The organism is Nocardia sp. NPDC004068 (assembly GCF_042874315.1).
Taxonomy (GTDB): domain Bacteria; phylum Actinomycetota; class Actinomycetes; order Mycobacteriales; family Mycobacteriaceae; genus Nocardia.
Window position 1 is genome coordinate 223,295 of sequence record NZ_JBIAMW010000008.1, and the last position, 113,722, is coordinate 337,016.

The window sequence follows — 113,722 nt, forward strand, 5'->3', positions numbered from 1 at the left end:
CGCACGGCCGCGGTGCGCAATCGCTTACTGCTGGAACAGAATCGGGTGATACGCGCCGAACGCGACCGCGCCGCCGCCCTGGCCGAACGCGCCCGCATCGCCCGCGACATCCACGACGTGCTCGCCCACACCCTCGGCGGGCTGGTGCTGCAACTCGACGCCGCCGACGCGCTGTTCGAGGCCGACGAGAACGACCGCGCCGCCGAACGGGTCCGCGCCGCCCGCGGCCTCGCCGCCGACGGACTCGACGACGCCCGCCGGGTCGTCGGCGCGCTGCGGTCCGACGGTTTCGACCTCACCGCGGAGCTCCAGGACCGCTGTCACCAACACCGTTGCGCCGGTGGGCAAGTGGTGGTCGACACCGAAGCCGAGCTGCGCGGTCTGGACGAACAGGTGGCGATCGCGCTGGCGCGGGCGGTGCAGGAGGCGCTCACCAACGCCCGCAAACACGCCCCCGGCCGCCCGGTGACGCTCACCCTCCGCGACCAGGGTGACCAGCTGGCCGTCACGATCGCCAACCGCGTTGCCCCCCAACGCATTCCGCTCACCGGTTCGGGCACGGGCGCGGGCCTGCTCGGTATGCGCGAGCGGATCGAGGCGGTCGGCGGCACCCTGACGGCCGGAAAGGAGAACGGGCAGTGGACGATTCGAATCCTGGTGCCGCGCCGCTGATCACGGTCGTGGTCGCCGACGACCAGACCGTGGTGCGCGACGGGCTCACCACCGTGCTGTCCCTGCTGCCCGATATCGAGGTGGTCGGCGAGGCCCGCGACGGCGCCGAGGCGATCGACCTCGTGCGCCGCCGCTCGCCCCGGGTGGCCCTGATGGACCTGCGGATGCCCGGCGTCGACGGGGTCACCGCCACCGGCGTGATCGCCACGGACCATCCCGGCACCGCCGTTCTCGTCCTGACGACCTACGCCGACGACGCCTCGGTCGCCGCGGCCCTGCGCGCGGGCGCCCGCGGCTACCTCACCAAGGACGCGGGCCGCGCCGAGATCGCCGCGGCCGTCCGCGCGGTCGCCAGCGGGCACACCACCCTCGCCGCGGAGGTCGGCGCCCGGCTGGTCTCCGGTCTGCGCACCGCGCCGCCGCCCGCTATCGATCTGACCGACCGCGAACTCGACGTGCTCCGCCTGATGGCCGCGGGCCACAACAACTCCGAGATCGCCGAGGCGTTGTTCATCGGCGTCAGCACCGTCAAGAGCCACATCAACTCGTTGTTCGCCAAACTCGGTGTGCGCGACCGGGGTCAGGCCATCGCCTACGCGCACCGCGCGGGCCTCGCGCGCTGAGTCGGGCGGGGCTATCCGCGCACCGGGCGGCGCAGGCGGCCCGTGCCCGGCGCGCTGGCCCACACCGCCCAGGCCAGCAGTCCGTCCAGGACGAGGGCCAGCGCGGCGACCAGCAGCGCGCCCACCAGCACCCGGTCGTACTTGTAGAGGCTGATGCCGTCGAAGATGTAGCGCCCGAGCCCGCCGAGATTGACGTACGCCGCGATGGTCGCGGTCGCCACGACTTGCAGTGTCGCCCCGCGCAATCCGGACAGCAGTACCGGCAGCGCGTTGGGCACCTCCACCCGCAACAGCACCCGCCGCTCGGTCATCCCCATCGCCCGCGAGGCGTCGACCACGTCCGGGTCGACATTGGCGATGCCCGCGTACGCGCCCGCCAGCAGCGGCGGCACCCCGACGGTCACCAGGGCGAGCAGCGGCGGCAGCAGGCCCAGGCCGAGGCCCAGCACCACGAAGGTGAGCACGCCCAGGGTGGGCAGCGCCCGCATGGCGTTGGCGAAGCCGACGATCACGCCGCCGCCGCGCCGGGTGTGCCCGACCAGCGCCCCGATCGGCAGCGCGATCACCGCCGACATCGCCACGGCCAGGAAGCTGTACCACAGGTGTTCGAGCAGCCGCCGGGTGATTCCGGCGGGCCCGCCCCAATTCGCCGCCGTGCTGAGATAGTGCCACGCATCGAGGAAAAGGTTCACGCCCCAACGCCTTTCGCGGGATCGATCGCCGTGCGCACGCGCCGTGCGAGGCCGGGCCGATCGGTGCGCAGCCACGGCGTGGCCCAGCGGCCGAGCACATACAGCACCCGGTCGACCACCAGCGCCAGCGCCAGCACCACGATGATGCCCGCCACGATCTCGTCCGGATAGTCGCGCTGATAGCCCTGGGTGAACAGCTTGCCGAGCCCGCCCACCCCGATCAGCGCGCCGACGGTGACCGCGGAGATGTTGGTGACCGCGACGACCCGCAGATTGGCCACGAAAACCGGTATCGCCAAAGGGAATTCGACGGTCAGGACGCGCCGCGGCCGGGGGTAGCCGATCGCGTCGGAGGCGTCCAGTACCGCCGCGGGCACCGAGTCCAGCGCGGTCGGCACCGCGATGACCAGCAGCGCCACCGAGTAGACGCTCAGCGCGATCACCACGTTCAGCGGATCGATGGTGGCGATCCCGAGCAGCGGCGGGATGATCACGAACAGCGCCAGCGACGGCACGGTATAGGCGATGCTCGCCACCGTCGTCGTGATCCTGCGCAGCCAGCGCACGCGCCGCGCCAGGGCGCCCACCGGAATCGCGATCACCAGCCCGACGACCAGGGGTGTCAGCGCGAGATACAGATGGGTGCGCGCGAATCCCGCGATCTCGGCGAAGTTGTCGAGGAGGTAGCGCACCGGTCACCCGCCCTCGTGGTCGAAGAAGTGCCGGTTGCGTTCGGCGTCCTCGTCCGCGCGCTGGCGGGCGAGCTGCTCGATCACCTCGGTGGCCAGCAGCCCGCCGATCGCCGCACCCGAATCGTCCACGGCCACACCGATTCCCGAGGGCGAGGAGATGGCCGCGTCCAGCGCCTGCCGCAGATCCCCGCCGGGGGTGAACAGCGAACCCCCGGCCGCCATGCAGTCGGCGAGCGCGTGCCCGGCGCGCACGCCCTCGACGCCGGTGACGTCGACCCAGCCCAGCGGGTGCCCGGCGGCGTCGACCACCAGCACCCATTCGCCGGGTTCGAGCCGCAGCTCGCGCACCTGCTCGGCGGTGGCGGTGCGAAGCTCGTGCGGCACAACGCCGTTCGCCGCCCGGAACGACAGCCCGCGGTAGCCGCGATCGCGGCCGGCGAAGCCGGCGACGAAATCGGTGGCGGGCTGGGCCAGCACGGTCTGCGGCGCGTCGTACTGTTGCAACACACCGCCGGGCGCGAAGACCGCGATCCGGTCGCCGAGCCGGATCGCCTCGTCGATGTCGTGGGTGACGAAGACGATCGTCTTGCGCAATTCGCTTTGCAGCCTGCGCATCTCGGCCTGGAGCTCCTCGCGCACCACCGGATCGACCGCGCTGAACGGCTCGTCCATCAACAGGATCGGCGGATCGGCGGCCAGTGCCCGCGCCACCCCGACGCGCTGCTGCTGCCCGCCCGACAGCTGGGCCGGATACCGGCGGGCCAGCGCGCGATCCAGGCCCACCCGGTCCAGCACCTCGAGCGCGTCGGCCCGCGCGGCGCGGCGGGACTTCCCGCGCAGGATCGGCACGGTCGCGACATTGTCGAGCACCGTGCGATGCGGGAGCAGGCCGCCGCTCTGGATGACGTAGCCCATGCCGAGCCGCAGCCGCACCGGATCGGCGGCCGAGATGTCCTCGCCCGCAACGGTGATCGTGCCCGAGGTGGGCGCGATCATCCGGTTGATCATCCGCATCGAGGTGGTCTTGCCGCAGCCGGACGGCCCCACGAACACGGTGAACGAACCGGACTCGATGCGCAGGTCCAGCCGCGTCACCGCGGTGGTGCCGTCCGGATAGGTCTTGGTGACGCCGCGGAACTCGATATCGGACACTAGGCGACCGGCTTGTTCAGCCCCTGCGCGGCCACCCAGTTCTTCGCCGCGGCCGCGGGCTCGGTCTTGGTGGCGCCGGAGACCGCCTCGTTGAGCGAGATGAGCTCGGCCGTGGTCAGTTTCGCCGACACCGCGTCGAGCACCTTCAGCGCCTTGTCGGACTTCTTCTTGGCGTTGAAGACCGGCACCACGTTCTGGGCGGGGAAGTTGTGCTTGGGGTCGGCCAGCACGACCAGGTTGTTCTGCTTGATCGCGGGGGAGGTGGTGAAGATATTGGCCGCGGTCACCTGACCGTCGGTCAGCGCGCGCACGGTGGCGGGGCCGCCGCCGTCGGCGATCTGGACGAACCGGTCCGCGGGGATGTCGAGGCCGTAGTTCTTCTTCAGGCCGGGCAGCCCGCCCGCGCGCTCGGCGAATTCGGTCGGCGCGCCGAGCTTCACCTCGGCCGAATGCGCCGCCAGATCGGCGATGCTGGTCAGATTCCACTTGTCGGCGGTGGCGCGGGTGACCACGACCGCGTCGGAGTCCTCGCCGGGCGCGGGCGTCCCGGCGGCGAGATCGGTGCCCAGCGCCTTGGTGAGGGCGGCGTTCACCTCGTCGGCCGCGGTCGCGGTGGCGGATTGGTCCAGGTATTGCAGCAGATTGCCGGTGTAGTCCGGGATCAGGCCGATCGAGCAGCTGCGCAGCGCGGGAACGTACGCCTCCCGGCTGCCGATATTGAGCTTGGTGTCGACGGTGAAACCGTTGGCGCGCAAGGCTTCCGCGTAGACGTCGGCCACGGTCTCGGACTCCGGGAAGTTCGCCGAACCCACGGTGATCTTGTTCGCGTCGCCGCCGCAGTCACCCGAACCGCTGGACAGCGGATCGGAGTTGCCGCAGGCCGACAGGGCCATCGCGGCGGCCAGGGCGACGGCGGTCGCGAGCACTCGGGCGGCGGTGGTGATGGTGGATTTCAAGACTGTCCTTCCGGTCCGATTACCATCCGAGTCCGGACGGCCATCTTCTGGCTGTCCATACTGTCAGCCGGGAGTCGTTCTTTCTATCCGATCGGGAGTGGGTGTCGCCGCATGAATTCGGTCGCGTCGGTGCGAATGCTGATCGCCGCGCTGGCCGCGACGCTGGCCGTCTCCTGTTCCGGCGCGGAGTCGGCGGCCCCGATCGTCGTCGGCGCGGGCGACTCCCCGCAGTCGCGGATGATCGCCGAGATCTACGCGGGCGCGCTGGCCCGCACGGGCGCGCGCACGGCCGTCCGCGACGGGCTCGGAACGCGCGGTGACACGCTGGCCGCGCTGGACGCCGCGACCGTCACGGTGATCGGCGACGACAGCGGCGATCTGCTGCGCGCGCTCGATTCCGGGTCGCCCGCTCGGCTGCCCGACAAGACCACTCCCGACCAGGCCCTGAAGGACGCGGCGGGACAACCACTCCCGAGCGTGGCCGAGGCGCTCGACGCCGCGCTACCCGAGGGCCTGGCCGTCTCCGATCTCGCCGACGGCACCGATCTGCGGCCGAGTTTCGCCCTGGCCCGGGCGGATTCGGCCGCCACCCTCGAGAACCTGGCGCCGCGCTGCGGGGAGTTGACCCTCGGCATCGCGACGGGTTCCGAACTCGATCCGCTGCGCCCCGCGCCCGACCCGCGGCGGGATGTGCTCGACCCGCTGCACGCGGTCTATCACTGCGATGTCGCCGCGCACGTCGTCTTCGGCTCGGATACACAGCTGCGAGACGCCCTGCGCGACGGGCACGTTCAGGCCGGGGTCTTCACCGCCCCCGCGACCCTGCTGCCCGGGGGCGCCGAGGAGCTGACCCTGCTCGCCGATCCGGACCACGCCTTCCGCGCGCAGACCATCGTGCCGGTGTTCCGCAAGGGCGCGCTGAGCGACCGGCAGATCAAGAAGCTCAACTACGTCGCGGGCGAACTCACCACGGCCGACCTCGCCACGCTCGTCCGTCGCCTGCGCGATGAGCACGTCCCCGCGGTCGAACTGGCCCGGGGCTGGCTCGACGAGCACTCGCTGTAACCCGATCGGGCGCGAGCGGCCCGGGTCCGACCCGGCTCACTGCCGCAGGGCCTCTGTCAGGGCGGGGCTGAGGGCCAGTGCGGGCAGTGACTCGACCAGCATGTCGATCAGCTGGTCGCGCGAAATCGTCTCCTGGCGAAGCCAACTCAGCGTCGTCTCCTCTACGAACGCGATCCAGCCGCGCACGGCCAGCCGCAGCCGCGGGTGGTCGGGATCGTCGACGAGCAGGCGCGCGTTGACCAGGATCCGGTCCACGAACGTCGCGCGCGAGCTCTCGGCGAGCGCGGCCAGTTCCGGATCGGCGCTGCTGGGTCCGCGCAGGATCGCCAGATACGGGGTGCGGTTGGCGCTCACGTAGGCCACGTAGCGCTCGACCGCGTCGCGCAGCATGTCGAACAGTCCCAGGTTCGGATCGGGGGCGGTCCGGTCGAGCAGTTCCTCGTTGGCATTGCGCAGGATGGCGAGCTGGAACTCCTGCTTGGAGGCGAAGTAGTGGAACAGCAGGCCGCGCGAGATCCCGGCCTGCTCGGCGATCTCCCCGATGGAGATGTCCTCGATGGCCCGCTCGCGCAGCATCTCGGTGCCGAGCGCGATGAGCTGCCGACGACGTTCTTCCGGGCTCAGACGTACCCGCTTGGCTGGTTCTCCGGAGTTTCTGTCGGTCACCCGACAATCGTACTGAACGAGAGTCAATACTGTTGACTGCTGCTCAATAAGCGCTTAGGCTCGGTTACATGAGTCGCAAGGTTACAGACAAAGATGTCGACCGCGCCGCCCGGCACGTGCACATCCTGATCGTCGGCAGTGGGTTCTCCGGGCTGGGCATGGCGATCCGGCTCCGTCAGCAGGGTCAGGACGATTTCCTGGTGATCGAGCGCGGCGGCGACGTCGGCGGCACCTGGCGCGACAACACCTACCCGGGCGCGGCCTGCGATGTGCCCTCGCATCTGTACTCCTACTCCTTCGCGCTCAACCCCGACTGGACGCGCTCGTTCTCCCGGCAGCCGGAGATCCAGCGCTACATCAGCGACGTGGCGGATCGCTATCAGGTTCGTGACAAGCACCTGTTCGACACCGAGATGACGAGCGCGCGCTGGAACGAGGCCGACGCCCGCTGGGAGGTCCAGACCAGCCGGGGCGCGTTCACCACCGACATCCTGATCTCGGCCATCGGCGCGCTGTGCGAGCCGAATCTCCCGGATATCAAGGGCATCAACACCTTCGAGGGCCAGATCTTCCACTCCGCGCGCTGGGATCACGACGCCGAACTGCGCGGCAAGCGGGTCGCGGTGATCGGCACCGGCGCCTCGGCCATCCAGATCGTGCCCGCCATCGCGCCCGAGGTGGCGCATCTGGACGTGTACCAGCGCACCGCGCCGTGGCTGCTGCCCCGGCTGGACCGGCCCTACACGCTGCCGGAACGGTTGGCGTTCAAGCACATTCCCGGCGTGCAGCGGCTCTCGCGCGCGGCCATCTACGCCGCCCGGGAGACCCAGGTCGTCGGCCTGGCCAAGTTCCCGCCCGCCATGCGCGCCTTCGAGCTGCTGGCCAAGGCCAAGCTCGCCTACGAGGTGCGCGATCCGGAGCTGCGCCGCAAGGTCACCCCGAACTTCCGCATCGGCTGCAAGCGCATGCTGATCTCCAACGAGTACTACCCGGCGCTGGGCCGCGACAATGTCGACGTGGTCACCGACGGCATCCGCGAGATCCGCGCGAACTCGATCGTCACCACCGACGGCACCGAGCGCGAGATCGACGCCATCGTCGTGGCCACCGGCTTCCACGTCACCGACAACCCGGCCTACGAGACCGTGGTCGGGCGCGACGGCCGCTCGCTGGCCGAGCAGTTCGACGCCACCGGGCAGCAGGGCTACAAGGGCGCGGCGATCGCCAACTACCCCAATATGTTCTTCCTGCTCGGCCCGAACGTCGGCCTGGGCCACACCTCGATGGTGTACATGATCGAATCACAGATCAACTACATCGCCGACGCGGTGGCCACCTTCGACCGGCAGCACCTGCGCACGGTCGAGGTGCGGCAGGACGCGCAGGACCGGTTCAATCGCGAGTTGCAGGCCAAACTGGTCGGCAGCGTGTGGAACACCGGCGGCTGCGCCAGCTGGTACCTCGACAAGCACGGCAACAACACCACGTTGTGGCCCGACTTCACCTTCCGATTCCGTAGGCTGACCGAGAAATTCGACGTGGCGGCCTACGACACGACAACCGAGACGGCCCGCGTGGGTTCCGATGTGAAAGTGGTGGCAGCACAGTGAGCAACGACGCTTACTTCACGGGCAAGGTCTGTGTGATCACCGGCGCCGGTTCGGGCATCGGCCGGGCGCTGGCGGAGAATCTCGCGCGGCGCGGCGCGAAACTCGCCCTCTCCGATATCGATACCGAGGGCCTGGCCGAAACCGTCCGGCGCTGTGAGGCTTTGGGCGCGCAGGTCAAATCCGATCGGGTGAACGTGGCCGAGCGCGAGGCCGTGCTGCTCTACGCCGACGCGGTGCGCAAGCACTTCGGCGTGGTGCACCAGATCTACAACAACGCCGGGATCGCCTTCCACGGCGAGGTGCTCGACTCCCAGTTCAAGGACATCGAGCGCATCATGGACGTCGACTTCTGGGGAGTCGTCAACGGCACCAAGGCATTTCTGCCGCATCTCATCGAATCCGGCGACGGCCACGTGATCAATGTGTCCAGCCTGTTCGGGCTCATCGCCATTCCGGGCCAAAGCGCTTACAACGCCGCCAAATTCGCGGTGCGCGGCTTCACCGAATCGCTGCGCCAGGAGATGCTGGGCCGTAAGCATCCGGTCCGGGTGACCTGTGTGCATCCGGGCGGCATCAAGACCGCCGTCGCCCGCAACGCCACCTACGCCGAGGGCATCGACGCCAAGCAGTTCTCCTCGTTCTTCGACAAGCAGCTCGCGCTGCACACCCCGGAGATGGCCGCGCAGACCATCACCGAGGGCGTGCGCAAGGGGCACGGCCGGGTGCTGATCGGCTGGGAGGCCAAGCTGCTCGACATCTGGGTGCGCGCCACCGGCTCCTGGTACCAGCGCGCGTCCGCCATCGTCAACCGGCGCATGATGCCCTGATCGACGAAAGTCTCACGCATGTACGGCATTTCGCTACCGTCCCCGGTCGCCCGGGTGGTCCTGCACCCGATCTTCCGCTACTCGCTGCACCACCGCGCGCCGTGGCGGTTGCAGCGGGCCATGCTCGACACCGCCGCGCGCCTGCAGTTCCTGCCGCGCGGCACCCGGGTGGAGCGGCAACGGTTGGGCGGGCGCCCGGCGGAACTGATCACCGTCGGCGCGCCCACCCGGTCCGGGGCCGTGCTCTACCTGCACGGCGGCGGGTACACCGTCGGCTCGCCCGCCTCGCACCGGTCGCTGGTGGCGCATCTGGCGCAGCGGCTCGGGCGGCCGGTGTATTCGCTGGATTACCGTCTGGCGCCGGAACATCCGTTCCCCGCGGCGCTCGACGACGCCGAGGCGGCGTTCCTGGAGCTGGTCTCCCGGGGCCTGCGTCCGCACGAGATCGCGGTCGCGGGCGACTCGGCCGGGGGCGGGTTGTCCCTCGCGCTGTCGCTGCGACTGCGGGACGAGCACGGGATGCGTGCTGCCGCACTGGGTTTGATCGCGCCGTGGTCGGACCCCAACGAGGTCGACGACCGGTACCGCGACCTGGTGACCAGCAAGCCGTGGTCGACCGCGTGCGCGGCGGCCTACCGGGGCGAGACGGACGGCCGCGATCCCGGCTACGCGCCGCTGCTCGGCGACCTGCGCGGGCTGCCGCCGACCTATGTGCAGGTCGACGTGAGCGAGCGCCTGCACGATCAGTGCGTGCGCCTGGTCGCCGCGCTGGAGGCCGCCGGGGTGTCCACGCGGTTCTCGATCACCCGCGGGCTCTGGCACGTGGCCCAGTTGCAGGCGTCGCTGGTTCCGGCGGCCGCGGTGGCCGTCGACGAACTCGCGGACTTTCTCGATGAGTCGCTTCGACCTGCGCAAACGCGGTCAATAGGATAGAAGGAACCGCGTCGTCGCGGCGCCCGGCCTCGCCAACCGGGCGGTCGGGCGGTGACCGCCGTCTCGGCTTGGCGTACATTACCGGTGAGTTAACCACGTGGAAGGGCACCGATGCGAGAGTTCGAAGTCCCGGCTACCTACACCATTCCCGAAGTCGTCAACATGTGCGACGGCGCCTTCCGGCATGCCGAGCGCACGCCCGACCTGGTGGTGTTCAACAGGCCGGACGGCAAGGGTGGGTGGACCGACGTCACGGCCGCGGAATTCGCGAAGGCCGTCACCGCGGTGGCCAAGGGACTGATCGCGTCCGGCATCGAACTCGGCGACCGGGTCGGCATCATGGCCGCCACCCGCTACGAGTGGGTGGTCCTGGACTTCGCCGTCTGGGCCGCGGGCGGCTGCACCGTCGCGATCTACGACAGCTCCTCGCCCGAGCAGGCGCGCTGGATCCTCGCCGACTCCGCCACCAAACTGCTGGTGGTCGAGAACGCCAAGCATCGCGCGACCATCGCCGAGATCGAGTCGGGCCTGGCGGACCTGAGCGAGACCCTGGAGATCGCCACGGGCGCGATCGACGAACTCGTCGCGCGCGGCAAGGACGTCGACGACCAGGCCGTCCACGATCGCCGCGCCCAGGTGAAGGCCGCGTCCCCCGCGACGCTGATCTACACCTCCGGCACCACCGGCCGCCCCAAGGGCGTCATGCTCTCGCACGCCAACCTGTACGCCGAGTCGGCCGCCGACCGCGGCCAGATGGGCCGATTCCTCCAGCCCGGCAAGCGCTCGCTGCTGTTCCTCCCGCTGGCCCACATCTTCGCGCGGGCCGTCGCGCTGGCCGCCTTCGACGCGGGCGTCACCGTCGCCCACACCGCCGACTGGTCCACGCTCGTCGACCAATTCGGCCAGTACAAGCCCGATTTCATCCTGTCGGTGCCGCGCGTGTTCGAGAAGGTCTACAACGGCACCAAGCAGAAGGCGCAGGAGGGCGGCAAGGGCAAGATCTTCGATATCGCCGCCGATACCGCCATCGCGTACAGCGAAGGGCTGCAGAAGGGTTCGGTCGGCCTCGGATTGCGTTTGAAGCACGCGGTTTTCGACCGCTTGGTGTACAGCAAGCTGCGCGAGGCGATGGGCGGCCGCTGCGAGAGCGCGGTCTCCGGCGGCGGCCCGCTGGGCGCGCGCCTGGGCCACTTCTTCCGCGGCGCGGGCGTCACGATCTACGAGGGCTACGGCCTCACCGAGACCACCGCGGCCATCAGCGTCAACGTGCCCGACCACATTCGCGTGGGCACGGTCGGCCAGCTGCTCCCCGGCCACGCCGCCAAGATCGCCGACGACGGCGAACTGCTCCTGCGCGGCCCGGTCGTCTTCGGCGGCTACTGGAACAACCCGACCGCCACCGAGGAGGCGTTCGAGGACGGCTGGTTCAAGTCCGGCGACCTGGGCGCGATCGACGACCAGGGCTTCATCACCATCACCGGCCGCAAGAAGGAGATCATCGTCACCGCGGGCGGCAAGAACGTCTCCCCGGCGATGCTCGAGGACGCCCTCCGCGCCCACGCCCTGATCAGCCAGGTGATGGTGGTCGGCGACGGCCAGCCCTACATCGCGGCCCTGATCACCCTCGACCCCGAGGCGCTGCCGAAGTGGAAGGAACGGCACAACCTTCCGGCCGATACGCCGATCGAGAAGTTGATCTCGAATCCGGAGTTGGTGGCCGAGATCGACGAGGCTGTGGCGCAGGCGAACAAGCTGGTGTCGCATGCCGAGCAGATCAAGAAGGTGCGGATCCTGCCGGTGGATTGGACGCAGGAGACGGGGGAATTGACGCCCAAGATGTCGTTGAAGCGGGCTGTGGTGATGAAGAATTACGCGGCTGATGTGGAGGCTATCTACAGCTGAGCGGGTTTGCCTGAGGCCCCAGCCGAATTCGGTTGGGGCCTCAGGCTTTGCAGGGCTGGCGCTGAGTCGACGCTGGGCGTGTTCCGCAGCACTTCTCGAGCCGCGCATCGAGGGCTTCAAGCCAAGGGAGTGGCTGATCCGGCCCGAAGATTGCGAGGGCAAGGCGAGACGTCGGTGATTACTTGATTCATCATATAATCGGTGTCGATGCGCGCCGGGTAGGGGTAACGATCGAGGTCGAAGTCATCGACCACACCGCACAGACCGCATAAACGCGAAAAGAAACCAACCATTACGTTCGGAATTCGAAGAATTCTGAACTCGATAAGTCGAACCGCCGTCGAGCAGTGGGTAGAGTAGGCTCCTGACAAGTCGAATCCGAGGACTCCAGTTCCTCGTCGATCGGCCGCACAGTCGAGATCGGTAAGGGCGCAATGGCGGTTGTACCCGGGGGAATGCCCGAACGCGGACCTGCACTGCAGCACGTCTACGACGCTGTGCACGGCACAATCGACACACGTGACGCTTGCGTCTTCGATGAGCGGCCCATGATCGCTCATCTGCTGGTTTCTCCGGTGCTTTCGAGGATGCGCAGAATCAAGCAGTTGGATTTCGCGTCCCATGCATTCTCCGCAGCGGATCACTCGAGGTTTGCTCACGCCATCGGGACGATGCACATCATGCGCAAGATACTGAACCGGCTGGTCGACTGCGGGGAGACATTCGGAAAACAACTCGAGTGTTTGAAGCGCATCAGTCCACGTGTCTTCGCCGGTGATAATGATGCCGATCGTGCGATGCTTTTTCAGCACTTACTCCTTGCTGGCCTTCTACAGGATATCGGGGAATTGCCCTACGCTCAGGCGACCCGCCATGTGTGCACCCCGACTTTCGAAATGCGACAACATGTCTCCCTTTGTACTGGAATTCGCGAAGATCAGCTGAACAACAAGCAGACCTTCACGCTGGCAGGAATTCTGGACGAGAAGACGGCCGACTTACTCGATCCCGTCGACATCGGATTTCTTGCTTACTTACTCACGGGCCATTCTCCCCATGCGGAAGCTGACTCGTGTTTGCGTCCCTTACGTCATATGGTCGACGGAACTCTCGATGCCGATCGCCTGGATTACGTCTTTCGAGATGCCTACCACACCTACGGAACTTCGGGAGAAGCAAGCTCTGTTATCGACACGATTCTCTATTACGACGATACCGGACCGGTAGTCAGCGACGCGGGGCCCGTCTCCAATCTACTGGTAACCCGAGCTCGATTGTACTCGTCGGTGTATTTGTCTCCGGCCAACAGATTCAGGCTTCTTCTTCTTCGCACAGCGTTACGTGGTATCAGGGACGAGAACCAGTGCGCACGTGAGTTCTTCGGGCCCAGTGGGGCGGATATCTCTTTCGACGACTTCCTGGACCTGGACGAGATGACGCTCAATTCTCGCCTCTATGACTTTGCTCGCGGGAAGTTCGCGCGCTGTCTGGATCAGAGATCGCGGAAGGCCCTCGAGATATTCACAGGTAAGTACATCGACTATCAGCATTTTTGGGTGGCTCCACCAGATGAGACGAATGTAGAGCGTCCGCGCGCCGTCGAGCTGCCGGATGATCTCTTCTTCGATACGCTCAGCGATCAGCAGCGGCCGATATACCACTCTGGTTCGGTCAGGGTGAAGAATGATAGTTTACGGTACGTAGAGGACACTGTTCCACTCGAAGATTGCGCTGGTCCGTATTCGGATATGTTTCAGTCGGCCACCTCCACCCGTCCGATGAAAGACAGTATCTTGGTATTTCTGCCGGTTACCCATCGAGGTCGGGCATGGGAGGAATTTCATGCTGCGCTGCACACGGGAAGCCTTTACGATATTTTGCTGGAGAACGATCCGGTCAGCGTGATTGATTTTCCCACCGATACCCGTGACCGCCTCGGATTCGTTGGGCCCGCACTATTCATATCGTTTGCGGGGCCGGATGTGCAGATTGTTCGTCGAATTGCTCAAATCCTCCTGACGCTGCGGCGGCGATACTTCTTCTACGGAGGACGGTTTCAGGGCGTGGGCGCTACAGCACGAGAGAAAAAGGTCAATGCTGTGAAAGAGGCCGATGCTGTTCTGATCGTTGCTTCGACGAGTTATGCGGCCAGATACAAGCAGGAGCCGGATGGCTATATCGCGGCAGAAATATTCGCGATCAGCACACACCGCCAACATGATCCTGGTTTTGCGTTGGTCGTTCTCACCGCTGACGACAAGAGCACAGTGAGAAGCACTCTACCGTGGCGATCAGCCTTCGGTTTCGACGAACCGCCGTTCTTCGGCGAGCCCCTACGTGGTGCGGGACAGCTCGAGCTGGAAAACGCGGTTCGAGCCGCGCTGGAAGCCATCGATAGTGATGCTTCTTCCACTCGCGATACCGAAACTGCGGGAGCCTGAGATGACTGCTCCCATGATTGTACGGATCGCTCTGTTCGGTCCCTCCGGCGCGGGCAAATCGACAACCGGTCGCCTGATCGCGCAACGATGTCAGGTTGCGAAAGTGGAGTTTCATCGATTGTCGCTGGCAGAACCTCTCTATCATGCCCAGACGGAGATATACCGCTTGGCACGACGTCCTCTGGAAGATCCTCATGTCCAAGACGCGGAGCTTCTGGCCGTGCTCGGCCAGCAGATGCGAAGAATCAATCCATCAGCGTTGATCGACGACTTCTCGGACCGTCTACAGGTTCTCCTTGCCCGAGTGCGATCTCGAAGCGGTAGGCACATCATCCTGTGCGATGATATGCGTTATCATGACTGGAAAGCCCTCGAACAGCTGCAATTCGTACCGGTGAAGATATTCGCAACGCCAGAGGATTGCGCCGACCGCCGGCGTATGCGCGGTGATATCAGCAGTGTAAGTGGTATACCGTGGTCCGAGCAGGGGCTCGATGGGATTACGCCAGCTCATACCCTTGCCAACACCGGTTCTCTCGATGACCTGGCGGTTGCAATCGAGCGTCTCTTCGAGGAGTTGTTCATATGATATTGACCAGCGATGCGATACGGCGATCGGTTGCCTCGGGAGAAATCACGATCCAACCTTTCGATGAAGCACTGCTCAACCCCAATAGTTACAACTATAGACTCGGACGATATTTGAAGATCCCTCCGGTGACTCCGCTCGATCCGCTGTCATCCACGGAGTGGCTGGAGACTGAAATTCCTGAGGACGGAGTCGTCCTGGAACCCGGTCGAATATATCTTGGTCATACTCACGAGGAGATTGGGAGTCGAACGTTTGTAACCTCCTTGATCGGCCGTTCTTCGATAGGGCGACTCGGGCTATTTTTGCAAATTTCTGCGGACCTCGGTCACCAAGGAGCGATCCACTCGTGGACGTTGGAGCTCATGGCGGTTCAGCCCATTCGAGTATATGCCGGTATGAGAATCGGTCAGGTCAGTTTCTGGGTGGCGACCGGACAAGTAAGGGAATATCGAGGGCGATACGGAAGTGATCTCAGGCCCCGCGAGTACGTGCGCGGTAGTCATGGGCTACTTCGGGTGGAGACAGCGCAATGATCCTGACCGGTCACGAGATACTGCGCGAGCACCGTTCGGAGCGGATCAACATACGTCCATTCAATCCGGAGCAGATAAATCCGAACAGCTATGATTTTCGTCTCGGCCCCGTTTTGAAAACCTACGTTGACTACGTCCTGGATACTCGGCGTCCGAACGAAGTGACAACGACTGAAATTCCACCGGCCGGGCTGGTGCTCACTCCGGGTCGGATCTACCTCGGTCACACCATGGAGGTCATGGGAAGTGACTATTATGTTCCAATCATCCGCGGTAAATCCTCCACTGCGCGACTCGGTCTTTTCGTACATGTGACCGCTGACATCATCGATATCGGTAGTCACAATCAGTGGACTCTGCAGTTGTACCCGGTCCAGCCTGTCAAGGTTTACCCTGGTATGCTCGTCGGCCAGGTTACGTTCTGGAAAACCGTGGGTGAAGTTACGCTCTACTCCGGGAAGTATCAAGGATCGATGGGTCCCGTCGAATCGCTCGTTCATCTCGACTACGCGGCCGAAACTACCTGAAAGGACGAAGGGATTTGATTCTCTCGAAGCCGACGATCATTGAATACCTGGACAAAGGACTGATATCCATGCTCCCCCCGGTCAACGCCGAAAGCGTCAGGCCGTTCGGGATACGGGTGCACCTTTCGGATGAGATACTGCGGCCACGTTCGACGGTGGTGGATCTCAGTACACCAACCGACCCGGATGATCTTTACCGGCGTGAATCGATTGTGAAAAGTCCACTGGTACTGAAACCTGGCGAGTTCGCGCTCGGCGCCACCATCGAGGCGTTCAAGGTGGACCCGGGGTTGGCATGCAAGCTGGATGGCCGTAGTACGCTGGCTCGGCTCGGACTGATGGTTCATTGCACCGCTGACACCATCGACAACAACAACCGGGCCCACCGGGTCGTCGTGCTGGAGCTGAAGAATATTTCGTCATTCACGATGAAGATCCCATTCGGATACGGGGTGGGGATGTTGACATTTTTTCATGCTACCGAGCCGGTCGACATCGAAGACGAGCAATCGCAGTATGCGGGGCAACGAAAAGTTACCGGACCGAATCTTAAATTCCCACCGCCACTTCGTATACCGGATTGTGTCGCGTCCTATCCAGCCTTCTGACTGCCGACGTGAGTCTGTCATTCCATACATCACAGACGCCCTGACCCAGATGGAGCGCGCAGCGGCCATCGAGGGAGTGGATGTCGGGCGAGTCGTAATATGTTCTGGTTCGAGGCGGTTCGCCGTCGACTCGTTCCCTGTCAAAAGCATCGCGATTCCTATGCACAAGGTGTCCCGGTCTGGCTTGAATATTCTCGGTGATCAGAGGCGGTAGGTGGTCCCGTATCAGGCACCTCGAATTCCGCGGTGCTACACCTGTATTGTCAGGGTGACGAGTAGGGGTGGGGCGATGGCGAAGCCGCGACGGAAACAAGCGTTCGAAATGGCGTTGGTGGTGCGGGCGGCCTTCTGGCTCGCCCTCGGCGCCGGTGCCGTACTTTTGGCGCTACATGTGGGAAACGCGAGATCGACTGTACGCCAGCGCATTCCGGCCAATCCTGTGACGGCTTTCCAGGATCTCGGGCGGCGTCGTTTGCACTGGCCCGACGGTGCCACCGCGACATTGATCGTTGAGATCGTGGTCCTGTTGTTGCTTCTACTCGTGTTCACAGCGGCTCGTCGGTGGGTTACGCGTGGACGACTGGCTGTCGATCAGAAGGCCCGTCTCATGGCCCGTGGAAAGGCCATTGTCCCGTTCACCGAGGCGGGGTCGCGGGCTCGGGCCGAGCAACTGGGCATTCGGCTGGGAGACGGCGATTCACCCGGCATCCCTATCGGCACGGCGGTCGCGGGCGGTAAGCGGCTCTTCGGGTCCTATGACGATCTGCACTTGGACATCTGGGGTCCGCGGCAGGGGAAGACGAGCTGCCGGTCGATCCCGGCCATTGTGGAGGCGCCGGGACCGGTGATCGCCACCTCGAGCAAACGCGATGTCTTGGACCTGACGCGAAAGGTGCGGATGGCCAAGGGTTCTCGAGTTTTCGTCTTCGATCCCGAGGGCATAGCGAAGGAAGAGCCCGATTGGTTCTGGGACCCGTTGGCATGGGTGGATGCTCGGTACGAGGGCTGCGAGATCCGCGCGGCCCGGCTTGCCGGACACTTTGCCGACAGTACGAGGTCGGATTCGGCCAACGAAATGGAACGCTTCTACGAAGACGAGGCCGAGGACCTGCTGAAGGGGCTTTTTCTCGCCGCGGCGGTGGGGGAGCGTCCGATCATCCAGGTCTGGGAATGGGTTTTGAGTCCCTTCGATACAGAGCCGATCGAGCTGCTGCGCGTCGCACGCCATCATTGGAGCGCGTCGGCCCTGTCGGCTCAGTACTCCACCGGTCGCCAGCAGGGAGACCGCGTGTTTCGCACTGCCAGACGCATGATCGGTTGCCTTGCACTCGCCGCCGTGCACGCGTGGATTACTCCGGGTGGTGACCGAAGGCAATTCGACGAACTGGAGTTCATTGAAACCAACGGCACGCTCTACAACCTCTCCCTCGAGGGTCGCGGTTCGGCAGCCCCGCTGGTGAGCGCACTGATCGAGGCAGTGCTCGATGTGGCGGTCCGGAAGGCCTCCCTGTGTCCCGGGGGGCGATTGCCGACCCCACTCCTGGCAGTCCTCGATGACGCCACGCACATGGTTCGCTGGCGCGACTTTCCGCAGCGGTACAGCCATTACGGCTCGCACGGCATCATCCTTATGACGATGTTGCAGTCGTGGGCACAGGGCGTCCGCTGCTGGGGGCACAACGGGATGGCCGAATTGTGGTCGGCCGCGACGATCAAGGTATTGGGTGGCGGTGTCGACGAGGCGCCCTTCCTCCGGGATCGGATGGATGGTGTCGGCAGTCACGATGTGGAGATACGATCGGTCACGCTGTCCACCAGCGGCCTTGGCTATTCGACGACGATCAGTTCGGCCAGCACGCTCGGTGTCTCCGACCTTCGATCGTTGCCCCGTACACGGGCAGTGATGTTCGCGCCGGGTATCCCGCCTGTGTTGATCAAGACGCAGCCGTGGTGGGAGGGCGAATACGCCACGGCTGTGCGCCGTTCGATCGAGGATCGAGCAACGCAGCGGCGTGCAATGGCGACAGATCTTGTCGGGACGTCCGGGCTGGTTGGGCTCACTTCCTCGGGCTCAACAGAACCAATGGAATCTCCCGAGTAGTCCGCTCCTGATACCCCGCGTAAACCTTGTATTTCCCAGTGACTTTCGGCCACAAATCGGCCCGCTCCTCGGCCGAAGCGACCCGAGCCGTCATCGGTTTGCGTGGGCCGCTGCGGAACGAGACCTCCACCTCCGGGTGCTCACGCAGGTTGAGGTACCACGCCGGGTGCACCGGGTCGCCGCCTCGGGATGCGACGACGACGATGGTGTCGCCTTCGACCAAGGGGGCGGTGAGCATCACCGAGTGTGGCCGCCCCGATTTTCTGCCGATGGTCGTCAGTTCCAGGGAGGGCATTCCGCTGAACGTGTTGCCCAGCTTGCCGCCGCTGATGCGGAGCAGGCCGCGGTGGACCATGTTCATCGTCTTCAATGCCCGATCCGACGGCATGGGGTCTCCTGTCTCGATGTTCGTGCGCTCAGGCAAGAGTAACCAGGTTGCGTCGGTTCGGGATTGGAGAAACGCGACTCCCTGGCTAGCCGACCGGGCCCTGACCGAGTTTGGCCTGGACGGTCCCGGTGCGCCCGGTCCGGTCGGTCACCGTCAATGTGATCGTGTCACCCGGGTGGTAGCGGTCCATCGTGTTGACCAATGTGGTCGCCGAGTCCACGGGATAGTTGTCGATCTTGGTGACGACCGTGCCCGCGCCCAGGCCGAGTTGATCGGCGGGGCCGCCGCGGACGACGTTGCGGATCAGTGCGCCGCCGTTGGTGTCGCTCACCGACACGCCGAGGAAGGCGGTCGCGCCGATGTGCACGCGGTCGGAGGCGGTTTTGGCCTGGATCTGTTTGGCCACCGACAGCGCCTTGTTGATCGGGATGGCGTAACCCTCGCCATTGCCCGCGCCCATGCGGAAGCCCTGGGATGCGGCGGTGTCGACGCCGATGACCTGGCCCGCGCTGTTGATCAACGGGCCGCCGGAGTCGCCGGGCTGGATGTCGGCGGCGACCTGGATGAGGCCGGTCAATTGTTCGGAGGCGCCGGAGGATTCGTCGCTGGCGGTGATGGACTGGTTCAGGGCGGTCACGCGGCCCGCGGCGGCGGTGGGTGTTCCGGTGCCGCCCGCGTTGCCCACGCCGACGATCGCGTCGCCGACCTTGACCTTGTCGGAGTCGCCCAGGGGCGCGGTCTTCAGGCCCGAGGCGTTGCTCAGATGGATGACTGCCAGATCGTCCTGGCGGTCGTATCCGGTCACCGTCCCGGAGTACGTCTTGCCGTTGCCGACGTCGGTGACCTCGACCTTGGTCGCGCCCTGGACGACGTGGTTGTTGGTGAGGACGTCCCCGTCCGAGGTCAGTACGATTCCCGTACCCGCGCCCGCGCCGTTCTGGAGTCCGAGTTCGGTGTTGACCAGGGCGATGCCCGGCGTGACCTTGTCGACGGCGTCGGTCAGGTCGGCGGGTGTCGTCTTGTTGTCGACCGGTTCGAGGACGCTGCTGCCCGGTGCGTTGGCGAAGGGGGCGCTCGAGTGCGGTCCGGGCATGGTGAACCGCGACGACACCAGCCCGATCGCGACGGCCATGGCCAGCACGATCACGGCCACGACGCCGAAGATCGACCCGTGCCTGCGCCGCGGCGGCTGCGGCGGTGGCGGCGGTGCGTACGGTCCTTGTGCGGGCCAACCGTTCTGATTCGGATACACGCTCATCACGTCCTCGCTCATGCCCAACGTTGATTCCATTAAGCGCCCGATCCCTGAGAGCTCGCTGGGTTCTTCCAGTGGGAACGCAACGTGCTCGAGGGCACATTCCGGGATGCCCGGTTCTGACGAATCCATGACGGCCCGCTTTCGTTCGGCCGCTCGGGCCGTCGCGGAACGTAGGCTCGCGCCATGATCGGTTCTGGGGCCCGGGTGGCCTGTGGGATTGTGGCGGGGGCGCTGGTGGTGGGCGTCGCGGAGCTGGTCGCGGTGCCTATCGGGGCGGGCAGTGCGCCGCTGGCGGCGGTGGGCGGGGCGGTCGTGGATCGCACGCCGACCTCGGTGCGGGAGGCCGTGATCGACGCGGTCGGGACCAATGACAAGTTGCTGCTGTTTCTCGCGATGGGGGCGGTGGCGCTCGTCGTGGCGGGGATCGCGGGAGTTGTCGAGCGGGCTGGACGGCCGGTGGGGTCGGTCCTGTTCGGGGTGTTCGGGATCGTGGCGGCGTGGGCGGCCGTGAGTCGGCCGGGGGCGGGGTGGACCTGGGTGTTGCCGTCGGTGGTGGGGGCGGTGTGCGGGATCGTCGCGTTGCGGAGGCTGGTTCGGCGGGGGGAGGGTGATGAATCCGGTTCCGGGACACGGGAATTCGCGTCTTCTGTTCGGGGGAGTGCGCGTTCTTCCGTGCAGCTCGAGGGAGAGAACGCCGAGGCGCTGCGGCCTGCCGCCGCTGAGGGCGCGAGCGTGGCCGGGCCGCGATCCGAGGTCGGCCGCGGTTCGACGGCTGTTGGCGACTCCGGCCACGAACGAGGCGTGGGCCGTCGGCAATTGGTGCGGGGAATCGTCGGTGTCGGCGCCCTCGCCGCGGCGGCGGGGGTGGCGGGGCGCGTCCTCGGCTCCCGGGCGAACAATGTCACCGCCGAGCGCGCCGCGGTGCGCCTACCGGTCCCGAATTCGCCCGCCCCGCCGATCGATCCGGCCGCCGATCTCCGAATCCCCGGTCTCGCACCGTATCTCACGCCGAACAGCGACTTCTATCGGATCGACACCGCGTTGCTCATGCCGCAGGTGAGTACCGACACCTGGTCGTTGCGCATCCACGGCATGGTGGACCGCGAGATTCGCCTCGGCTACGACGATCTGTCGTCCCGGCAGGCCGTCGAGCGGCTGGTCACCCTGACCTGTGTCTCGAATCCCGTGGGCGGCGACCTGATCGGCAACGCCCGCTGGCTCGGCTATCCGCTGCGCGACCTGATCGCGGAGGCGGGGCCGCACGCCGACGCCGATATGGTGCTGTCCCGCAGCTTCGACGGATTCACCGCGGGCAGCCCCTTGGCCACCCTGACCGACGGCCGCGATGCCCTGCTCGCCGTCGGCATGAACGGCGAGCCGCTACCCGTCGAGCACGGGTATCCGGCGCGGCTGGTGGTGCCCGGCCTGTACGGCTATGTCTCGGCGACCAAGTGGGTCACCGAATTGGAGATCACGAGATTCGATCGCGCGCAGGCGTATTGGACCAAGCGGGGATGGTCGGCGCGCGGGCCGATCAAGACGGGGACCCGGATCGATACGCCGCGCGACGGCAGGGATGTCCATCCGGGCCGGGTTCCGATCGCCGGGGTCGCCTGGGCTCAGCATCGCGGCATCACCGGGGTCGAGGTCCAGATCGATGACGGCCCTTGGGAAACCGCGCGCCTGGCGACCGAGCCGTCCATCGATGCCTGGCGGCAATGGGCGTACGACTGGGACGCCACGCCCGGCCTGCACAAGATCCGGGCGCGGTCGATCGATGAGACCGGCCAACCGCAGACGGCGGAGAACCGGGATGTGCTGCCGGACGGGGCGACGGGTTATCCGGCGATCACGGTGCATGTGAGCTGACTCACTAGAGGGCGCCCTTGCATCCTGTCCTCTGTAGAGCTGACAGGGCTCTCAGCTCTATACACAGGCTGCTGTGTATAGTAGAAGACGATAGACGGCTCTACAGAGTGTCTATAGAGAGACGTACGAGGCCGAGATGTCGGGCGGGAGGCAGATGGACGTTACCGAGTTGGAGGCCCTGCTGGGCGAGTGCAGGAGTCTGGGCGGGGATCACAGTACGTGTGAGATCAAGAAGTCCCAGCGGGGATTCCCGCATACGACTTGGGAGAGCATCAGCGCTCTCGCGAATGCCCAGGGCGGGTGGATCATCCTGGGAGTGGACGAAAAACGAGACTTCACCGTCGTAGGGGTCGAGGATCCGGCACAGATCGAATCTCAATTGGCCGCTGCGTGCTCGGAAATGGAGCCTCCGGTGCGGTCGGAGATTCGCACGGTGCACGTAAATGGAAAGTCTGTAATCACCGCCTACATTCCTCCGATTCCCCGAGACCAACGCCCCTGCTATAGAAGGAGCCTCGGCCCTTATGCGGGATCTCGGGTCCGGGTGTCCGACGGCGACCGAAAATTTACCGACTACGAGGTGTCGGTTCTTCTGTCCAACCGTACCGAACCGCGTCATGATATCAGCCTGGTGCATTCTTCATCGATGGCGGACCTCGATGAAGAGATGTTGTCTTCTTTTCTGAGACGGGTCAGGGAGACCAAAGGCGAGATTTTTCGCCGAGTGGACGACGTGCGGGCTTTGACGATGCTCAATGTCGTCAAAGAGTACGATGGTCGTGTCGTCCCTACCTTGGCAGGTCTTCTCGTCTTCGGGCTCTATCCGCAGACTTTCGAACCTCAGCTCGATTTGACCTTTGTCGCGTATCCGGCAGGTGAGCCGGGTATGCTCGGAACGGTTGGCGAGCGCTTTACTGAAAACAGGGCGATTGACGGGTCGATTCCGGTCATGGTCAATGAATGCATCCGAGTGCTGAAAAGAAATATGAAGCGCCGGAGCATCGTGACCGGTATATACCGTGTCGATGAATGGGAGTACCCGGAAGAGGTGCTCCGAGAAGCCTTGGTAAATGCACTAGTGCACCGTGACTATTCCGAACATGCGAGGGGTATGCAGGTCCAGGTGGAGATGTATCCGGACAGGCTTTTGATTCGAAATCCTGGCGGGTTGTATGGGCCGGTCTCTGTTGACAACCTCGGGGTCGATACAGTTTCTTCCTCTCGCAACAAAGCACTGTTGAAGATCCTCGAAGACACCCCTTACGGTGAGGGTCATATGGTTTGCGAAAATAGAGGTAGCGGTATTACCAGGATGCGGATCGCTCTCACGGAAGCCGGGATGGAGCCGCCTCGATTTCTGGATAGTATATCTTCCTTTACCGCCGAATTTCCCAACCATACTCTCCTCGACGAAGAGGCGCTTGCCTGGTTGCAAAACCTCGACAACCGTCCTTTGAGTCGCTCCCAGATGACCGCTCTCGTCATTCTGCGCAGCGGTGCGGCGCTGACCAATAGCGCATATCGTCAGGCTACCGGGATTCAGGACAGTCGAGTGGCCAGTCGTGAGTTGAAGGAGCTGGTCGACAGGCAGCTCATCGATCAGGAAGGGACGCGGGGTACCGCTACTTATCACTTGGCCGGAAGGCCGACGCAAGCGGAGCTTACTATTGACGGGGAGCAAGAGGTAGTGAATGTGCCGATGCCGAGCACGGCTCCCCTTACTCCCTTGCAGCAACAGGTCTTGGACGCGGTCGGAGAGGATGAGGTTTCGCGCTCGGAGGTCGAGAAACGCACCGGACTTGCCTCGAGCCAGGTTATCGCGGTATTGCAGACTCTCCGTGATAAGGGGCGCTTGGAAATGGTAGGTCGTCCACGCTCGAGAACCGCTACCTGGCGGGTAGCACGTCGGGCCTGAAACATAAATGGGTGATACCTGTTGCTGTTTGCCCGTCCAGCGCGAAGTGCTGGGATAACGGTAGTGCGAGTCAGTACTGGCGGGAGGGCTGTAGCTGCCGTGCCGGAGCGATACCCACCCACCTCAGGGCAGAGGTGGTGTTAGCCAGTACGACCACGAGAGCGACCAGCACAGCCCCGGCGAGGATGGCGATCCTCGCATCCCACGTCGCCGCGAACGGGCCGCAGAGAGCGCCCATGCCGATCAGTTCCAGCGGGGCAAGGACGTTCAGCAGCGTGCGGCCACCGTTGCGACGGTTGAGCAGGAGGATCGCGGCGGTGACCCAGAGCATCGCGAGGACGATCGCGACCCCGGCGATCACCCGCTGTTGGAGGATGTCGCCGCTGTAGTCGAACTCCGACGAATCGAAGTCGGAGATGAGCACGAAGGCTTGCACAGCGGCGAAGACCGTGATCAGGGCGACCAGGATCGCCAGAATGCCGCTGATGATCGCCGCGGCACTGCGCGGGGATCGTGGCGGCGGCGGGTACGCCGGAAAACCTTGCGGCGGATAATGATTCGCCTGCGGCGGATACGCGGGCGGCGGATACCCCGGCTGACCGTACGGATAGTTCACAGATGTCCCCCTTTCACACGAGGACAACCCTATCCGGGCCGAACGCCACACGTACGGTGAAACCCGTGGGCACCGTAACCCTCCCGGGCATGGGGCCTTTATTCGGATTCCGAATACTTCCGGGAGGGCGATGGCCCGCCCTCGAAGGAGACGGGCCACCGAAACCCCTTGCGGCGCAGCCTCAGTGCCCCACATCCACCGGAACGGCCGCATCCCGCTTCTCGGCCTCAGCCCGCTTCGACGCCCGCGAGCCCACGAACAGCGCCGAGGCCAACGCCCCGATGATCAAGACGAAGGCGGGCAGGTACATCGACTCGCTCAGGGCTGTGCTGATCTTGTCGAGGATCTGGGGTGGGACGTGGCCCATGCCCATGCCCTCGCCCTGGTTGCCGCCGTCGAGGCCCTGGGCGGACATGCGGGAGGCGAGGAGGGCGCTGATGGCGGCGCTGCCGAGGACGGAGCCGACCTGGCGGGTGGTGTTGTAGACGCCCGCGCCCGCGCCGGCTTGGTGCATGGGGAGGTTGCGGGTCGCGGTGGAGGCCAGGGGGCCCCAGATGCCCGCGTTGGCGAAACCGGCGAGGGCGGCGGCGAGGAGGAAGACGGGGATGGAGCTGTCGGGGGTCATCAGGGAGACGAACCAGAAGACCGACACCGAGAACAGGGCGAAGCCGATGGTGGGGATGACCCGGGGCGGCATGCGGTCGGAGATGCGGCCGACCAGGGGGGCCGCGATGCCGGTGACGATGGCCATGGGCGCGAAGACCAGGGCGGACTTGGTGGGGGAGTAGTCGCGGACGGTCTGGAGGTAGAAGTACCCGGGGACCATCAGGGACGCCGTCGCCACGCCCATGGTCGCGATGGCCAGGCTGGACAGCGCGAAGTTGCGGTCGCGGAACAGTTGCAGCGGGACCAGGGGCTCGCCCTTGTTGCGCGCCTGGTTGACCACGAACAGGCCCAGCACCACGAGGCCCGCGATGATCATCGCCCAGATCAGACCGTCCCAGTCGCGGGTCTTGCCCTCCTGAATCCCGAAGACCAGCAAGAACATTCCCACCCCGCTGAGCACCACGCCCACGAGGTCGAACTTGTGCTCGTGGGTCTCCAGCGACGGCACCAGCCACAGCGCCAGCGCGAACGCGACGATGCCGATGGGGACGTTGATGTAGAAGATCCAGTTCCAGCCCAGGTTGTCGACCAGGACGCCGCCCAGCAGCGGCCCGACCAGGGTGGCCAGACCGGCCACGCCGCCCCACAGACCCATCGCCGCGCCGCGCTTGTCCGGCGGGAAGGTGCGGGTGATGACGGCCATCGTCTGCGGGGTCATGAGCGCCGCGCCGAGGCCCTGCACCGCGCGGGCCGCGATCAGCATCTCGATGGTGCCGGACATACCGCACCACAGCGACGCGAGGGTGAACACGGTCAGGCCGACCAGGTAGACGTTCTTGGGGCCGAAGCGGTCGCCGAGGCGGCCCGTAACCAGCAGCGGCACAGCATAAGTCAGCAAATAGGCGCTGGTGACCCAGATGACCTTGTTGATGTCGGTGTGCAGATCGGTGAGGATCTTCGGGTTGGCGACCGCGACGATCGTCATGTCCAGCAGGATCATGAAGAATCCGACGACCAGCGCGTACAGCGCCAGCCAGGGATTGCGTTGGGTTGTCATGGGGATTCCTATCGAAGTCTGTCTCTGCGGATCTCGGCCAGGACGTCGTCGGTGACCGACGAGCCCCAATCGGAGCCGATTCCGCTTGCGGGAGAGTCGATTCGGGCGCCGTCGGAGTCGAATTTCTCCCACTCCAACGTGCCGTCGCCCAGTTCGGCGACAATGCGGCGTAACCAGGTGAGTTCGGCGTCGAGCTGGCCGCGCAGGTACTCGATGACCATCCAGTAGCGGCGCGGTACCTCCTTGCCGACCAGCCAGCCGCGCAGGGCGTCGAGTTCGGTGAGGTCGCCCTCGAGCGAGCCGATGCGCTCGGTCAGCAGCGAGATCACCTCGGCCGCGGGCAGGTTGTGTGCCTCGGACATGGCGACCGGGAAGATCGGATACTCCCGGATGGGGCAGCGGAGGATCGCTCCGATCCGCTCGCGCAGGGCGGCGGTCCCGGACGACGCGATCCGATAGATCGTGCGTTCGGGGCGATTGCCCGCGCGGTCGGTGCCCTCGGCCTGCACCATGCCCTGTTCGGCCAGGCGCGTGACGGTGTGATACAGCGAACCGGGGCGGATCTTGATCAGGTAGTCCTCCCGGCGTTGCAGCAGCGTCTGATACATCTCGTACGGATGCATCGGCCGCTCCTCGAGCAGCGCGAGCACGGCCATCGCCAATGGCGTCAGCTCCGCACCCGGCTGCTTGGTCATCCTCGAGCTCCCTTCTACGCCGCCGAGCCTAGCGCGGCCGCATGACATCATCCGCATCAAATATTCCACGCCGAATATACGGCTTGGAAGTGGAGGCGGACAAGCGAGATCGTGCTCACAACGCCGCGCGCGGGCTATAGATGTCGCAGGTAGCGGTCGGGCGCGTCGAGGAAGGCGCGCCAATTGCGGACCATGTCGAGCTGCTCCCACTCGCGGTACTCGATGCCCTCTCCGGTGAGTTCCATGATCTCCGCGCCGGGGCAGGCGGCCAGGACGGGGGAGTGGGTGGCCATGACGACCTGCGAGCCCTCGGCCGCCAGATCGGTCAGGACGCCGAGCAGGGCCAGGCAGGACTGGAACGACAGCGCCGCCTCGGGCTCGTCGAGCAGCCAAAGCCCTTGTCCCACGGGACGATCCGCGACATATCGGAGAAACGACTGGCCGTGCGAGAGCGCGTTCCAGCGGGGATCGGTCTCGCGCACGCGGAGGGCGTCGGCCTGTTCGAACAGGCTCACCATGGTCTCCGCGCGCAGGAAGCCGCCGTTGGTGGGGCGCGGGAACACGCCATCGATCCGCAGATGCTTCCACAGATCCGCGTCCCCGGAGGTGCCGCCCGGCAACCAGAGATCGTCCGCGCCGCGCATACCCCGCTCCCAGGCGGTGGCGATCGCCTCGACCAGCGTGGACTTCCCGATCCCGTTCTCGCCCACCAGGATTGTCACCGGTCGCTCGAAAACCAGTCCGTCCGCGCACATTTCGGCCACCGCGGGCACGTCCAGATACCAGGCGTTCGGATCGAGATCGTCGCGCGGCGCGAATTCGATTCCGCGCAAGATCAATCGGCTCACACTTCCCCCTCGAAACGGCGAACGCCGGGCCCGTGGAATCCGGACCCGGCGCTCATCGGCACGATCTAGACCGTCGGCGCGAACGCCTCTTCGATGATCTCCTGCTGCTCCACCGCGTGCACCTTGCTCGACCCCGAGGACGGGGCCGACATGGCACGCCGCGAGATCCGGCGCAGCTTGTTGAACCGCTCCGGCAGGATCTCCGGCAGGTTCAGCCCGAAGAACGGCCATGCGCCCTGGTTGGCGGGCTCCTCCTGGACCCAGACGAGATCGGTGGCGTTCGGGTAGGTCGCCAGCTTCTCGTTGAGGCGGTAGGACGGGATCGGGTAGAGCTGCTCGATGCGGATGATCGCCACATCCTCGCGGCTCTTCTTGGTCTTCTCCGCCGCGAGCTCGTAGTAGAGCTTGCCCGAGGTGAGCAGGATCCGCTTCACCTTGCCGCGGTCGCCGTCGCCGCTCTCGTAGGTCGGCTCCTCGAGCACCGAACGGAACTTGTTGTCGGTGAAGTCCTCGATATTGGAGACCACGGCCTTGTTGCGCAGCATCGACTTCGGGGTGAAGACGATCAGCGGGCGGCGGATGCCGTCGAGCACGTGCCGCCGCAGCAGGTGGAAGTAGTTCGACGGGGTGGACGGCACCGCCACCGTCATCGAACCCTCCGCGCACAGCTGGAGGAACCGCTCGATGCGGCCCGAGGTGTGGTCGGGACCCTGACCCTCGTGCCCGTGCGGCAGCAGCAGCACGACCTCCGAGAGCTGACCCCACTTGGCCTCACCCGAGGAGATGAACTCGTCGATGATCGACTGCGCGCCGTTGACGAAGTCACCGAACTGCGCCTCCCACAACACGAGTGCGTCCGGGTTGCCCAGCGAGTAGCCGTATTCGAAACCGACAGCGGCGAATTCGCTCAGCGCCGAATCGTGCACCGCGAACCAGCCCGGATTCTTCGAGCCGATGTTGTGCAGCGGGGTGTACTCCGCGCCCGTCTTGCGGTCGATGACCACGGCGTGCCGCTGGGTGAACGTGCCGCGCCGGGAGTCCTGACCGGTCAGGCGCACCGCGCGACCCTCGTCGATCAGCGTGCCGAAGGCCAGCAGCTCGGCGAAGGCCCAGTCGACCTTGCCCTCGTAGGCCATCTCGCGCCGCCGCTCCAGCACCGGCTTCACGCGCGGGTGGACGGTGAACTCGGCGGGCACGTTCAGGAACGCGTCGCCGATGCGCTGCAACACCGTCTTGTCCACGGCCGTGATGACCGTGCTCGGCACGGTCTGTTCCATCTCGACCGACGGGCTCGGCGACGGCGGGTACTTCTCCAGCTCGCGCACCTCGTTGAAGACGCGCTCGAGCTGACCCTGGTAGTCGCGCAGGGCGTCCTCGGCCTCTTTCATCGAGATGTCGCCGCGGCCGATCAGGGCCTCGGTGTACGCCTTGCGGACGCTGCGCTTGGTGTCGATGACGTCGTACATGTACGGCTGGGTCATCGACGGGTCGTCGCCCTCGTTGTGGCCGCGGCGGCGGTAGCAGATCAGGTCGATGACCACGTCCTTGTGGAACTTCTGCCGGTAGTCCACGGCCAGGCGGCACACCCAGTCGCACGCCTCGGGGTCGTCGCCGTTGACGTGGAAGATCGGCGCGCCGATGAATTTCGCGATGTCCGTGGCGTATTCGGTGCTGCGGCTGTTCTCCGGGGCGGTGGTGAAGCCGATCTGGTTGTTCACCACGATGTGCACGGTGCCGCCGACGCGGTAGCCGCGCAGGCCCGACAGGTTCAGCGTCTCGGCGACCACGCCCTGCCCGGCGAACGCCGCGTCGCCGTGCAGCATCAGCGGCACGACCGAGAAGGTGCGCGCCTCCTCGCCCTTGGTGACCAGGTCCTCCTTGGTGAGCAGATCCTGCTTGGCGCGGACCAGACCCTCCAGCACCGGGTCGACGGCCTCGAGGTGCGACGGGTTGGCCGTCAGCGAGACCTCGATGTCGTTGTCGCCGAACATCTGGATGTAGGTGCCCTGCGCGCCGAGGTGGTACTTCACATCGCCCGAGCCGTGCGTGGCGGCCGGGTTCATATTGCCCTCGAACTCGGTGAAGATCTTCGAGTAGGGCTTGCCGACGATATTGGCCAGCACGTTCAACCGGCCGCGGTGCGGCATGCCGATGACGACCTCGTCCAGGCCGTGCTCGGCGCACTGGTCGATGACCGCGTCCATCATCGGGATGGTGGTCTCGGCGCCCTCCAGCGAGAAGCGCTTCTGGCCGACGTACTTGGTCTGCAGGAAGGTCTCGAACGCCTCGGCCGCGTTCAGCCGGGACAGGATGTACTTCTGTTGCGCGACAGTCGGTTTCGCGTGCTTCTGCTCGACCCGCTCCTGCAACCACTTCAGCTGCTCGGGGTCGAGGATGTGGGTGTACTCGACGCCGATGTGGCGGCAGTAGGCGTCGCGCAGGATCGACAGGACGTCGCGCAGCTTCATCCGCTCCTGGCCGTGGAAGCCCGCGACGTTGAATTCGCGGTCCAGGTCCCACAGCGTCAGGCCGTGCTGGGTGACGTCGAGATCCGGGTGGCTGCGGAACTTGTCCTTGACCAGGCGTAGCGGATCGGTGTCGGCCATCAGGTGGCCGCGGCTGCGGTAGGCCGCGATCAGCTCCTGCACGCGCACGCTCTTGTCGACGCCGCGTTCGGTGATGTCCTTGCGCCAGCGGATCGGCTCGTAGGGCACGCCCATGCCGTGGAAGATCTCGTCGAAGAACTCGTCGGAGATCAGCAGTTGATGGATCGTGCGCAGGAAGTCGCCCGACTCCGCGCCCTGGATGATGCGGTGGTCGTAGGTGGAGGTCAGCGTCATGAGCTTGCCGATGCCCATCTCGGCCAGCTGCGCGTCGCTCATGCCCTGGAACTCGGCCGGGTACTCCATCGCGCCCGCGCCGATGATCGCGCCCTGACCCGGCATCAGCCGCGGCACCGAGTGATTGGTGCCGATGGTGCCCGGGTTGGTCAGCGAGATCGTGACGCCGGTGAAGTCCTCGGTGGTGAGCTTGCCGTCGCGGGCGCGGCGGACGATGTCCTCGTAGGCGCTGTGGAACTGCGCGAAGGTCATCGACTCGCAGTTCTTGATGGCGGCGACGACCAGGGTGCGGTTGCCGTCCTTGCCCTGTAGATCGATGGCCAGGCCCAGATTGGTGTGGGCGGGGGTGACCGCGTTGGGCTTGCCGTCGACCTCGGCGTAGTGCCGGTTCATGTTCGGAAACGCCTTGACCGCTTGGACGATCGCGTAACCCAGCAGGTGGGTGAACGAGATCTTGCCGCCGCGGGTGCGGGCCAGGTGGTTGTTGATGACCAGCCGGTTGTCGATCATCAGCTTGGCCGGGATGGCCCGGACGCTGGTGGCGGTCGGGATGGTCAGCGACGCCGACATGTTCTTGACGATCGCGGCGGCCGGACCGCGCAGCACCTTCGACTCGTCCTCGGCCTGCACGGGCACCTGCGGGGCCGACTTGGCCGGGGCCGCATTGGAACTCGGGGCCGGGACGGTGCGGGCCTCCCCGCCACGCGCCTGCGGGGGCGCGGCGGCGTTGGAGGCGGCGGCGTTCACCTTGGCGGCGGCGGGCGCCGGGGTGCGGGCGGGCGTCCCGGCGGGCGCGCTGCTGGTGGGCGCCTGGGCGGGGACAGCGCTGGCGGGTGCCGGAGCGGGCGCGGGGGCGGGCGCGGCGGCGTCGGCGGTGGGTGTGGCGGCGGGCTTGCTGTTACCAGTGTCTCCCGGCGTCTCCGGGGTGTAGTCGGCCAGGAACTCGTGCCAGCTCTCGTCGACCGACGACGGGTCTTGCTTGTACTTCTGGTACATCTCGTCGACGAGCCACTGGTTCTGTCCGAACTGGGATGTTGAGCTGCTCACAGCAGGTGTTCGCCTCATTTCGTTCTTCGCGCTGCGACGTTTGTGACGTGCTCGGCACGGGTAATCGGCTCGATGCGCGCCGATGCGCCCTTTCTGAGGATAGGCCCAGCCCTTCTCCGGTGTCCCCTGGCCGTGACCGCGGGTCCCTCGAGGTTTGCTCACTTCCCCCGTCTCGGGCTCCGCGGCCGACGATCACGGGCCGCCGGACAAGCCCAGCCTCTTATGGTGTCGACTCGTCCGTGACTGAGAATATTCCTTCGCTTCCGAGTGGCGCTCCCCACACTCCTCCGATGTCGCCGCCCACAGTCGGGAGTACGGTCCCGAGGCCGTGAGCAGTTCGGTGTGCGAGCCGATTTCGGCGATCCGGCCGTGTTCGACGACGGCGATCCGATCGGCCCGCGCGGCCGTCGCCAATCGATGCGCGACGATCACCGACGTGCGGTTACGGGTCAGCGATCGGCTCGCCGCCAACACCTTCTCCTCGCTGTCCGGGTCGAGCACCGCGGTGGCCTCGTCCAGCAGCAACAGGTCCGGATCGACGAGTTCGGCGCGGGCCAGCGCGATGAGCTGCCGCTGGCCCGCCGACAGGCCGCGCCCGCCCTCGCCGACGGGCTGGCCCATGCCCTGCGGGAGCGCGGTGATCATCTCCAGCGCGCCGACCGTCGCGGCGGCCCGCTCGATCTCGGCGGCTGTGGCGGACGGTTTGCCGAACGAGATGTTGCTCGCCACGTCGCCGGTGAACAGGTGAGCCTCCTGCGGGACGACGCCGAGCCGGGCGCGGTAGTGGGCGAGGCGGTAGCGGCGGATGTCGGTGCCGTCCACGCCGATCGGACCGCCGCCGGTGTCGGGCGGCAGGTCGTAGAGCCGGGCGAGGAGCTTCACAATGGTGGACTTACCCGCTCCCGTCGGACCTACCAGGGCCAGACTCGTTCCGGCCGGAATCGTCAGCGAAACGCCTTGCAGCGCGGGATTCCTCGCTTCCGGATAGCGGAAGTCGACCGCGTCGAAGGCCACGTCCCCGCGCAGCCGTCCCGGGATCGCGACGGCGTCGGGCGGATCGGCGGCGATCGAGGACGGGGTGCGCAGCAGCGCCTCGATCCGGCGCAGCCCCACCCGGGCCTGCTGATACCCGTCGAAGACCTGGGAGAGCTGCATGATCGGACCGAACAACAGGCCGAGGTACAGCACGAAGGCCACCAGCGTGCCCGGGGTGACGGAACCGTGGGCAACATCGCGGGCCCCGACATAGACCACCGCGGCCTGCGCGAGATCACCCCACGCGATGACCGCCGCGAAGTACAGCGCGATCGCCCGCTGCGCGCGCATCCGGCTGCGGCGGTAGTCGTCGGAGTAACCGGTGAAGCGCCGCGCGGCATCGGCCTCGTGCCGGTACGCCTGGGTGGCGCGCAGGCCCGCGACGTTCTCCTGGAAGTCGGCGTTGACCACGGCGACGCGTTCGCGGGCGGCCGAATAGGCCGAGGCCGAGATCTTGCGGAACACCAGCGTGGCCGCGATCAGCGGGGGCAGGGTCGCGAAGACCACCATCGCGAGTCCGGCATCGATGAGCAGCAGCGCGCCCGCGATGCCCAGCGCGGTGACCAGACTGATCAACGCGGTGCTCAGCCCGGTTTGCAGGAACGTCGACAGCGCGTCGATATCGGTGGTCATCCGGGTCATGATCCGGCCGGACAGTTCCCGCTCGTAGTAGTCGAGGCCGAGCCGTTGCAGATGCGCGTAGCTGCGCACCCGCAGGCCGTACAGCAGTCGTTCGCCGCCGCGCGCGGACAGCAGCGTGTTCGCGGTCTCGTCGGCCCAGCCGAGCGCGACCAGGATCAGGCCGCCGATCGCGGCCGCCGCCAACGTCTTTCCGCTGTGGGCGGCCACGCCGTCGTCGAGCGCGTAGCGGGTCAGCGCGGGGAAGGCCACGCCGATGACGCCGTCGACGGCCAGCAGCGTCACCACCGCGGCGAGCAGCCAGCGCACTGGGCGGAGCAGGCCGCGCAGCCGGAAATTCGGTTCGGGGCGTTCGAGTTCGGCGGTGTCGAGGCCGGGTTGTTCGGTCGCCGCGGGCAGCCGCGCGAGGGGGCCGCGCAGTTCGGCGGGGATGTCGGCCTCGGGCGGTTCGGGCGCGGCGTCCCGGCCGCGCCACGGGTCGCCGGTGCCCGCGGGTTCGGGCGGGTCGAGCCGGATCACCCGGTCGGCGTGGGCGAGGGTGGATTCGCGGTGGGCGAGGATGAGCGTCGTGCGGTCGGGACGGCTGGGCAGGGCGTCGAAGATGGCGGCCTCGGTGACCGCGTCCACGGCGGAGGTGGCGTCGTCGAGAACCAGCACGCGCGGATCGGCGAGCAGGGCGCGGGCCAGGGCCAGGCGCTGACGTTGCCCGCCCGACAGGGTGAGCCCGCGTTCGCCGACGACGGTGTCGTAGCCGTCGGGCAACTCGTCGATGAACTCGTCGGCCGCGGCCTGTTTGGCGGCGCGGCGGATCTCGGCGGCGGTGGCGTCGGGACGGCCGAGGGCGATATTGGCGGCGATGGTGTCGGAGAACAGGAACGGGTCGTCGAACACCACGCCGACGGCCGCGCGCAGCTCGCTCGCCCGCACCGCGCCGATATCGACCTCGGAGTCGTTGCCACGCAAGGAAATTCGGCCCGAATCGGGTACGAATAGGCGCGGCAGCAGCACCGCGAGGGTGGACTTGCCGGATCCGGCCGGACCGATGATCGCGACCGTCTCGCCGGGCCGCACGCTCAGGTCGAAATCGCGCAGCACCGGCCGGTCCGGATCGAATCCGAAGGTGACACCGCGCATTTCGACGCCCAGCGGTCCGTCGGGCACGGGCCGCGGATCGGCCGGGTCGGCGGTGTCGGGCGCGTCGTCGATGACCTGGTAGACCCGTTCGGCGGCGGCGCGGGTGAGCTGGGCCATGACGATCACGTTCGAGACGATGCGCGTGCTCGAGGCCAGCATGGTGACGTAGGCGGCGAAGGCGAGGAAGGTGCCCACCCCGATCTCGCCGTGCAGGGCCAGCGTGCCGCCCAGCGCGATCACCGCCACCAGGCCGATCTGCGGGACGGCCGCGACCAGCGGCTGGAAGCGGGATTCGATGCGGGCCGCGCGCATCCGCTCGGCGTAGAGGCGGCGGCCGTGCCCCTCGAGCAGCGCGACCATCCGGGCCTCCTGCCCGAAGCCCTTCACCACCCGGACCCCGGTGACGGTCTCCTCGACGTGCTGGGCGAGGTCGGCGGCCCGCTGCTGCGCCGACCAGGTCGCGGCGTGGAACCTCGGCCGCGCGCGCCGGATGACCCAGCCCAGCACCGGCATGGTTGCCAGCGCGACGACCGCCAGCAGCGGGGACAGCACCAGCATGACCGCGGCGGCCATGACGAAGATCAGGACCGAGGCCGCCGACAGCGGAACCATCGCCAGCAGGCCCTGCACGAGTTGCAGATCGCTGATCGACCGCGACACCACCTGCCCGGTGCGCAGCCGATTCTGGCCCGGCCCGTCGTAGCGGTGCAGCGCGGTGAGCAGGTTTACCCGCAGCCCGTGCTGCACGTCGAGGGCCAGCCGACCGGCCAGCCAGCGCCGCCCGTAGGACGTCGTGAAGCGAATCAGCGCCAGCGCCACCAGAATCCACGCGACCACGGCGATCCCGCGCACATCCCCCACCCGGGCCTCGTCGAGCGCGCGCTTGGCCGCCACCGGCACCGCCACCTCGGCCCCCGCGCCGCAGACGATGCTCACCACGACCCCGGCCGTCACCCAGGGATGCTCCAGACAAGCGGCCCACAACCGCCGCACCCAGCCGCGCGTTTCCACTCGATCGACGGTACTCACCGCCGCCGACAGGAGCCGGACGGTTCGATGCCCGGGCGGCGCACCACCCGGGCATCGGGATACGGGGACTACGGGGTCGAGTAGCCGATCAGAGCGCCGATGCCCGCGCCGATCGGGACGGTGACCAGCGCGCCGACACCGCCGAGGAAGAAGCCGATGACCGCGCCGATCCCCGCGCCGATGAGCGCGCCCACGCCCGCGTTGTACTGCTTGCGGGCGATGGTGTCCTGGGCCTCGTCGACGGCCTGGGCGACCTCGGTCCCGGCGGTCGGCGCGGTGAGGGTCAGCGTGCGGCCCTCGTCGGCGATGGTCGGGGTCAGGGCCACCGTGTTCGCGGCGGTCCGCAGCCCGAGCGGAATCGACGCGACGACCTCGCCGGAGGCGCCGGTGAGCGTGATCGAGGCGGCGTCGGGCGCGAGCGCGAAGCGGCCGCTGTCGACGGTGGTGACGACCCCCCGATGGTCCGCGGTCGGCGCGGTGACGAAGCCGATGCCGTGATCGGTCGCGTGCACCGCGATCTCGGTGCCGCTGGCGGGTGCCGGTTGGGCATTGACGGCGCCGGCGGTGATTCCGGTGGCGCCGATGGCGAGCAGGGCAATGGCGGCGAACTTGGTGGTTCTCATCGGTTTCCCTACATTCGTTCGGCTGAACCGCCGGACCACATTCCGCAAAGACCGTGCCCCGGCGAATCTTTCGGCTGACCACCGAATCCGGTGATCGGGAGGTAATATTACCGGTTCGACGCGTATCGCGTGGGGGTCCGAGACCAGTTGGTCCGAGGGCGACGACGGTGTGGCAGAACGGGTTTGGCGCGCCCGCGCCACGATCAGACGTCGCGCTGCCGCACCGCCCACCATGCCCACGCGCCCGCGGCCGCCGTCCACACGAGCAGCACCACCGCGGCGGCGGGGCTCGGGGCGAACAGCCGGTTGGTGGTGAACGAGCCGACCGCGACCGTGGCGATGGTGGCCGAACCGGGGAACACGACGGCCAGGCCGTGCGAGTCGGCGCCGTGCGCGACGAGCCACACCAGGGGTTCGATGATCACCAGCCAGCCCAGCGCGGCGCCGAGCGCCGCGACGGTCCCGCGCAGCAGCAGGCCCAGGCTCGCGCCGATCACGCCCCAGCACACCGCGACGAGCAGACCGCCGCCGAGCACGGCCACCAGCCGCAGCCCGAATTCGATCTTGTCGCGGCCCGCCACCACCAGCGCGAGCGCCGCGCCCACCTCGGCGGCCGCGGCCAGCAGCAGCGAATACGCCGCGGCGACAGCCATTTTCGCGCCGAACAGCAGATCGCGGTCCGGGGTGAACAGCGCGGTCATCGAGATGGCGTCGTAGCGGTACTCCCCGGCGGCCGCCACGGCCCCGCTCACCAGCGCCGCGAGGGCCGCCACCGCGATCCCGACGTACAGGCCCAGGCTGGCCGTGCCGGTCGCCGGATTCTGATTCGCTTGCGGCCCATGGCCGATGGTGACACTCACGATCGTGGCCAGCAGGCCGACCAGACCGCACACCGGCAGCAGCCCCCAGGCCCACCGCAGGGTGGTGAGCTTGCGGGCCTCGGCGGTGGCGGCCCGGCTCACGTCCGGAGGCAGGGTGCGGATCATCGGGGCGCTCCGTACGGGGTGGGGGGCACGGTGCGGATCATCGGGGCGCTCCGTACGGGGTCGGGGGGACGGTGCGGATCATCGGGACCCTCCGTACAGGCTCGGGGGGACGGCGCGGATCATCGGGACCCTCCGTACGGGATCTGGGGGACCGGGGCCGCGCTGTCGGTGAGGGTGGCGAGGACGCGGTCGGGGTGGACCGGTTCGGGCACGAGATCGGTCAAATGCACCTTGGCGGCGCGGGCGGCGTCCTCGATCTCGGTGCGCGACGCCTCCGCGACCGCGAGCCTGCCGTCGGCGCGCATCACCGCGTCGGTGAAGCCCCGCGCCGCCAGCACGGTCGCGAGCGCGATCGGGCTGGACGCGCCGACGATCAGCCGATCCGGATGACCGCGCCGCAGCCGCCGCGGACTGCCCTCGAACACCACCGTGCCCGCGCCGAGCACGACCAGCTGATCGGCCACCGGCAGCGCCGCGGCCAGGCTCTGCGCGGTGAACAGGGTGGTCCCGCCGCGGCGGGTGTGCCCGCGCAGCAGCTCGAACAGCCAATCCCGTTCGGCCCCATCGAGTCCCGCGAGCGGATCGTCCAGCAGCAACAGCGGCGGATCGTCGAGCAGCGCGACGGCCAGCGCGAGGCGGCTCGCCAGCCCCGGCGACAGGGCACCCACCCGCAGGTCGGCGACCGGCTCCAGTCCGGTGAACGCCAGCACCGCGGCCGCCCGTTCGTCGCTCACGCCCGCCGCGGCGGCCCAGACCCGTGACTCGCCGCGAACCGTGCGGCCCGGGTGCAGGCCGCGCGGTTGCAGCACGACCCCGACCGAGCGTTTGCCGGGCCGCGCCTTCGATCCGGGGCCACCGACCGCGGCCGTCCCGGAATCGGGGGCGAGCAATCCCGCGAGCACGCGGACCAGGGTGGTCTTACCGGAACCGGGCGGGCCGACGAGCGCGGTGGTGGTGCCCGCGGGCACCGTGAAGCTCACGTCCCGCAGCGCGGGCACCCCGTCGAACCGCTTGTGCAGCCCGGTGATCGCGAAGGCGAGCGATCGCGGCGCGCTCACCGCGGCTCGTTCCCGGGCGAATCGTCCAGTGCCGGAAGCGGATCCGCGTCGATCACCATCGGCCCGCGCCAACCGCGCGGCGGCGGCCCGAAGGCGTTGTGCGCGTTGCCGATCACGGTGCGGCCGATGGCGCGGTTGCCGAAACCGCCGATGGCCGCGCCGATTCCGGCCGGGATGACCTTGCCGACCATCAACGCGCCGCGCTTGGCCAGGAACTGCATCACGAACCGCTTCACCAGCGTGTCGTTCATCCCGCTGATACCGGGAATCCTGGTGGCCAGCAACGTGCCCCAGTTCTTGGCGGAATGCCCGACGCTCTTCTCGACGATCTCCATACCGCTCTCGCCGAGCACGACCGCCAGCACCAGGGCCCGGCGTCGCTCGCTGTCCTCGGGCGCGATGCCGTGCACCGCGGCGACGGCCAGGGTGAACACCGCCGACGCCTCCAGGAAGAACGCCGTCTCCGCGCTCATGGCCGCCAGCGAGGTGATCGTGCCGACGCCCGGGATGGCGGCCGTCGCGCCTACGGCCGTGCCGCTGCCGGTGACCGCGGTGAGGTACTGCCGCTCGAGCCGTTCGACGATCTGGGCCGGGCTCTCGTCGGGGTGGGCGCGTCGTAGCCGCTCGACGTACTTTGCGACCGCGGGCGCCTGCACCTGCGCTCCGTTGTCCAGCAGCGACACCACGGCCTTCTCCAGGCCGGATCTGAACATCGCCAACAACCCCTCTCGTTCGCTCAGCTGAGACTCTAACGAACGGACTCCGCGCGCCGGTTCCGTCGCGACGACCTACCGTGGAAGACGTGAGTGGCGTGTCCGATGGCGCGCGGGGTGTGCCGCATCCGCGACTGCGGCCGTTCCTGCGCGAATACGACGGCTATCTGCTGCGCGGCTTCCCGCCGGGCCGCCACATCGGCATGCCGAGCACCACGCTGACGGTCATCGTGACCATCGACGAGCCCCTCGACCTGCCCGTCGCCGGACATCCCGCCCAGCCCGGCGGCCGGTGGGACACCCTGGCCAGCGGACTGACCGTGCGGCCCAGCGTGATCGCGCACCGCGGCTTCCAGCACGGCATCCAACTGGCCCTCACGCCGCTGGGTTCGCGGGCGCTGCTCGGCGTGCCGGTGGCCGCGCTCGGCGCGTGGGTGATCGATCTGACCGATCTGCTCGGCCGCGACGCCGTCGAACTGCGCGAGCGGATCTCGGCCACGGACGTGTGGGCCGAGCGGTTCGCCGTCCTCGACGAGATCCTGTTGCGGCGGGTCGGCGAGGTGGCCATCGATCCCGCCCTGGATCGGGCCTGGCGGCTGCTGACCGACCGCTCCGCCGTCCCGCGGGTCGCCGACGTCGCCACCGAGATCGGTTGGAGCCGAAGGCATCTCGGCCATCGCTTCGCCGCCGAATTCGGCATCACGCCCAAGGACGCGGCCCGGCTGGCCCGCTTCGAGGCGTCGCACCGGATGCTGCGGTTGCCCGGCACGACCATCGCCCGCGTGGCCGCCGCGACCGGCTACTACGACCAGGCCCACATGGCCCGCGAGTGGCGGGAACTGGCCGGGGTGCCGCCGTCGCGGTGGCTGGCCGACGAACAGTTCCCATTCGTCCAAGACGACGCCTCAGCGGCTGCGCGAGGCTCGTACCCATGAGCGAGACAACCACTTCCAAGACCGTGATCTGGCCGACGTTCGTCTACCGCGACGCCGACAAGGCGATCGCCTTCCTGATCGAGGCGTTCGGCTTCGTCCAGCGCGCCCGCTACGGCAACGGCGACATCGTCGAACACGCCGAACTCGGCTGGCCGGGCGGCGGCGGCATCATGCTCGGCTCGGTGCGCGAGGGGATGGCGCTGTGCGATCAGCCGCCCGGCGTCGGCTCGGCCTACGTCGTGATCGACAACCCCGACGAACTGTACGAGCGCGCCAAGGCCGCCGGCGCCACCATCACCCGCGAACTGCGCGACGAGGACTACGGCTCTCGCGGTTTCACCTGCCGCGATCCGGAGGGCGTCTACTGGAGCTTCGGCACCTACGCGGGCACCCAGTGATCGGGGGGGCAGGGCCTCGGCCGGGCGGCTACCGAAGTCTCACACCGGAACCCAGTGATCGGCGGGCACCCGCTCCGCCGGTAGCGGCGGCGGGGGCGGGGTCCCGTCGCCGAAGGGCTTGCCGCCCAACGCCTCTCGGCCGTGCGGGGTGAGCCAGCCGGACAGGTCCGGGCCCTTCGGCACGATCCGGGTCGGATTGATGTCGGTGTGCACGATGTAGTAGTGCTGCTTGATCTGGGTGAAGTCGGTGGTGTCGCCGAATCCCGGGGTCTGGAACAGGTCCCGGGCGTAGGCCCACAGCACCGGCATCTCGGCGAGTTTGGCGCGGTTGCACTTGAAGTGCCCGTGATAGACCGCGTCGAAGCGGGCCAGCGTGGTGAACAGCCGCACATCGGCCTCGGTGATGGTGTCGCCCACCAGATATCGGCGATCGGCCAGCCGCTCGGACAGCCAGTCCAGCGCGGCGAACAGCCGATCGTAGGCGGCCTCGTAGGCGGCCTGGTCCCCGGCGAAGCCGCAGCGGTACACGCCGTTGTTGACCTCGGTGTAGACCCGCTTGTTCACTTCGTCGATCTCCGCGCGCAGCGGTTCGGGGTACAGCTGCGGCGCGCCCTCGCGATGGAATTCGGTCCACTCCGTGGAGAAGTCGAGGGTGATCTGCGCGAAGTCGTTGGTGGCCACGGCCCCGGTCGGCACGTCCACGATCGCGGGCACCGTGATGCCGCGCGGATAGTCGGGGACCCGCTTGAAGTACGCGTCTTGGAGGAAGTGGATCCCCAGCACGGGATCGACCTCACCCGGATCGAGATCGAAGGTCCAGCTGCGCTTGTCGTGGGTGGGTCCGCACAGACCCAGCGAGATCACCTGTTCGAGGCCGAGCAGCCGCCGCACGATCAGCGTGCGGTTGGCCCACGGGCACGCGCGCGCGGCGATCAGCCGGTAGCGGCCCGGCTCGACGGGATAGCCGTCGCGGCCGTCGGCGGTGATGCGGGTGGTGATGTAGTTCGTGTCCCGCTTGTACTCGCCGGGCTCGACGTAGCTGCCGTTGTTGGACGACGAGGTAGTCACGCGGCCAGTCTTCCACGCTTTCGCCGGGATCGATGACTGGATAGATTCGGCGGATGAGCGATTCGAGCACCCCGGCCGGAACCCAGCTGACCCGCGTCGAGACCGACAAGGGCGCCGAACTGGCCGTCCTGACCATCGACAACCCGCCGCTGAACCTGTTCGACAAGGCGCTGATGGAGTCGATCGCCGCCGATATCGCCGATCTGGCCGCCGCCCCGCCGCGCGCGGTGCTGCTGCGCGCCGCGGGCAAGGTCGTCTCCGGCGGCGTCGACGTGCACGTCTTCGACGGGCTGTCCGTCGAACAGGGCGCCGAGCTGTGGCGCGACCTGTTCGAGCGGATCATCCATCCGCTCGAATCCCTGCCCTGCCCGGTGGTCTTCGCCGCGCACGGGCTGACCCTCACCGCGGCCTTCGAGATCGCGCTGGCCTGCGACATCATCCTGGCCGCGCCCAAGGCGAGGTTCGGTCTGGTGGAGACCGTGGTCGGGCTGACCCCGTCGATGGGCGGGCCGCAGCGGCTCGCCGAGCGCGCGGGCTCGGGCCGCGCCCGCGAACTGGTGATGACCGGCGACCTCTACGACGCGACCACCCTGGCCGACTGGGGCGTGGTCAACGCCGTCCACGACGACGTCGACACCGCCGCCCGCGCGCTGGCCGCGCGCCTGGCCGACGGCCCCACCAAGGCGCACGCGGCGACCAAGGCCATCGTGGCCGCGTGGCGTTCCGGCGGTGTGGCACACGCGGATTCGGTGGTTCCGGAGGTGTCGGGCGAGCTGTTCGCCACCGCGGACCTGCAAGGGGCGGTCCGCAGCTTCCTCGAGGTCGGTCCGGGCAAGGCGAGCTACACCGGGCGGTGACGCGCCGGACACGTTCGTCGCCTATTCGCCCGCGCTTGTGATGTGCATCATATAGTCACAGGTGCGCGCATCGAGGCACTCGGAGGAACGCATGGCGCAGTCACTGGTGGAGTACCCGCAGCGAGTCTGCCGGCCAACGGATTTCGCGCCGCTGGCCCGCGGGGCCGACGGGGTGTTGCGGTACGGCAATCTGAATCCGGCGCTTACCGAGCTGCTCGACGTGCAGGTCCACGCGTTCTCCGGCCGCGAGGCGGTGGTCGAGATCGGCGGTCCGCGACTGACCTATCGACAGCTGTGGCACTCCGCCTCGCGCATCGCGGGCGGGTTGCAGGAGCACGGCATCGGCTACGGCGACCGGGTCGCGGTGCGGCTGCCGGTCGGGGTGCGCTGGGTGCAGGCGTTCCTGGGCGCGCTGCTGTCGGGTGCGGTGCCGGTGCTGGTGCAGGACGGGTTGCCCGCGGCGGTCGCCGAGCGCGTCCTCGCCGACAGCGACGCCGATTTCGTGCTCGCCGACGACTTCCCGGACGGGGCCGCCTACATCGACGACGGGGCGGCCCTGAACGAACTGGCGCTGCTGTGTTACACCAGTGGCGCTGTGGCGCAGGACGATTCGATCACGCCCAAGGGCGTCGAGTTGACCAACGAGAATCTGCTCTCGGCGATCCGCTCGGTCGTGGGCGCGCTCGACCTGCCGACCGACGGCATGCGCAATCTGGTGCTGCTGCCCTTGGCGCACGCCAGCGGCTGCGTCGATCAGCTGCTGCCCACGTTCGCGGTCGGCGGCACGGTGGTGCTGGTGCCCGAACCGGCGCTGATCGCGGAAACCATTGTGGCCGAACGCATCGACATGGTCTCGGCCACGCCGCGCATCTTCGCCGGGCTGCTGCCGGAACTGGCCGGGCTGCGCGCGGAGGGCGTGCGCCAGGTGTGCAGCGCGGGCCATCGCACCGAGGTCGCCGCCACCGGGCCGGGCACCTGCGAGGTCGTCTCGGCGGCCCTGCGCGAGGTGTTCCCGCTGGCCCGGCAGTGGTCGGTGTGGGGCGCCACCGAGACCAGCGGGATCGGCCTGGCGCTGGCCGACGGCGGCGACACCCACGCGGCCGACCTGCTCGGATTCCCCTTCGGCGGAACCGAATTGGCCCTGTGGGGCCCGCGCGCGAGCGCCGGTCGAGGCGAATTGCTCTGCCGCGGACCGAATGTCGCCCCCCGCTACTGGAACGACCCGCAGACCACCGAATCCCGCTTCACCGGCAGCTGGTTCCACACCGGCAACCAGGTCGAGATCGACGCCGAGGGCCTGGTCCACCGGGCCGAATGAGTCACTCCAGCAGCCGTTCCCGCAGCCGTTCCCGCAAGGGATCGCTCAGCCCGATCGCGTCCAGGTAACCGTCCAGGTCGCCGTAGATGCGTTGCATCGACGCGGTGCCCGCCGCGAGGTACTCGGGGTCGACGCCGAGCACGTCCAGCGGCAGTTCCACCCGGCCGCCGGAGTTGATCTCGACATCGCGTCGCAGGTGCTCGACCGCACCGTTGCTGAGCAGGAAGTCCTCCAGGATCTCGGTCTCGGTGACGCCGACCGCGCGCAGCAGGGTGGCGATGGCCCAGCCGGTGCGATCCTTGCCCGCCGCGCAGTGCACCAGCACCGCGCCGTCCCCGCGCACCAGCGATTCGGCGATGGTCACCAGCGCGACCCCGGCCTCGGCCATGGCCGGGAAGGACGCGTACACCTGCATCATCTCCGAGCGGCCGTCCTGGTAGACCACCTCGTGCGGCGGCTTCTCCCCGATCTTGGTGTCGAACGGGCTGAGCTCCAGCCGCACCCGCGGCGGCAGCACGTCGTGGCCGAGATGCTCGATCTCGCGCGGGCCGCGCAGATCGTGCACGGTCGCCACGCCGAGTTCGCGCAGGGTGGCCTGCCCGTCCTCGTCGAGCCGGCACAGATGCGCCGACCGCAGCAGCACGCCGCTGCGGACCTTCGCGCCACCGGCCGTGCGCAGGCCGCCGACGTCGCGGTAGTTGAACGTGCCGGAGATGAGCAGATGATCGGGTCGTGCGCTGGTCATCAATCAAGGCTAGGGCGGGGGCGGTAGCGCGGGGGTGTCGTTTGCCGATCGAACGGACGAATCCGCGGTGGCGTGTGGGATCGGCCACAGCTGGGGGATTCAACCCCCCGGACACCGTAAAGTTTGCTGGTCGGACGAAACGAGGGCGCACGCGTCCCCGCGGCGTCCGTTCGGTCGCGAGGCGGTACCGGAGGGGTAACAAAACAATCTTCCGGTTTGAAAATCCGATTTAAACTGATCGCGATCCTTGAAAAAGCTCTAATATTGATCAAGTTGGACGGGTCGACCGGGGCGATCCCGGTGCGATCGAAGCAGACCGCAAACCCGTTGAGCGAGCCGCGCCAGGCGAGGTGCGCGCGTTCTTTCGCCCGAGGGAGTCGTTGTGAGCGCAAGTAGAGAGATGATGGTGATCCGACCGCGTCCGGCGGTCGCGCAGGCCGTCGAACAGGCGGCCGCTGCCCTGGACTACACCGGCACCCGCGCGCTGCGGGTGCTGTTACATGCCGGGGTGAGCGCGATGTGGCCGAGCATCAAGGCCGCGCCGGACAAGCATCTGCGCTCCTACGAGTCCGCGATCGCCGCGCTGCGCCGGCGCTGGGGCAGCCGCGGTGAGTGCGCGGCCGATTCGGTCGCGGCGGAGATGTTCCGCGATCTCGACGCCGAGGCCGCCGCCTTCCTGCAACTGTGCGCCGAGCGCTCGCGCACCGAATGGCTCGAACCGGTCGAGGCCGTGGCCGCGTACTCGGTAGCCGTCCTCCAAGGCACGGTCCTGCGCTGGCTGGCCGACTGCGACGACGAGACCACGCTGGTCGTCATCGACGATCTGGTGTCGAGCCTGTCCACCAAGGCCGCCGACCTCTGAGGCATCTGGACGCCTGACCAGTTTCATGGTTCAGTGGAACCCGTGACAGACGTGTCGCCGATTCCCGGCCTGCACGCGGCCACGGCCGAGCTGGATCCGCCGCTGGCCGCCCTCGATCTCACCGCCCTGCGCGCGAACGCGGCCGATCTCGTGCGCCGCGCCCGCGGGGTGCCGATCCGGGTCGCCAGCAAGTCGGTGCGCTGCCGGGCGGTGCTCGAGGAGGTGTTGGGCGGCGGCCTCACCGCCGCCGGGGGCTTCGCGGGGATCATGTCCTACGCGCTGCCCGAGGCGATCTGGCTCGCGCGCCGGGGCGCGGGCGACATCCTGCTGGGTTATCCGACAGCGCATCGGGCCGCGCTCGCCGAACTCGGCGGCGACGAGACGTTGCGCGCCGCCATCACGCTCATGATCGACGATGTCGCGCAGCTGGATCTCATCGACGCCGTGCTCGCCGGGCGCCGCGCCCGGCCGCGGGTGTGCCTGGACGTCGACGCGTCGCTGCGGATCGGGCCGCTGCACCTGGGCGTGCGCCGCTCGCCGATCCGCACCCCCGAGCAGGCCGCCGAGCTCGCGCGCACCGCGCGGGCGCGCGGCTACGACGTCGTCGGCGTGATGACCTACGAGGCGCAGATCGCCGGACTGCCCGATACCAATCCCGTTGTGCGCCTGGTGAAACGGGCCTCGGCCCTCGAGATCGCGGAGCGGCGGCGGCAGGTCCTCGACGCGGTGCGGTCGGTGGTCGGCGAGCTCCGGATCGTCAACAGCGGCGGCAGCGGTTCGATCGAGGTGAGCGTGGCCAGTCCGGAGGTCACCGAGGTGACCGCGGGCTCGGGCCTCTACGTGCCCACCCTGTTCGACGGCTACCGCGGTTTCACCCCGCGCCCGGCGCTGTTCTTCGCGTTGCCGGTGCTGCGCCGCCCGGCCCGCGGCATCGCCACGGTCTTCTCCGGCGGCTACATCGCCTCCGGTCCCGCGGGTAAATCCCGCGTGCCGAAACCGGTGTGGCCCAGCGGTTTACGGCTCATCGGCACCGAGGGCGCGGGCGAGGTGCAGACCCCGCTGACCGGCGCGCCGGAACTCACCGTGGGCGACCGGGTCTGGTTCCGCCACGCCAAGGCCGGGGAACTGTGCGAACGCTTCGACGAACTCCACCTCGTCGATGCCGACGGCACCCGCGTCGCCGTCCCCACCTACCGCGGCGAGGGGCGCGACTTCGGCTGACCCGCGGACGCCGCCGGATTGGACAGTTCCAGGAACGCGGCCAGATCGGCCAGCTCCGAGGGGGTTTCGGGTAGGTACTCGGTGAGCAGGGCGGAGTGCACGATCACCGCGGACCACATGGCGCGCGAGACGGCTGTGGTCAGCCAGTGGCGGGACAGCAGCGCGCCGATGCCGTGGGGCGCGTCGGCGGGGGTGGAGGTGGCGGTGGAGACCAGTACCACGGCGGCCTCGCGGCCCTGGAAACGTTCGGTCGTGCCGACCACGACGTCCTCGATCCGGGCCCGCGACAACAGGGTTCGGATGCGCGCCACCTGCGCGTGATAGGGCGCGACCACGAGGATGTCGTGCGGATGCAGCCTGCGGGTCACCGCGCCCTGCCGCCACGGCAGCCCGAGCAGCGCGCGCACCTGACGCACGATCTCGCGGGCCTCCTCCACCGATTCGGTGCCGTTGCCGCGGTGCCGCACCGGCACCATCCGCACGCCGGGCGGGATGTCGGCCAATTCCCGTGCGAGGGTGACGGTTTCGTTGGAGCGCAGCCGGTCGCCGTAGCGCAGCCGGGACACCGGGGCGCACAGCTGCGGATGCATCCGCCAGGTGCGGTCCAGGAAGTAGCCGAATTCCGGTGGCAGCGTGGGGGATTCGCCGACCAGGCGGCCCAGTGCAGATTCGGCGACCGGTTCCGGGTGGGTGCCGTGCGTCGGCAGCGGCGCGGGATCGCCGAGCAGCAGCAGATTGCGCGCGCTGCCCGCCACCGCGACCGCGTCCGCGAGCGGGAAATGCCCCGCGTCGGGCAGCACCAGCAGATCCAGCACGCCGGGGGCGATGCGCTCGGGATCGGCGAAATCCCCGGGCAGGCCGCCGATCACGCAGCCGTTCACGGCGTTGTCCAGGAACCGGGGGTACCGGGCCGGATCGATCGCCAGCCACTCCGGCGCGACCTCCTGCGGATCGGATTTGGCCACCAGCTCCGGCAGCACCCCCGCGCGCACCACCGCGTCGAGCACCTCCTCGACGGCCGAATGCGATTGCGCCACCACGCCTATCCGCCACTTGTGCCGGGTCACGAGCCGTTCGACGACCCGCGCACCGGTATCGGTCTTCCCGGTGCCGGGCGGTCCCTGCACGGCCACGCAGGAGTCGTCCAGATCGAGCACCGCGGCCGTGACGGCGGCCGCGTGATCACCGAAGACCTCCGGCAGCTCCCCACCCGACAGCAGCCGGGGCGGGCGGCGGCACAGCAGATCGAACGCGGCCGTCAGCGGCGCCTCCGGCAGCGTGACCAGCAACTGATTGGCCGTCGCGGTCAGTGCCGCCGCGATGTTCTCGTCCCCGCCGGGCGGCCGCGGCACGATCGCGATCGGCAACTCGTCATAGGGCGCGCACCCCTCCGGCAGCAGCTCCTCGACGCGCACGATGTCATCGGAGTTGTCGTCGCGCGCACACCCGAGCACGGTCGCCGCCGCAACGGCCCGCCGCCCCGGCGCGGCCGACATGCCCGGCATAGCCGAGGAACCCGGGATCACCGAGGAGCCCGCCATCGCCGAAGAACCTGGCACCCCCGAAGAACCCGGCATCGCCGACGAGCCCGGGATCATCGACGTATCCGGCATCGACGACATGCCCGGCACCGGATGGTCGTACAGCGTGAGCACCGGCGTGCCGGGCGGCGGCGTGCTGCCGGTGCCCAGCCGCCCGGTGAGTTTGAGATAGCGGCGCATCGGGCGCTGGCCGGTGCTGTGCCATTTGGTGTCCACGCTGCCCCAGTCCGCCACGAGAACCCCTGGGCCGTCGGCCCATTCGGCGATGGGGCGGTGCAGGCGGTCGGTGTGCGCCCAGTGCAGTGGGCGGCGTTCGCGGCGGTGGTAGGCCAGCACGGCGGCGGTGAGGGCGGCGATCTCCTGGCCGGGGGTGCGGGGTTCGTCTGTGCCGTAGGCGAATTCGCGCAGGGCGGACTCGACCGCCGACGGCGTCTCGGGCACGGTGTCGCGCGGGGCGGGGCGGGGGCGCACGTCGTGCTCGTCGGCCAGCGCGCGCAGCCGATCGCGCACCAGCAGGGTGAGCGCGGTCGCGGATTCGATGGGATCGCAGTCGGATTCGGGCACCCGGTCGAGCAGGGTCGCCAGATCCGTGAGCCGATACGACGGCTCGCCCACCAGCAACGCCGCCCGCACGATCGGATACAGATCCAGCAACGCGCCCAGCAGATCGTCCACGATGCCCTCGTCGACGCCGCAGCGGGCGCACAGGTCGGCCAGCACTTCCCGCGCGGCCGAACGGTAGTGGTAGATCCGCAGATCCGGATGGCGTTCCTGCCGATCGGCCAGGAACTCCAGCAGCGCGGCCGGATCATGGGCGATGTCGAAGGCGTGGAACAGGATCGCGGGCGGTTCGCCCTCGTCGCTGGTGCGGGTGGGCGCGACGCCGACCCCGGCCACCGTGGCCGGCGTACCCGCCAGGGTGAGGAAGACGTCGCCCGGGGTGGTCGGCGGCAGCGCGGCCAGCGCGGTCGCGTCGGTGACTACGCACACCGGCTCCCCGGTGCGCTCGCGGCGCAGTTGCGCCTCGGCCTGGCGGCGCAGCGTCACGAAGGTCTGGGTGGCGACGCCGCGCACCGCCGTCTCGGTCCGTGCCAACCGGTCCACCGTGGTGATGCCCGCGGCGTGCAGCTGGGCGCGCACCGCCGGGCGCATGCCGGCCACCAGCAGCAGGTCCCGGCCCGTCACCAATTCGGCGGTGCAGGTGGCGCATTCGCCGCACGCCAGATAACGGGGATCGCCCCACTGCACGGGCAGCAGCTCGTCCTGTTTGGCCTCGAGGATGGCCGCCACCCGGCGGCGGCGCGCCCGCACGACCGTCATGGCATCGGACAGTTCGCGTGTGCGTTCCCCGCTCGCCGTCCGCACGAGGACGCGAGGATGAACCCCGAAACCGTTGCGCTGCAAGGCTTCCGCGCAGGCGGCGGCACGAATCAGCCCGACGATCGGGGCGTCGCCGGTGGCGTCGTAGAGCTGATAGGTCGTCTCCGGCGGGACGACCGGATCGTCGGTCGCGGCGGGCGGTGACAGCGCCCCCGGGGCCCAGCCGTCCGGGCCGGGGGTCGATCGGTCGAGGGCGTCGCCGTCGATGACCTGTTCGTAGGCCGCCTCGTCCAGCGGGAACAGCCAGCGCTGATCCTCCGGCACCGGGGTCTGTTCGGGACGTTCGCGCGGTGCGGCGCGCGAGGGCGGCGCGGCGGCCTCCTCGACCGGCTCCGGGGTCGCGGGCGGCATGGGCGGCGCCGGGGTACGCACCAGCGCACTGCCGTACGCGACGAGGGCGCCGTCGAAGAACACCGGCCCGAGGATCACCTCCACACCGGCCGACAGGGCGGCGATGGTTCGATCGTGCGCGCGGGTCAGCGCCGCGACCGTCTCGGCGGGCGAACCGAATTCGACCGGATCGATGCGGACGGGCTCGTGCCCGAACCGTTCTCGCAGGTCGTCGCCGAATCCCTCGGGCGGGGACGCGAAATCCAGGCCGCACCCCGCGCGGCCGCCGAGGCCGAGTTCGGCATCGAGCGCGCGCAGCAGCGCGAACTCGCAGCGCGCCGCCTCCACCAGGTCGCCGGTGCTGCACACGACACGATCACCGAACAGAATCAATCGCGGCCCTCCTGAGTTTCGGACACCCGCACCAGACCGCACATCCTCGTGTGTCAGCCGCGCTCAGCGTAATCATTCGAGGTGGCGGGGCGTGGCGTGAGGGGGGCGTGTCGCGCCTGCGACCGAACGGAAGGAAAATCACGGTCATGCAGACCGGTCAACCCAGCCGCACCGCGATGGCGGCCGCCCGCCATCGAGCCGACCATCAGGAACTGGAGGGCGGCAGTATCTTTCGCGACCCCCTCGCCCGCGCCGTGCTGGCCGGGGTCGAGCCCCGCGGCGACCACCTCGCGCACGCGGGGCGGCAGCGCATGCGCGGATTCATCGTGCTGCGCGCCCGATTCGCCGAGGACGCGCTCGCCGACGCGGTGGCGAACGGAACGGACCAGGCGGTCGTCCTGGGCGCGGGACTGGACACCTTCGCCTACCGCAACCCCTATTCGAATCTCCGGGTATTCGAGGTCGACCATCCCGCCACTCAGGAGTGGAAGCGGGAGCGGTTGGCGGCGGCCGGGATCGCGATCCCGGATTCGGTCGCCTACGTGCCCGTCGATTTCGAACGGGACGATCTGGGCGCGAGCCTGCGCGCGGCGGGATTGGCCGCGGACCGCCCCGCGTTCGTGATCTGGCTGGGCGTCACGGTGTACCTGACCCGCGCCGCCCTCGCCGAAACCCTGCGCGCGCTGGGCGAACTCGCCCTGGGCAGCGAACTCGTCTTCGACTACGGCACCCCCATTCCGCCCCCGGCCACCCCGGAGGAGCGGACCGCGCACGAGGATCGGGAACGCCGACTGGCCGCGGCGGGCGAGCGGTGGATCACCTTCCTCACTCCGGCCGAGGCGGCGGAGTTGTTGCGCGACAACGGCTTCCAGGTCCTCGAGGACAACCCGGTCGGCGCCCTGACCCCGCGCTACATCGACGGCGCGCCCGCGGTGGCGGCCGGTCCGCGGCTGGTGCGGGCCCGCGTCGGCGGCTGATCCGGTGCCGTACTTCCAGGGCGGCCGCGGGCGGTTGCACTACCGGATCCGGGCGGTGCCGCGCCCGCGCGCCGTGGTGGCGCTGCTGCCGGGCAGCGGCCAGCACAGCGGGCACTATCAGCGGTTCGCGCGCGCGTTGAGCGCGCGCGGCATCGAGACGTGGGCCCTGGACACCGCGGGTCAGGGCCTGAGCGAGGGAGATCCCGACAATCCCGGCGCCCCCGCGGAATTGGCGGCCGACGCCCGCGCGTTCACCGATCTGATCCGCGCCCGCCACCCGGATGTGCCGCTCGTCGTCGTGGGTCATTCGCTCGGCGCGGCCACGGCGTTGACCGCGTGGCTCGAATGCGCCGCCGTGGTCCTCACCGGCACCCCGGCCCGCGCGGTCGCGGCATTGCCCGAGGTCCCGGCGCATCCGCCGGTGCTGGCACTGCACGGCGTGGACGATCGCCGCGCGCCGATCGATCCGATCAGGGAGTGGACCGCGCGCGGGCGCTCGATAGGCTTGCGTGAGTACGCCGATGCCGGGCACGATCTCCTGCACGAGCCGGTACACGCACGGGTCACGGCCGATATCGCGAAGTGGATCGACGGCGTCGTCGCCGAATGGCATGACGACCGGATGAACCGAGCACGAGAAAGGGGGACCGGTGCAATCTCAGGAGAAGGCGGATCTGCGCGCTGATGTCGCGGCCCTGTCGCAGGCGGTCGAGGACGGCACGCTGTGGATCGACGGCGTCCACGTCACCGAGGGCACGCACGAGCGCTGCGCCCAGCGGTACGAGGAACTGGCCGAACGGATCGAGAGCCAGCTCGGCGGGCTGCGCGCGGCGGTGTCGCTGCCCGGCTTCGGCGGTTTCGAATCCGGCAACGCGCTGCGGCGCGGTTTCGAGAGCAAGGCCGCCGAGGCGCTGCAACGGTTGCAGGAGTACGCCGACGCCGCCCGGCAATTCGCGGATACGCTGCGCGCGGCGGGCGCGGTGTACGCGCGGCACGATTCGGACGCGGCCACGGCCCTCGGCCGGATCGGCGCGCAGACCGTGGGGGTGGGTCATGCATGAGGTGGGCGGGCGCGCGGCCACCCCGGGCACCGATCCGGACTACGCGCCGAACTGCGAGGTGTTCGATCATCTCGGCTACGACGAGATCTATCGCGCTGTGGCGCAACTGAAGCCGGAGGTGCTCACGGCCGGACGGCAGGCGTGGCAGCGCTCGGCGACCGGGGTGGGGGAGGCGGTGCAGCAGGCGCACGCCGAGATCCGCGGGGCCATGGCCGACGGCTGGCGCGGTCCGGGTGCGGCGGTGGCGGCGGCGGCGATGCAGTCATTCGAGGAACTGGGACAACATCTCTCGGATGTGCTGGCCGTGGTCGGGCAGCGGCTGGACCAGGCCAACGACGCGGCGGAGACGCTGCGCGCGGCCCTGTCGAAACCGGTTGCGGCGCAACCCGATCTGGAGGCCGCGCTGCTGGATCCCAAGCAGGCCACCGCGAATACGGCCCTACAGAAGACGGCGGAGAATCTGCGGCTGGACGCCGTGCGGGTGATGCACACGGTGTACGAGCAGACGTTCCTGCCCACCGGCTCGCAGGTGCCCGCCTTCCACAGCGGCGGGCTGTACCCGAATACGGTGGTGGTGGAGGGGCCCGCGGATCCGACCGCGCCCGGGGGCGGTTCGGCCGATGTCATGCGGCCCGGTGCCGTGGTGGGCGGGGACGCGGTGGTGCGTCCGGTCGCCGAAACCGTCACGCCGACAAACGAATCCGTCGCGGATGGGGCGAGTGCACGGAAAGGTGAGGTGACCGAAGGGGTTTCGGCCGCGGTTCCGACTTCGCCCGCCGCGGCGACCGCTCCCGTGGCTGCGACCGCGCCCTCCGTGGCGACCACGCCCGTCTCCGTTCCGGCATCGGAACCGGTCACCGCGACGACTGCCTCCGTGTCGAATACCGCTGCGCCGCATGTCGTTTCGCCGAGCGGTGCGCCCGGTGCGTCCCCCGCGGCCGCCGCGCCGATCTCGGCCCCTGCCACCCGGATCGCCGCCGCCGACAGCGAACAGCAGCGCAAACGCGACGACCGCCGCGACGGGAACGGGACCGGCGGCACCGATGCCATCGGCGGTATGGGCGCGGGCGTGGTGGGCGGTCTGGCCTCCGGCGCCTTCGCCGCGAGCGGTGACACCATGCGGCCCGCCGCCGCGACGCCGGTGCGCCCCAAGGTCGTCCGGTTCGACGACGAGGACGACGACGAGTACTACTCCGACTTCGACGAGCCCACCTATCTGGAACCGGGCGAGCCCGGCGGCGATCTGGTGGGCCGGATGGATCCGACCACCCCGCCGGTGCTGGGGGAATGGGCTGAGGAGTGAGATGGACCCTCACCCCCGATCAGTTCGCGCTGGCGTGGGAGCGGACCGACGGTGATCGCATCCCGTATCCGCTGGCGGTCCGGCTGTCGGCGCGCACCAGCGACGAGCGCGCGGCCCAACTGCCCGCGCTGAACGAATGGTGCGCCCGCACACTGGATCCCGATCTGGAGGCGGCGCTGCGGGTGCTGGCCCGGCCCGCCATCCGGGTCGAGGTCTTCGGGGAGCAGGGTCCGCCGGAGCAGGCGCAGCCGGTCCGCGTGCTGGGCGCCACGGCCGGACACGTCGCGGTGGTGGCGGCGCAGCGGGCGGGCGCGGATCCCGAGCGCGGCGAGGCCGTGCGGCTGTTCGTCGGGCACCCCAGAACTCTTGCCGCGCGGGTGATTTCGGTGCTGCCCGAGAGGGAACCCGGTGGCCTGCCGCGCTACACCGCGCCGCTGAACCGGGTGCGGGAGGACAGCCGGGATCTGGTGACCGTCCCGGTCTCCGGTCCGACGGTCTCCGCGCGCATGCGGCGGCTGCTGAAACAGCCGCGCGAGGGCATCGGGCAGATCGTGGTGTCGGTGCGGCGCGCGGACGATACGGTGCGCCCGCTGGGGGTGCTGTGCTGGATCGATGTGGCGGGCGACGGGCGGTACGCGATCCGCACCCGCACCGATGTCGACATCGTCCCGGTGACGGCGGAGGCGTTCGCGGCCCAGCTGCGTCCGGTGCTCGCCGCCGCGGAGCGGCTGATCGCCGACCACGCGGTGTGGTGACCCGGCGTCAGCCCGCGCCGTCCCGCAACAACTCCACGACCTCGTCGTCCTCGAGCTGGTGGAAATCCTCGTAGGCCCCGCCGACGCCGCCGAGCACGCGGGGGACGAAGGGGCAGACGACCTCGTCGGCGAGGGGTTCGACGCGGTGCAGCGCCTCGATGGAGGAGACGGGGACCGCGACGGTGATGCTGCGGGGGGCGTGCATGCGGGTGACCCGGCAGGCGACGGCGACGGTCGCGCCGGTGGCCATGCCGTCGTCGACGATGACCGCGGTGCGGTCGGCGAGGGGGACGGGCGGGAGTTCGGCGCGCAGAAACCGTTGGCGGCGTTCGAGTTCGGTGAGTTCGGCGTCCTCGACGTCGGCGAGCTGGTCGGGGGTGACGCCGGTGTGCTGGACGACGTCGTCGTTGAGGACGCGGACGCCGCCCTCGCCGATCGCGCCCATGGCCAGTTCGGGTTGCCAGGGCACGCCGAGTTTGCGGACCAGCAGCACGTCGAGTTGGCCGCCGATCACCGAGCGCACGCCCGCGGCGACCGGCACCCCGCCCCGGGGCAGGCCCAGCACCAGGGGGTGCGCCGCCCGCAGGTGGGTCAGCGACCCACCCAGCGCGCGCCCGGCCGCGACCCGATCGGGGTAGATCATGGTGCGGTCCAGTCTAGGGCGAGATGGTGAAACGCCGCAGCGACAGACTCGGATTGGTGGTGCGGACCTGCTCGAGGTGGTCGAGGTCGACCCGGGCGGTGGCGATGCCGTCGGCCTCGCCGAGTTCGGCCAGCACGGCGCCCATCGGATCCACGATCATCGACGCGCCCGCCCCGCGCGGCGTCGCCTGATCGGCGGCGGCCACGTAGACGGTGTTCTCGATGGCCCGCGCGCGCAGCAGCGTCGTCCACTGGTCCACCTTGGCCGGACCCGGAATCCATTGCGCCGGAAGCAGAATCACGTGCGCCCCGGCCGCGGCGACGCGACGGCAGCCCTCCGGGAAGCGCAGATCGAAACAGGTCTGCAAGCCGAACACCACCCCGTCCACGGTGAACGTGGCCGGATCGGCGATATCGCCCGCCAGCACGATATCGGACTCGCGGAAGCCGAACGCGTCGTACAGATGCACCTTCCGATACACCGCCGCGAAGTCCGCCTCGGGCCCCGCCGCCACGAGCGTGTTGTAGATCCGCCCGCTCTCCTCGCCGCCCGGCGCCTCCACCACCCCCGCCACCAGATGCACCCCGAATTCGGCTGCCAGCCCGCGCAATCCGGAGACGAACTCCCCCGTGATCGGCTCGGCCGCCGCCACCACCCGCTCGTCCAGCCGTTTCACCGCGAACATCGAATACTCCGGCGCCACCACCACCCGCGCCCCGTACTCCGCCGCCGCCCGCACATGCTCCCGCAACATCGCGAGATTCGCCGCCTTGTCGGTGTACGGCCCGAACTGCACCACGGCCACATCCACCGCCCGCGCCGGCGTCGGCACCGGCGCGGGCGCCGGACTCGGCTCCGCTACCGCCTCCGTCCCACCCACCGGAACCGACCCACCGGCCTGCACGGCCGTCGAACTGCTGATCACGACCGACGGCACCACGCCGGACACGGACTGCTGGGGTTGCATACGTCTCACCGTATTGTCCCGACGCCCCGCCCGCCCACCAGGAGCCTCGAGCTGGGCGGGATTGTTGTAAACCACATCGGTTTCGAGTTGTCGGGTGGTCGAGCAGCGACCGACGGTAGCCTGGGCGAGTACCACTCCAGCATGTTCGATCTGACCTACCAGCGAGGAACGCGACACGGTGACCGAAGCTGTCGACATCGGAAAGATCCACGACTTGGCTGCGGTGGTAAGACAAGCCACTCCCGCCACCGACATGACCTCGCGGGAGATCTACGAAACCACCGCATCATTGCTCGCGGTCGTGTCGGCCCTGAGCGATCTGGTGGCCGAAACGGCCCGTCGCACAGCAGAACTCGTTCCCACCGGCGACGACTCGCACCTGACTCTGGCCGAATCCCAGCTCAGGCAGGCTGCGGGGCACATCATGGCGTTTCGCTGGGAGCTGGGCCGTGCGGTCGGTGCGGACGTCAAGATCCAGCGGATCGGAGATCACGGCCCGCGCGGAGTCGAACCCACTGATTGAAGCGGGTCCGACTCGGCGATGCTCACGGACGCGTCAAATGCACGTTGGAGAAACAGCCTATGTACCGCTCCTCGTGATCCATGATCGAGACGTACACATCCGCGCTGTTCCCCGCTAGGTCCAGCCGGTAATTCAGCGGATGGCCCTGATTGTCCCACCAGATCTTGACCGTATCGTGATGACCGTTCCCGTCGCTGTAGTCGATGAAGGCGACACCGGAATCGTCGTTGACCACGGGGGACAGATCCGTGCCGAGGATTCGCACCGACCACTCGTCACCACCACGAATCACCCGGAAGTGAATGTGGTCATTGCAGTGCGAAGGTGGTGCTTGGATCGGTTGAGGTTGAGGTGTCCTCGCCTGCCAGCCGGTCGTCGTGAGCCCGGGAGCGGTCAGTTGCGCGGCGCCGACGGCGGTCGCCGGAGCCGACAGTGCCGGGCACATCATCAGGCACACGAACATAGCGAGTTGCATCACGCGAACAGGCACAACAATCCCCTCCCAGTTTCCTACTTGCCCCCCGCGAACCAGAGGTTGCGCAGTGTTATATGCCGATGGACTGGCCTGAATCCCCCAGCGGCTCAACGAAATACGAGGTTCATTCTACCCCGTTGGCGAGACTTGGCGGAAGACCTTTGCGAACCGGACGCGTCGGGCAGTGAGTGCTTGAACGGATCGAAACTCGCTGGGTAGCAAACGATTTGGTGTCGCACGCGCGCGGGGTCATTATCTTGTGTCCCTCGCCGCGAATGCGGCAAATCTATACCTCGGACTCGCGAGTTCGCGTGCCGAGTACTCACCGACATATCGAGTTCTGAGATCTGAAACCGTGGGCACGACATGATGCGCAGTAGCGGTGTGATGATCGGCACGCTGGGGCGGCCTCTCATGGGAGGCGCTGGTCGTGGCCCTGTGTCGGTACGAAATCCGGAGGAGATTGCGGGTCGGTGCCCCACGAGCGTCCAGGATCGGCGGGCTCGGTGGCTCGTCGCGGGAGAGCAGTGGCGGTGGGTCGAACGTCAGCTAGTAAACTGCTGGTCAATATGAACACTCCACCGGTCGACAGCGTTGCCCATGACAACGAGAGGGACGCAGCCGACCCGTCCTTCGCCGATCTAGGTATCGATGACCGCCTGCTCGCGGCCATCGCCGATGTCGGCTACGAGTCTCCCTCCCCGATCCAGGCGGCGACGATTCCGCCGTTGCTGGCGGGGGCCGATGTCGTGGGGCTGGCGCAGACGGGGACCGGGAAGACGGCGGCGTTCGCGATTCCGATCCTCATGGGGCTCGAGGGTAAGGGGAAGGCGCCGCAGGCGCTGGTGCTCGCGCCGACGCGGGAGCTGGCGATCCAAGTGGCCGAGGCGTTCGGGCGGTACTCCTCGCATCTGCCGGGGGTGCACGTGCTGCCGGTGTACGGCGGCCAGAACTACGCCGTGCAGTTGTCGGGGCTGCGCCGGGGCGCGCAGGTGGTGGTCGGCACGCCGGGGCGCATCATCGATCACCTCGAGCGCGGCACGCTGGATCTGACCCAGCTGCGGTATCTGGTGCTCGACGAGGCCGACGAGATGCTCAAGATGGGCTTCCAGGAGGACGTCGAGCGGATTCTCGCCGACACCCCGGCCGACAAGCAGGTGGCCCTGTTCTCGGCGACCATGCCGTCCGCGATCCGCAAGATCTCCAAGCAGTATCTGAAGGATCCGGTCGAGATCACGGTCAAGACCAAGACGACCACCAACACCAACATCACCCAGCGCTACGTGCAGGTGTCGCATCAGCGCAAGCTCGACGCGCTCACCCGCATCCTCGAGGTCGAGTCCTTCGAGGCGATGATCATCTTCGTACGCACCAAGCAGGCCACCGAGGAACTGGCCGAAAAGCTCCGCGCCCGTGGCTATTCCGCCGCGGCCATCAACGGCGACATCGCGCAGAACCAGCGCGAGCGGACCATCGGCCAGCTCAAGGCCGGATCGCTGGACATCCTGGTCGCCACCGACGTGGCCGCCCGCGGACTCGACGTGGACCGCATCTCGCACGTGGTCAACTACGACATCCCGCACGACACCGAGTCCTATGTGCACCGCATCGGCCGCACCGGCCGCGCGGGCCGCACCGGTGAGGCGCTGCTGTTCGTCGCCCCGCGCGAACGCCGCCTGCTCGACGCCATCGAACGCGCCACCCGCCAGCCGCTCACCGAGATGCAGCTGCCCACGGTCGAGGACGTCAACGCCCAGCGCGTGGTGAAGTTCCAGGACGCCATCACCGAGAACCTCGCCTCCGACAATCTGGCGCTGTTCCGCAAGCTCATCGAGGACTACGAGGCCGAGCACAACATCCCGCTCGCCGATATCGCCGCCGCGCTGGCCGTGGGCGCGCACGACGGCGAGAACTTCTTCATGGAACCCGAGCCGGAGCCCGAACGCGGCCGCCGCGACCGGGACCGCCGCCGCGAGCCCGGCGCACCCGCCGGCCCGAACCGCGTCACCGGCGGCGAGATGGCGACCTACCGCATCGCGGTCGGCAAGCGACACCGCGTGGTCCCCGGCGCGATCGTCGGCGCGATCGCCAACGAGGGCGGCCTGCGCCGCAGCGACTTCGGCCACATCAGCATCCGCCCCGACCACAGCCTGGTGGAACTGCCCGCCGATCTCCCCCCGGAAACCCTGGATGCTTTGCGCCGCACCAGAATCAGCGGCCAACTCATCCAACTCCAACTCGATCAGGGCCCACCCAACCACCGCGCGATGCCCCGCAACCATCGCCGCGACCCCAAACGCCCGGACCGCCGCAAGCCCCGTTCCTGAATCACGAAGGCCCCCGGCGGAATCCGCCCTCGGAGTCGAGCACCTGCCCGACCACCCAGCGCCCCGCATCGGACACCAGCCAGGCGATGAGCCGCGCCGGATCGTCCGGATGCCCGGCCTCGCCGCGCGGGAAGGCCCGCCGAAGGCGGTCCAGGCCCTCGGGGGAGAGGTATCCGGTGTCGACGGGCCCCGGGTTGACGGTGTTGAGCAGGATGCCCCGCTCGACGAGTTCGGCGGCGACGGTGGCGGTCAGCCCGGCCAGCACGGATTTCGCTGCGGCATAGGCGATTTCGCCCGGCAGCGGGCCCAGATGCTGTCCGGACGTCAGCCACACCACCCGCCCGCGATCGGTGACCGCGTCGCGTTCGGGGCGGTAGCGCCGCGCGAACTCGCGGGTGAGCAACAGCACCGAGCGCGCGTCGACGGCCCAATGGGTGTCCAGCATGTCGGCGTCGATGTCGAGCAGGGTGCCGTCGCCGCCGCTGCGCGCGTGATCGGCCACCAGGATGTCCACGTGACCGAATTCGCTTGCGGCGGCGGCCATTACGCGCTCCGGTGCGACGGGATCGGCGAAATCCACACTCATATCAAATATCCGGGTCACCGCCGCGAGTTCCCGCCGGACCGCGCCGATGTCGTCCGCGCCCCACGGCTGCGCCTCGTCGTGCGGAACCCAATGCGTCACAAGGAGATTCGCGCCCATGGCGGCCAAGCGCCGCGCGACCGCGAAGCCGATTCCCCGCCGTCGGCTCACCCCCGTGACGATCGCGACGCGCCCCGACAGTTCCCCCGGCATCGGCTCACCCCTTCGCCCGCGTCCCGCACATCGGCTGACACGTCGACGACATCATCGGCGCGCGCTCGGCGTCAACCTGTTTTCGCGACGACTGGCCCGGCCTCGCCGGACGCTCGTGCCTCGACACAGCCGGGGGAACGCGGGCGTCCCCGGATCAGTTGGGCGTAACCGGCCCGTTCTCGCCCGGCGCGCCCTTGTCGTCCGTCGTGCCCGAACGCGGTGCGGGTCGCCCCGGTGCGGCGGACGGGCTCGGAACCGGTTGGGCCGGAGCGGCATTGGGGTCCGACGGTAGGGGCTCGTCGGCGACGCTGAACATGCCGACGGTCGGGGTCATCACGCACAGGGAGGTCGGGTAGTTGATCGTGCCCCACATGGTGGCGACGATGGTGCCCGCGCCGGTTTCGACCGTCTTGGACAGGCCGGGCAGGTGGTAGTCGGTGAGATCGTCGAGCGGGTCGATTCCGGCGCGGCCGTTGTTGACGTTCACCCAGGCGACGGTCAGGCCCGAGGAGATCGGGAAGCCCGTCACGGCGGGGGTGGCCTGGAAGGTCAGGGTGCCCGGGGCGCCCGCGATGCCGCGCGTCGACCCGGCCTCGCCCGAGATCCCCGAGGCGGCGGTCAGGGTGAAGAAGGTGTCGCCGCAGCCGACCGTCGGCGCCTGGTACGCGAACGGCGCGAAACCGCCCGCGACCTGCTCCAGGTGCGCGGCGGTGATGAGATGCGCGGCCCTCGCGGTGGACTCGACCCCGGCCCGGGCCGCCGGATCGTCGCCCGCCGTGGCGGTCAGCCGCTCGATCGCGGTGTCGAGGGGGGATTGCGCGGGTTCCGCGATGGCGCTGCCGAACGTGGCCGCCGCCCCCACTGCGAGGGCGGCCGCGGTCACGGCCAGGCGCGCGATGGTCCTGCCGGTCATCCGAGCAACGTACCAGTTCGTCAACGGATCGCGCCGCCTCGGTTACATCCACGCCACCCCGGGCAGACTGTGATCCAGCGGACAACCCTCCATTACCGAGGGGTAGGTTTGATCACGGACAGTCCGAACACGGTGGGAGACGCCCATGAAACTTGCCTTGTCACCCGATGAGGTGGCCTTCCGGGACGAACTGCGGGAGCTCTACCGGACCAAGATTCCGGCGGAGATCCGTGACAAGATCAAATACGGCAGAGAGCTCTCCCGCGACGACATCGTCACCTCGCACAAGATCCTGCACGAGCACGGCCTGGCCGTGCCGAACTGGCCGGTCGAGTGGGGCGGCAAGGACTGGACGCCGATCCAGCGCCACATCTGGGAGGACGAGCTGCAACTGGCGTGCGTGCCCGAGCCGCTGACGTTCAACGCCAACATGATCGGCCCGGTGATCGCGCAATTCGGCTCGCAGGAACTCAAGGAGCGCTTCCTCCCGCCGACCGCCGCCCTCGACATCTGGTGGTGCCAGGGCTTCTCCGAACCGGACGCGGGGTCGGACCTCGCCTCGCTGCGCACCACCGCCGTGCGCGACGGCGACTCCTACATCGTCAACGGTCAGAAGATCTGGACCACCCTCGCCCAGTACGCCGACTGGATCTTCTGCCTGGTCCGCACCGATCCGCAGGCGCCGAAGAAGCAGGCGGGCATCTCGCTGCTGCTGTTCGACGTCAAGACCCCCGGCGTGACCATCCGCCCGATCAAACTGATCGACGGACATCACGAGGTGAACGAGGTCTTCTTCGAGAACGTCCGCGTGCCCGCCGACCAGCTCGTCGGCGAGGAGAACATGGGCTGGACCTACGCCAAGTTCCTGCTGGGCAACGAGCGCACCGGCATCACCGGCGTGGGCCGCACCAAGGTCAAGCTCGCCGTCGCCAAGGAGTACGCGGCGAAGACCTCGGTCGGCGACGGCACCCTGCTCGAGGATCCGCTGTTCGCCTCCCGCATCGCGGAATTGGAGAACGAACTGCTCGCGCTGGAGCTGACGCTGTTGCGGGTGGTCGCCAATTCCCAGGAGGGACGGCCGAATCCGGTCTCGTCGGTGCTCAAGCTGCGCGGTTCGGAACTTCAGCAGGCCGCCACCGAGCTGCTGCTCGACATCGCCGGCCCGGACGCGCTCCCGGTGAACGCCGAGGGCATCGGTTCCCCGGACTGGGCCCAGCGCAGCGGGCCGTCCTATCTGAACTACCGCAAGACCACCATCTACGGAGGCTCGAGCGAGGTGCAGCGCACCATCATCGCCTCCACCATTCTCGGATTGTGAGGCGCCGCAATGGATTTCGAACTCACCGATGAACAGGGCCTGTTGCGCGACACGGTCCGGGATCTGCTGACCCGCGCCTACGACCCGGAGACCCGGCTCAAGGTCGTCGACACCGATCTGGGCTGGAGCCGCGAGGTGTGGTCCCAGCTGGCCGAATTGGGCGTGCTGGGCCTGAGTTTCAGCGAGGAGGACGGCGGCGTCGGCGCGGGTCCGGTCGAGACGATGGTCGTGGTCGAGGAGATCGGCCGCCGCCTTGCGCCCGAACCGCTGGTGGACGCGGTGCTGCTGCCCGGCGGGCTGATCGCCCGCGCCGGTACGGCCGAGCAGCGTCAGCGGGTGCTGCCGGAGGTGGTGAGCGGCGCGAAGCTGCTCGCCTTCGCCCACGACGAGCCCGGTTCGCGCTGGCCCGCCGTGACGGTGGCGACCACGGCGACAGTCGACGGCGACGGCTATCGGCTCACCGGCACCAAAAACCCGGTGGCGCACGGTGATTGCGCCGACGAGCTGGTGGTCAGCGCGGCGCTGCCGGACGGCGGCACCGGACTGTTCCTGGTCGCGGCCGATGCCGAGGGCGTGACCCGCACGCCGTACCGCACGTTCGACGGCCGCCGCGGCGCGCAGGTCGAATTCGCCTCGGCCCCCGCGGAACTGCTCGGGGAGGGCGACGCGAGTGCCGCCGTCGCCGACGAGATCGGGGTCGCCCAGGCCGCCCTGTGCGCCGAATCCGTCGGTGCCATGGCCGAGGCGCTGCGGCTGACGACCGAATACTTGAAGACGCGCAAGCAGTTCGGCGTCACGCTGTCGAAGTTCCAGACCCTCACCCAGCGCGCCGCCAACCTGTACGTCTCGCTGGAGCTGGCCCGCAGCATGAGCTACTACGCCACCGCCTCCCTGGCCGACGGCACGGTGAACCCGATCGCCCTGTCCCGCGCCCGGCTCCAGGTGGCCCGCTCCGGCCGGCACATCGCCCAGGAGTCCATCCAGATGCACGGCGGCATCGGCATCACCACCGAATACCCCGTGAGCCACTACGCCGCCCGCCTCACGGCCCTGGAACGCACCCTCGGCGCCCCCCTGGACCACCTCCACATCCTCACCGCCCACACCCCCACCTACGACCTCGTAGAGCTGTAACGGCAACCCAGCCGCACCCCTTATCCGAATCCGCACCCCTTACAGAGCCATGTAAGGGGTGCGGATCTCGAGAAGGGGTGCGGCTGGGGTCAGTCGGTGTGGGTGGCGGGTTCGGCTCGGAGGGTGGGGGTTTCGTGGGGGGCCGCGGCGGGGGTGGTCGGCTGGGAGGTGGGGGCCGGGGTTCGCGCGGGGGTGGGTTGTTCTGAGGTGGCCGAAGGGAGGGGGGAATCCTCGGTGGGGGTGGCCGAAGGGGTGATCGGGAGGTTCTTGGTGGTCTCCGGATCCTCGGGGGCCTCGACGGGGCGGGGCGGTTCCGGTGCGGCAGCCGGGGATTCGTTGCGCGGCAGATCCGGTGCGGCGGCGGGGGATTCGTTGCGCTGTGGTTCCGGTACGGCGGCAGGGGATTCGTTGTGCGGCGGTTCCGGTGCCGGAGCGGGGGACTCGTTGCGGGCCGGTTCGGCGGGGCGGGGCTGGCCGTCGGCCGGTTCCACCGGGGGATTGCTCGTGGTGGTGGAGGTGGTGGCGCTGGTCGGGGTGCGGCGCGGGGGCGTGTTGATCGCGATGCGCCAGGTGGGCGACGGCGGAATGAGCACGCCGGGGGTGGTGCTCGTGGAGCGGGTGCCGGGCTGGGCGCTCTGGAGGTCCGAATTCAGCGGCGGCGGTGCGACATAGATGTCCTGATGTCCCAGACCGCACGAACCGATCAGAACCAAACCGAGCGAGACCGCGCCCGCGGCGATCGCGGGACCCGTCACCTTGGCGGTCAGCCGGCGTGAGGTGTCGTCGGCGCGATCACCCGCGCTCTCCCTGCTGCCGTCCATGCGAGTGGTGCTCCTCAATTGTCGAGTCGCCTCACCTTAATCGAGGTCGAGGCATCGGGCTAGGCAGGCCGGTCGGTCGGCAAGATACCCGGGGGTAATGTCAAACATTACTGATTCATATATCGAATTGATTACTTCAGCGTGTCGCGGGCACGTGTCGTGTGAAGATTCCGCAACGGAGTCGTACCGTGTGAGCAAAGTTACACGTGAGACGCCCGAAATGTATTGAGGGACAACCGCGAATGTCGCAAACCCCCGACGGGCGTCATCGAGGAGTGATGATGGGAGCATATTCGACATCCCCGCTGCGTGCGGTGTCGGACAACGATTCGGGCGCAACCGAATCCGGCCGCACCGGGTGGGCGATCGTCTCCCGCGTGCTGGCGTGGTCGATCTTCCTGGGCGGACTGACCGGCGCGGTGCTCGGCATCGCGGGTCTGCGCGTGGAGATCACGGTCGCCGGACTGATCCTCGCCTGCACGGCCGGTCTGGTGTTGTTGAAGCTGCGCGCCGACGCGCACGCCGAACGCTGAATTCCCTGGGCTCGGCGGGCATTCGCGCCTACCGTGAACATGTATGAGGATCGAGCTGACCGAGGACGCCGGTGAGTTCCGGCGTCGGGCGGGGGAGTTCCTGTCGCGTGATCCGTTGCGGCACACCGTGGTCGCCACCGCTGTCGACAATTTCGTCAGCGGACTGAGCGACGGGCACGTGCTGTTCGCGGCCGTGACCGCCGGGGACGATGTGATCGGCGCGGGTATGCGAACCGGCGGGCAGGGTGTGTATCTCAGCGACGTGCCCGATCCGATCGTGCCGGAACTGGCCCGCAGCTTCGCCGAACGGGAACCCACCGCGCCGGGGGTGGAGGCCGCGCCGGGCATCGCCCTGGTCTTCGCCGAACAGTGGACGGCGTTGCACGGCAGCAAGTTCCGGATGGACTTCGCCAGCAGGCTGTATCGGCTCGGAACCCTGCGCGCGCCGGAGGCGGCCGGGTCGGTGCGCCGCGCGGTCGACGCCGATCTCGAGCTGTGCGTCCGCTGGCTCGACGGTATGCGCGCGGAGGTGGGCGTCGGCATGGATCGCGCCGCCGTCCGGGTCCGCATCGCCCTGGGCCGACTCTGGTTGTGGGAGCGGGACGGTCGCCCCGTCTCGATGGCCGCCCACCAGGCCCGCGCCTACGGCTGGAGCCGGATCGGCCCGGTCTACACCCCACCGGAGGAACGCCGCAACGGCTACGCCGCCGCCCTGACCGCCCATGTCTCCCAATGGCTCCTCGACCGCGGCACCCGCGTCTGCCTCTTCGCCGACCTCGCCAACCCCACCTCCAACAAGATCTACCGAGCCATCGGCTACGAACCGGTCCGCACCTACGCCCACTACGCTTTCGAGTAACCCCAGCCGCACCCTTTGTTCGAATCCGCACCCGCTGCACGGCCCTACAACGGGTGCGGATTCGAATAAGGGGTGCGGTTGGGTTGGTTCAGTTGGGGACGCGGGTGGGGTCGATGGGGGTGTTCTGGGCGGCGGCGAGCCACCAGTGGTTGTCGCGGTGGATCAGGATGTAGAGGGCCAGTTCGGAGAAGGCTGTGGGATCGGTTGCGCGCCTGCGGATTTGGGTGATGACGACGTTGGGGGCGGGGCTGGTGGCGGTCACGACCTCGAAGGTCGAGGCGGGGGCGATCCGGTCGCGCATGAGTTGGTGGTGGATGGCGTTGAGGTGGGGGTAACCGGTGACGGTGGCGCCGAAGGGGGAGCCCCAGAGGATGTCGGCGGCGAAGGAGTTGTCGTAGCGGTCGGCGTCGGAGAGCTCGACCGCCTGCTGGAGTTCCGCCGCCAGGTTCGCGGCGATCGCGTGTGCCTCCGCCTCGGTGGCCGGGTCGGACAGAGTGGGTCGGGTGGTCATGGTGTGCTCCGTTCTCGGTGGTCCATCCCGAACCTAGAAGCTGAAGTTCACTCGAGGTCAAGGGCGCGTCGTCGACCCGAGGTCGGGCGTCGGCGGTAGCCGCGACTCCCATCGGCGGGAAGTCAACCGGCCGTGGCGATTCCACCGCGATCCGACGGTGTCCGAGACCGGCGGATACGCGGCATGCGGGGTGTGTTCTGGCTAGGCTCGGTGGGTGCGGTCGTCGGAAGATCTGAAGCGGCGTTGGTTGACAGAGGCGCGGCAGGTGTTCGCCCGGCCGGGGATGTACGCCCGGTCCGGTCCGGAGATGGAGTCGGTGGCCGGCGAACGGCTTGGAGATCTGTGCTATCTGGACGAGCGCGACGATGAATACGAACAGGTTCGAAAGTTCTTGCGGGGCTTCGGAAAACTCGGAGTCCACGGTCCTTTCGCGGCGGTCTTCGATGTAGAGCGCCGCTGCACGGACGAGGTGGCTTCGGTGTACGCCGAGGTGTATCACCGCCTGGGCTATCTGCCGGTCGAGCGGCTGCTCACCGCGGAGGAGTGGCTGCCGCTGACTCGTCTGCGGGAATGGGTGGGTGTCCGTGACGTGCGGCGCGGTGAGGTCGAGGCCGCCTTCGGCGCACCGAGCTTGCTGGTGGGCAGGCGCGTGTTGTGTTACGCCCCGGCCGACGGGGGTCGGTGGGTGTTCTTCGATTGCTGGGATGAGCTCCCCAGGCGGTATGCGCCCGGCAAGGGTCGTTTCGACGGCGGATTCGACCCCGATCCGCTGGTTCGCGACATCCGGGTGCCGGCAACCGATTTCGAGGAAGGTCTCTTGTTGACCTTGTACGGCAGGGTGCTGCGGTGGGGGCCGGGCTGGTGGATCGATCACCCGAGCGATAGCCAGACCGCCGAACACGCGGCGTTCGCGGCCCAGCTCCGGCAGATCGAATCCGCCGACCCGTCTCAGGGTAACCGTCGGCACTGACGGTCCCGTGTGGGATACAGGTCCCGGCCAGCCTGAACATTTTGTGATCGGCATGAGCGTACGTTCCGGAGGGGCATATCAGCAGCGCGTCAGGCGGTGGCACTCGGGCGCTCGCGACCGACCGTCCGAGGGAGTCAACAGTAAGGTGCGGCTGCCTTGGGGTTGCTTCACAGTGCCACGAAGTCGGCTCAGCGTCGGTGTGCGGATGTGACGTCCCCGAGGACGTGTCGCACCGCCCCGCCGGGATCGTGGGGCAACGTCTCCACCCGCCAGGCGATGATCTGGTCCGGACGTACCAGGACCGCGCCGGAGCGTTCCACATCCACTGTGTAGCACCACGATTCGTCTAGGGCGTGGACATGTACCGACTGTCGCGCCGACTGCCAGGCTTCGCCGTCCGGCCCGGTGAGCAATACGAAATCCGTACCTATGAGATCGAGGGTAGACCTGCCGTCGGTCGAGAACCGGTGGGGGAGGCGGGTTCCGGGCTGGCCGTGTAGGTCGAGGCGGGTCATTGTGTGTGGGCTGCCGTCGGGTACGAGAGCGCCTGTGGCGTAACGGGTTCCGAGGATGAGGGCGATCGGGTCGGCCAATGGGGTGCCGTCGGTGGAATCGGTTGTCATGCGGCGTAGGTCGGGGGTGCGGATGCTGGACTGGTCGGCGATGTGCCAGCCGGTGGGGTGGCGTTCGGTGTGGTAGCTGTCCAGGAGGGTCGGGTTCGCGTCGCCGCGCAGCACCCACCCCAGTTTCCAGGACAGGTTGTGGGCGTCCTGGATTCCGGTGTTGGCGCCCGCGGCCGCGTACGGGGGCATGACGTGTGCGGCGTCGCCGGTGAGGAAGACGCGGCCCGAGCGGTAGGCGTCGGCTACGAACATTCCTGGCTCCCAAGTCAGTACGCTGAGTATCTCCGGGTGTGCGTCGGGCACGCCGAGGGCCTCGCGTACCACCTCGGCCCAGTCGTCCGCCGGGCGATCGATGTCCACGGCCGTGCTGAAGATCCACCGGTAGCGTCCGTCCACCGAGAGGAAAGCGCCTGGCGTCACGGGGTTTTCGATCTGGCAGAGATTGAACTCCCGGCCTCGCACCGCATCCGACAGGTCGGCTCGGAAGTACACGTTCACCGCGCGTCCCAGCGATCCGCGCCCGCTGCGGGCGATCCCGAGCCGCCGCCGGATCGGGCTCGCGGCCCCGTCCGCCGCGATCAGCCAGGCGGCGCGCATCACACTCATCGAACCGTCCGCGGACCGCAGTGTGACATGGAGACCCGTTGCGTCCTCGGTGAATTCGACACACTCGACACCGAACCGGATATCCGCGCCGCGCTCCTCCCCGAGTCGCCGCAGCACCGGTTCCAGCGTGTCCTGCGCGCACAGGCACGCCGCGGTCGGGGTGATGGTGTCCCACTCGGGCACGCCGCCGGGCAGGGTGAACGGGAGCCGCTCGGCCTCGGCCAGCGTGGGACCGGCTGCCATCGCCTGGAATTCGGCCAGATCGGCCGCGGCGGCGAACACCTCCTCCGCGATGCCGATCTGCCGGAACAACTCCATGGTCCGGATGTTCACGCGCCGGGCCTTCGGCTGCGGCGACGTCGTCACCCGCCGCTCGACCAGCGTGACCGCCACACCGTGATACCGCAGGAACAGCGCCGCCGACAGCCCCACCAGGCCGCCGCCGACAATCACAACGCGAGGTTCGTGTATCTCGTACACCATGTGTACTTAGTACACGAATGGTTGAATGCGGGCAAGGAGGTGTGATGACCGACGAGGCGCCCGGCCCGCTCATCTGGTCGCTGCCCGAACCCCCGGGACGGCCGACGACGAGCCTGAGCCGGGCCGACATCCTGCGTGCGGCCCTGGCGATCGCCGACGCCGAGGGCGCGCGGGCGCTCACCATGCGCCGGGTGGCCACGGCCGTGGGCGCGTCCACCCCTATGTCGCTGTACCGCTATGTCGGCAGCAAGGACGGTCTGGTCGATCTCATGATCGATGCCGTCTACGGCGAGATCCCGCTCCCCGCCGACGCCGGGAGCTGGCGACTGGGCCTCGAGCGATTGGCGCTGAACACATGGGAGGTGATCCGCCGCCACCTGTGGTTCGGTGAACTCGTGCACACCCGCCCCCCGCTGGGCCCGAACGCCTTGCGCTACTTCGATTTCCGCTTCGCGCTGCTGGAGCCGCTGGGGCTGTCGGCCGACGAGCTGACCCTGCTCACCGGGGCGGTGGACGGCCACATCGTCGGCGCCGCACTGCAATCGGCCGAGGAACTGCGCATGCGCGACCGGATCGGCCTGCGCACCGACGCCGAACTCGAGGCCGCCGCCCGCCCGGTCGTGGAGCCGATGCTGTCCGGCGATCGCTATCCGGCCTTCGCGCGCTGGTTCCGGGGCCGGACCGGTTCGGGGCCGGACGATCCGGTCGCCTGGACGCTGGCGTGTCTGCTCGACGGAATCACCGACCGCCTGGGGTTGCCTCGATAACGCTCGATCAGCGGCGGCGTTTGCGGCGCATCGGCGGATTGACCTCGGGCGCTTCGGGTTCGCGTTCGAGCACCAGGACGGCCAGGGCGGTGTCGCGGATCAGCAGATCGAGATCGTCGAGCAGGCCGGTCACCGCGTCGCTGGCCTCCCGGAGTTCGGCGTCGGTGTCGGAACGTCGCTCGAAAACCGCACGCAGCGAATGTAATTGCAAACCGACATCGAACAGGTGGCGCACCAAGCGGTCGCTCAGGGTGGTGAACTCGGCTCGATCGCTCAGCGACTCGTCGCGCTGAATGCCTTGGGGCGTGGGAAGATTCACGCCATTGCGGTCGTGCACAGAATCCACGTTTCCTCCGGTCGCGAACGGCGGTGGTCGCGAGCCTCGCTGTTGGACTCGGAAAGGTGTCGTTTCAATACTAGTCCGATTCGTGAGCGTTCACGTCCGGTGCGGCCGCCCGGATCCCCAGACCGCCAAGGATAATCGGAGCATGGCGGACCGAAGCCGGCGAGAGCTGCGCGAACTGACCAATGGTGATGCCCTGCGACTGCTCGGATCGGTGCGATTCGGCCGGATCGTGTTCGCGCGGCACGCCCTGCCGACCATCCGTCCGGTCAACCATCTCCTCGACGGCGAGCAGGTGATCGTCTACGCCAACCTGAACATCGTGGCCATGCATTCGGACCGCCAGGTGGTCTCCTACGAGGCCGACACGATCGACCACCAGACCCAGCTCGGGTGGTGCGTAATCCTCACCGGCACGGCCGAACCCGTCCTCGACGCCGACGAGGTCGCCCACTACGACGGGCTCGTCGAGCCCTGGCTGCCGGGCGCGCAGCACCGGATCGTGCGGATCAAACCCGATATCGTCACCGGGATCGAGTTGATCGACAAGCTCGAGGACGATCAGGACTGATCGAGCGCGGCGATCTCGGCGTCGGACATGCCGAGCAGTTCGCGCAGCACCTCGTGGGTGTGCTCGCCCAGATCGGGGCCGACCGAGCGGATCGGCAGCGAGCGGCCGCCGATGACGGGCACGATGCCGGTGAAGCCGACCGGTTTGGGTTCCGGTTCGCCCACGTCGACCGGGAAGGTCTGAATCATGTTGCGGGCCCGGTACTGTGGATCGTCGGCGATATCTGCGGCGGTGTAGATCGGGCCGCACGGAATGGCGGCCTCCTCCAGAATCCGCAGGGCCTCGTCCCGGGAGTGCCGCCGGGTCCACTCGGCGATGGCGGCGTCGAGCCGTTCGCGGTGCCGCCAGCGGCCCGCGTTGTCCTGGAGTTCCGGGTCTGCGGCCAGATCGGGCCGGTCGATCACCCGCATGTAGCGCTGGAAGATGGCGTCGCCGTTACCGCCGATGATGATGCTGGTGCCGTCGGAGCAGGGGTAGGCGTTGCTGGGGGCGATGCCCTCCATGCGTCCGCCGACCCGCTCGCGGCGGATGCCGTAGGCGAGGTAGTCCGGGACGAGCGACTCCATCACCGACAGGATGGACTCGTTCAGCGCGACGTCGATCACGCGCTGGTCCAAGGGGATTCGGCCGTCCGCGCGATCGCGCCGGAACAGGGCCATGACCGTGCCGAACGCGGCGTAGATGCCCGCGATCGAATCGCCGATCGACACGCCGACCCGCACCGGCGGGCGATCCGGATCGCCGACCAGTTCGCGCAGGCCGCCGACCGCCTCGGCCACCGCCGCGAAACCCGGACGACCCGCCAGCGGCCCGGTCTGCCCGTAGGCGGAGATCCGGGTGACGACCAGATCCGGATTGGCCTCGTCGAGCACGTCCGGACCCAGTCCCCATTTCTCCAGCATCCCGGGCCGGAAGTTCTCCAGCAGCACATCGCAGTGCCGGATCAGATCCAGCACGACCGCACGGCCCGCCGCGGTGCGCAGGTCCAGGGTGATGGAGCGCTTGTTGCGGTTGACCGTGCGGTACAGCATCGAGGTGTCACCCCCGTAGAGCCGCCAATTACGAAGCTCGTCACCGGTTTTCGGACGCTCGACCTTGATCACGTCGGCGCCGAAGTCGCCGAGTATGCGCCCGGCGGTCGGCGCCGCGATGTAGTTGCCGAGTTCGAGCACCCGAATCCCGTCCAAGGGGCGAATCTCCATGCGGAGAGCATGCCAGCTAGGCGGCGCGGACGTCCTCGACGATCGAGTAGTGCCCGGCGTCGCCCGCGATCGGCGTGCTGGGCACGCCGTCCACGCCGACCGGGATGTCGCCCGCGAGGGTGATGCGGGTCAGCTTGCGGTGCTCGCCGCCGTCGTAGTCGTCGATGGCGTAGTGCTGGGTGGCGCGGTTGTCCCAGATGGCGACGTCGCCGAGCGACCAGTTCCAGCGGGTGGTGTGCTCGAGGCGGGTCACCCGATCCTGGAACAGCCGGAACAGCGCCTGCGATTCGGCGCTCGACACCCCCACGATCTGCTTGACGAAATGGCCGAGCAGCAAAGCCTTTTCGCCGGTTTCGGGGTGGACGCGCACGACCGGGTGTTCGGTCTCGTAGAAGGTGGACTCGAATTCGGTGCGATCGGTGCGGGCGCGGTCGTGTTCCTCGCTGACGTAGTCGTAGACGTTGGAGTGCCGGGCGCGCAGACCCTCCGCGAGCCGCTTCAGCGGTTCGGGCAGCGAGTTGTACGCCGCGACCGTGGACGCCCACGTGGTCGAGCCGCCGTAGCTGGGCAGCGTCACCGCGCGCAGGATCGACGCCTTGGGCACGCGGTCGACGAAGGTGACGTCGGTGTGCCAGCTGTTGGCCCGGCCGTGCTGGGAGTCGATCGCCAGGCTCTTGATCCCGCGGGAGGTGACGGTCGGATGCGGGGTGGTCGGGGTGCCGAGCAACTGCGCGAATTCGTACTGGCCGTCCTCGGTGAGGTGCTGCTGCCCCTGGAAGAAGATCACCTTGTGCTCGTTGAGCGCCGCGCGGATCGTCGCCACCGTCTCCGGGTCGAGATCACCGCCGAGCCGCACCCCATCGATCCGCGCGCCGATGTGGGTACCGAGCTTGACCACCCGCACGGCGGTCTCCGTGGCTGCTGCGTAATCGACAGACATACAAGGCCTTTCGTTGGAACCGAACGGCTCCGAGCAGACCACGGCCGGGCTCTCCGGGGACACCATTACGGTCACCCGGATCGCAAAGTGCTACCCCACGTGCTCGCGCAGATACGCCATGTCCTCGGCCAACCCCTCGGCGGGCGTCTCCAGCACGACCGGCGCGTCGGCGGTGCGGCAGACCTCGGCCAGCAGTTGCGGATCGATCGTGCCGTCCGCGAAATTGGCGTGCCGGTCCGCGCCGGAGTTGAACTCGTCGCGGGAGGAGTTGAGGTGGACCAGATCGATGCGACCGGTGATGGCGCGGATGCGCTCGACCACCCCGACGAGCTCCTCCCCGCCTGCCCAGGCGTGGCAGGTGTCGAGGCAGAAGCCCGCGCCGTGGTCGCCGACGGCGTCCCAGAGCCGGGCGATGGCGTCGAAGTGGCGGGCCATCGCGTGATTGCCGCCCGCGGTGTTCTCGATCAGGATCGGGACCGCGAAACCGCCCTTGTCCGCCTGGCGTTCGAACAGCTTGCGCCAGTTGCCGATTCCGGCCTCGATCTCGGCGTCGGAGCGCACATGGCCGCCGTGCACGACCAGGCCGAACGCGCCGAGGTCCGCGGCGGCCTGCGCCTGCTGGGCCACCGCGTTGCGCGAGGGCATCCGCAGCCGGTTGTTCGTGCTGGCCACGTTGATCTGATACGACGAGTGCACCACCACGTCGATGGGACTGGACTTGATCTCCTCGGCCCGCGGATGCGGCGTCGGTTTCTCCCAGCCCTGCGGATCGATGACGAACATCTGGATGACCTCGGCGCCCAATCGCTCACCGAAGCCGATCGGATCACTGTCTTGGCGGACGTGTGCTCCAATGCGCATGATCACGAGGGTATCGGTAGGCTCCGACAGGAATGTCCGGGCGGGCATCGAACCGGGGGCGGGGACGGGGACGTATCAATCTCCGTCGGCGTGGCGGTCCTGCGGGACTGCTATGGTTTCGGTGTTTTCCGTGGTCGGTCCGAGGGCGGCGACGGGCATTTCATGCGGTACTGCCGTGCGAAGGCGGGTCCCGTCGCGCGGTACGGGAAGTGGGAGCTTGCATGCTGGCCAACGGTGACGAATTCGCTGGCTATGTCATCGAGCGGTTGCTCGGCCGCGGTGGCATGGGATCGGTCTATCTGGCGAAGCATCCGCGCCTGCCGCGGATGACGGCGTTGAAACTGCTCAATCGGGAAATGGTGGCCGACACCGAGATTCGGGCCCGTTTCGAACGCGAGGCCGACCTGGTCGCGCAGCTGGACCATCCCAATATCGTCACCGTGTACGACCGCGGGCTCGAGGACGGTCAGCTGTGGATCTCCATGCAGTTCATCGACGGCATCGACGCCGCCAGCGTGGAACCGCGCACGCTGCCGCCGGAGCGGGCCGTGCAGATCGTCGCCGAGGTCGCCGAGGCCCTGGACTACGCGCACCGCAACGGAGTGCTGCACCGGGACGTCAAGCCGGGCAACATGTTGCTCGCGCGCTCGACCGGCGGCCGCGGGGAACGGGTGTACCTCACCGACTTCGGCATCGCCCGGCTGCGCGACGACGGTGGTCATCTCACCCAGACCGGCACGTTCACCGCGACGCTGGCCTACGCCTCGCCCGAACAGCTCACGGGGGCCAACCTCGACGGCCGTTCGGATCAATACTCGTTGGCGTGCAGCCTGTTCTGGCTGTTCACCGGGACCGGGCCGTTCAGCGCGCCCAATCCCGCGGCCGTCATCCGCGGTCACTTGCAGAGTCCGCCGCCGGTGCTGAGCAGTGTGCGGCAGGGCCTGCCCGCCGGGCTGGACGGTGTGCTCACCAAGGCGATGTCCAAGCGCGCCGACGACCGCTTCGACACCTGCGCGGACTTCGCCGCCGCCGCCCGCCGGGCCTTCGCGCCGTCGAGCGCCCCGGCCGTGCCGTTCGCCACCCCGCCCCGTTCCACGACCGGTCCCGGCATGATGACGCAGGGCCGACCGGGCACCGGTCCCGGCATGCCCGTGGTCCGGGGTCAGGGCGCGACCGCGTGGGGTAGCAGCCCCGCGAACCCGGTGGCCCCGAGCAGCGGCCAGAACGCGGGTGGCCCGGCGTGGGGCAGCAACCCGGCGCATCCCGCGGTCCCGAGCAGCGGCCAGAACGCCGGGTGGAGCGGTGGGGCGGCGGCCGCGAGCGGCGGTCAAAACGCCGGGTGGAGTGGCGGTGCGGCGGGCGCGAGTGGCGGTGGGCAGAGTGCGGGTGGCTCGGCGTGGGGGAGCGGTACCGCGCATCCCGCGGTCCCGGGCGGTGGGGCGCAGAACGCCGGTGGTCCGGCGTGGGGGAGCAGTGCCGCGAATCCGCTTGCGGCGAGCGGTAATCAGCAGGCGGCGGGTCCCGCGTGGGGTACGGGAGCGGGCGCGCCGCGCCCGGCGACGGGGCCCTCGAATCCGACCGTCGGGCCGACGCCCTATCCGAATCCGGCGGCCGTGCGGTCGGCGACTCCGCCGCCGCAGCCGGTCTACCGGTCCACGCCCGGCTATCCGCAGCAGCAGGGCGGCTACGGGTATCGGCCGCCCGCGCCGCGCAACAAATCCAATGTGGGACTGGTCCTCGCGATCATCGTGGGCGTGGTGGTGCTGCTGGTGGTCGTGCTGGCCATCATCGGCGCGCTGGCCGGGGGCTAGCCGGACCGCTCGGCCGCGCGCGGGTGGCGATCCGATAGCCGATCAGGCAGACGATCAGCCACAGCGCGCCCAGGCACCAGCCCGCCAGCACGTCGGTGAACCAGTGCACGCCCAGGTACAGGCGCGAAAGGCCCACGGCCACAACGAAGATCGCGGCCGCCGTGCTCACCGTGAGTTTGACCGCGCGCCGCGCGGGGGACAGCAGGACCAGCACGGTCAGCGCGCCCACCACCGCCGTGGCGCCGAGGGTGTGCCCGGACGGGAACGACGGATGGGCCACGGCCACCAGCCGATCCAGCGGCGGCGGCCGATCGCGGCCCACCGCCGGTTTCAGCACCGAACCGATCACCGCCGCGCCGACGGCCGCGCTCGCGACGAAGGCCGACTCCGCCCAGCGCCGCCGCCACGCCAGCCAGGCGCAGGACGCGATCGCCACCGCGCCCATCGTGGTGGTCGCGCCGAGATCGGTCACGGTCGTCGCGAGCGCTGTCAGCCAGCCCCGCCGGTGCGGGACGACCCAGTTCAACGCGGTCGGATCGAACCGGGCCGCGCCGTTGTCCGTGACCACGTCGCGGGTGAGTTCGATCGCGCCCGCGCTCAGGGTGGCGACCGCGACCAGCGCGCAGGCGCCCGCCCAGCGCAGGGTCCCGCGCCGCACGAGCACCGCCGTGACCAGGGCGGCCAGCAGGGCCAGCGCGAGCAACGCCATGGCAACGAGAATAGGCGCGACGGCGGAAGCGGGTTTCCGCCCCGGGTATTGGGTGAAAATCCGGATGGCGCGACGGTGGCGTGGCCGCAAGACTGGAGAGCATGACTGCCGATGCCCTAGGCACCGAACCCACCGCATCAACGGCGACCGCGCTCGCGGCTCGCGCCATCGACCTGGTCAAGCTGTACGGAATGGGGGACACCCAGGTCCGCGCCCTGGACGGGGTGTCGGCGGATTTCGTCCAAGGGGAATTCACCGCGATCATGGGCCCGTCCGGATCCGGGAAGTCCACCCTCATGCACTGCCTGGCCGGACTGGACACCGCCACCTCGGGGACCGTGCACATCGGTGACACCGATCTGACGGGCCTGTCCGACAAACAGATGACGCGGCTGCGTCGCGACCGGGTCGGATTCGTCTTCCAGGCGTTCAATCTGGTGCCGACGCTCACCGCGCTGGAGAACATCACGCTGCCGCTGGACATCGCGGGCCGCGAACCGGATCAGCGGTGGCTCGACACGGTCATCGGCCGCCTCGGCCTCGGCGACCGGCTGCGCCACCGGCCCAGCGAGCTGTCCGGCGGTCAGCAGCAGCGCGTGGCCTGCGCGCGGGCGCTGGCGGGCAAGCCCGACATCATCTTCGGCGACGAACCCACCGGCAACCTCGACTCCCGCTCCTCCGGTGAGGTGTTGTCGATCCTGCGCGCGGCGGTCGACGAGTTCGGTCAGACCGTGGTCGTGGTGACCCACGAACCGCACGCCGCCTCCTACGCCGACCGCGTCGTCTTCCTCGCCGACGGCCGCATCGTCGACGAATTGCGCGCTCCCACGGCCGAATCCGTGCTCGATCGGATGAAGTCGCTGGAGAACGTCTGATGGCCAATCCGATGCGCAAGGTCGTCCTGCGCAACCTCGGCGCGCACAAGGTGCGCCTGGCGCTCACGCTGCTGTCGGTGATCCTCGGGACCGCGTTCATCGCGGGGTCGTTCGTCTTCACCGACACCTTGCAGAACACGTTCAACGGCATCTTCGCCGAGCAGGCCAAGGGCGTCGACGTGCGGGTGAGCCCGAAAGAGCGCCAGTCCCTGGGCGTTCCGGTGGCCGCGGCCGACGTGGTGTCGAAGATCGACGGGGTGCGGGCCATCGCGCCGAGCGTGAACGGCCCGGTGGTGCTGCTGAAGGACGGGCACGCCGTGCAGACCGGCGGCGCGCCCAGCTGGGGGCAGTCCTACATCCCGCCCGATCGCGCCATCGCGGAACCGCAGAAGATCATCGACGGCGCGGCCCCGGCGAATCCCGGTGAGATCGCGCTCAATTCGGGCGGGGCGAAGCGGGCCGGGCTGAAGGTCGGCGACAAGGCGAAGGTGCTGATCCCCTCGCGCGGCACCATCGACGTGACCGTCTCCGGCATCTACTCGGTGCCGTCGGACACCGGCGGCTTCGTCGGTCTGCTGTTCAGCGATCAGCAGGCGCGGCAGTTGTTCACCGACGGGCACTACGTGGCCTATGTCGACGTCGCGGCCGCACCCGGGGTGCGGGCCGACGACCTGCGCGATCGGATCGCGAAGGCGTTGCCGGACTTCAAGGTTCAGGACGGGCCGCAGGTCCGGGAGGATCTGAAGGCGCAGATCGGCAACGCGCTGAAGTTCGTGAACTACTTCCTGCTGGCCTTCGGCGCGATCGCGCTGCTGGTCGGAACGTTCATCATCTACAACACCTTCTCGATGATCGTCGCCCAGCGGTTGCGCGAACTGGCGTTGTTGCGCGCGGTGGGCGCCAGCCGGGGGCAGGTCGGGTTGTCGGTGGTGTCGGAGGCGTTGGTCATCGGATTGGTCGGCAGCGCAATCGGTCTCGGGGCGGGTATCGCGCTGGCCTTCGGCCTGTCGGGGCTGCTGAACGCGTTCGACCTCGGCCTGCCGACCGGGGCCATGTCGGTGCGGCCGCGCACCGTGGGCGTGGCGATCGGGATGGGCGTGGTGGTGACGGTGCTCAGCGCCTACGCGCCCGCCCGGCGCGCGGCCCGCATCCCTCCGGTGGAGGCGATGCGGGAGGAGTTCGCCTCGGTCGGGGAGTCGCTGCGCTGGCGGACGATCATCGGCACGGTGCTCGCGATCGCGGGCGTGGTGCTGGCGGTGCTGGGCGCGCGATCGACGGGCGGCGACGCCGCGCGCACGGTCGGAATCGGCGCGGGCGCACTGATTCTCGCGGTGCTGCTGGCCTCGCCGTGGTTGTCGCGACCGGTGGTGGGAACGCTCGGCGTGGTGGTCGCCGCGCTCGGGCCGATCGGGCGCATGTCGCGCAACAACGCGGTGCGCAATCCGCGTCGCACGGCCGCGACCGCGTTCGCGCTGACCCTCGGCGTGATGCTGGTGACCGCCATCGCCATGCTCGGCGCCTCGGCCAAGGCCAGCATCGGCGAGCTGGTCGACAAGGGCGTGCGGGCCGACTACATCCTGGCGGGCCCGACCGGCAGTTTCGTCGGCGTGCCGGTCGCGGCCGGGGACGCGGTGAAATCCGTTGCGGGAGTTCAGGATGTGGTCGCCGTCCGCGGCACGAATCTGAAGGCCGGGTCGGACTCGATGGTGGCCACCTCGCCGGACGGGCCGATCGAGGCGGTGTTGAATTTCGAACTGCGGCAGGGTTCGCGGGCACTCGGCGACGGTGATCTGCTGATCTCGCAGGGCCTGGCCGACGAGCGGGGCTGGCGGGTCGGGGAGCGGGTCGAGCTGACCAGCATGGACAACAAGAAGGTTCCGCTGACGGTGTCCGGCGTCTACAAGGACACCCAACTGCTCGGCAAACTCGTCGTGCCGCCCGCGGTGTACGACCAGGTGACGCCGGTGTCGCTGCGCTCGGACTTCCTGGTGCTGGTCACCGCGAAGCCCGGCACCGACCTGTCCGCCATGCGCGCCGATCTGGAGAAGGCCACCGACCAGTTCGCGATCGTGCAGGTCCAGGATCACGAGCAGTTCAAGGGCACGCAGGGTCAGCAGATCAACACCATGCTCGCGATCCTCTACGGCCTGCTCGCCCTCGCGGTGGTCATCGCGGTCCTCGGCATCGTCAACACGCTGGCCCTGTCGGTGGTGGAACGTCGCCGGGAGATCGGCATGCTCCGCGCGGTCGGCATGCAACGCCCGCAGGTGCGGCGCTCGATCTACCTGGAGTCCATTCTGATCGCCGTCTTCGGCGCGGTGATCGGCGTGGTCCTCGGGCTCGGCCTGGGCGCCGGATTCCTGCGCACCCTGCGGGATCTGGGGATCGATCAGATCGCGGTGCCGTGGTCGCAGGTGGCGCTGATGCTGGTGGGCTCCGGCGTCGTCGGCGTGCTGGCCGCGCTGTGGCCCGCGGTCCGGGCGGCCCGCACCCCGCCGTTGGCGGCGATCGCGGATCTCTGAGGGGCTCGAATCGGCCACGGCGGCAGCCCTTTTCGCGAGGGGCTGCCGCCCCCTCGGCCATCGGTGCCGGAATTCGCGGCGGTCGCACCGGACGCCGGTTCCCGGGCGAGTGCCATGGCGATGGGCTGGTGCGCGTGCTCGTATCCACGAAAGCTGATGTGGCGCTGGGAGTTTCGAAGTCGGTCCGGGTCAGGATCTGCCCGCGTTGGTGTCGGCCCAGGCTCTGATGTCCCCCCGATTGAGGGCCTGGGCGAGGAGGTCGGGGAAGCGGTCGGGGGTGCAGGCGAAGGCGGGGATGCCGAGAGCGGCGAGGGCCGTGGCGTTTTCGTGGTCGTAGGCGGGGGCGCCGTCGTCGGAGAGGGCGAGCAGGACGAGGACCTGCACGCCCGCCTCCTTCATGGCGGCGGTGCGGCGGAGCATCTCGGCGCGGATACCGCCCTCGTAGAGGTCGGAGATCAGGATGAACAGGGTGTCGGCGGGGCGGGTGACGAGCTGCTGGCAGTAGGCGATGGCGCGGTTGATATCGGTGCCGCCGCCGAGTTGGGTGCCGAACAGGACGTCGACGGGGTCGTCGAGCTGGTCGGTGAGATCCACGACGGCGGTGTCGAAGACGACCAGCGAGGTGCGCAGCGCGCGCATGGACGCCAGGACCGCCCCGAAGACCGAGGCGTAGACCACGCTCGAGGCCATCGATCCGGATTGGTCGATGGCCAGCACCACATCCCGGTGCACCGCCCGGGCGCGGCGGCCGTAGCCGACCAGGTGTTCGGGGACAACCGTGCGGTGCTCGGGCAGGTAGTGCGCGAGGTTGCGGCGGATGGTGCGATCCCAGTCGATATCGCGCGGCCGCGGCCGGGCGACGCGCGCGGCCCGGTTTATCGCGCCGGAGACCGCGGCGACCGTGCGCGCCGCGACCCGTCGTTCGATCTCGCGCACCACCTTCTCCACCACCGAACGCGCTGTGGCCCTGGTGGTTTCGGGCATCACCCGGTTCAGGCTCAGCAGCGTGCCGACCAGGTGCACGTCGGGTTCGACGGCCTCGAGCAACTCCGGTTCGAGCAGCAGCTGGGTGAGGTTCAGCCGCTCGACCGCGTCGCGCTGCATCACCTCGACCACCGTCGACGGGAAGTAGGTGCGGATATCGCCCAGCCAGCGCGCCACCTTCGGCGCGGACCCGCCGAGTCCGGCCGAGCGCTTCTCCGACGGACTCTGCTCGTCGGCGTTGTACAGCGCCGACAGCGCCCGGTCCATGGCGATGTCCGCCGCGTCGGCCAGGCCGCCGAGCCCGGTTTCCGCGGGTGCGCCCAGCACCAGCCGCCAGCGTCGTTCCGGTGCGCTCATCGGGTCCCCCGCTCGTTCGTTCGCGTGTGTCATCGTGCCGCCACCAGGATTTCGGTCAGCGCGGCGAGTGCCGTCGCGCCGCGGTCGGGATCGAGGTCGGCGATGTCCGTCGGCCGGTGCGCGGCGCCGCGGCCGACGGCCTCGCCGATCGAGCGCCGCTCGCCCGCCTCGAACGATCCGAAGGTCCGGCGCAGCAGGGGGAGCGTCGTGACGAACTGGTCCTCGTCGAGTCCGGTGAGCCAGGAGTCGATGAGCCGCAACAGTTCTCGGTCGTGAACGAGCAGCAGACCCCGGCCGCCGACGAAGCCGTCGATCCACGCGGCCTTGTCGGCGGGGCTGTGCCCGACCGAGAGGGCGGCCGACAGGCGGCGCGCGGATTCCGCGTCGTCGATGATCCCCGCGTCGCAGAGCAGGCGGACCGCGCGGCCGACGAGGGCTCCGTGCACGTCGTCGCGGTCGGCGAGGGTGCGCAGGGTGGTCAGCCAGATATCGGTCGCTCGGGCGTCGTCCCTGGTCGCGACGGCGAGATGGGCGGCGTCGATCTGGGTGCGCAGCGCGGTGGCCGCGTCGGCGTCCAGACCCGTTACGGCACTGGGCAATCCGGCGCCGATCCGGATGAGCAGCCCGTCGGCCACCCGGGTGAGCGCGCCGAGGTCGGTGCCGCGCACATCGCCGTAGCGCAGGGTGCGGACGAGGTTGGGCAGCGCCGCGAGCAGGTGGGTGACGTCGTGGTCGAGGGCGGCCACGGTCTCCAGCCGCCGTACCAGGCCCGCGACGGCGTCGGGCAGATCGGCGAGCAGCGCGTCCGCCAATGCGCCGCTCAGCTCGCCGAGGGTGGTGTCGGCGGCGGCCCGGTCGAGGATTCTGGCCTCGGCCGCGGTGCGGATCGTGGTGCCCCAGCGCGACGCCTCGACCACCGCGACCGACAGCTCCGGCTCCCAGCGCAGCGTCCATGTCTCCCGGAAGGTCCCGGTATTGCGGACCTCGCTGTCGGTCTTGACGCCCCATCGGATGTCCAGCAGCGAGAGCCGGTGCAGCAGATGGGATCTCGCCACATCGCGGTCCTTGCGCAGATCCAGGTCGAGTTGCTGGGCGAGGGCCTGCGGTTTGAGCCGCAGCGTGCGCGCCCGCGCCCGCAGGTCCGCGTCCATTGGGACGGTCGGGGTGTCCTCGGGGACCGTGCCGAGCGCCTCGCCCACCACCAGTTCGGCGGTGACGAGCCGCAGCATCGTCTCGTCCCCCTCGCACAGTACGGCCCGGGTGGCGTCGGTGACCTCCGACAGGCCCGGCAGCGGTCGCCCGCGCAGGGCGGCGAGCGTCTCGGCGAGCCGGACGGATTCGATGATGTGCGCGCTGGACACGGGCAGGTCGTGGCGTCGCAGGGTGCCCGCGACCATGGTGAGCCAGCGGGCGATCGGCCGCTCGGTGCGGGTGAACAGATGGTGATACCACCCCGGCGAGGTCACCCCCGCCCCGTATCCCGACGCTCCCGCGAGCCGCGAATGCGTCCACGGTACCCACGTCAGCGTGGTCTTGACCTTCGGCAGGCCCTTGAGCAATCGAGCGTCCGGCGCGGCGGGCCCCAGCTTTCCGGTCAGCGCCGGGGCGTGCCAGGCCCCGCACACGACGGCGAGCCGAGTAGCGCCCTCCTTCAAGGCTTTTCGCATGGTCTGCCGCATGTACGCCTCGCGGACGAGGGTGTGCCGGTCGATCGTTCCCGCCGTCGGAGGTTCGACGTGTTCCGAGACCTCCTGTGCCGCAGTCGAATCCGGCTGCTCCAAGGTGGCGGGGGTGAGGTCTTCGCGCAGGGCGGCCATCGCCTCGGTGACCGCGTCGAAGATATCGGCGTCGGCGGCGGATTCGATGACGGCGTCCCACCAGCGTTCGGGATCGTCGTAGCCCGCGGCGGCGGAGAGGGCGGCGAGGGGGTCGCCGCGGTCGCCGGGTTCGGTGTCGAGGGCGAGGGTGTGGGTGGCGGGGAGGTCGCAGAAGCGCACGGGGACATCGGCTTCCGTCGCGTAGCGCAGCGCCTGCCACTCGGGGGAGAAGACGGCGAAGGGCCAGAACGCCGCGCGTGCCGGGGCGTCGGGGACGTAGGCCAGCACCGCCACCGGCGGGCACAGTTCCGCGGACGAGACGAAGCCGACCAGGGGGTCGGCGTCCGCCGGGCCCTCGATGAGGATCATGTCCGGCCGGAACCGTTCCAGCGCCAGCCGCAGCGAGCGCGCCGAACCGGGCCCGTGATGACGGATGCCGAAAACCCTTGTGACCGAGTCTGTTTCCGCCGGGGCCGCGGGAGTCATGGGTGCACCTCGCGGCACGCGCGGTAGAAGTCCGACCACTCCGGCCGCTCGCGCACCACGGCCTCCAGATACTCGGTCCACACCACGGAGTCGGCGACCGGATCCTTGACGACCGCGCCCAGCACGGCGCCCGCCACGTCGGAGGCGCGCAGCACGCCGTCGCCGAAATGGGCCGACAGCGCCAGGCCGTTGGTGATCACCGAGATCGCCTCGGCCGTGGACAATGTCCCCGACGGCGATTTCAGCTTGGTGCGGCCGTCGGCGGTCATCCCGGAGCGCAGTTCCCGGAAGACCCGCACCACGCGCCGCACCTCCTCGGCCGCGGCGGGCACGGTCGGCAATTCCAGTGCCGCGCCGAGCTGTTCGACGCGGCGGGTCACGATGGCGACCTCCTCGTCCTCGTCGGCGGGCAGCGGGAGCACCACCGTGTTGAAGCGTCGGCGCAGCGCGGAGGACAGCTCGTTCACGCCGCGGTCGCGGTCGTTGGCGGTGGCGATCACGTTGAAACCCTTGGCGGCCTGTACCTCCCGGCCCAGTTCGGGAATCGGCAGGGTCTTCTCCGAGAGGATGGTGATGAGGGCGTCCTGCACGTCGGAGGGGATGCGGGTCAGCTCCTCCACCCGCGCGATCGATCCGTCCCGCATCGCGGTCATCACCGGCGAGGCCACCAGCGCGCCCTCGCTCGGACCCTCGGCGAGCAGGCGGGCGTAGTTCCAGCCGTAGCGGATCGCCTCCTCCGCGGTGCCCGAGGTGCCCTGCACCAGCAGCGTGGACGTCCCGCAGATGGCGGCCGAAAGATGTTCCGACACCCAGGTTTTCGCGGTGCCGGGCACACCGAGCAGCAGCAGCGCGCGGTCGGTGGCCAGGGTGGCGACGGCGACCTCCAGCAACCGGCGCGGCCCCACGTACTTCGGGGACACCACGGTCCCGTCGGCGAGGACTCCGCCGAGCAGATAGGTCACCACCGCCCACGGCGACAGTCGCCAGGACGGCGGGCGGGGACGGTCGTCGATCGCGGCGAGCGCGGTCAGTTCGTCGGCGAAGGCCTGTTCGGCGTGCGGGCGCAGCAGTTCGTCGCGCGGGGACTCGGTCGTGGTCACTGGAGCTCCTCGAGCATCGTGGTGCGTTCGGTCAGGTTCTCGGCGAGTTGTTCGAAAGCGTTCTGCCAGTACGGATCCGGGCAGCGGTGGGCCGTGCGGGCGACGGCCCCGGCCGCGGTGACCGGGAAGTTCAGCGTGGCCGTGTGGAACAGGGTGCGATAGGACGCGGGGGAGTGGCCGGGCGCGTCCGGGCGCGCGGCCGCCACCTGCGCCCGGTCGGCCAGCAGTCGCAGCACGTGGTCGGCCAGCGGCGTCGGCCACGGGCGCGGGACGGCGGCGAGGAGCAGTTCGATCTCGGCCAGCCAGCTGCTGTCCAGCCGCCGCAGGCGGCGCACCCGCTCGTCTAGCGGCAGCAGGGCGAACAACTCGCGCCGCACATTCGGGTCGGTGCCGAGCGTCGGGGTGTCGGTGAGGATGTCGAACAGCACAGCGGCCCACCGGTCGTCGCGTTGCGCGCGGGCGGCGTCGGCCCAGCCCGCGAACATCGGGCCCAGCATCCGCTCGTCCATCCGCAGCGAGGTCACGCGGCGCGGGCCGTCGAAGAGGCCGGTCCAGTGCGTCAGCGGCGTCGCGGCCACCAGCCGGCGCAACCATTCCGCCGCCGCGTCGGGGGAGCCGTCGACCCGGTAGGGGGTGTCGCCGGTGCGGTCGGCGAGCCCGTCGGCGCGGGCCGCGTCGTCCAGCGCCGACGGGAATTCGACGGTCAGCCGGTCGCCGTCTAGTCGGATCCATTGCGCCGCGCGCCGCCGCATCCGGTCGGCGAAGGCCGAATCGGGCAGGCGCGCCAGCAGATCCGCCGCGACCCGGCGGACATCCGCGCGGACGTCGTCGAGCGCGGACTCGAGCAGCGGCTCGTCGGCCGGGGTGAGCCCCGCCGCGAGGACCGCCAGCAGATCCGCGCGGGCGGCCGCCGCCTCGGTGTGCCAACCGTCCGCGAGCGCCTCGCGGGCCGCGCGCGGCTCCCGTTCCCGCACGGCCGCCAACCAGGCCCGCCGCTCGGCCGGACGGCCGTGCGACCAGACCGACGGATCGTCGACGTCGGCCCGAATCAGCGTGCGCCACTGCGGATTACGCTGCGCCAGCCAGCGTCCGCGCGGGCCCGCCAGCCGGAGCAGGGGTTCGCGCAGCGCCGCTCGGGCCTTCGCCTGGTCCAGCAACAGGCTGCACAGGGCGTCCGGCGCGCGGAAGTCGTGCGGGGCGGCGGCGTCGAACCATTCGGGCAGGAACGGCGAATTCTCGCGCACCGATCGGGCCAGGCGGCGGGCGGCGGCGGCCGGGAGCAGTGGCCGATCATCGTCGGGCGCGGGATCGGGCAGCGTCGCCCGCGCGGGCACGACGCCGCCGCGCGCGTAGAGGTCCTGCGCCGCGGCGGCCTCGAGCAGGCTCTCGGCCGGATCCCCGGCCGCCGCGCCCACCGCGGCGGCGACCGCCTCGGGCAGGGCGGCGAGATCCAGGGGCCGCCGGGCCGTGCCGAGCAGCGCCGCGGACAGCAACGCCGCGGGCGGTTCTACGAGGCCGCCGCCGAGCGTGTCGACGGCCACGTCGACGATCGCGCCGGAGGTGAACGCCGAGACCGGCACCAGCCCCTCGGCCGTCCAGTCGCCGATCACCGTCACCGGGTGGCCGCCGGACAATCCGAACAGTCGCCACGGCGGCTCGACGGCCCGCGCCAAAGGCAGTGCGGCGCCGTCGGATTCGGCCAGCCACCACTGCTCGCCGTCGACCACCGGCACCACCTCGCTCAGCAGCACGGGCCAGGACCGCAGCCACGGGTCGGCCCCCAGGGCGCGGGCGTGCTCGGCGAGCGCCGCCGCGATATCCGTGCGCCGCGGCGCGGCCAGCGTGGTGAAGGGGACCGCGCTCGCGTAGCGCTGACCCCACAGCGCCCGCAGCGCGGCCGCACCCGGGTAGAAGTGCAGATTCGCGTCGAGCTGCCAGCCGGGCGTCGGGGCGTCGGCGGGGAATTCGGGGCCGCCGAAGCTGTGGTCGACGATGATCGCCCAACGCCCGCTCGCTCGGCCCCGCACCCAGGTGCGACGGGTGTGCAGCCGATCCTCCTCGGTGACGCGCCGCCCGAGCACCATCCACTCGTCCCGGATCGGCGGCTGGTCCGCGCGGACCGTCTCGGCGGTGATCGAATGCCCCACGTGCGCACGCACACTCGCGGCGGTCTCGGGTGTGAGCCGGTCGAGCCGACGGTGCGCGGTGGCGAGCAGATGCAGCCGGGCGTACTCGCGCAGCAGCAGCGTCGGCCAGTCCGACCGCAGGACGATATTGCGGGCAAGTTGCCGCAGGGCGCTCGCGACGCCGGGCGCCTGGGCGTCGACCATCCGGGCCGCCATACCCTCCAGAGCCCGGAAGGAACGGTCCGACTGGGCCAGCCCGGTGCGGATCTGATCGCCGAGCCAGATGTCGAGATCGGCCAGTCCGGCGCTCACTCGCGCCCGGCGTTGTTCGACCGTGGCGGGGTTGGGCGTCCGCGGTCCGGCGGCCGGTCGTTTCGCGGCGCGGGCGGCTCGACCGGCGAGCCATTCCGCGGCGAAGTCGGCGACCGTCGCCGCCTCGGGCACATCGCCCTCCGAGCAGGCCAGCAGCAGGCTGAGGGCGTGTTTGCAGGGGAACTTCCGGCTCGGGCACGTGCACTTGTAGGCGGGGCCGGAGACGTCCACGACGGTCTGGTACGGCCGCGCCCCGCTGCCCGCGCACAGCCCCCACACCGCGTCCGCCCGGCGGCCCGTTTCGCGCCAGCGCCCGCGGAGCTTGCGGGCGGCGGTCAACGACGCCGCGTCAGGCGCGAGGGCGGCGACCTGTTCGGCCGTCAACGGCTCGGATTCGACCCCCGCGTGAGATGTCGTCATGCGTCCCCCTCTCCTTGTTGCCCGGATTTGTACCGCACTCCACCGACAAGAATGGTCACCGCAGGTGGAGGGCTCGCTTCGAGCATCCTCCCCGCCGCGGACGGCGGTCGGATCGGGCTCGGGACGGCGCTCGGGCGAATTCGTTCGCCGAGCGGTAGCGGACCGAATTGTGCTGGCGCAGCGCGGAATTACCGGGTCGAGCCCTATTGCCCGGCGGCACGAGCTCCTCTATTCTGACCTGTTCGGTTGATCCGAGCCGCCCGAACCGGGTGAACACCGTGGAACTGCCCGGCCGGGACGGCCGAGGGGTGGACATCGGGCGGATCAACCGTATCGATGGCCATTCGTCCCGCCCGGGCCGGTTCGACGGGAGGTTCAGGCGCAGGCGCATATTCGTGTGCGATCCGGTAGCGTTCGCCAGAGTGCCGAGTGCGGCAGCGACTCGGTGCGTGTGGAGTTCGAACGCGAGGGAGTGGCAGTTGGGGGATGCGCCGGACGAAGGCCCACCGCGCCTGGTCGACCTGGTTTCCCGTCGACTGGACGCCGACCCGTCGATCACACCCGACGTCGCCCACACCGTGCTCGAGGCGCTCGGCGCCGAACCGGATCCGCGCTCCGGGCCGGGCCACAGTGGAATCTTCGTCAGCGCCATCAGGGTTCGCGGCTTCCGCGGCATCGGTCCGCGCGCGACCCTGCGCCTCGCGCCCGGCCCCGGGCTCACGCTGGTCGTGGGCCGCAACGGCTCCGGGAAGTCCAGCTTCGCCGAGGCCGCGGAACTGGCGCTCACCGGGGTGAACCGGCGCTGGGAGGGCCGGTCGTCGGTGTGGCGGGAGGGCTGGCGGAATCTGCACGAGGGCACGGTGGCCCGCATCGACCTGGAGCTCACCACCACCGGATCCGATGCGCCGCTGACGATCCGGCGGGAATGGCCCGAGGACGCCGACCTGTCCGGCGGCACCTGGACCCTGCGCCGAAAAGGCAAGCCGCCCATCGATTATCGGGTCGAGGACTGGTCGCGGGAGCTGGAGCTGTATCGGCCGTTCCTGTCCTACAGCGAACTCGGCGCGCTCGTGGACGGGCGGCCCAGCGACCTCTTCGACGCGCTGCACCAACTGCTCGGCCTCGACGATCTGACCGCCGCCCAGGACCGCACCCGCACGCGCCGCCTCGAACTGGAACGGGCCGCCAAAGCCGCACGCGACGAACGCAATTCGCTGCTGACCGCCCTGTCGACGGTCGCCGACGACCGCGCCGCGCGGGTCTCGGACCTGCTGCGCGCCCCCGAGCCGGACCTGCCGGCCATCGGCCGCGAACTCGCGGGCGCCCGGCACGACCCGAGCGGGGCCGCGACCCTGGAGGCCGTGCTGCGGCTGCGATTACCCGAGCCGGCGGAGGTCCACGCCGCCGCCGACCACATCCACAGGTGCGCAGCCGAACTCGCCGCGCACGCCACCGGCGATATGGAAGCCGAACTGCGCGTGCTCGAGCTGCTCCGCCGCGCCCGCGACCACGTCGACGCGGGCGGGGACTGCCCGTGCCCGGTGTGCGGTCGCGGCGCTCTCGACCAGCAGTGGCGGCGCGACACCGAGATCCAGATCGGGCGGCTCACCGATCGGGCCGCCGCGCTCACCGCCGCCCGCGTCGCCCTCGAACGCGCCGTGGACCGCGCCCGCGCCCTCGTCCAGCCGGTGCCCGCGGAACTGGACCCCGCGACGCCCTCGGTCCCCAATGTCGACACCGGCCCCGCGCGCCGAACCTGGTCGGCCTGGGCCGAATTCGCCGACGCCGACTACGCCCCCGGCCTGCCGAACCGGCTGCGGACCGCGCACGGCGACGCGGTGCGCGGCCTCGAGACGCTGCGCCGCGCGGCCCGCAAGGAACTCGATCGGCTGGACGCGGTCTGGACTCCGCTCGTGCCCCGCATCGCCGCCTGGCTGCGCGACGCCACGGCCGTGGCCGCCGCCGAACCGGAGCTGCGCACCGTGCGCCGCGCCGAGGACTGGCTGAAGTCGGCCGCCGCGGGACTGCGCGAACAGCGGATGGCGCCGCTGGCCGACCACGCGCGCAGCATCTGGCGCGGGCTGCGGCAGCAGAGCAATGTCGACCTCGGCGCGATTCGCTTGCAGGGCAACGCCGGTGCGAGCCGCAAGGTGCTGCTCGACGTCACCGTCGACGACACCGGCGGCACCGCGCTGGGCGTGATGAGCCAGGGCGAGCTGCACGCGCTGGGATTGGCGCTGTTCCTGCCGCGCGCGACTGTGCCGGAGAGCCCGTTCGGCTTCGTCATGATCGACGATCCCGTGCAGGCCATGGATCCCGCCAAGGTGGACGGGCTGGCCCGGGTGCTGGCGGCCGCGGCGCGCAGCGGACGGCAGGTGGTCGTGTTCACCCACGACGAGCGCCTGGCCGAGGCGGTGCGCCGGTTGCGGCTCGAGGCGACCGTGCTGGACGTGCAGCGGCGCGAACGGTCCACGGTCGAGATCCGGGTCGCGGAGGATCCGGTACGCCGGTATCTCAGTGACGCCAATGCCCTGTTGCGGACACGGCAACTGCCCCGCCCGATCGCCGCCGAGTTGGTCATCACCTGCTGCCGGTCGGCGATCGAGGCGGCCGCGCTGGCCCGTGCGCGCGGCACCCTGCTCGGCGAGGGCGTCGACCATCGCGAGGTGCAGCGCCGCGTCGACGCCGCCCGCACCACCTGGGAGAAGGTCTCGCTGGCGATCCTCGGCGAACCCGACCGGGTGGACGACCTGAACCTGCTGCTCGACCGGGAGGCGCCCTGGGCGCGCGCGGTGCTGCGCGACGCCGCCGCGGGCGCGCACATTCGCATCGATCGCGGTGTTGGCCAATTGCTCTCGGGCACAAGGAGATTGGTCAAATGGCTGAATCCGTGACCCCGACCGTCGCCGACCGCCTCGCGGCCGCCGAGGAGTTGCTGGCCGGGACCGTCACCGACGCGGGCGGGCTGTGGTCGCGGGCGACGGTGTGGTTGCTGCGGATCGCGCTGGAACAGGCCATCGACCGGTTGTGGGCGGACGTCGCCCCGCCGCTGGCCCGGTGCAGTATGCGCGCGCAGTTGCTGGCCCTGGAACCGCACGTCGGCGCCGCGACCGCCGCCCGGATCGCCGCGCTGTGGGCGACGCTGTCGCGGGCGGGCCATCATCACGACTACGAGCTGGCGCCCACGGTCGTGGAGCTGCGCGGCTGGTACGACGACACGGTGTGGCTCGTCGGCGAACTGGATCACGCGCGGGCCGACATAATCGCGTGATGGCCGTTCTCGTCGACACCGACCCGTGCCCGTGCCGCAGTGGCGAACGGTTCGGGGCCTGTTGCGGACCCCGGCTCGACGGCACCGGTCCCGCGCCCACCGCCGAGACCCTCATGCGGTCGCGCTACACCGCCTTCGCCGTCGGGGACCGTGACTACCTGCTGAGATCCTGGCATCCCAGCACCCGGCCACGGGTGCTGGACCTGGATCCGGGGCAGCGCTGGGTGGCGCTCGAGATCCTGCGCACCGCGCGCGGCGGGCTGTTCGACGAGGACGGCGAGGTGGAGTTCCGCGCCCACTACCGCGCCGGCCGCGAACGCGGCACGCTGCACGAACGCAGCCGATTCGTCCGGGTCGCGGGCCAGTGGGTGTACCTGGACGGGATCGTCGGCTGACGTAGCCTGCCGCTATGGCACGCGTCGCGATCGAATACTGCACCCAATGCCGCTGGCTGCTGCGGGCCGGATGGATGGCCCAGGAGTTGCTGAACACCTTCGGCACCGACTTGTCCGAGGTGGCGCTGATACCGGGAAGTGGCGGAGTATTCCGCGTCACGATTGACGAGCAGCAGATCTGGGAACGTCGAGCCGACGGCGGTTTTCCCGAGATCGCGGTACTCAAGCAACGGGTCCGCGATCGGATCGACCCAGGTCGCGACCTCGGTCATATCGATCGCGGATGAGTTGCCGTCGCCGAAGGTGATCGTGGACGTACTCTCGATATACGGAGTACGAGGAGGTGCGAGATGAGCACTCAATTCTTCGAGGCGGCCCCCAGCGCGGATATGGACGCCCCGGCCCCCGTCGCGCGGACCACCGCGGGGGCGGTGCGCGGTCTGCGGCAGGGCGGAGTGCACACGTGGCGCAGCATTCCCTACGCCGCCGCACCCGCCGGACCTCGTCGTTTCGCACCGCCCCAGCCCCCGCCGCCCTGGGAGGGCGTGCGCGACTGCGTCGAATTCGGTGAGATCGCCCCGCAGACCATGGGGGCGATGGTTCCCGTCGATTCCGGGCTGCGGATGGGCGAGGACTGCCTGTGGGTGAACGTGTGGGCGCCCGCGCGCACCTCCGAGGAACCCCGGCCGGTGATGGTCTGGTTGCACGGCGGCGCCTACTGCCTCGGCACGGCCGCGCAGACCATCTACGACGGCCGCCGCCTGGTCGAGGCCGGGGATGTCGTCGTGGTCGGGGTGAACTATCGGCTCGGGGCGCTCGGCTTCCTCGATCTGTCCTCGCTGGGCGAGGACTTCGTGCCCAATCTCGGCCTGCGCGACCAGATCGCCGCGCTGGAGTGGGTGCGCGACAATATCGCGGCCTTCGGCGGGGACCCCGGCAATGTCACGCTGTTCGGGGAGTCCTCGGGCGCGGGTTGTGTGACCGCCCTGCTCACCGCGCCGCGCGCGGCCGGGCTGTTCCATCGGGCGATCGCCCAGAGTCCGCCCGCGACAACGGTTTTCGGCCGCGAGCGGGCCGCCGGGGTGGCGCGCCGGTTCCTGGAGCTGCTGGATCTGCCGCCCGAGCGCGCGGCGGAACTGCTGGAGTGCCCGATCGAGCGGATCATCGACGCGGCGGGCGTGCTGCTCGACGAGGTGCCGTTGCAGTCGCCGGGCCGGTTGGCGGCCGCGCCCGTCGTGGACGGCGATGTGCTGCCGGGATATCCGGCGGATCGGTTCCAGCAGGGGCGGTCGCATCGGGTGCCGTTGATCATCGGGACCAACAAGGAGGAGGCGTCGCTGTTCCGGCTGTTCCGCTCGCCGATCATGCCGGTGACGCCGGACGCGGTCAACGCGATGTTGCAGGCGGTCGCGACCGAACATCCGAACGTATCGGCCGAGCGGATCGCGGAGATCACCTCGGCGTATCCGGACCTCGCCAAAACCCGTGGCGCGCTTGCCATGTCGACCGACGCGGCGTTCCGGATGCCCGCGCACTGGGTGGCCGACGCGCACTCCCGGCACACCCGGACCTGGATGTATCGCTTCGATCAGGCGACGCCGATGCTGAAGGCGGCCCGGGTCGGCGCGGGCCACGCGACCGAATTGCCGTATGTCTTCGGCAATTTCGGCACGCTGAACCACGATCCGACGTTCTGGCTGGGCGGCCGCAAGGTCGCCACCGAGGTGTCGGGGCGCATGATGCGACGCTGGCTCGCCTTCGCCGAGCACGGGGTCCCGGCGGCGCTGGACGGCTCCAAGCATTGGCCGCCCTATCGGGAGTCGACGCGCACGACGTTGGTCATCGACGCGGTGGACAGCGTGGTGGATGATCCGGACCACGATCTGCACACGGCGTGGGGGGATCAGGCTGTCGGGTTCAGCTGAGGGCCACCGGCCGGGGGACGCAGGGCCGTGGGGTTCAGCTGAGGTCAGCGCTCGGAAGACACAGGGCCGCAGGGTTCAGCGGAGGCCACCGCCTGGAGGACGCAGGGCCGTGGGATTCAGCGGAGGCCACCGCCTGGAGGACGCAAGGCCGTGGGGTTCAGTGGAGGCCACTGCTCGGAGGACACAGGGCCGCAGGGTTCAGCTGATGCTCGGGGCGGGGTGGTGGGCCGGTTCGCCGAGGGCCACCGGGAGGTGGGTGTAGCCGTGGAGGGTGAAGACCGAGCGGCGGCGGGGGCGGCCCGCGAGGCGGAGGTCGGGGAAGCGGTCGAACAGGGCCTGTAGCGCGTAGACGCCTTCCATGCGGGCGAGGCTGGCGCCGAGGCAGACGTGGATGCCCGAGGAGAACGTCAGGTGCTCCTTGGCGTTGGGGCGGGTGACGTCGAAGCGGGTCGGGTCCTCGAAGACCTTCGGGTCGCGGTTGGCTCCGGCGAGGGAGATGACCACGGTGTGGCCCTTGCGCAGCCGGACGCCGTTCAGCTCGATGTCGTCGGTGAGCGCGGTGCGGGCGGTGGTCTGCACGGGCGGGTCGAAGCGCAGGATCTCCTCGATCGCGTTGGGCCACAGGTCCGGATCCTCGCGCAGGCGGGCCAGCTGGTCGGGGTGGGTGAGCAGCTGGACGACGCCGTTGCCGATGAGGTTGACCGTGGTCTCGAAGCCCGCGCCCATGAGCAGGCTCGCCGACGCCTTCAGCTCGCGGTCGTCGAGTTCGCCCGCGGTGACCAGGCTGGACAGGATGTCCTCGCCGGGTTCGCGGCGCAACCGGGCGATGTGGTCGTCGAGGTAGGTGTTCATGACCTTCATCGAGCGCATGGCCTGCTGGTAGGTGCGCCAGGACAGGCCGACGTCGAGCAGCGGGCTCATGGCGTCGCCCCACTCGAGGAACAGGTCGCGGGAATCGTCCGGGAAGCCGAGCATTTCGGAGATGATCGCGATCGGGACCTGCGAGGCGTAGGTGGCGACGAGATCGGCCGACCCGCCCGCGGGCAGCGCGGCCAGCAGTTCCTCGGTCACCGATTCCACCCGGGCGCGCAGCCGGGCGATCGCGCGCGGGGTGAAGGCGGAGGTCACCGGGCGGCGCATCCGGGTGTGGTCCGGGGGGTCGATGACGAGCATGGAGGGCGGTTCGACGGGGTTGGGCGGCAACGGGTTTCGTTCGGTCAACCGTTGCAGCGGACGGGGCACCTCGAAGCTGTCCGGGGCGCGCACGCCCCACCGGTTGTCGCGCAGAATCGTCCGGCACAGCTCGTGATCCATGACCGCCGAGCCGATCGGCGAGGGCACCACCGGTCCCCGCGCGCGCAACTCGTCGAGCACCGGATACGGATCGTGCGCGCTGGACTCCTCGATCATCAAGCGGGACAACGCATCCCCGCGCCGCGCGAACATCTTCATCGCGTATCGCGGCATCCCCTGCGCCGACACCCACCGGAGCACATACTGCGGCATCATCGCCATCCCCGTTCGTCGTCCAGTCCTGGTCCCACCGTACGAAACCACCCGGCCCCCCGAAACGTGCCCGAGACGGACCCCGACCCCCTACCCAGGTAGGACACGCCGCCGATCCTACGCGGGGCCGGCCCAGCCGCACCCTTTATTCGGATCCGCACCCGTTGTGGGGGCTTGTAGGGGGTGCGGATTCGAATAAAGGGTGCGGCTGTGTTGCGTAGCTTTTGGGGGTTAGGGGCGGGTGTGGGTTATGTGTTCGGTGTGGAGGCGGTGGGGGTTGGGGGTGGGGTTTGTGACCTGGACGAGGGAGGCGCCGGCGGCGTAGATGGCGAGGAGGTCTTCGGTGAGGAGTTGGGGGGTGGTCCAGGGGGTGGTGGAGAGGACTCGGGAGTCCTCGGTGAAGGATTGGGATTTCGCGGAGGCGCGGGCTTGGGTGAGGACCTCTTGGACGGAGGCGCCTTCCAGGGCGGGGCCGGTCGTGGTGGGGTGGAACTGGTCGGGGTGGACGCGGACCGAGGTGGCGTAGTCGACCACGCCCACGGGGAGGTCGCGGGCGGGGCCGCCCATGGGGTCGAGGGAGAGGACGGCAACCTCGGGGATGTCGGCGGCGTCGTCGACGCGGTCGGCGGCGGTGAAGGCCATTTCGGCGGTGGGGTCGGGGCGGAGGACGACCTCGGTGCCCGCCCACCAGCAGCCGAGCAGGACGGCGGCGGTCTGCCAGTGGGCGGGGAGCAGGACGGCGACGCGGCCGCCGGGTTGGACGCCGAACTCGTCGCGAATCATGTTGGCGGTCTTGGCCGCCCAGTTGGCGAGGGTCAGGGCGGACAGTTCGATGCGGGCGCCGAGGGCGTCGTCGTAGTAGGTGATGCGCGGACCGGCCGGGTCGCGGGCCAGGATGGGATCGAGCAGCGCGCCGGTGAGGGTCTGGTTCAGTTCACGCATTTGGGTCCGTTCTGGCCGGCGTCGATGGGTGGGGCGGGGGGCACCGGGGTCGCGGTCGTCGTCGCCGACGTTCCGGACATGTCGAACAGGCTGCCCGCCGCCGAGCCGGGACCAGAATAGTCACCGCTCAGCACGACGCGGACCGTGCCCTCGGGCAGTCCGGCCTCCGCCGTGACGGTCAGTCCGCCCAGGGCCTTGGCGACGGCCTTGGCCTTGGGATCGGCGGCGCTGCCCGCGACCACCCGGCTCGACGACACCGGGCCGCCGATCCAGTTGTCCACGGTCCCGGTACGGAAACCCTTGCCCGCCAAGGCTTGTGCCACCTGTCCGGCGAGGCCGGGCGTGCCGCTCGCGTTGTAGACGTCGGCGGTCACCGACGACGGTTCGGGTGTGTCGGAATCGGTGGCGTGGCCGCCGCCGACCATGGCCGCCACATACGACTTCACCGCGCGCGGTTCGACCTTCACGACCGATTCGCCGGATGCCGTGGTGCTGTTGATGTCCGCCACCGGAATGGTCTCGAACTGGACCTGCCCGGCCGAAAGATCGCGCAGTTGCTGCACGAAACGCATGACGTCCCAATCGTCGTCGAGCACGATCGTGCGACCGACCGCGTCGCTGAGCTGCTTCAGCCTGCCGGGGTCGGCGAGGATGCGGGCGCTGAGCGCCTGATGCACCAGCGAGGCCATGAACACCTGCTGGCGCACGATCCGATCCAGATCCCCGCGCGGCAGATCGTGGCGCTGGCGCACGAAGCTCAGGGCCTCCGGACCGTCCAGGCGCTGCTCGCCCGCCGGGAACTGCGCGCCCGAAAGCGGTTCGTCCACCGCGTTGTTCAGGCACACCTGCACCCCGCCGACGGCATCGGTGAGCAGCACGAAACCCAGCAGGCTCACCTCGGCGTAGTGGTCGACGGTGATACCGGTCAGATTGCCGACGGTCTTGATCAGCGCCTGCCGCCCGGCCTGGGTGGACTGGCGTTCCACCTCGGCGTCGGACAGGCCCTGGGCGATCAGCTTCTGGCGTGCCTTCTCCTTGGTGACGCCGTAGGCCGAATTGATCTTGCCCATACCGATTCCCGGGATGTCGACGTAGGAGTCGCGGGGGATGGACAGCGCGGTCGCCGAGCGGCCGTCGTTGGGGACGCGCATCAACACGATGGTGTCGGTATTGGTGCCGACCTCGTCGCCCGCGTGCAGCATGGCGCGTTCCGAACTCGACAGCGGATTGCCGTGCGCGTCGGTGCGGCTGTCGATGCCGACCATGAGAATGTCGGTCGCACCGTCGCTTCCGCCGCCCAGGCCCAGATTGCCGATCCGCTCGATGCCCGACACCAGGCCGTCGACGCCGTGCCAGCCGAAGCCAGTGACGGCGAAGACCAGGGTGGCCGCGACCGCCGCGATGAGCCGGCCGGAACGGTTCACCGGCGGTTTGCCGTAATAGTCACGCGAACGCGGGCCGCGCAGAGGGGAACTCGTGCCACGCGCTCGCGACAGCGTTGTTCCACCTCTGCCCTGCGTCACGTGTGCCGTCCTTTCGACCCCACCCGATAACCCCATGTTGACTGTCTACCCCTCGAGGGTCGAGGCTAACGAATGCGAGGGGGCGCATGGTTCAACCGGCACCGGCGCGGCGTGCCAGACTTGCCGCGTGCATTCCTCGTCCGACTCGCGTCTGGTCGTCACCGGGGCCGGGGGACAACTCGGCCGCGCCGTGATCGCCCGCGCGCCCGAGGCGCTCGCGCTGGGCCGCGGGGACCTCGACATCACCGATCCCGCGGCGGTGCGCGCCACCCTGCGGCCCGGCGACCTCGTCCTGAACTGCGCCGCGTACACGGCCGTGGACACCGCCGAATCGAACGAGGCCGCGGCCTTCGCGGGCAACGAGACCGGACCCGCCGTGCTCGCCGCCGCGTGTGCGGCCCTGGGCGCGAGGCTGATTCACGTATCGACCGATTACGTCTTCGACGGCCACGGCACCCGGCCCTACGAACCGGACGATCCGACCGGACCGACCAGCGTCTACGGACGTTCCAAACTGGCCGGGGAACGGGCCGTTCGGACACTGGGCGAGGACGGGCACATCGTGCGGACCGCGTGGGTCTACACCGGCGACCACGGCGACTTCGTCGCCACCATGCGGCGGCTGGAACGCGAGCGGGAGACGGTGTCGGTGGTGAACGACCAACTGGGTTCGCCCACCTACGCCGACGATCTCGCCGCCGGACTCCTCGAACTGGCCGCGCGCGTGAATTCGCCCGGGCCGCAACCGCTTCCGGCGGTGCTGCACGCCACCAACGCCGGGCAGGCGACCTGGTTCGAGCTGGCGCGTGCTGTATTCGAGGAGGTCGGCGCCGACCCCGACCGGGTGCGGCCGTGCACCAGCGCCGAATTCCCGAGTCCCGTACGGAGACCGGCGTATTCGGTGTTGTCCGATCGCGCCTGGGTCGCCGCGGGACTCACCCCGCTGCGGGATTGGCGTCTCGCCCTCCGCGACGCACTGCGTCGCGTCTGCGGATAGGCTGGGCCCCCGTGAACGCTTCGGAACCCTCCGCTCGACCCGGCCTGGTCGTGGTCACCGTCACGTATTCGCCCGGTGAGCACCTCGAACACTTCATCAGCACGCTGGCGGGTGCGACCAATGAGAAGCCGCAGGTCGTTCTGGCCGACAACGGGTCCACCGACGGGACGCCGGAGCTGGCGGCCGAGGCCAACGAGCATGTGCGGCTGCTGCGCACGGGGGGCAACATCGGGTACGGCGGCGCGATCAATCGCGCGGTGGCCGAGATCGATCCGGCGGTCGAGTTCATCGTCATCGCGAATCCGGACATTCGGTGGGGGACCGACTCGATCGACCGGTTGCTCGAGGCGGCGCAGCGCTGGCCGCGGGCGGGCGCGCTGGGACCGCTCGTGCTCGAACCGGACGGCAGCGTCTACCCGTCGGCGCGGCGCGTGCCGGGACTGCTCGACGGCGCGGGGCACGCGGTGCTCGGCACGATCTGGCCGACCAATCCGTGGACCCGTCGGTATCGCCAGGAGAACGAGGAACTGTCCGAGCGCTCGGTCGGGTGGCTGTCGGGGTCGTGTCTGCTGGTGCGCCGGGCCGCGTTCGACTCGATCGACGGATTCGACTCGCGCTACTTCATGTACATGGAGGACGTCGACTTCGGCGACCGGATGGGCAAGGCGGGCTGGCACAATGTATTCGTGCCGACGGCCGAGGTCACGCACGCGAAGGGGCATGCGGCAGGGCGCAATCCCGAGGCGATGCTGCCCGCCCATCACGCCTCCGCGTATCGTTTCCAGGCCGACCGGCATCCGCACTGGTGGCAGGCCCCGTTGCGGCTCGCGCTGCGCGCCGGACTTGCGATCCGCTGCCGCCTTGCGGTTCGATCTGCGCTGCGTGAGCGCGCCGCGCAGCAATAGGGCGCGACGGATCTCTTCGGCCACGCGCGCGTGGATCGAACCTGAACAGGGAGACTGATGGCGGACAACTCGGCTGTGCCCGGCACCGCGACCGATGCCGTGATCCTGGTCGGCGGCCAGGGGACGCGGCTGCGGCCGTTGACCCTCTCGGCACCGAAACCCATGCTGCCGGTGGCCGGTCTGCCGTTCCTGCACCACCTGCTCGCCCGCATCGCCGACGCGGGCATCACCCACGTCGTGCTCGGCACCTCGTTCAAGGCCGAGGTGTTCGAGGCGCATTTCGGCGACGGCGCCGACCTCGGACTCGAGATCGAGTACGTCACCGAGACCGAGCCGCTGGGCACCGGCGGCGGCATTCGCAACGTGCTGCCGAAGCTGCGCGCCGACACCGTGATGGTGTTCAACGGTGACGTGCTCGGCGGCAGCGATCTGGGCGCGATCCTCGACACGCACGTGTCGAGCAACGCCGATGTCACGCTGCATCTGGTGCGGGTCAGCGATCCGCGCGCGTTCGGATGCGTGCCGACCGACGAAACCGGCCGGGTCACAGCGTTTCTGGAGAAGACCCAGGATCCGCCCACCGATCAGATCAACGCCGGGTGCTACGTGTTCCGGCGCGAGTACATCGAGAAGATCCCGTCCGGTCGGCCGGTGTCGGTGGAGCGGGAGGTGTTCCCGGCGCTGCTGACCGAGGGTGCGCATATTCAGGGACATGTCGACATCTCCTATTGGCGGGATATGGGCACCCCGGAGGATTTCGTCCGGGGCTCGGCGGATCTGGTGCGGGGCATCGCGCCCTCGCCCGCGCTGCCCGGCCAGCGCGGGGAGTCGCTGGTGCACGCCGGCGCGGGTGTCGCGCCGGGCGCGCTGCTGATCGGCGGGACCGTGGTCGGCCGGGGCGCGGAGGTCGGGGCGGGGGCCCGCCTCGACGGTGCGGTGTTGTTCGACGGCGCCCGCGTGGAAGCCGGTGCGACCGTGGAACGTTCGATCATCGGGTTCGGTGCTCGGATCGGGCCGCGGGCGCTGGTCCGCGACGCCGTCATCGGGGACGGGGCCAGTGTCGGCGCGCGGTGCGAGTTGCTGCGCGGGGCCCGGGTGTGGCCGGGGGTGGAGATCCCCGACGGCGGCATCCGCTTCTCCACCGACGTGTAGCCCTCGCTCAGGCCGCGACCGGAACGGGGGTCGCGGCCCGAGCGCCGGACGATTCCGCGCGGCCCGCCCGCCGCTCACGCAGCAGCAGGAGACCGGTCAGGAGGACCAGGGCCGCGGTGAGTCCGTGCACGCTCAGGGCGATGGCCGTGGAGCCGTGGTAGCTCAGCACCGTGAGCATGTCGCCGATGGGGATCAGGGCGATCGCCAGCATGGTCACCCCCAGGGCGAGGCGTTGCCGGGTCGCCAGCAGGGCCAGCAGCAGCACGCCGGAGGCGGTGTCGCGCACGCCCTTCAGATTCAGGAACGCGACGGCGTCGCCGTGCGGCCACTCCGGTAGGCCGAAACCGGTGGCGGTGGATTCGGGGACGAGGAGATAGCCGACGCCGATGTAGAGGATGAACGCGGCGCCGAGCAGGACGAGACCGGTGTTGATGCGGGACAAGGTCATTGGAGTGCTCCGAAATCTAGCGTTGCTATTGGATGCGGCAACCATAGCTTGTCGGCGGCTATGTTGTCTAGCGGTGCTAGAATCGAATTCGTGAGCACTCAGGCCAGACGAGAACGCCAGCGCGCCGAGCGGCATCAGCAGATCATCGACACCGCCCGCGAGATCGCCGAGACGCAGGGCTGGGAGTTGGTGACGGTCCGCCGCCTCGCCGACGCCATCGAGTACAGCCAGCCTGTGCTCTACAGCCACTTCCACGGCCGCGACGCCATCGTCGCCGCCGTCGCCGAACAGGGTTTCGTCGAGTTGACCGAGTTGATGCGGCGGCTGCGGGCCGCGGCGCGGACCCCCGAGGAGGCGCTCGTCGCGGTCGCCCGCGGCTTCCTCGAGTTCGCGCGCACCAATCCCGCCCTCTACGAGGCCATGTTCGTGCAGAAGGTGGACCTGAAATTCGGCGACGGCGCCCCCGAGGTCCTGGTCGAGGGCTTCGCGGAGCTGATGGCCGTATTCGCCCCCTTCGCGGGCGACCACGACCCGGAGACCTTCACCGAGGTCGCCATGAGCGCCCTGCACGGGCTGGCCCACCTCGACCACCACGCCCGCCTCCGCCCCGACTTCCGCCGCCAGCGCCTGAACATCCTCGTGGAGCAGTGGACCCGCGGCCGCGCGGTCGAGCACGCCTGAACCTCGGCCCCCGAGGGGCGGGCCTGGACCGAAGCGCGCCAAGGGCATTGGGCCGTCTCCTCCGTCGGCCGCGACAGGGCGGAGGGCTCGGGCCGCCGAATGGCCGGGCGGATTCGGGGTCGCGCCTACAGTGGGGACCATGGCTGATGCGGTGGTGGTGGGAGCGGGGCCGAACGGGCTCGCGGCGGGGGTGATCCTCGCTCGGGCGGGCCTCGAGGTGGAGGTGTACGAGGCGGGGGAGACGATCGGGGGCGGCTGCCGGACGGCGGAGTCGACCTTGCCGGGCTATCACCACGATGTGTGCGCGGGTGCGCATCCCATGGCCGTGGCGTCACCGTTCTTCCGGGCGTTCGATCTGGCCGCGCACGGAGTGGAGATGCTGACGCCGGAGGCGTCCTACGCGCATCCGCTCGACGGGGGTGTGGCCGGGGTGGCCTGGCGGGATCTCGACCGGACCGTGGCGGGGCTGGGGCGGGACGGCGCGGCGTGGCGGCGGTTGTACGAGCCGCTGGTGCGGCGCTGGGAAGGCGTTGTGGCCCTGGCGATGTCGGACCTGCGGCATCCGCCGCTGGACGTGGGCGTCGGCGTGCGGTTCGGGCGGCGGATGCTGGAACAGGCATCGCCGTTGTGGGGCTTGCGATTTCGGGAGGAGCCCGCCGCGGCCCTGTTCACCGGGGTGAGCGCGCACGCGATCTCGCCGCCGCGCTCGTTGCCGCCCGCGGGGGTCGCGCTGTTGCTGGGCACGCTCGCGCACGCCGAGGGGTGGCCGGTGCCGCGGGGCGGGAGTCAGGCCATCGTCGACGCGCTCGCGGCGGATCTGGTGAAACACGGTGGCCGCATCGAGACCGGGACGAGGGTCGACTCGCTCGACGAATTCCGTTCCGCGCGAACGATTCTGCTCGACACCGCGCCCGCCGAACTGCTGCGCGTCGCGGGCGACGATCTGCCCGAGCGCTACACCCGCCAGCTCGAGCGGTTCCGCTACGGCGGGGCGGCCTGCAAGGTGGACTTCGCCCTGTCCGGTCCGGTGCCGTGGCAGGGCGAGGGCTGTGATCGCGCGGGGACCCTGCATGTGGTCGGCACTCGCGCCGAGGCCGTCGCCGCCGAAAAGGCCGTCGCCGCGGGCGAACACGCGCAACGGCCCTACGTCCTGGTCATCCAGCCCGATATCGTCGACGACACGCGCGCGCCCGAGGGCGGGCACACGCTGTACACCTACGCCCACGTGCCGAACGGTTCCCCGCGCGACGTGAGCGGCGCCGTCGTCAATCAGCTCGAGCGCTTCGCCCCCGGCTTCCGCGACCTCGTCCTCGCCACGAACGTCCGCACCGCGGCCGAAATGCCCTACTACAACGCCAATTACGTGGGCGGCGACATCTCCGCGGGCGCGATGACCCTGCTCCAGACCCCGCTGCGCCCGGCCCCGCGCTGGAATCCGTACGCGACCCCGCTGCCCGGCGTCTACTTCTGCTCGTCGTCCACCCCGCCGGGTCCCGGCGTGCACGGCATGTCCGGGCTGCACGCCGCCCGGCACGCCCTGCGGGAACGGTTCGCGATCACCACCGAGCCCGAGGCGTTGCTGCGGCCGGCGTAGCTCAGCGGCTCGATTCGGTGGCCTGCTGGCTGCGGTACAGGTCGGGTTCGATGTACATGAGCCTCGCGGCCGGAACCGCCTCGCGGACACGGGCTTCCGCGGCATCGATGGCCTGCGCCACGTCGGCGATGTCGAGGCCCGGGACGATGGCGACCTTGGCGGCGATGAGCAGTTCCTCGGGGCCGAGGTACTCGGTGCGCAGATGGATGACGCGGTCGATGCGGCTGCCGTCCACCAGGTTCTCGCGGATCTTGCGGTCCTGCGTCGGGGTCGCGCCCTCGCCGATGAGCAGACTCTTCATCTCGACGATCAGGACCACGGCGATGGTGCCGAGCAGGGCGGCGATGCCGAGGGTGCCGATGCCGTCCCAGATCGGATTGTCGGTGAGGACGGTGAGCACGACCGCGACGAGGGCGAAGGCCAGGCCGATGAGCGCGCCGGAGTCCTCGAGCAGGACCACGGGCAGCTCCGGATTGCGGGAGTTGCGGATGAACCGCCACCAGCTCAGATTGCCGCGCAGCGGGGCGGATTCGCGCATCGCGGTGACGAAGCTGAAGCCCTCCAGGGCCACCGCGATCACCAGGATCACGATCGCCACGATCGGCGACTCCAGCTTCTCCGGATGCTGGATCTTGTGGATGCCCTCGTACAGCGAGAACATCGCGCCCAGGGTGAACAGCACCAGCGCGACGACGAACGAGTAGAAGTACCGATTGCGCCCGTAACCGAAGGGATGCTTGGCGTCGGCCTCCTGCTCGGCGCGCCGCTGACCCAGCAGCAACAACCCCTGGTTGCCGGTGTCGGCCACCGAGTGCACCGCCTCGGACAGCATCGACGACGAACCCGTGATCGCCGCACCCACGAACTTCGCGATGGCGATCCCCAGGTTCGCGGTCAACGCCGCGAAGATCGCCTTCTTACCGCCACCGGCAGACATGTCGCAGCCCTGGTCCTTCCGTCTCGCGGCGCGCACCTGCGAGCCGTGTCCGATTCGCCCGGATATTACCGATCGTGAACGCAGGCGCAGAACACCTGGGCCGCATCCGCGTCCGCCCGCGCCCGCACCGGGCCGTCCGCGGCCGACACCCAGGCCGCGCCGCCCGGGGCGATCCGCAGTTCGTCGGCGCCGTGCCGCAACCACGGGTTGCCCGCCGTGCACAAGATGATGCCCGGTCCGCCGTCGAGGATCTCCACCGGCTCCGCGTCCGGCGTCAGCTCGAACCGCCGCAGCTCGAATTCGCGTGCGGGCGTGGGATATCCGAACGCCCCGTCGCCCAGCGGTTCGGGCGCGACGATCGGGACCTCGAGCGGTTCGAAGTCCAGGACCCGCAGCAGTTCCGGAACGTCCACGTGCTTGGGCGTCAGCCCGCCGCGCAGCACGTTGTCGGAGTTGGCCATGATCTCCACCCCGACCCCGCTGAGGTAGGCGTGCAGATTGCCCGCGGCCAGGTACAGCCCCTGCCCCGGTTCCAGCGTGATGCGGTTGAGCAGCAGCGCGGCCAGCACGCCCGCGTCGCCGGGATAGCCCTCGGCCAGCTCCAGGACGGTCCGCGCCTCGGCCACGAATTCCTTGGGGGCCGAGGCGGATTCGTCGTCGGACTGCTTGAGGTAGTGCACGCAGCCGTCGAGCACCTTGGGCAGCAGGGTGGCGAGCATGGCCTGCGGCAAGGTGATCCAGGTGGTGAACAGCGTGCGCAGACCGTCGGAATCCGGTTGCGCGCCCAGCAGTTCCGCGTAGGGGATCAGTTCCGGTACGCCCAGCGCGTGCAGCAGGGCGACCGTGCGCCGCGGCTCGCGGAATCCGGCCAGCGCCTCGAATCGTTCCAGCGCCACCACCAGTTCGGGCTTGTGGTTCTCGTCGCGGTAGTTGCGCAGCGGCGAGTCCAGCGGCACCCGCGCCTCGTTCTCGCGCCGGAACCCCGCGCGGGCCTGTTCGGCGCTGGGATGGGCCTGCAGCGACAGCGGTTCCTCGGCGGCGAGGATCTTCAGCAGGAACGGCAGGCGGCCGCCGAAAGCCGGTGCCACCGAACCCAGTTCGTGCTGCGGATCCGCGTCGACCACCTCGAGCAGCGAGGCGTTGCGGCCGTCGAGGCGCAGCCGGGCCGGATCGGCGGGATGCGCGCCGAACCACAGCTCGGCCTCCGGATGCGCGGACGGGACGGGACGCCCGCACAACCGAGCGAGCGCGGTGCGCGAACCCCAGGCATAGGAACGCAACGCACCTACGAGTTCGTGCACTAGTAGGTTCCCCCGTCGTACTGGGCCGGGCGGTCGGCGGCCACCGGTCGGCCGCCGAGCAGACGTAGATAGGCCGCCGCCATCTCCAGGCGCAGGATCAGCACGGCGAGCTGTTCGAGTTCGCCGCCGCGCACGGGTGGACGCGGCGAAACCGATTCGGCGAGCAGGTCTTCCGCGGCCGGTCCGACCGCGGCCTCGCCGCCGGTCAGCTCCGCCTCGAGGTTCAGCAGATCCGCGTCGACGAGTCCGCCGCCGCTGAACACGGCCAGCCGCCGATGCGCGGCGAGCTGATCGGCGTCGGCGCTGACCACGAACACCCGGACCCGTTCGACCGGGGCCGGACCGTCGAGCTGCTCGTCGTGGAACAGCGGATCGTAGTCCGGCGCGGCCGCGTTCGCGGCCTCGCTCAGGCGGCCGTGGGCGGCCACGGCATCGGCCAGATCCGTGGCCGTCGCGATGCGGCCCGCGGCGAGCAACAGCACCTCGGCGGCGTGCCCGGCCACCTCGGTGGCGGCGGGGGAGTCGCCCGCCAGCACGACATCGCGCTCCCGCATCCGGGCGGCCAGCGTCTTGGCCGGATTGTGGAAGACCTCGTTCTGCGGACCGTCGCGCAGCGCCTCGGCGTCGAGCAGGTCGGCGAGCGCGTTCAGATCGGGCACCAGCGTCGCCGCGCGGACCGGATCGATCGCCCGCAGCACGGCGAGTTCGACGGCCAGGTACCGCAGCAGCCGATTGTGGTCGAGCACCGGGACCCGGGGCGGCAGCACTGCCGCGCGTCCGGCCGCGGCCGCGCGCATCGGACCCTCGTCGGGCGCGGCGACGACCACCTCCGCGCCGCGGCGCAGCGCCCGGTCGACCGCGCCGATGAGCCGCGGATCGCCCGCGTCGTCCCCGGCGACCAGGACCACGTCCAACGGGCCGACCCACTGCGGAATCTCGGTGACCGGCACGATCGGCAAGCCGGCGCGGTCGCCGACCGCGGCCACCAGCAATCCCGCCGCGCGGGCCGCGCGGCCGGAGCCGGAGACCAGGACCAGACTTCGGGGGCGGAGATCGGTGAGCCGGCTCAGCGCGTCCTCACCGATGGCGGCCGCCGTCGCGCGCACCTGGGCGCCGCCCGAGGCGGCCGAGCGCAATGTCCCTCCGGAATCCGCGGCCTCCAGCGAGGCGACGTCATCGAGGTCGAGTACCGGTGTCCCTGCGATCATCGGGCGTTGCCACCTCCCCTCAATCGGGTCACCAGGCCGGTCGAATCCGAGCTCTGTGATTCCACTATTCCAGTCAGCCGCGGACGATGCCGAGGATCTCGGTCACGAGTGCGTCTACTTCGTCCTGCGATCGGGCCTCGACGTTGAGCCGCAGCAGCGGTTCGGTATTGGACGCGCGCAGATTGAACCAGGCCTTGTCCGGCAACCGCACGGTCACGCCGTCCATCCGATCCACCGATTCGGACCTACCCTCGAATGCCGCGAGTACCGCCATCGTTCGCTCCTTCGCGTCCGCCACTGTGGAGTTGATCTCCCCGGAGGCGGCATATGTTGCATAGGACGCGGCCAGTTCCGACATCGGGCGGTCCTTCTCGCCCAGCGCGGCCAGCACGTGCAGCGCGGCCAGCATGCCCGAGTCGGCGCCCCAGAAGTCGCGGAAGTAGTAGTGCGCGGAGTGTTCGCCGCCGAAGATCGCGCCCGTCGCGGCCATCTCCTGCTTGATGAACGAGTGCCCCACGCGGGTGCGAACCGGGGTGCCGCCCAGCCGGTTCACCAACTCCGGCACCGCCTGCGAGGTGATCAGGTTGTGGATGACGGTCGCGCCCGGCTCCTTGGCCAGTTCGCGCTCGGCCACCAGCGCGGTGATCGCCGACGGCGGGACCGGGTTGCCCTGTTCGTCGACGACGAAGCAGCGGTCGGCGTCGCCGTCGAAGGCCAGCCCGAGGTCGGCGTCGTTGTCGCGCACGAACTTCTGGAGGTCCACCAGGTTCTTCGGGTCCAGCGGATTGGCCTCGTGATTGGGGAACGAGCCGTCCAACTCGAAGTACAGCGGGGCGATGGTGAGCTGCGGGACCTGACCCAGCACGGCGGGCACGGTGTAGCCGCCCATGCCGTTGCCCGCGTCGACGGCGACCTTCAGCGCGCGGCCCGCGCTCAAATCGACCAGCCCGCGCAGGAATTCGGCGTAGGCGTCGAGCAGGTTCACCTCGCTCGCGGCGCCGGGGGCGCCGTCGAATCCGGGCACCCCCTCGATCAGCTCGCTCGTGATGGTGGCCAGACCGGTGTCCTGGCCGACCGGCAGCGCGTTGGCGCGGCACAGCTTGATGCCGTTGTAGCGGGCGGGATTGTGGCTGGCGGTGAACATCGCTCCGGGACAGGAGAGATGGCCCGAGGCGAAATACAGCTCGTCGGTGGAGGCGAGCCCGATGTGCACCACGTCCAGGCCCTGGGCGAGCACGCCGTCGGCGAAGGCGGTGGACAGGCCGGGCGAGGAGTCGCGCATGTCGTGCCCGATGACGATGCGGGCCGCGCCCTCCTCTCGCATCAGCCGCGCGAACGAAGCGCCCACGTCCCGAACGAATTCCGCATCGATCTGTTCGCCGACCACACCGCGAACGTCGTAAGCCTTGACAACTGCATGTACCGACTCGGCAGATCGCGCGACTGTCATATGAACCACCCTAGTAGGCGCGCGCCCGGCGCAGGCGGGGGTCCCACCCCTCGGCGGAACGCGGGCGAGCCGGGACTCGGATCAATTCGGCGGGTCGGGCAGGACGCGCAGATGGCCGCGGCGGCCCGTGCGCCCGGTGCGGGCCGGACGGGCGGGGGCGGCGGGCGGGTCGGCGTAACCGCGGTGCTCGGGTTCGCTTGTGCGACGGCGCATTCCGGCCTCGCGAACGGCCTCGGCCAGCGCGGTCAGATCGTCGTCGTCGGGGGAGGTGGAGAAGCCGCCCTCGTGGCGGACCAGTTCCCAGCCCTTCGGCGCGGTGATCCGGGAGGCGTGGGTCTCGCACAGGTCCCAGGAGTGCGGTTCGGCCACGGTGGCCAGCGGGCCGACGACGGCCGTCGAGTCCGAGTAGACGTAGGTGAGCGTCGCGACGGCCGGGTTCTTGCAGCCTGGACGGCAGCAACGACGCATGGGAATCACGCCAAGGAGAGTAACCCCCCACACCGCCGCGCGCCGCGAGACACGCAGGATGGGATGGCGATCACGTGGGGGACTAGATTCGAGCCATGACCCGATCCCGGAAGCGACCCCCCACCGCCCGGTCGGTGCTGCGGCGTGGGCGGGGGGTGCGCGGACCCATGTTGCCGCCGACCGTGCCCGCCTGGCGGACCCGGGGCCAGCAGTTCGATCGGCTGGTGCTGGAGGCGTTCGCACCCCTGGACAGCCGCTGGCACGATCGGCTCACCAAATTGGATATCGCGGTCGACGACGTGCCGAAAATCCGTCCGCTGCATCCGGATTCGGTGACCTGGCCCGACGAGGTGGTCGCCGACGGCCCGGTGCCGCTGTCGCGCCTGGTCCCGGCCGGCGTGGACCGGCACGGAGCGGCTACCCGGGCCCGCGTCGTCCTGTTCCGAAAACCGTTGGAACTACGCGCGAACGACCCCGACGACCTGGTCGATCTGCTTCGGGAGGTGCTCGTCCAGCAACTCGCCACCTATCTCGGCGTCGATCCGGACGTCATCGATCCCGAACCGGAGTGATCCGGCGGGGGCCTAGCCGATGCCCCGCTTCAGGCGGCGGCGCTCCCGCTCCGACAGCCCGCCCCAGATGCCGAAGCGTTCGTCGTGCGCCAGCGCGTATTCGAGGCATTCGTCGCGGACCTCGCAGCCCATGCAGATCCGCTTCGCCTCGCGGGTCGAGCCGCCCTTCTCGGGGAAGAACGCCTCCGGATCCGTCTGGGCGCACAGGGCCCGTTCCTGCCACTGCTCCTCGATGGTGTCGAACATCGCATCGAAGTCGGTGACGATCAGGCTGAGCCGCGGTGGTTCCGGCTTCTGCTGAGCGCGTGCCCACTGTCCTCCCTGCGGTGGTGTCACTGTCACCTTGTTTCCCCCCTCCTGTTCTGCTTCGTTCCGGCTGTCAGCGCAGACGCCAGGTGCTGCGCCTGCTGTGGAATCGGTTTGCGATACACCGCCCGGAATGCTCGACGGGGCCAGCTCCTCGGCCATCGCTCCGCCTCCTCACTGTGTGTTAGCGCAGAATGATTTTTCCGTCGGACCTCATCTGCCCACCGACGGCCCAACACCGCGACGTAGTCCCGCGGACATCCCCGAGCTTGTCACTCCGATGCGAACATCTGTTCGAAAACCGGCCTGCGCCTTGAACTCTCGCGCGTGCCCGGAATGACATGTCTGTGATTAGACACGCCGGACGCGGTGATGGTCAAGCTGCCGACACAATTCCGTTACTATCCGCCGCCGACTTCGCCGCGGTTCGGTAACCGGAAGTAGCAAATGAACAGCAAATATGCTCCGGATCGTGACCGCCGCGCCAACGCATAGGCTGTGTCGATGTGAGTGGAGAACGAGCGGAGAGCGCGCCCGCCGCCGGGCCGCGCATTGCCGTGTTGGTCGGTGGCGTCGGCGGCGCGCGCTTCCTGCTGGGCGTGCGCGAACTGCTGCCCGAGGCCGAGGTTTCGGCCGTCGTGAACGTCGGCGACGACGTCTGGATGCACGGGCTGCGCATCTGCCCCGACCTGGACACCTGCATGTACACGCTGGGTGGCGGCATCGATCCCGAACGCGGCTGGGGCCGGCGCGGGGAGACCTGGCACGCCAAGGAGGAGCTCGCGAATTATCGGGCGCAGCCGGACTGGTTCGGACTGGGCGATCGCGATATCGCGACCCATCTCGTGCGCACCGAAATGCTGCGCGCGGGTTACCCCCTCTCGGCGGTCACCGAAGCGCTGTGCGCGCGCTGGCAACCGGGCGTGAAACTGCTCCCGGCAACCGACGACAGATGCGAAACGCATGTTGTCATCTCCGATCCGGAGAACCCTGGCGAACGTCGCGCGATTCATTTCCAAGAGTGGTGGGTACGCTATCGTGCCGGCGTCGAGACCCATGGATTCGTCACAATCGGGGCGGAACAGGCCAAACCTGCCCCTGATGTGATCGAAATCATAGAATCTGCGGACGTGGTCCTGCTGGCCCCCTCGAACCCCGTCGTGAGCATCGGCGCGATCCTCGCGGTGCCCGGTATCCGGGGCGCGCTGCGCACGACGAAGGCCAAGGTCATCGGCCTGTCTCCGGTCATCGACGGAAAGCCGTTGCGCGGCATGGCCGACGAGTGCCTGTCGGTGATCGGCGTCGAGACCACCGCCGAGGCCATCGGCCGCCACTTCGGCGCGCGCACGCACACCGGGATCCTCGACGGCTGGCTCGTGCACTCCACCGACACCGCCGACGTGCCCGGCGTCGAGGTGCGCAGTGTGCCGCTGCTGATGACCGATCCGGCGGCGACCGCCGAAATGGTCCGGGAGGCACTGGATCTGGCGGGAGTGAAGCCGTGACCGTGACCGATCACGCGCCCGGCGGGGAACTGCGCATCCTGCCGGTCACCGGATTGCCGGAGTTCCGGCCGGGCGACGATCTCGCCGAGCGCATCGCCGAGCGCGCCCCCTGGCTGAGCGACGGCGATGTGCTCGTGGTGACCAGCAAGATCGTCGCCAAGGTGGAGGGCCGCATCGTCGCCGCGCCCGCCGATCCGGACGAACGCGACGCCGCGCGACGGGAATTGGTGAACGCCGAGGCGGTGCGCGTGCTCGCGCGCAAGGGCCGCACGCTGATCACCGAGAACCGCATCGGCGTCGTGCAGGCGGCCTCGGGCGTCGACGGCTCGAATGTCGAACAGGGCGAACTGGTTCTGCTGCCGGAGGATCCGGACGCCAGCGCCCGCGCGTTGCGGGCCGCGCTCGCCCGGCGGCTCGGCGTGGACGTGGCGGTCGTCATCACCGACACCATGGGCCGCGCCTGGCGCATCGGCCAGATCGATGCCGCGATCGGCGCGTCGGGGCTGCGGGTCGTGCACGACTACGCGGGCGCGATCGACGGGCAGGGCAACGAATTACACGTCACCCAGGTGGCGATCGCCGACGAACTGGCCGCCGCCGCGGATCTGGTGAAGGGCAAACTGGGCGGCGTCCCGGTCGCGGTCGTGCGCGGCCTCGAACCCCACGACGACGGCTCGCGCGCCGCGGATCTGCTGCGCCGCGGCGAGGAGGATCTGTTCTGGCTCGGCACCGCCGAGGCCCTCGACCAGGGTCGCCGCGAGGCGCTGCTGCTGCGGCGGTCGGTGCGCCGGTTCGCCGACGCCCCGGTCGATCCCGAGCTGATCCGTGAATCTGTGGCGGCGGCGCTGACCGCGCCCGCCCCGCACCACACCCGGCCCGTGCGCTTCGTGTGGGTGCGCGATCCGGATCTGCGAAAGCGCTTGCTGGAGAGCATGGCCGAGGCGTGGCGCGCCGATCTCACCGCCGACGGCCTGCCCGCCGAACGGGTCGAGCGCCGAATCGCGCGGGGCGGCATCCTGTTCGACGCCCCCGAGGTGATCATCCCGTTCTGCGTCCCCGACGGCGCGCACGACTATCCGGACGAACGTCGCCGCGCCGCCGAGCGGACCATGTTCACCGTCGCCGTCGGCGCGGCCGTGCAGGGACTGCTGGTCGCGCTCGCCACCCGCGGCGTCGGCAGCTGCTGGATCGGCTCGACGATCTTCGCGCCGGAGATCACCCGCGAGGTGCTGGGCGTGGGCGCGGACTGGAACCCGTTGGGCGCCATCGCCGTCGGATATCCCGAGGCGGAGCTCGCCCCGCGCGAGCCCCGGCCCTTCGGCGACGGCCTGGTCGAACTGTAGGAACGAAAGGTATCGATGAGCGCGGAATCCCTGCACGTCTCGGCCGGCGAACTGCTCGAGAAGTGGTGTCCCGCACCGGGTCCCGAGCAGTCGCTGCGCCAGGCCCTGCTCGCGTTCCTCGCCGCGTCCCCGCGCGGCTGCCTGCGCGAGCACGCGCCCGGCCACATCACCGCCTCGGCGCTGGTGTTCTCCCACGACGAGCGGGAGCTCCTGCTGACGCTGCATCCGCGGGTGGGGCTGTGGATCCAATTGGGCGGGCACTGCGAGGAATCCGACGAGACGGTCGTGGACGCGGCGCTGCGCGAGGCGATCGAGGAGTCCGGCATCGCCGACCTCGAGATCGAACCGGAACTGTATGGCGCGCAGGCACATCCGATCACCTGCTCGCTCGGCGTGCCGACCCGCCACCTGGACCTGTTGTTCAAGGTGCGCGCCCCGCGCGGCGCGGTGGCAGTGCGCAGCGCGGAGTCCACCGACCTGCGGTGGTGGCCGGTGGACGCGCTCCCGGCGAACTCGGAAGTGTTGCTGTACTGAGCGATTCGCGACATGGGAAGCGCCGGTGCGCCGCCGCCCGGGGGTGTTGAGCGGATGCGCACCGGCGCGCTGGTCCCGGCCTTGGGAACTAGGCGGGTACTAGGCCGGAACCAGGTCTTTCTCGGGCGCGGGCCCGTGGTCGTCGACCATCGTGGCCGGGTCGAAGGGCAGCTCGCGGTCGAGGACCGCGCGCACCCGCGCCGCGTCGATGGTTCTGGTCCAGGTGCCGATCAGCACGGTCGCGACGGCGTTGCCGGAGAAGTTGGTGATCGCGCGGGCCTCGGACATGAACCGGTCGATGCCCACGATCAGGCCCACGCCGCTGATCAGATCCGGCCGGTGACTCTGGAGACCGCCCGCCAGCGTGGCCAGACCGGCGCCCGTCACGCCGGCCGCGCCCTTGGACGCCACGATCATGAAGACGAGCAGGCCGAGTTGTTCGCCCACCGACATCGGCTTGCCCATCGCGTCGGCGATGAACAGGGAGGCCATCGTCAGATAGATCGCGGTGCCGTCCAGGTTGAACGAGTACCCCGTCGGCACCACGATGCCGACGGTGGTCCGCTCCACGCCCAGGTGCTCCATCTTCGCGATCAGCAGCGGCAGCGCCGATTCCGACGACGACGTGGAGAAGATGAGCAGGTACTCGCGGGCCAGATACCGGACCAGTTTGAAGATCGACACCCCGGACGCGGCCCTCATCAGCACGCCCAGCACACCGAACACGAACACCAGACAGGTCAGGTAGAACGCGACCATCAGCAGCGCCAGCTGCTTCACCGCGTCCAGGCCCGTGGTCGCGACGACATTGGCCATCGCGCCGAACGCGCCGATCGGCGCGAGCCACAGGATCATGGTCAGAATCCGGAACACCAGCTTCTGCACCAGTTCCACGCCACGCAGCAGCGGCGCACCCGTCGCGCCCATGGCCTGGATGCCGAAACCCACCAGCAGCGCGACGAACAAGGTCTGCAACACGCTGCCCGCGGTCAGCGACGACAGCAGCGAGGTGGGGACGATGCCCTCGATGAACTGCCAAGTGCCACCGGCGGTTTCGGCCTGCTTCTGATATTTCGCCACATCCTTGGCGTGTTCGGCGATGTTCAGCCCGCTGCCGGGTTGCAGCAGATTGCCCACCACCAGGCCGATGCCCAGCGCCACCGTGGACATGAGCAGGAAGTACCCGATGGCCAGGCCGCCGACCTTGCCGATCCGCGAGGCCGCCCGCACCGAGCCGATGCCGAGCACGATCGTGCAGAAGATGACCGGGGAGATCATCATCTTGATCAGACTGACGAAGATCGTGCCCAGTTCGGCGACCGACTTCCCGGTCGCGGGGGCGAACTCGCCCACCAGCACACCGGCGATCACGGCCACGATCACGGCGATGTACAGCCAGTGCGTGCGGTCGCGCTTACGGGGTGGTGCGGTGGTGCCGGTCATGGTCACAGATCATGGCGGCTACGGTGACGGGGGTCACTGTTTCGTACATTTCGTTCACCGGGAGGGCGCGTGCGCAGACGGGGCATGACCCTGGCCGGGCAGGTGTTCGTCGTCCAACTGCTGGTGCTGATCGTGGTGATCGGGATCGGCGCGACGCTGGCGCTGTGGGAGGTGCGGCGCGAACAGGACGAGGCCACCCGCCAGCGCGTCACCGGGATCGGCGTCGCGGTCGCGCAGTCGCCCGCGACGGTGGCGGCCGTGCACGATCCGAATCCGACCGCGCTGCTGCAACCGGTCACCGAGCGCATCCGCAAGCAGACCCGGGTGGACTTCATCGTGGTCATGGCCCCCGACCGCACCCGCTATACCCACACCGAACCGGACCGGATCGGAAAGCCGTTCAGCGGCAACATCTATCGCGCCCTGCGCGGGGAGACCTTCACCGAGACGTTCACCGGCACGCTGGGGCCGTCCATCCGGGTGGTCACCCCGGTGCGCGACGAGATCGGCGGGGGCGTC

101 protein-coding genes (2 of these 101 cut by a window edge) are annotated in these 113,722 nt (G+C 69.3%); 53 read left to right on the forward strand and 48 right to left on the reverse strand.

Features of this window, described 5'->3' with window-relative positions; genetic code table 11:
• Together ACFYTQ_RS21800 and ACFYTQ_RS21805 are read left to right on the forward strand one after the other, a co-directional pair.
• Window positions 1–672: the 3' portion of a sensor histidine kinase gene (locus tag ACFYTQ_RS21800; RefSeq protein WP_387363698.1), read on the forward strand. The gene continues 453 nt to the left of window position 1, outside the view; only the last 672 of its 1,125 coding nucleotides appear in the window; its start codon lies off the left edge, out of view; the stop codon is at window positions 670–672.
• Window positions 639–1,295, forward strand: a complete 657-nt coding sequence (locus ACFYTQ_RS21805) for a response regulator (protein ID WP_387363701.1) — start codon at window positions 639–641, stop codon at window positions 1,293–1,295. Before ACFYTQ_RS21800 ends, ACFYTQ_RS21805 begins: the two co-directional genes overlap by 34 nt.
• A gap of 11 nt (window positions 1,296–1,306) precedes the next feature.
• Here the strand turns inward: ACFYTQ_RS21805 and ACFYTQ_RS21810 are convergent, their stop codons facing one another.
• From ACFYTQ_RS21810 to ACFYTQ_RS21825, 4 genes are read right to left on the reverse strand one after another with little or no spacing between them, the layout of a single operon-like run.
• Window positions 1,307–1,987, reverse strand: coding sequence for an ABC transporter permease (locus tag ACFYTQ_RS21810; protein ID WP_387363704.1), 681 nt, complete (start codon window positions 1,985–1,987; stop codon window positions 1,307–1,309).
• A complete protein-coding gene (locus ACFYTQ_RS21815; RefSeq protein ID WP_387363707.1) occupies window positions 1,984–2,679 on the reverse strand; it encodes an ABC transporter permease in 696 nt (231 codons plus the stop codon). Before ACFYTQ_RS21815 ends, ACFYTQ_RS21810 begins: the two co-directional genes overlap by 4 nt.
• Before the next feature lie 3 nt (window positions 2,680–2,682).
• On the reverse strand, window positions 2,683–3,831 hold the full coding sequence (locus tag ACFYTQ_RS21820) for an ABC transporter ATP-binding protein (RefSeq protein WP_387363710.1): 1,149 nt from the start codon (window positions 3,829–3,831) through the stop codon (window positions 2,683–2,685).
• Window positions 3,831–4,724, reverse strand: coding sequence for an ABC transporter substrate-binding protein (locus tag ACFYTQ_RS21825; RefSeq protein WP_387364263.1), 894 nt, complete (start codon window positions 4,722–4,724; stop codon window positions 3,831–3,833). Before ACFYTQ_RS21825 ends, ACFYTQ_RS21820 begins: the two co-directional genes overlap by 1 nt.
• A 174-nt stretch (window positions 4,725–4,898) precedes the next feature.
• Here ACFYTQ_RS21825 and ACFYTQ_RS21830 point away from each other — a divergent pair, with 174 nt between their 5' ends.
• A complete protein-coding gene (locus tag ACFYTQ_RS21830) occupies window positions 4,899–5,852 on the forward strand; it encodes a glycine betaine ABC transporter substrate-binding protein (protein ID WP_387363713.1) in 954 nt (317 codons plus the stop codon).
• A 36-nt stretch (window positions 5,853–5,888) separates the two neighbouring features.
• On the opposite strand, the gene ACFYTQ_RS21835 is transcribed toward ACFYTQ_RS21830, so the two are convergent.
• Complete coding sequence (locus tag ACFYTQ_RS21835; RefSeq protein WP_387363716.1) at window positions 5,889–6,518, reverse strand: TetR/AcrR family transcriptional regulator; 630 nt, start codon at window positions 6,516–6,518, stop codon at window positions 5,889–5,891.
• 68 nt (window positions 6,519–6,586) lie between these two features.
• Here ACFYTQ_RS21835 and ACFYTQ_RS21840 point away from each other — a divergent pair, with 68 nt between their 5' ends.
• From ACFYTQ_RS21840 to ACFYTQ_RS21885, 10 genes are all read left to right on the forward strand, one after another.
• Window positions 6,587–8,128, forward strand: a complete 1,542-nt coding sequence (locus ACFYTQ_RS21840; RefSeq protein WP_387363719.1) for a flavin-containing monooxygenase — start codon at window positions 6,587–6,589, stop codon at window positions 8,126–8,128.
• Window positions 8,125–8,955, forward strand: a complete 831-nt coding sequence (locus ACFYTQ_RS21845; protein WP_387363722.1) for an SDR family NAD(P)-dependent oxidoreductase — start codon at window positions 8,125–8,127, stop codon at window positions 8,953–8,955. Before ACFYTQ_RS21840 ends, ACFYTQ_RS21845 begins: the two co-directional genes overlap by 4 nt.
• Window positions 8,956–8,973: 18 nt before the next feature.
• Window positions 8,974–9,888, forward strand: coding sequence for an alpha/beta hydrolase (locus ACFYTQ_RS21850; RefSeq protein ID WP_387363725.1), 915 nt, complete (start codon window positions 8,974–8,976; stop codon window positions 9,886–9,888).
• A 111-nt stretch (window positions 9,889–9,999) separates the two neighbouring features.
• Complete coding sequence (locus ACFYTQ_RS21855; protein WP_387363727.1) at window positions 10,000–11,790, forward strand: AMP-dependent synthetase/ligase; 1,791 nt, start codon at window positions 10,000–10,002, stop codon at window positions 11,788–11,790.
• Between the two features lie 548 nt (window positions 11,791–12,338).
• Entirely contained in the window at window positions 12,339–14,231 is a 1,893-nt protein-coding gene (locus tag ACFYTQ_RS21860) for a hypothetical protein (protein ID WP_387363730.1), read from the forward strand.
• 1 nt (window position 14,232) lies between these two features.
• Complete coding sequence (locus tag ACFYTQ_RS21865; RefSeq protein WP_387363733.1) at window positions 14,233–14,820, forward strand: ATP-binding protein; 588 nt, start codon at window positions 14,233–14,235, stop codon at window positions 14,818–14,820.
• The gene (locus tag ACFYTQ_RS21870; protein WP_387363736.1) at window positions 14,817–15,356 is read left to right on the forward strand and encodes a hypothetical protein; all 540 of its coding nucleotides are present in this window, start codon (window positions 14,817–14,819) and stop codon (window positions 15,354–15,356) included. Before ACFYTQ_RS21865 ends, ACFYTQ_RS21870 begins: the two co-directional genes overlap by 4 nt.
• On the forward strand, window positions 15,353–15,883 hold the full coding sequence (dcd, locus tag ACFYTQ_RS21875; RefSeq protein WP_387363739.1) for a dCTP deaminase: 531 nt from the start codon (window positions 15,353–15,355) through the stop codon (window positions 15,881–15,883). The genes ACFYTQ_RS21870 and dcd overlap by 4 nt, the downstream gene beginning before the upstream one ends.
• A gap of 14 nt (window positions 15,884–15,897) precedes the next feature.
• On the forward strand, window positions 15,898–16,491 hold the full coding sequence (locus ACFYTQ_RS21880; RefSeq protein ID WP_387363741.1) for a hypothetical protein: 594 nt from the start codon (window positions 15,898–15,900) through the stop codon (window positions 16,489–16,491).
• Between the two features lie 289 nt (window positions 16,492–16,780).
• The gene (locus ACFYTQ_RS21885; protein ID WP_387363744.1) at window positions 16,781–18,592 is read left to right on the forward strand and encodes a type IV secretory system conjugative DNA transfer family protein; all 1,812 of its coding nucleotides are present in this window, start codon (window positions 16,781–16,783) and stop codon (window positions 18,590–18,592) included.
• On the opposite strand, the gene ACFYTQ_RS21890 is transcribed toward ACFYTQ_RS21885, so the two are convergent.
• Together ACFYTQ_RS21890 and ACFYTQ_RS21895 are read right to left on the reverse strand one after the other, a co-directional pair.
• A complete protein-coding gene (locus ACFYTQ_RS21890; RefSeq protein ID WP_387363747.1) occupies window positions 18,549–18,980 on the reverse strand; it encodes a nitroreductase/quinone reductase family protein in 432 nt (143 codons plus the stop codon). The two genes, ACFYTQ_RS21885 and ACFYTQ_RS21890, sit on opposite strands and share 44 nt — an antisense overlap.
• Window positions 18,981–19,065: 85 nt before the next feature.
• A complete protein-coding gene (locus ACFYTQ_RS21895) occupies window positions 19,066–20,271 on the reverse strand; it encodes a S1C family serine protease (protein WP_387363750.1) in 1,206 nt (401 codons plus the stop codon).
• A 150-nt stretch (window positions 20,272–20,421) separates the two neighbouring features.
• Between ACFYTQ_RS21895 and ACFYTQ_RS21900 the strand changes: the two genes are divergently transcribed.
• Both ACFYTQ_RS21900 and ACFYTQ_RS21905 read left to right on the forward strand, forming a co-directional pair.
• Window positions 20,422–22,107 carry a molybdopterin-dependent oxidoreductase gene (locus tag ACFYTQ_RS21900; protein WP_387363753.1) on the forward strand — a complete coding sequence of 562 codons (1,686 nt, stop codon included), beginning with the start codon at window positions 20,422–20,424 and terminating at the stop codon, window positions 22,105–22,107.
• A 154-nt stretch (window positions 22,108–22,261) separates the two neighbouring features.
• Entirely contained in the window at window positions 22,262–24,022 is a 1,761-nt protein-coding gene (locus ACFYTQ_RS21905) for an ATP-binding protein (protein ID WP_387363756.1), read from the forward strand.
• A gap of 70 nt (window positions 24,023–24,092) precedes the next feature.
• On the opposite strand, the gene ACFYTQ_RS21910 is transcribed toward ACFYTQ_RS21905, so the two are convergent.
• From ACFYTQ_RS21910 to ACFYTQ_RS21955, 10 genes are all read right to left on the reverse strand, one after another.
• The gene (locus ACFYTQ_RS21910; RefSeq protein WP_387363759.1) at window positions 24,093–24,638 is read right to left on the reverse strand and encodes a hypothetical protein; all 546 of its coding nucleotides are present in this window, start codon (window positions 24,636–24,638) and stop codon (window positions 24,093–24,095) included.
• A gap of 181 nt (window positions 24,639–24,819) precedes the next feature.
• Complete coding sequence (locus tag ACFYTQ_RS21915; protein WP_387363762.1) at window positions 24,820–26,301, reverse strand: DHA2 family efflux MFS transporter permease subunit; 1,482 nt, start codon at window positions 26,299–26,301, stop codon at window positions 24,820–24,822.
• A gap of 8 nt (window positions 26,302–26,309) precedes the next feature.
• Window positions 26,310–26,996, reverse strand: a complete 687-nt coding sequence (locus tag ACFYTQ_RS21920) for a PadR family transcriptional regulator (protein WP_387363765.1) — start codon at window positions 26,994–26,996, stop codon at window positions 26,310–26,312.
• 134 nt (window positions 26,997–27,130) lie between these two features.
• Window positions 27,131–27,844: an ATPase gene (locus ACFYTQ_RS21925; protein WP_387363768.1), complete on the reverse strand. Its 714-nt coding sequence runs from the start codon at window positions 27,842–27,844 to the stop codon at window positions 27,131–27,133.
• A 65-nt stretch (window positions 27,845–27,909) separates the two neighbouring features.
• The gene (locus tag ACFYTQ_RS21930; RefSeq protein ID WP_387363771.1) at window positions 27,910–31,749 is read right to left on the reverse strand and encodes a multifunctional oxoglutarate decarboxylase/oxoglutarate dehydrogenase thiamine pyrophosphate-binding subunit/dihydrolipoyllysine-residue succinyltransferase subunit; all 3,840 of its coding nucleotides are present in this window, start codon (window positions 31,747–31,749) and stop codon (window positions 27,910–27,912) included.
• 174 nt (window positions 31,750–31,923) lie between these two features.
• Window positions 31,924–35,550, reverse strand: coding sequence for an ABC transporter ATP-binding protein (locus ACFYTQ_RS21935; protein ID WP_387363774.1), 3,627 nt, complete (start codon window positions 35,548–35,550; stop codon window positions 31,924–31,926).
• Window positions 35,551–35,636: 86 nt separating this feature from the next.
• On the reverse strand, window positions 35,637–36,191 hold the full coding sequence (locus ACFYTQ_RS21940; RefSeq protein WP_387363777.1) for a hypothetical protein: 555 nt from the start codon (window positions 36,189–36,191) through the stop codon (window positions 35,637–35,639).
• 203 nt (window positions 36,192–36,394) lie between these two features.
• A complete protein-coding gene (locus ACFYTQ_RS21945; RefSeq protein WP_387363780.1) occupies window positions 36,395–37,177 on the reverse strand; it encodes an ABC transporter permease in 783 nt (260 codons plus the stop codon).
• 119 nt (window positions 37,178–37,296) lie between these two features.
• Window positions 37,297–38,235, reverse strand: a complete 939-nt coding sequence (locus ACFYTQ_RS21950; protein WP_387363783.1) for an ATP-binding cassette domain-containing protein — start codon at window positions 38,233–38,235, stop codon at window positions 37,297–37,299.
• A complete protein-coding gene (locus ACFYTQ_RS21955; RefSeq protein WP_387363786.1) occupies window positions 38,232–38,948 on the reverse strand; it encodes a hypothetical protein in 717 nt (238 codons plus the stop codon). The genes ACFYTQ_RS21950 and ACFYTQ_RS21955 overlap by 4 nt, the downstream gene beginning before the upstream one ends.
• Before the next feature lie 89 nt (window positions 38,949–39,037).
• Here ACFYTQ_RS21955 and ACFYTQ_RS21960 point away from each other — a divergent pair, with 89 nt between their 5' ends.
• Both ACFYTQ_RS21960 and ACFYTQ_RS21965 read left to right on the forward strand, forming a co-directional pair.
• Window positions 39,038–39,883 (forward strand): helix-turn-helix domain-containing protein, encoded by an 846-nt coding sequence (locus ACFYTQ_RS21960; protein ID WP_387363788.1) that lies wholly within the window; start codon window positions 39,038–39,040, stop codon window positions 39,881–39,883.
• Entirely contained in the window at window positions 39,880–40,281 is a 402-nt protein-coding gene (locus ACFYTQ_RS21965; protein ID WP_387363791.1) for a VOC family protein, read from the forward strand. The genes ACFYTQ_RS21960 and ACFYTQ_RS21965 overlap by 4 nt, the downstream gene beginning before the upstream one ends.
• Before the next feature lie 39 nt (window positions 40,282–40,320).
• Here ACFYTQ_RS21965 and ACFYTQ_RS21970 read toward each other — a convergent pair whose 3' ends face one another.
• A complete protein-coding gene (locus ACFYTQ_RS21970) occupies window positions 40,321–41,349 on the reverse strand; it encodes a glutathione S-transferase family protein (RefSeq protein ID WP_387363794.1) in 1,029 nt (342 codons plus the stop codon).
• A gap of 53 nt (window positions 41,350–41,402) precedes the next feature.
• Between ACFYTQ_RS21970 and ACFYTQ_RS21975 the strand changes: the two genes are divergently transcribed.
• Together ACFYTQ_RS21975 and ACFYTQ_RS21980 are read left to right on the forward strand one after the other, a co-directional pair.
• The gene (locus tag ACFYTQ_RS21975) at window positions 41,403–42,206 is read left to right on the forward strand and encodes an enoyl-CoA hydratase/isomerase family protein (protein ID WP_387363797.1); all 804 of its coding nucleotides are present in this window, start codon (window positions 41,403–41,405) and stop codon (window positions 42,204–42,206) included.
• A 91-nt stretch (window positions 42,207–42,297) separates the two neighbouring features.
• Window positions 42,298–43,524 (forward strand): class I adenylate-forming enzyme family protein, encoded by a 1,227-nt coding sequence (locus ACFYTQ_RS21980; protein WP_387363800.1) that lies wholly within the window; start codon window positions 42,298–42,300, stop codon window positions 43,522–43,524.
• Between the two features lies 1 nt (window position 43,525).
• Here the strand turns inward: ACFYTQ_RS21980 and ACFYTQ_RS21985 are convergent, their stop codons facing one another.
• A complete protein-coding gene (locus ACFYTQ_RS21985; RefSeq protein WP_387363802.1) occupies window positions 43,526–44,269 on the reverse strand; it encodes a tyrosine-protein phosphatase in 744 nt (247 codons plus the stop codon).
• 382 nt (window positions 44,270–44,651) lie between these two features.
• Between ACFYTQ_RS21985 and ACFYTQ_RS21990 the strand changes: the two genes are divergently transcribed.
• Window positions 44,652–45,131 carry a TetR family transcriptional regulator gene (locus tag ACFYTQ_RS21990; protein WP_387363805.1) on the forward strand — a complete coding sequence of 160 codons (480 nt, stop codon included), beginning with the start codon at window positions 44,652–44,654 and terminating at the stop codon, window positions 45,129–45,131.
• Window positions 45,132–45,182: 51 nt separating this feature from the next.
• Window positions 45,183–46,352, forward strand: coding sequence for an amino acid deaminase/aldolase (locus ACFYTQ_RS21995; RefSeq protein ID WP_387364266.1), 1,170 nt, complete (start codon window positions 45,183–45,185; stop codon window positions 46,350–46,352).
• Here ACFYTQ_RS21995 and ACFYTQ_RS22000 read toward each other — a convergent pair.
• A complete protein-coding gene (locus tag ACFYTQ_RS22000; protein ID WP_387363808.1) occupies window positions 46,322–49,996 on the reverse strand; it encodes an AAA domain-containing protein in 3,675 nt (1,224 codons plus the stop codon). The two genes, ACFYTQ_RS21995 and ACFYTQ_RS22000, sit on opposite strands and share 31 nt — an antisense overlap.
• 146 nt (window positions 49,997–50,142) lie before the next feature.
• Here ACFYTQ_RS22000 and ACFYTQ_RS22005 point away from each other — a divergent pair, with 146 nt between their 5' ends.
• Genes ACFYTQ_RS22005 through ACFYTQ_RS22025 form a run of 5 tightly spaced genes read left to right on the forward strand, consistent with a single transcriptional unit; the run spans window position 50,143 to window position 54,092 of the window.
• Window positions 50,143–50,973 carry a class I SAM-dependent methyltransferase gene (locus ACFYTQ_RS22005; RefSeq protein ID WP_387363811.1) on the forward strand — a complete coding sequence of 277 codons (831 nt, stop codon included), beginning with the start codon at window positions 50,143–50,145 and terminating at the stop codon, window positions 50,971–50,973.
• 4 nt (window positions 50,974–50,977) lie between these two features.
• Window positions 50,978–51,658: an alpha/beta hydrolase gene (locus ACFYTQ_RS22010; protein ID WP_387363814.1), complete on the forward strand. Its 681-nt coding sequence runs from the start codon at window positions 50,978–50,980 to the stop codon at window positions 51,656–51,658.
• Window positions 51,624–52,034, forward strand: coding sequence for a hypothetical protein (locus ACFYTQ_RS22015; protein ID WP_387363816.1), 411 nt, complete (start codon window positions 51,624–51,626; stop codon window positions 52,032–52,034). The genes ACFYTQ_RS22010 and ACFYTQ_RS22015 overlap by 35 nt, the downstream gene beginning before the upstream one ends.
• On the forward strand, window positions 52,027–53,337 hold the full coding sequence (locus tag ACFYTQ_RS22020) for a hypothetical protein (protein WP_387363819.1): 1,311 nt from the start codon (window positions 52,027–52,029) through the stop codon (window positions 53,335–53,337). The genes ACFYTQ_RS22015 and ACFYTQ_RS22020 overlap by 8 nt, the downstream gene beginning before the upstream one ends.
• Window positions 53,334–54,092 (forward strand): ESX secretion-associated protein EspG, encoded by a 759-nt coding sequence (locus ACFYTQ_RS22025; protein ID WP_387363821.1) that lies wholly within the window; start codon window positions 53,334–53,336, stop codon window positions 54,090–54,092. Before ACFYTQ_RS22020 ends, ACFYTQ_RS22025 begins: the two co-directional genes overlap by 4 nt.
• Window positions 54,093–54,099: 7 nt before the next feature.
• On the opposite strand, the gene ACFYTQ_RS22030 is transcribed toward ACFYTQ_RS22025, so the two are convergent.
• On the reverse strand, window positions 54,100–54,735 hold the full coding sequence (locus ACFYTQ_RS22030) for a phosphoribosyltransferase (RefSeq protein ID WP_387363824.1): 636 nt from the start codon (window positions 54,733–54,735) through the stop codon (window positions 54,100–54,102).
• Between the two features lie 13 nt (window positions 54,736–54,748).
• Entirely contained in the window at window positions 54,749–55,702 is a 954-nt protein-coding gene (locus ACFYTQ_RS22035; protein WP_387363827.1) for a carbon-nitrogen hydrolase family protein, read from the reverse strand.
• Window positions 55,703–55,880: 178 nt separating this feature from the next.
• Here ACFYTQ_RS22035 and ACFYTQ_RS22040 point away from each other — a divergent pair, with 178 nt between their 5' ends.
• Window positions 55,881–56,225 (forward strand): hypothetical protein, encoded by a 345-nt coding sequence (locus tag ACFYTQ_RS22040; RefSeq protein ID WP_387363830.1) that lies wholly within the window; start codon window positions 55,881–55,883, stop codon window positions 56,223–56,225.
• Between the two features lie 22 nt (window positions 56,226–56,247).
• Here ACFYTQ_RS22040 and ACFYTQ_RS22045 read toward each other — a convergent pair whose 3' ends face one another.
• Window positions 56,248–56,715 carry a hypothetical protein gene (locus ACFYTQ_RS22045; protein ID WP_387363833.1) on the reverse strand — a complete coding sequence of 156 codons (468 nt, stop codon included), beginning with the start codon at window positions 56,713–56,715 and terminating at the stop codon, window positions 56,248–56,250.
• 554 nt (window positions 56,716–57,269) lie between these two features.
• On the opposite strand from ACFYTQ_RS22045, the gene ACFYTQ_RS22050 reads away from it, so the two are divergent.
• On the forward strand, window positions 57,270–59,027 hold the full coding sequence (locus ACFYTQ_RS22050) for a DEAD/DEAH box helicase (RefSeq protein ID WP_387363836.1): 1,758 nt from the start codon (window positions 57,270–57,272) through the stop codon (window positions 59,025–59,027).
• Window position 59,028: 1 nt separating this feature from the next.
• On the opposite strand, the gene ACFYTQ_RS22055 is transcribed toward ACFYTQ_RS22050, so the two are convergent.
• A complete protein-coding gene (locus ACFYTQ_RS22055) occupies window positions 59,029–59,823 on the reverse strand; it encodes an SDR family oxidoreductase (RefSeq protein ID WP_387363839.1) in 795 nt (264 codons plus the stop codon).
• Between the two features lie 154 nt (window positions 59,824–59,977).
• Window positions 59,978–60,736, reverse strand: coding sequence for a hypothetical protein (locus ACFYTQ_RS22060; protein WP_387363842.1), 759 nt, complete (start codon window positions 60,734–60,736; stop codon window positions 59,978–59,980).
• 145 nt (window positions 60,737–60,881) lie between these two features.
• Between ACFYTQ_RS22060 and ACFYTQ_RS22065 the strand changes: the two genes are divergently transcribed.
• Together ACFYTQ_RS22065 and ACFYTQ_RS22070 are read left to right on the forward strand one after the other, a co-directional pair.
• The gene (locus ACFYTQ_RS22065; RefSeq protein WP_387363845.1) at window positions 60,882–62,054 is read left to right on the forward strand and encodes an acyl-CoA dehydrogenase family protein; all 1,173 of its coding nucleotides are present in this window, start codon (window positions 60,882–60,884) and stop codon (window positions 62,052–62,054) included.
• A 9-nt stretch (window positions 62,055–62,063) separates the two neighbouring features.
• On the forward strand, window positions 62,064–63,188 hold the full coding sequence (locus tag ACFYTQ_RS22070) for an acyl-CoA dehydrogenase family protein (RefSeq protein ID WP_387363848.1): 1,125 nt from the start codon (window positions 62,064–62,066) through the stop codon (window positions 63,186–63,188).
• Between the two features lie 89 nt (window positions 63,189–63,277).
• Here ACFYTQ_RS22070 and ACFYTQ_RS22075 read toward each other — a convergent pair whose 3' ends face one another.
• Window positions 63,278–64,009, reverse strand: coding sequence for a hypothetical protein (locus ACFYTQ_RS22075; RefSeq protein WP_387363851.1), 732 nt, complete (start codon window positions 64,007–64,009; stop codon window positions 63,278–63,280).
• Window positions 64,010–64,290: 281 nt separating this feature from the next.
• Between ACFYTQ_RS22075 and ACFYTQ_RS22080 the strand changes: the two genes are divergently transcribed.
• Both ACFYTQ_RS22080 and ACFYTQ_RS22085 read left to right on the forward strand, forming a co-directional pair.
• Window positions 64,291–64,542, forward strand: a complete 252-nt coding sequence (locus tag ACFYTQ_RS22080) for a hypothetical protein (protein WP_387363854.1) — start codon at window positions 64,291–64,293, stop codon at window positions 64,540–64,542.
• Between the two features lie 43 nt (window positions 64,543–64,585).
• The gene (locus ACFYTQ_RS22085; RefSeq protein WP_387363856.1) at window positions 64,586–65,401 is read left to right on the forward strand and encodes a GNAT family N-acetyltransferase; all 816 of its coding nucleotides are present in this window, start codon (window positions 64,586–64,588) and stop codon (window positions 65,399–65,401) included.
• A gap of 88 nt (window positions 65,402–65,489) precedes the next feature.
• Here the strand turns inward: ACFYTQ_RS22085 and ACFYTQ_RS22090 are convergent, their stop codons facing one another.
• Window positions 65,490–65,912, reverse strand: a complete 423-nt coding sequence (locus ACFYTQ_RS22090; RefSeq protein WP_387363859.1) for a DUF4440 domain-containing protein — start codon at window positions 65,910–65,912, stop codon at window positions 65,490–65,492.
• A gap of 214 nt (window positions 65,913–66,126) precedes the next feature.
• Between ACFYTQ_RS22090 and ACFYTQ_RS22095 the strand changes: the two genes are divergently transcribed.
• The gene (locus tag ACFYTQ_RS22095; RefSeq protein ID WP_387363862.1) at window positions 66,127–66,882 is read left to right on the forward strand and encodes a hypothetical protein; all 756 of its coding nucleotides are present in this window, start codon (window positions 66,127–66,129) and stop codon (window positions 66,880–66,882) included.
• Between the two features lie 188 nt (window positions 66,883–67,070).
• Here ACFYTQ_RS22095 and ACFYTQ_RS22100 read toward each other — a convergent pair whose 3' ends face one another.
• Complete coding sequence (locus tag ACFYTQ_RS22100; RefSeq protein WP_387363865.1) at window positions 67,071–68,594, reverse strand: FAD-dependent oxidoreductase; 1,524 nt, start codon at window positions 68,592–68,594, stop codon at window positions 67,071–67,073.
• 44 nt (window positions 68,595–68,638) lie between these two features.
• Here ACFYTQ_RS22100 and ACFYTQ_RS22105 point away from each other — a divergent pair, with 44 nt between their 5' ends.
• On the forward strand, window positions 68,639–69,361 hold the full coding sequence (locus ACFYTQ_RS22105; protein WP_387363868.1) for a TetR/AcrR family transcriptional regulator: 723 nt from the start codon (window positions 68,639–68,641) through the stop codon (window positions 69,359–69,361).
• Between the two features lie 7 nt (window positions 69,362–69,368).
• On the opposite strand, the gene ACFYTQ_RS22110 is transcribed toward ACFYTQ_RS22105, so the two are convergent.
• Entirely contained in the window at window positions 69,369–69,707 is a 339-nt protein-coding gene (locus ACFYTQ_RS22110; protein ID WP_387363871.1) for a hypothetical protein, read from the reverse strand.
• Between the two features lie 142 nt (window positions 69,708–69,849).
• Between ACFYTQ_RS22110 and ACFYTQ_RS22115 the strand changes: the two genes are divergently transcribed.
• Window positions 69,850–70,275 (forward strand): pyridoxamine 5'-phosphate oxidase family protein, encoded by a 426-nt coding sequence (locus ACFYTQ_RS22115; protein WP_387363874.1) that lies wholly within the window; start codon window positions 69,850–69,852, stop codon window positions 70,273–70,275.
• Here ACFYTQ_RS22115 and ACFYTQ_RS22120 read toward each other — a convergent pair.
• The 3 genes from ACFYTQ_RS22120 to ACFYTQ_RS22130 all read right to left on the reverse strand — a co-directional run bounded on the left by ACFYTQ_RS22120 (window position 70,266) and on the right by ACFYTQ_RS22130 (window position 73,278).
• Window positions 70,266–71,477 (reverse strand): CaiB/BaiF CoA transferase family protein, encoded by a 1,212-nt coding sequence (locus ACFYTQ_RS22120; protein ID WP_387363877.1) that lies wholly within the window; start codon window positions 71,475–71,477, stop codon window positions 70,266–70,268. The two genes, ACFYTQ_RS22115 and ACFYTQ_RS22120, sit on opposite strands and share 10 nt — an antisense overlap.
• A 16-nt stretch (window positions 71,478–71,493) precedes the next feature.
• Entirely contained in the window at window positions 71,494–72,417 is a 924-nt protein-coding gene (locus tag ACFYTQ_RS22125) for a TauD/TfdA dioxygenase family protein (RefSeq protein WP_387363880.1), read from the reverse strand.
• A gap of 90 nt (window positions 72,418–72,507) precedes the next feature.
• Entirely contained in the window at window positions 72,508–73,278 is a 771-nt protein-coding gene (locus tag ACFYTQ_RS22130; protein ID WP_387363882.1) for a deoxyribonuclease IV, read from the reverse strand.
• A 221-nt stretch (window positions 73,279–73,499) separates the two neighbouring features.
• On the opposite strand from ACFYTQ_RS22130, the gene ACFYTQ_RS22135 reads away from it, so the two are divergent.
• The gene (locus tag ACFYTQ_RS22135; protein WP_387363885.1) at window positions 73,500–75,089 is read left to right on the forward strand and encodes a protein kinase; all 1,590 of its coding nucleotides are present in this window, start codon (window positions 73,500–73,502) and stop codon (window positions 75,087–75,089) included.
• On the opposite strand, the gene ACFYTQ_RS22140 is transcribed toward ACFYTQ_RS22135, so the two are convergent.
• Window positions 75,064–75,798, reverse strand: coding sequence for a phosphatase PAP2 family protein (locus ACFYTQ_RS22140; RefSeq protein WP_387363888.1), 735 nt, complete (start codon window positions 75,796–75,798; stop codon window positions 75,064–75,066). The two genes, ACFYTQ_RS22135 and ACFYTQ_RS22140, sit on opposite strands and share 26 nt — an antisense overlap.
• A 101-nt stretch (window positions 75,799–75,899) precedes the next feature.
• Here ACFYTQ_RS22140 and ACFYTQ_RS22145 point away from each other — a divergent pair, with 101 nt between their 5' ends.
• Entirely contained in the window at window positions 75,900–76,673 is a 774-nt protein-coding gene (locus ACFYTQ_RS22145) for an ABC transporter ATP-binding protein (RefSeq protein ID WP_387363891.1), read from the forward strand.
• Window positions 76,673–79,195 (forward strand): ABC transporter permease, encoded by a 2,523-nt coding sequence (locus ACFYTQ_RS22150; protein WP_387363893.1) that lies wholly within the window; start codon window positions 76,673–76,675, stop codon window positions 79,193–79,195. Before ACFYTQ_RS22145 ends, ACFYTQ_RS22150 begins: the two co-directional genes overlap by 1 nt.
• Window positions 79,196–79,384: 189 nt before the next feature.
• Here the strand turns inward: ACFYTQ_RS22150 and ACFYTQ_RS22155 are convergent, their stop codons facing one another.
• The 4 genes from ACFYTQ_RS22155 to ACFYTQ_RS22170 are packed head-to-tail and all read right to left on the reverse strand — an operon-like array spanning window position 79,385 to window position 86,797.
• Window positions 79,385–80,536, reverse strand: a complete 1,152-nt coding sequence (locus ACFYTQ_RS22155; RefSeq protein ID WP_387363896.1) for a VWA domain-containing protein — start codon at window positions 80,534–80,536, stop codon at window positions 79,385–79,387.
• A gap of 29 nt (window positions 80,537–80,565) precedes the next feature.
• Window positions 80,566–82,839 carry a DUF5682 family protein gene (locus ACFYTQ_RS22160; RefSeq protein WP_387363899.1) on the reverse strand — a complete coding sequence of 758 codons (2,274 nt, stop codon included), beginning with the start codon at window positions 82,837–82,839 and terminating at the stop codon, window positions 80,566–80,568.
• Entirely contained in the window at window positions 82,836–83,939 is a 1,104-nt protein-coding gene (locus ACFYTQ_RS22165) for an AAA family ATPase (protein WP_387363901.1), read from the reverse strand. Before ACFYTQ_RS22165 ends, ACFYTQ_RS22160 begins: the two co-directional genes overlap by 4 nt.
• On the reverse strand, window positions 83,936–86,797 hold the full coding sequence (locus tag ACFYTQ_RS22170) for a DUF5691 domain-containing protein (protein WP_387363903.1): 2,862 nt from the start codon (window positions 86,795–86,797) through the stop codon (window positions 83,936–83,938). The genes ACFYTQ_RS22165 and ACFYTQ_RS22170 overlap by 4 nt, the downstream gene beginning before the upstream one ends.
• A 479-nt stretch (window positions 86,798–87,276) precedes the next feature.
• Here ACFYTQ_RS22170 and ACFYTQ_RS22175 point away from each other — a divergent pair, with 479 nt between their 5' ends.
• From ACFYTQ_RS22175 to ACFYTQ_RS22195, 5 genes are all read left to right on the forward strand, one after another.
• A complete protein-coding gene (locus ACFYTQ_RS22175) occupies window positions 87,277–89,691 on the forward strand; it encodes an AAA family ATPase (protein ID WP_387363905.1) in 2,415 nt (804 codons plus the stop codon).
• On the forward strand, window positions 89,676–90,068 hold the full coding sequence (locus ACFYTQ_RS22180) for a hypothetical protein (protein WP_387363908.1): 393 nt from the start codon (window positions 89,676–89,678) through the stop codon (window positions 90,066–90,068). Before ACFYTQ_RS22175 ends, ACFYTQ_RS22180 begins: the two co-directional genes overlap by 16 nt.
• Complete coding sequence (locus ACFYTQ_RS22185) at window positions 90,068–90,463, forward strand: YchJ family protein (RefSeq protein ID WP_387363911.1); 396 nt, start codon at window positions 90,068–90,070, stop codon at window positions 90,461–90,463. Before ACFYTQ_RS22180 ends, ACFYTQ_RS22185 begins: the two co-directional genes overlap by 1 nt.
• Window positions 90,464–90,477: 14 nt before the next feature.
• On the forward strand, window positions 90,478–90,750 hold the full coding sequence (locus ACFYTQ_RS22190) for a SelT/SelW/SelH family protein (RefSeq protein ID WP_387363914.1): 273 nt from the start codon (window positions 90,478–90,480) through the stop codon (window positions 90,748–90,750).
• A 63-nt stretch (window positions 90,751–90,813) separates the two neighbouring features.
• Window positions 90,814–92,388 (forward strand): carboxylesterase/lipase family protein, encoded by a 1,575-nt coding sequence (locus tag ACFYTQ_RS22195; protein ID WP_387363917.1) that lies wholly within the window; start codon window positions 90,814–90,816, stop codon window positions 92,386–92,388.
• 198 nt (window positions 92,389–92,586) lie between these two features.
• On the opposite strand, the gene ACFYTQ_RS22200 is transcribed toward ACFYTQ_RS22195, so the two are convergent.
• The 3 genes from ACFYTQ_RS22200 to ACFYTQ_RS22210 form a co-directional block, all read right to left on the reverse strand.
• Window positions 92,587–93,897, reverse strand: a complete 1,311-nt coding sequence (locus ACFYTQ_RS22200) for a cytochrome P450 (RefSeq protein ID WP_387364269.1) — start codon at window positions 93,895–93,897, stop codon at window positions 92,587–92,589.
• A 228-nt stretch (window positions 93,898–94,125) separates the two neighbouring features.
• On the reverse strand, window positions 94,126–94,836 hold the full coding sequence (locus ACFYTQ_RS22205) for a TIGR03089 family protein (RefSeq protein WP_387363920.1): 711 nt from the start codon (window positions 94,834–94,836) through the stop codon (window positions 94,126–94,128).
• On the reverse strand, window positions 94,824–96,260 hold the full coding sequence (locus ACFYTQ_RS22210; protein ID WP_387363923.1) for an LCP family protein: 1,437 nt from the start codon (window positions 96,258–96,260) through the stop codon (window positions 94,824–94,826). The genes ACFYTQ_RS22205 and ACFYTQ_RS22210 overlap by 13 nt, the downstream gene beginning before the upstream one ends.
• A 226-nt stretch (window positions 96,261–96,486) precedes the next feature.
• Between ACFYTQ_RS22210 and rfbD the strand changes: the two genes are divergently transcribed.
• Genes rfbD through ACFYTQ_RS22225 form a run of 3 tightly spaced genes read left to right on the forward strand, consistent with a single transcriptional unit; the run spans window position 96,487 to window position 99,413 of the window.
• A complete protein-coding gene (rfbD, locus tag ACFYTQ_RS22215; RefSeq protein ID WP_387363926.1) occupies window positions 96,487–97,356 on the forward strand; it encodes a dTDP-4-dehydrorhamnose reductase in 870 nt (289 codons plus the stop codon).
• Between the two features lie 11 nt (window positions 97,357–97,367).
• Window positions 97,368–98,261 (forward strand): glycosyltransferase family 2 protein, encoded by an 894-nt coding sequence (locus ACFYTQ_RS22220; RefSeq protein ID WP_387363929.1) that lies wholly within the window; start codon window positions 97,368–97,370, stop codon window positions 98,259–98,261.
• Between the two features lie 57 nt (window positions 98,262–98,318).
• Window positions 98,319–99,413: a sugar phosphate nucleotidyltransferase gene (locus tag ACFYTQ_RS22225; protein WP_387363932.1), complete on the forward strand. Its 1,095-nt coding sequence runs from the start codon at window positions 98,319–98,321 to the stop codon at window positions 99,411–99,413.
• Between the two features lie 7 nt (window positions 99,414–99,420).
• On the opposite strand, the gene ACFYTQ_RS22230 is transcribed toward ACFYTQ_RS22225, so the two are convergent.
• A complete protein-coding gene (locus tag ACFYTQ_RS22230) occupies window positions 99,421–99,861 on the reverse strand; it encodes a DUF4267 domain-containing protein (RefSeq protein ID WP_387363935.1) in 441 nt (146 codons plus the stop codon).
• 90 nt (window positions 99,862–99,951) lie between these two features.
• Here ACFYTQ_RS22230 and ACFYTQ_RS22235 point away from each other — a divergent pair, with 90 nt between their 5' ends.
• Together ACFYTQ_RS22235 and ACFYTQ_RS22240 are read left to right on the forward strand one after the other, a co-directional pair.
• Entirely contained in the window at window positions 99,952–100,542 is a 591-nt protein-coding gene (locus ACFYTQ_RS22235) for a TetR/AcrR family transcriptional regulator (RefSeq protein WP_387363938.1), read from the forward strand.
• A 139-nt stretch (window positions 100,543–100,681) separates the two neighbouring features.
• Window positions 100,682–102,136, forward strand: a complete 1,455-nt coding sequence (locus tag ACFYTQ_RS22240; RefSeq protein ID WP_387363941.1) for a phytoene desaturase family protein — start codon at window positions 100,682–100,684, stop codon at window positions 102,134–102,136.
• A gap of 1 nt (window position 102,137) precedes the next feature.
• Here ACFYTQ_RS22240 and ACFYTQ_RS22245 read toward each other — a convergent pair whose 3' ends face one another.
• From ACFYTQ_RS22245 to ACFYTQ_RS22265, 5 genes are all read right to left on the reverse strand, one after another.
• Entirely contained in the window at window positions 102,138–103,073 is a 936-nt protein-coding gene (locus ACFYTQ_RS22245; RefSeq protein ID WP_387363944.1) for a cation diffusion facilitator family transporter, read from the reverse strand.
• Window positions 103,074–103,138: 65 nt separating this feature from the next.
• Window positions 103,139–104,374 carry a mannose-6-phosphate isomerase, class I gene (manA, locus tag ACFYTQ_RS22250; protein WP_387363947.1) on the reverse strand — a complete coding sequence of 412 codons (1,236 nt, stop codon included), beginning with the start codon at window positions 104,372–104,374 and terminating at the stop codon, window positions 103,139–103,141.
• Window positions 104,374–105,582, reverse strand: coding sequence for a tobH protein (locus ACFYTQ_RS22255; RefSeq protein WP_387363950.1), 1,209 nt, complete (start codon window positions 105,580–105,582; stop codon window positions 104,374–104,376). The genes manA and ACFYTQ_RS22255 overlap by 1 nt, the downstream gene beginning before the upstream one ends.
• Before the next feature lie 73 nt (window positions 105,583–105,655).
• Window positions 105,656–107,032 (reverse strand): phosphomannomutase/phosphoglucomutase, encoded by a 1,377-nt coding sequence (locus ACFYTQ_RS22260; protein ID WP_387363953.1) that lies wholly within the window; start codon window positions 107,030–107,032, stop codon window positions 105,656–105,658.
• An 81-nt stretch (window positions 107,033–107,113) separates the two neighbouring features.
• A complete protein-coding gene (locus ACFYTQ_RS22265) occupies window positions 107,114–107,500 on the reverse strand; it encodes a DUF3499 domain-containing protein (protein WP_387364272.1) in 387 nt (128 codons plus the stop codon).
• A gap of 95 nt (window positions 107,501–107,595) precedes the next feature.
• On the opposite strand from ACFYTQ_RS22265, the gene ACFYTQ_RS22270 reads away from it, so the two are divergent.
• The gene (locus tag ACFYTQ_RS22270) at window positions 107,596–108,072 is read left to right on the forward strand and encodes a metallopeptidase family protein (protein ID WP_387363956.1); all 477 of its coding nucleotides are present in this window, start codon (window positions 107,596–107,598) and stop codon (window positions 108,070–108,072) included.
• A 12-nt stretch (window positions 108,073–108,084) separates the two neighbouring features.
• Here the strand turns inward: ACFYTQ_RS22270 and ACFYTQ_RS22275 are convergent, their stop codons facing one another.
• Window positions 108,085–108,318: a WhiB family transcriptional regulator gene (locus ACFYTQ_RS22275; protein ID WP_040827503.1), complete on the reverse strand. Its 234-nt coding sequence runs from the start codon at window positions 108,316–108,318 to the stop codon at window positions 108,085–108,087.
• Between the two features lie 566 nt (window positions 108,319–108,884).
• Here ACFYTQ_RS22275 and cofD point away from each other — a divergent pair.
• Genes cofD through ACFYTQ_RS22290 form a run of 3 tightly spaced genes read left to right on the forward strand, consistent with a single transcriptional unit; the run spans window position 108,885 to window position 111,760 of the window.
• Window positions 108,885–109,883 (forward strand): 2-phospho-L-lactate transferase, encoded by a 999-nt coding sequence (cofD, locus tag ACFYTQ_RS22280; protein WP_387363959.1) that lies wholly within the window; start codon window positions 108,885–108,887, stop codon window positions 109,881–109,883.
• A complete protein-coding gene (locus ACFYTQ_RS22285; protein WP_387363961.1) occupies window positions 109,880–111,226 on the forward strand; it encodes a coenzyme F420-0:L-glutamate ligase in 1,347 nt (448 codons plus the stop codon). The genes cofD and ACFYTQ_RS22285 overlap by 4 nt, the downstream gene beginning before the upstream one ends.
• Window positions 111,227–111,241: 15 nt before the next feature.
• Window positions 111,242–111,760, forward strand: coding sequence for an NUDIX hydrolase (locus ACFYTQ_RS22290; RefSeq protein ID WP_387363964.1), 519 nt, complete (start codon window positions 111,242–111,244; stop codon window positions 111,758–111,760).
• A gap of 99 nt (window positions 111,761–111,859) precedes the next feature.
• Here ACFYTQ_RS22290 and ACFYTQ_RS22295 read toward each other — a convergent pair whose 3' ends face one another.
• A complete protein-coding gene (locus ACFYTQ_RS22295; RefSeq protein ID WP_387363967.1) occupies window positions 111,860–113,203 on the reverse strand; it encodes a cation:dicarboxylate symporter family transporter in 1,344 nt (447 codons plus the stop codon).
• A gap of 84 nt (window positions 113,204–113,287) precedes the next feature.
• Here ACFYTQ_RS22295 and ACFYTQ_RS22300 point away from each other — a divergent pair, with 84 nt between their 5' ends.
• A protein-coding gene (locus ACFYTQ_RS22300) for an ATP-binding protein (protein ID WP_387364277.1) crosses the window boundary here: on the forward strand, window positions 113,288–113,722 show its beginning. 1,113 nt of this gene lie beyond the right edge of the window; only the first 435 of its 1,548 coding nucleotides appear in the window; its start codon is at window positions 113,288–113,290; the stop codon falls past the right edge of the window.

Excerpts from the sequence above, each read along its gene's own strand:
- ACFYTQ_RS21955 (WP_387363786.1), bottom strand. The coding sequence starts at position 38,948 with ATGTTCAGATCCGGCCTGGAGAAGGCCGTGGTGTCGCTGCTGGACAAC.
- ACFYTQ_RS22140 (WP_387363888.1), bottom strand. The coding sequence starts at position 75,798 with ATGGCGTTGCTCGCGCTGGCCCTGCTGGCCGCCCTGGTCACGGCGGTG.
- ACFYTQ_RS21825 (WP_387364263.1), bottom strand. The coding sequence starts at position 4,724 with ATGGCCCTGTCGGCCTGCGGCAACTCCGATCCGCTGTCCAGCGGTTCG.
- ACFYTQ_RS21905 (WP_387363756.1), top strand. The coding sequence starts at position 22,262 with ATGGACGTTACCGAGTTGGAGGCCCTGCTGGGCGAGTGCAGGAGTCTG.
- dcd (WP_387363739.1), top strand. The coding sequence starts at position 15,353 with ATGATCCTGACCGGTCACGAGATACTGCGCGAGCACCGTTCGGAGCGG.
- ACFYTQ_RS22085 (WP_387363856.1), top strand. The coding sequence starts at position 64,586 with ATGAGGATCGAGCTGACCGAGGACGCCGGTGAGTTCCGGCGTCGGGCG.
- ACFYTQ_RS22055 (WP_387363839.1), bottom strand. The coding sequence starts at position 59,823 with ATGCCGGGGGAACTGTCGGGGCGCGTCGCGATCGTCACGGGGGTGAGC.
- ACFYTQ_RS21895 (WP_387363750.1), bottom strand. The coding sequence starts at position 20,271 with ATGGAATCAACGTTGGGCATGAGCGAGGACGTGATGAGCGTGTATCCG.
- ACFYTQ_RS21985 (WP_387363802.1), bottom strand. The coding sequence starts at position 44,269 with ATGACCAGCGCACGACCCGATCATCTGCTCATCTCCGGCACGTTCAAC.
- ACFYTQ_RS21945 (WP_387363780.1), bottom strand. The coding sequence starts at position 37,177 with ATGATCCGCACCCTGCCTCCGGACGTGAGCCGGGCCGCCACCGCCGAG.
- ACFYTQ_RS21900 (WP_387363753.1), top strand. The coding sequence starts at position 20,422 with ATGATCGGTTCTGGGGCCCGGGTGGCCTGTGGGATTGTGGCGGGGGCG.
- ACFYTQ_RS22170 (WP_387363903.1), bottom strand. The coding sequence starts at position 86,797 with ATGACGACATCTCACGCGGGGGTCGAATCCGAGCCGTTGACGGCCGAA.
- ACFYTQ_RS22205 (WP_387363920.1), bottom strand. The coding sequence starts at position 94,836 with ATGCGTGAACTGAACCAGACCCTCACCGGCGCGCTGCTCGATCCCATC.
- ACFYTQ_RS22195 (WP_387363917.1), top strand. The coding sequence starts at position 90,814 with ATGAGCACTCAATTCTTCGAGGCGGCCCCCAGCGCGGATATGGACGCC.
- ACFYTQ_RS22185 (WP_387363911.1), top strand. The coding sequence starts at position 90,068 with ATGGCCGTTCTCGTCGACACCGACCCGTGCCCGTGCCGCAGTGGCGAA.
- ACFYTQ_RS22290 (WP_387363964.1), top strand. The coding sequence starts at position 111,242 with ATGAGCGCGGAATCCCTGCACGTCTCGGCCGGCGAACTGCTCGAGAAG.
- ACFYTQ_RS22270 (WP_387363956.1), top strand. The coding sequence starts at position 107,596 with ATGACCCGATCCCGGAAGCGACCCCCCACCGCCCGGTCGGTGCTGCGG.
- ACFYTQ_RS22105 (WP_387363868.1), top strand. The coding sequence starts at position 68,639 with ATGACCGACGAGGCGCCCGGCCCGCTCATCTGGTCGCTGCCCGAACCC.
- ACFYTQ_RS22100 (WP_387363865.1), bottom strand. The coding sequence starts at position 68,594 with ATGGTGTACGAGATACACGAACCTCGCGTTGTGATTGTCGGCGGCGGC.
- ACFYTQ_RS22075 (WP_387363851.1), bottom strand. The coding sequence starts at position 64,009 with ATGGACGGCAGCAGGGAGAGCGCGGGTGATCGCGCCGACGACACCTCA.
- ACFYTQ_RS22030 (WP_387363824.1), bottom strand. The coding sequence starts at position 54,735 with ATGATCTACCCCGATCGGGTCGCGGCCGGGCGCGCGCTGGGTGGGTCG.
- ACFYTQ_RS22150 (WP_387363893.1), top strand. The coding sequence starts at position 76,673 with ATGGCCAATCCGATGCGCAAGGTCGTCCTGCGCAACCTCGGCGCGCAC.
- ACFYTQ_RS22050 (WP_387363836.1), top strand. The coding sequence starts at position 57,270 with ATGAACACTCCACCGGTCGACAGCGTTGCCCATGACAACGAGAGGGAC.
- ACFYTQ_RS22180 (WP_387363908.1), top strand. The coding sequence starts at position 89,676 with ATGGCTGAATCCGTGACCCCGACCGTCGCCGACCGCCTCGCGGCCGCC.
- ACFYTQ_RS22225 (WP_387363932.1), top strand. The coding sequence starts at position 98,319 with ATGGCGGACAACTCGGCTGTGCCCGGCACCGCGACCGATGCCGTGATC.
- ACFYTQ_RS22080 (WP_387363854.1), top strand. The coding sequence starts at position 64,291 with ATGGGAGCATATTCGACATCCCCGCTGCGTGCGGTGTCGGACAACGAT.
- ACFYTQ_RS22190 (WP_387363914.1), top strand. The coding sequence starts at position 90,478 with ATGGCACGCGTCGCGATCGAATACTGCACCCAATGCCGCTGGCTGCTG.
- ACFYTQ_RS22115 (WP_387363874.1), top strand. The coding sequence starts at position 69,850 with ATGGCGGACCGAAGCCGGCGAGAGCTGCGCGAACTGACCAATGGTGAT.
- ACFYTQ_RS22200 (WP_387364269.1), bottom strand. The coding sequence starts at position 93,897 with ATGATGCCGCAGTATGTGCTCCGGTGGGTGTCGGCGCAGGGGATGCCG.
- ACFYTQ_RS21885 (WP_387363744.1), top strand. The coding sequence starts at position 16,781 with ATGGCGAAGCCGCGACGGAAACAAGCGTTCGAAATGGCGTTGGTGGTG.
- ACFYTQ_RS22295 (WP_387363967.1), bottom strand. The coding sequence starts at position 113,203 with ATGACCGGCACCACCGCACCACCCCGTAAGCGCGACCGCACGCACTGG.
- ACFYTQ_RS21870 (WP_387363736.1), top strand. The coding sequence starts at position 14,817 with ATGATATTGACCAGCGATGCGATACGGCGATCGGTTGCCTCGGGAGAA.
- ACFYTQ_RS21915 (WP_387363762.1), bottom strand. The coding sequence starts at position 26,301 with ATGACAACCCAACGCAATCCCTGGCTGGCGCTGTACGCGCTGGTCGTC.
- ACFYTQ_RS22120 (WP_387363877.1), bottom strand. The coding sequence starts at position 71,477 with ATGGAGATTCGCCCCTTGGACGGGATTCGGGTGCTCGAACTCGGCAAC.
- ACFYTQ_RS22145 (WP_387363891.1), top strand. The coding sequence starts at position 75,900 with ATGACTGCCGATGCCCTAGGCACCGAACCCACCGCATCAACGGCGACC.
- ACFYTQ_RS21890 (WP_387363747.1), bottom strand. The coding sequence starts at position 18,980 with ATGCCGTCGGATCGGGCATTGAAGACGATGAACATGGTCCACCGCGGC.
- ACFYTQ_RS22035 (WP_387363827.1), bottom strand. The coding sequence starts at position 55,702 with ATGCAACCCCAGCAGTCCGTGTCCGGCGTGGTGCCGTCGGTCGTGATC.
- ACFYTQ_RS21855 (WP_387363727.1), top strand. The coding sequence starts at position 10,000 with ATGCGAGAGTTCGAAGTCCCGGCTACCTACACCATTCCCGAAGTCGTC.
- ACFYTQ_RS21840 (WP_387363719.1), top strand. The coding sequence starts at position 6,587 with ATGAGTCGCAAGGTTACAGACAAAGATGTCGACCGCGCCGCCCGGCAC.
- ACFYTQ_RS22240 (WP_387363941.1), top strand. The coding sequence starts at position 100,682 with ATGGCTGATGCGGTGGTGGTGGGAGCGGGGCCGAACGGGCTCGCGGCG.
- ACFYTQ_RS22155 (WP_387363896.1), bottom strand. The coding sequence starts at position 80,536 with ATGAGCGCACCGGAACGACGCTGGCGGCTGGTGCTGGGCGCACCCGCG.
- ACFYTQ_RS21975 (WP_387363797.1), top strand. The coding sequence starts at position 41,403 with ATGAGCGATTCGAGCACCCCGGCCGGAACCCAGCTGACCCGCGTCGAG.
- ACFYTQ_RS22230 (WP_387363935.1), bottom strand. The coding sequence starts at position 99,861 with ATGACCTTGTCCCGCATCAACACCGGTCTCGTCCTGCTCGGCGCCGCG.
- ACFYTQ_RS21860 (WP_387363730.1), top strand. The coding sequence starts at position 12,339 with ATGATCGCTCATCTGCTGGTTTCTCCGGTGCTTTCGAGGATGCGCAGA.
- ACFYTQ_RS22260 (WP_387363953.1), bottom strand. The coding sequence starts at position 107,032 with ATGACAGTCGCGCGATCTGCCGAGTCGGTACATGCAGTTGTCAAGGCT.
- ACFYTQ_RS21920 (WP_387363765.1), bottom strand. The coding sequence starts at position 26,996 with ATGACCAAGCAGCCGGGTGCGGAGCTGACGCCATTGGCGATGGCCGTG.
- ACFYTQ_RS22265 (WP_387364272.1), bottom strand. The coding sequence starts at position 107,500 with ATGCGTCGTTGCTGCCGTCCAGGCTGCAAGAACCCGGCCGTCGCGACG.
- ACFYTQ_RS22005 (WP_387363811.1), top strand. The coding sequence starts at position 50,143 with ATGCAGACCGGTCAACCCAGCCGCACCGCGATGGCGGCCGCCCGCCAT.
- ACFYTQ_RS22130 (WP_387363882.1), bottom strand. The coding sequence starts at position 73,278 with ATGCGCATTGGAGCACACGTCCGCCAAGACAGTGATCCGATCGGCTTC.
- ACFYTQ_RS22065 (WP_387363845.1), top strand. The coding sequence starts at position 60,882 with ATGAAACTTGCCTTGTCACCCGATGAGGTGGCCTTCCGGGACGAACTG.
- ACFYTQ_RS22160 (WP_387363899.1), bottom strand. The coding sequence starts at position 82,839 with ATGACTCCCGCGGCCCCGGCGGAAACAGACTCGGTCACAAGGGTTTTC.
- ACFYTQ_RS21930 (WP_387363771.1), bottom strand. The coding sequence starts at position 31,749 with ATGAGGCGAACACCTGCTGTGAGCAGCTCAACATCCCAGTTCGGACAG.
- ACFYTQ_RS22125 (WP_387363880.1), bottom strand. The coding sequence starts at position 72,417 with ATGTCTGTCGATTACGCAGCAGCCACGGAGACCGCCGTGCGGGTGGTC.
- ACFYTQ_RS21830 (WP_387363713.1), top strand. The coding sequence starts at position 4,899 with ATGAATTCGGTCGCGTCGGTGCGAATGCTGATCGCCGCGCTGGCCGCG.
- ACFYTQ_RS21865 (WP_387363733.1), top strand. The coding sequence starts at position 14,233 with ATGACTGCTCCCATGATTGTACGGATCGCTCTGTTCGGTCCCTCCGGC.
- ACFYTQ_RS22020 (WP_387363819.1), top strand. The coding sequence starts at position 52,027 with ATGCATGAGGTGGGCGGGCGCGCGGCCACCCCGGGCACCGATCCGGAC.
- ACFYTQ_RS22090 (WP_387363859.1), bottom strand. The coding sequence starts at position 65,912 with ATGACCACCCGACCCACTCTGTCCGACCCGGCCACCGAGGCGGAGGCA.
- ACFYTQ_RS21940 (WP_387363777.1), bottom strand. The coding sequence starts at position 36,191 with ATGAGAACCACCAAGTTCGCCGCCATTGCCCTGCTCGCCATCGGCGCC.
- ACFYTQ_RS22070 (WP_387363848.1), top strand. The coding sequence starts at position 62,064 with ATGGATTTCGAACTCACCGATGAACAGGGCCTGTTGCGCGACACGGTC.
- ACFYTQ_RS21850 (WP_387363725.1), top strand. The coding sequence starts at position 8,974 with ATGTACGGCATTTCGCTACCGTCCCCGGTCGCCCGGGTGGTCCTGCAC.
- ACFYTQ_RS22245 (WP_387363944.1), bottom strand. The coding sequence starts at position 103,073 with ATGTCTGCCGGTGGCGGTAAGAAGGCGATCTTCGCGGCGTTGACCGCG.
- ACFYTQ_RS22060 (WP_387363842.1), bottom strand. The coding sequence starts at position 60,736 with ATGACCGGCAGGACCATCGCGCGCCTGGCCGTGACCGCGGCCGCCCTC.
- ACFYTQ_RS21980 (WP_387363800.1), top strand. The coding sequence starts at position 42,298 with ATGGCGCAGTCACTGGTGGAGTACCCGCAGCGAGTCTGCCGGCCAACG.
- ACFYTQ_RS22275 (WP_040827503.1), bottom strand. The coding sequence starts at position 108,318 with ATGTTCGACACCATCGAGGAGCAGTGGCAGGAACGGGCCCTGTGCGCC.
- ACFYTQ_RS21965 (WP_387363791.1), top strand. The coding sequence starts at position 39,880 with ATGAGCGAGACAACCACTTCCAAGACCGTGATCTGGCCGACGTTCGTC.
- ACFYTQ_RS22135 (WP_387363885.1), top strand. The coding sequence starts at position 73,500 with ATGCTGGCCAACGGTGACGAATTCGCTGGCTATGTCATCGAGCGGTTG.
- ACFYTQ_RS22255 (WP_387363950.1), bottom strand. The coding sequence starts at position 105,582 with ATGATCGCAGGGACACCGGTACTCGACCTCGATGACGTCGCCTCGCTG.